At 71.5% G+C, this 111,429-nt stretch carries 107 protein-coding genes, 7 pseudogenes and 1 riboswitch (1 of these 115 running past the window's edge); of the genes and pseudogenes, 53 read left to right on the top strand and 61 right to left on the bottom strand.

Annotation, left to right across the window (positions count from 1 at the left end; genetic code table 11):
• Positions 1–29: 29 nt before the first annotated feature.
• From AC5WRT_RS10785 to AC5WRT_RS10800, 4 genes and pseudogenes are all read right to left on the bottom strand, one after another.
• Complete coding sequence (locus tag AC5WRT_RS10785) at positions 30–455, bottom strand: GNAT family N-acetyltransferase (RefSeq protein ID WP_496092758.1); 426 nt, start codon at positions 453–455, stop codon at positions 30–32.
• A 67-nt stretch (positions 456–522) separates the two neighbouring features.
• A pseudogene (locus AC5WRT_RS10790) lies at positions 523–740 on the bottom strand (LLM class flavin-dependent oxidoreductase); the annotation flags it as partial.
• A gap of 89 nt (positions 741–829) precedes the next feature.
• Positions 830–3,400, bottom strand: coding sequence for an ABC transporter permease (locus AC5WRT_RS10795; protein WP_496092759.1), 2,571 nt, complete (start codon positions 3,398–3,400; stop codon positions 830–832).
• A 4-nt stretch (positions 3,401–3,404) separates the two neighbouring features.
• Positions 3,405–4,211 carry an ABC transporter ATP-binding protein gene (locus tag AC5WRT_RS10800; protein ID WP_496092760.1) on the bottom strand — a complete coding sequence of 269 codons (807 nt, stop codon included), beginning with the start codon at positions 4,209–4,211 and terminating at the stop codon, positions 3,405–3,407.
• A gap of 118 nt (positions 4,212–4,329) precedes the next feature.
• Here AC5WRT_RS10800 and AC5WRT_RS10805 point away from each other — a divergent pair, with 118 nt between their 5' ends.
• Both AC5WRT_RS10805 and AC5WRT_RS10810 read left to right on the top strand, forming a co-directional pair.
• Positions 4,330–4,569, top strand: coding sequence for a toxin-antitoxin system HicB family antitoxin (locus tag AC5WRT_RS10805; RefSeq protein WP_360146770.1), 240 nt, complete (start codon positions 4,330–4,332; stop codon positions 4,567–4,569).
• A gap of 4 nt (positions 4,570–4,573) precedes the next feature.
• Complete coding sequence (locus tag AC5WRT_RS10810) at positions 4,574–4,948, top strand: fic family toxin-antitoxin system, toxin component (RefSeq protein WP_496092761.1); 375 nt, start codon at positions 4,574–4,576, stop codon at positions 4,946–4,948.
• A gap of 26 nt (positions 4,949–4,974) precedes the next feature.
• Here the strand turns inward: AC5WRT_RS10810 and AC5WRT_RS10815 are convergent, their stop codons facing one another.
• From AC5WRT_RS10815 to bioB, 4 genes are all read right to left on the bottom strand, one after another.
• The gene (locus AC5WRT_RS10815) at positions 4,975–5,664 is read right to left on the bottom strand and encodes a class I SAM-dependent methyltransferase (protein WP_496092762.1); all 690 of its coding nucleotides are present in this window, start codon (positions 5,662–5,664) and stop codon (positions 4,975–4,977) included.
• 148 nt (positions 5,665–5,812) lie between these two features.
• A complete protein-coding gene (gene bioD, locus AC5WRT_RS10820) occupies positions 5,813–6,529 on the bottom strand; it encodes a dethiobiotin synthase (protein ID WP_496092763.1) in 717 nt (238 codons plus the stop codon).
• A gap of 1 nt (position 6,530) precedes the next feature.
• Entirely contained in the window at positions 6,531–7,829 is a 1,299-nt protein-coding gene (locus AC5WRT_RS10825) for an adenosylmethionine--8-amino-7-oxononanoate transaminase (protein WP_496092764.1), read from the bottom strand.
• Positions 7,822–9,033: a biotin synthase BioB gene (gene bioB / locus AC5WRT_RS10830; RefSeq protein ID WP_496092765.1), complete on the bottom strand. Its 1,212-nt coding sequence runs from the start codon at positions 9,031–9,033 to the stop codon at positions 7,822–7,824. The genes AC5WRT_RS10825 and bioB overlap by 8 nt, the downstream gene beginning before the upstream one ends.
• A gap of 147 nt (positions 9,034–9,180) precedes the next feature.
• Here bioB and AC5WRT_RS10835 point away from each other — a divergent pair, with 147 nt between their 5' ends.
• Entirely contained in the window at positions 9,181–10,308 is a 1,128-nt protein-coding gene (locus tag AC5WRT_RS10835; protein WP_496092766.1) for an 8-amino-7-oxononanoate synthase, read from the top strand.
• Positions 10,309–10,399: 91 nt separating this feature from the next.
• Here AC5WRT_RS10835 and AC5WRT_RS10840 read toward each other — a convergent pair whose 3' ends face one another.
• Positions 10,400–10,621 carry a DUF397 domain-containing protein gene (locus AC5WRT_RS10840; protein ID WP_496092767.1) on the bottom strand — a complete coding sequence of 74 codons (222 nt, stop codon included), beginning with the start codon at positions 10,619–10,621 and terminating at the stop codon, positions 10,400–10,402.
• Between the two features lie 9 nt (positions 10,622–10,630).
• Entirely contained in the window at positions 10,631–11,491 is an 861-nt protein-coding gene (locus AC5WRT_RS10845) for a helix-turn-helix domain-containing protein (RefSeq protein ID WP_496092768.1), read from the bottom strand.
• Between the two features lie 213 nt (positions 11,492–11,704).
• Here AC5WRT_RS10845 and AC5WRT_RS10850 point away from each other — a divergent pair, with 213 nt between their 5' ends.
• Both AC5WRT_RS10850 and AC5WRT_RS10855 read left to right on the top strand, forming a co-directional pair.
• Complete coding sequence (locus AC5WRT_RS10850; protein ID WP_496092769.1) at positions 11,705–12,142, top strand: ATP-binding protein; 438 nt, start codon at positions 11,705–11,707, stop codon at positions 12,140–12,142.
• A 247-nt stretch (positions 12,143–12,389) separates the two neighbouring features.
• Positions 12,390–12,539 (top strand): hypothetical protein, encoded by a 150-nt coding sequence (locus AC5WRT_RS10855; RefSeq protein WP_496100161.1) that lies wholly within the window; start codon positions 12,390–12,392, stop codon positions 12,537–12,539.
• A 6-nt stretch (positions 12,540–12,545) separates the two neighbouring features.
• Here AC5WRT_RS10855 and AC5WRT_RS10860 read toward each other — a convergent pair whose 3' ends face one another.
• From AC5WRT_RS10860 to AC5WRT_RS10870, 3 genes are all read right to left on the bottom strand, one after another.
• The gene (locus AC5WRT_RS10860; RefSeq protein ID WP_496100162.1) at positions 12,546–13,019 is read right to left on the bottom strand and encodes a C40 family peptidase; all 474 of its coding nucleotides are present in this window, start codon (positions 13,017–13,019) and stop codon (positions 12,546–12,548) included.
• A gap of 3 nt (positions 13,020–13,022) precedes the next feature.
• Positions 13,023–13,152, bottom strand: a riboswitch (cyclic di-AMP (ydaO/yuaA leader).
• A gap of 462 nt (positions 13,153–13,614) precedes the next feature.
• Entirely contained in the window at positions 13,615–13,920 is a 306-nt protein-coding gene (locus AC5WRT_RS10865) for a hypothetical protein (protein ID WP_496092771.1), read from the bottom strand.
• A 7-nt stretch (positions 13,921–13,927) separates the two neighbouring features.
• A complete protein-coding gene (locus AC5WRT_RS10870; RefSeq protein WP_496092772.1) occupies positions 13,928–14,563 on the bottom strand; it encodes an ATP-dependent Clp protease proteolytic subunit in 636 nt (211 codons plus the stop codon).
• Between the two features lie 82 nt (positions 14,564–14,645).
• Between AC5WRT_RS10870 and AC5WRT_RS10875 the strand changes: the two genes are divergently transcribed.
• From AC5WRT_RS10875 to AC5WRT_RS10910, 8 genes are all read left to right on the top strand, one after another.
• On the top strand, positions 14,646–14,927 hold the full coding sequence (locus tag AC5WRT_RS10875; RefSeq protein ID WP_496100163.1) for a type II toxin-antitoxin system Phd/YefM family antitoxin: 282 nt from the start codon (positions 14,646–14,648) through the stop codon (positions 14,925–14,927).
• A 226-nt stretch (positions 14,928–15,153) separates the two neighbouring features.
• On the top strand, positions 15,154–15,456 hold the full coding sequence (locus AC5WRT_RS10880; RefSeq protein ID WP_496092774.1) for an urease subunit gamma: 303 nt from the start codon (positions 15,154–15,156) through the stop codon (positions 15,454–15,456).
• A 10-nt stretch (positions 15,457–15,466) separates the two neighbouring features.
• Positions 15,467–15,778, top strand: coding sequence for an urease subunit beta (locus tag AC5WRT_RS10885; protein WP_496100190.1), 312 nt, complete (start codon positions 15,467–15,469; stop codon positions 15,776–15,778).
• Entirely contained in the window at positions 15,771–17,492 is a 1,722-nt protein-coding gene (locus AC5WRT_RS10890) for an urease subunit alpha (protein ID WP_496100164.1), read from the top strand. The genes AC5WRT_RS10885 and AC5WRT_RS10890 overlap by 8 nt, the downstream gene beginning before the upstream one ends.
• 10 nt (positions 17,493–17,502) lie before the next feature.
• Complete coding sequence (locus AC5WRT_RS10895) at positions 17,503–18,177, top strand: urease accessory protein UreF (RefSeq protein WP_496092892.1); 675 nt, start codon at positions 17,503–17,505, stop codon at positions 18,175–18,177.
• A 182-nt stretch (positions 18,178–18,359) separates the two neighbouring features.
• Positions 18,360–19,037: an urease accessory protein UreG gene (ureG, locus tag AC5WRT_RS10900; protein WP_496100165.1), complete on the top strand. Its 678-nt coding sequence runs from the start codon at positions 18,360–18,362 to the stop codon at positions 19,035–19,037.
• The gene (locus tag AC5WRT_RS10905; RefSeq protein WP_496092777.1) at positions 19,034–19,801 is read left to right on the top strand and encodes an urease accessory protein UreD; all 768 of its coding nucleotides are present in this window, start codon (positions 19,034–19,036) and stop codon (positions 19,799–19,801) included. Before ureG ends, AC5WRT_RS10905 begins: the two co-directional genes overlap by 4 nt.
• A 148-nt stretch (positions 19,802–19,949) precedes the next feature.
• A complete protein-coding gene (locus AC5WRT_RS10910; RefSeq protein ID WP_496100191.1) occupies positions 19,950–21,518 on the top strand; it encodes an alpha/beta hydrolase in 1,569 nt (522 codons plus the stop codon).
• 83 nt (positions 21,519–21,601) lie between these two features.
• Here the strand turns inward: AC5WRT_RS10910 and AC5WRT_RS10915 are convergent, their stop codons facing one another.
• The gene (locus tag AC5WRT_RS10915; protein WP_496092778.1) at positions 21,602–22,327 is read right to left on the bottom strand and encodes a lysophospholipid acyltransferase family protein; all 726 of its coding nucleotides are present in this window, start codon (positions 22,325–22,327) and stop codon (positions 21,602–21,604) included.
• An 866-nt stretch (positions 22,328–23,193) separates the two neighbouring features.
• Entirely contained in the window at positions 23,194–23,772 is a 579-nt protein-coding gene (locus tag AC5WRT_RS10920) for a TetR/AcrR family transcriptional regulator (RefSeq protein ID WP_496092779.1), read from the bottom strand.
• Positions 23,773–23,898: 126 nt separating this feature from the next.
• Between AC5WRT_RS10920 and AC5WRT_RS10925 the strand changes: the two genes are divergently transcribed.
• From AC5WRT_RS10925 to AC5WRT_RS10935, 3 genes are all read left to right on the top strand, one after another.
• Positions 23,899–24,393: a class I SAM-dependent methyltransferase gene (locus AC5WRT_RS10925; protein ID WP_496092780.1), complete on the top strand. Its 495-nt coding sequence runs from the start codon at positions 23,899–23,901 to the stop codon at positions 24,391–24,393.
• Positions 24,390–24,521, top strand: coding sequence for a hypothetical protein (locus tag AC5WRT_RS10930; RefSeq protein ID WP_496100166.1), 132 nt, complete (start codon positions 24,390–24,392; stop codon positions 24,519–24,521). Before AC5WRT_RS10925 ends, AC5WRT_RS10930 begins: the two co-directional genes overlap by 4 nt.
• 90 nt (positions 24,522–24,611) lie before the next feature.
• The gene (locus AC5WRT_RS10935; RefSeq protein WP_496092782.1) at positions 24,612–25,289 is read left to right on the top strand and encodes a DUF2218 domain-containing protein; all 678 of its coding nucleotides are present in this window, start codon (positions 24,612–24,614) and stop codon (positions 25,287–25,289) included.
• 82 nt (positions 25,290–25,371) lie between these two features.
• On the opposite strand, the pseudogene AC5WRT_RS10940 reads toward AC5WRT_RS10935, so the two are convergent.
• Positions 25,372–25,611, bottom strand: a pseudogene (locus tag AC5WRT_RS10940) (hypothetical protein); the annotation flags it as partial.
• 176 nt (positions 25,612–25,787) lie between these two features.
• On the opposite strand from AC5WRT_RS10940, the gene AC5WRT_RS10945 reads away from it, so the two are divergent.
• From AC5WRT_RS10945 to AC5WRT_RS10955, 3 genes are all read left to right on the top strand, one after another.
• A complete protein-coding gene (locus AC5WRT_RS10945; RefSeq protein WP_496100167.1) occupies positions 25,788–26,252 on the top strand; it encodes a hypothetical protein in 465 nt (154 codons plus the stop codon).
• Positions 26,253–26,379: 127 nt separating this feature from the next.
• Positions 26,380–27,510 carry a PLP-dependent cysteine synthase family protein gene (locus tag AC5WRT_RS10950; RefSeq protein ID WP_496092784.1) on the top strand — a complete coding sequence of 377 codons (1,131 nt, stop codon included), beginning with the start codon at positions 26,380–26,382 and terminating at the stop codon, positions 27,508–27,510.
• Complete coding sequence (locus AC5WRT_RS10955) at positions 27,507–28,787, top strand: MFS transporter (RefSeq protein ID WP_496092785.1); 1,281 nt, start codon at positions 27,507–27,509, stop codon at positions 28,785–28,787. The genes AC5WRT_RS10950 and AC5WRT_RS10955 overlap by 4 nt, the downstream gene beginning before the upstream one ends.
• Positions 28,788–29,044: 257 nt before the next feature.
• Here the strand turns inward: AC5WRT_RS10955 and AC5WRT_RS10960 are convergent, their stop codons facing one another.
• The 9 genes from AC5WRT_RS10960 to AC5WRT_RS11000 all read right to left on the bottom strand — a co-directional run bounded on the left by AC5WRT_RS10960 (position 29,045) and on the right by AC5WRT_RS11000 (position 38,920).
• The gene (locus AC5WRT_RS10960; RefSeq protein ID WP_496092786.1) at positions 29,045–31,504 is read right to left on the bottom strand and encodes a SpoIIE family protein phosphatase; all 2,460 of its coding nucleotides are present in this window, start codon (positions 31,502–31,504) and stop codon (positions 29,045–29,047) included.
• Positions 31,505–31,680: 176 nt separating this feature from the next.
• Positions 31,681–32,901, bottom strand: coding sequence for an ornithine--oxo-acid transaminase (gene rocD / locus AC5WRT_RS10965; RefSeq protein ID WP_496092787.1), 1,221 nt, complete (start codon positions 32,899–32,901; stop codon positions 31,681–31,683).
• On the bottom strand, positions 32,898–33,710 hold the full coding sequence (gene ddaH, locus AC5WRT_RS10970; RefSeq protein WP_496092788.1) for a dimethylargininase: 813 nt from the start codon (positions 33,708–33,710) through the stop codon (positions 32,898–32,900). The genes rocD and ddaH overlap by 4 nt, the downstream gene beginning before the upstream one ends.
• A 152-nt stretch (positions 33,711–33,862) precedes the next feature.
• Positions 33,863–34,348: an Lrp/AsnC family transcriptional regulator gene (locus AC5WRT_RS10975; RefSeq protein WP_351811575.1), complete on the bottom strand. Its 486-nt coding sequence runs from the start codon at positions 34,346–34,348 to the stop codon at positions 33,863–33,865.
• 36 nt (positions 34,349–34,384) lie between these two features.
• Positions 34,385–34,552 (bottom strand): hypothetical protein, encoded by a 168-nt coding sequence (locus AC5WRT_RS10980; RefSeq protein WP_107093214.1) that lies wholly within the window; start codon positions 34,550–34,552, stop codon positions 34,385–34,387.
• Positions 34,553–34,643: 91 nt separating this feature from the next.
• Positions 34,644–35,594: a cytochrome c oxidase assembly protein gene (locus tag AC5WRT_RS10985; RefSeq protein ID WP_496092789.1), complete on the bottom strand. Its 951-nt coding sequence runs from the start codon at positions 35,592–35,594 to the stop codon at positions 34,644–34,646.
• Between the two features lie 102 nt (positions 35,595–35,696).
• Positions 35,697–36,722 (bottom strand): 6-phosphofructokinase, encoded by a 1,026-nt coding sequence (locus AC5WRT_RS10990; protein ID WP_496100168.1) that lies wholly within the window; start codon positions 36,720–36,722, stop codon positions 35,697–35,699.
• A 201-nt stretch (positions 36,723–36,923) separates the two neighbouring features.
• Positions 36,924–37,652, bottom strand: coding sequence for a type 1 glutamine amidotransferase (locus tag AC5WRT_RS10995; protein ID WP_496092791.1), 729 nt, complete (start codon positions 37,650–37,652; stop codon positions 36,924–36,926).
• 29 nt (positions 37,653–37,681) lie between these two features.
• Positions 37,682–38,920, bottom strand: a complete 1,239-nt coding sequence (locus AC5WRT_RS11000) for a MurT ligase domain-containing protein (RefSeq protein ID WP_496092792.1) — start codon at positions 38,918–38,920, stop codon at positions 37,682–37,684.
• Positions 38,921–39,071: 151 nt separating this feature from the next.
• Here AC5WRT_RS11000 and def point away from each other — a divergent pair, with 151 nt between their 5' ends.
• The gene (gene def / locus AC5WRT_RS11005) at positions 39,072–39,626 is read left to right on the top strand and encodes a peptide deformylase (RefSeq protein WP_496092793.1); all 555 of its coding nucleotides are present in this window, start codon (positions 39,072–39,074) and stop codon (positions 39,624–39,626) included.
• A 67-nt stretch (positions 39,627–39,693) separates the two neighbouring features.
• Here the strand turns inward: def and AC5WRT_RS11010 are convergent, their stop codons facing one another.
• Complete coding sequence (locus AC5WRT_RS11010; RefSeq protein WP_496092794.1) at positions 39,694–40,338, bottom strand: TetR/AcrR family transcriptional regulator; 645 nt, start codon at positions 40,336–40,338, stop codon at positions 39,694–39,696.
• A 166-nt stretch (positions 40,339–40,504) separates the two neighbouring features.
• Between AC5WRT_RS11010 and AC5WRT_RS11015 the strand changes: the two genes are divergently transcribed.
• Positions 40,505–41,731 (top strand): acyl-CoA dehydrogenase family protein, encoded by a 1,227-nt coding sequence (locus tag AC5WRT_RS11015; protein WP_496092795.1) that lies wholly within the window; start codon positions 40,505–40,507, stop codon positions 41,729–41,731.
• On the opposite strand, the gene AC5WRT_RS11020 is transcribed toward AC5WRT_RS11015, so the two are convergent.
• The 8 genes from AC5WRT_RS11020 to AC5WRT_RS11055 all read right to left on the bottom strand — a co-directional run bounded on the left by AC5WRT_RS11020 (position 41,728) and on the right by AC5WRT_RS11055 (position 50,154).
• Positions 41,728–42,249, bottom strand: a complete 522-nt coding sequence (locus AC5WRT_RS11020) for a cupin domain-containing protein (RefSeq protein ID WP_496092796.1) — start codon at positions 42,247–42,249, stop codon at positions 41,728–41,730. The two genes, AC5WRT_RS11015 and AC5WRT_RS11020, sit on opposite strands and share 4 nt — an antisense overlap.
• Before the next feature lie 7 nt (positions 42,250–42,256).
• Positions 42,257–43,471 carry a cytochrome P450 gene (locus AC5WRT_RS11025; RefSeq protein WP_496092797.1) on the bottom strand — a complete coding sequence of 405 codons (1,215 nt, stop codon included), beginning with the start codon at positions 43,469–43,471 and terminating at the stop codon, positions 42,257–42,259.
• Positions 43,472–43,478: 7 nt separating this feature from the next.
• A complete protein-coding gene (locus tag AC5WRT_RS11030) occupies positions 43,479–44,540 on the bottom strand; it encodes a type III polyketide synthase (protein WP_496092798.1) in 1,062 nt (353 codons plus the stop codon).
• Positions 44,541–45,431: 891 nt separating this feature from the next.
• Positions 45,432–45,665 (bottom strand): DUF6213 family protein, encoded by a 234-nt coding sequence (locus tag AC5WRT_RS11035; RefSeq protein ID WP_079048970.1) that lies wholly within the window; start codon positions 45,663–45,665, stop codon positions 45,432–45,434.
• Positions 45,666–45,691: 26 nt separating this feature from the next.
• Positions 45,692–47,077: an NADP-dependent succinic semialdehyde dehydrogenase gene (locus AC5WRT_RS11040; RefSeq protein WP_496092799.1), complete on the bottom strand. Its 1,386-nt coding sequence runs from the start codon at positions 47,075–47,077 to the stop codon at positions 45,692–45,694.
• 73 nt (positions 47,078–47,150) lie between these two features.
• Positions 47,151–47,624 (bottom strand): NUDIX hydrolase, encoded by a 474-nt coding sequence (locus AC5WRT_RS11045; RefSeq protein WP_496092800.1) that lies wholly within the window; start codon positions 47,622–47,624, stop codon positions 47,151–47,153.
• Entirely contained in the window at positions 47,621–49,159 is a 1,539-nt protein-coding gene (locus AC5WRT_RS11050) for an ATP-dependent DNA ligase (protein ID WP_496100169.1), read from the bottom strand. The genes AC5WRT_RS11045 and AC5WRT_RS11050 overlap by 4 nt, the downstream gene beginning before the upstream one ends.
• A gap of 29 nt (positions 49,160–49,188) precedes the next feature.
• Positions 49,189–50,154 (bottom strand): NAD(P)/FAD-dependent oxidoreductase, encoded by a 966-nt coding sequence (locus tag AC5WRT_RS11055; RefSeq protein WP_496100170.1) that lies wholly within the window; start codon positions 50,152–50,154, stop codon positions 49,189–49,191.
• A gap of 64 nt (positions 50,155–50,218) precedes the next feature.
• Between AC5WRT_RS11055 and AC5WRT_RS11060 the strand changes: the two genes are divergently transcribed.
• From AC5WRT_RS11060 to AC5WRT_RS11085, 6 genes are all read left to right on the top strand, one after another.
• Positions 50,219–50,794 carry a helix-turn-helix domain-containing protein gene (locus AC5WRT_RS11060; protein WP_496100171.1) on the top strand — a complete coding sequence of 192 codons (576 nt, stop codon included), beginning with the start codon at positions 50,219–50,221 and terminating at the stop codon, positions 50,792–50,794.
• Between the two features lie 101 nt (positions 50,795–50,895).
• Complete coding sequence (locus AC5WRT_RS11065) at positions 50,896–51,861, top strand: NADPH:quinone oxidoreductase family protein (RefSeq protein WP_496092804.1); 966 nt, start codon at positions 50,896–50,898, stop codon at positions 51,859–51,861.
• The gene (locus tag AC5WRT_RS11070; protein ID WP_496092805.1) at positions 51,858–53,039 is read left to right on the top strand and encodes an acyl-CoA dehydrogenase family protein; all 1,182 of its coding nucleotides are present in this window, start codon (positions 51,858–51,860) and stop codon (positions 53,037–53,039) included. The genes AC5WRT_RS11065 and AC5WRT_RS11070 overlap by 4 nt, the downstream gene beginning before the upstream one ends.
• Positions 53,036–54,109: an acyl-CoA dehydrogenase family protein gene (locus AC5WRT_RS11075; protein WP_496092806.1), complete on the top strand. Its 1,074-nt coding sequence runs from the start codon at positions 53,036–53,038 to the stop codon at positions 54,107–54,109. Before AC5WRT_RS11070 ends, AC5WRT_RS11075 begins: the two co-directional genes overlap by 4 nt.
• A 91-nt stretch (positions 54,110–54,200) precedes the next feature.
• Complete coding sequence (locus AC5WRT_RS11080; protein WP_496092894.1) at positions 54,201–55,007, top strand: phosphatidylinositol-specific phospholipase C/glycerophosphodiester phosphodiesterase family protein; 807 nt, start codon at positions 54,201–54,203, stop codon at positions 55,005–55,007.
• Positions 55,008–55,110: 103 nt separating this feature from the next.
• Positions 55,111–55,305 carry a hypothetical protein gene (locus AC5WRT_RS11085; protein WP_496092807.1) on the top strand — a complete coding sequence of 65 codons (195 nt, stop codon included), beginning with the start codon at positions 55,111–55,113 and terminating at the stop codon, positions 55,303–55,305.
• A 3-nt stretch (positions 55,306–55,308) separates the two neighbouring features.
• On the opposite strand, the gene AC5WRT_RS11090 is transcribed toward AC5WRT_RS11085, so the two are convergent.
• From AC5WRT_RS11090 to AC5WRT_RS11100, 3 genes are all read right to left on the bottom strand, one after another.
• Positions 55,309–56,499 carry a phosphodiester glycosidase family protein gene (locus AC5WRT_RS11090; RefSeq protein WP_496100172.1) on the bottom strand — a complete coding sequence of 397 codons (1,191 nt, stop codon included), beginning with the start codon at positions 56,497–56,499 and terminating at the stop codon, positions 55,309–55,311.
• Positions 56,500–56,646: 147 nt separating this feature from the next.
• A complete protein-coding gene (locus AC5WRT_RS11095) occupies positions 56,647–57,006 on the bottom strand; it encodes a DUF779 domain-containing protein (RefSeq protein ID WP_496092809.1) in 360 nt (119 codons plus the stop codon).
• 723 nt (positions 57,007–57,729) lie between these two features.
• The gene (locus AC5WRT_RS11100; RefSeq protein WP_496100173.1) at positions 57,730–58,368 is read right to left on the bottom strand and encodes a DedA family protein; all 639 of its coding nucleotides are present in this window, start codon (positions 58,366–58,368) and stop codon (positions 57,730–57,732) included.
• Positions 58,369–58,921: 553 nt separating this feature from the next.
• Between AC5WRT_RS11100 and AC5WRT_RS11105 the strand changes: the two genes are divergently transcribed.
• From AC5WRT_RS11105 to AC5WRT_RS11145, 9 genes and pseudogenes are all read left to right on the top strand, one after another.
• Positions 58,922–60,385, top strand: a complete 1,464-nt coding sequence (locus AC5WRT_RS11105) for a xanthine dehydrogenase small subunit (protein ID WP_496100174.1) — start codon at positions 58,922–58,924, stop codon at positions 60,383–60,385.
• Positions 60,382–62,859, top strand: coding sequence for a xanthine dehydrogenase molybdopterin binding subunit (gene xdhB, locus AC5WRT_RS11110; protein ID WP_496100175.1), 2,478 nt, complete (start codon positions 60,382–60,384; stop codon positions 62,857–62,859). The genes AC5WRT_RS11105 and xdhB overlap by 4 nt, the downstream gene beginning before the upstream one ends.
• Position 62,860: 1 nt before the next feature.
• Complete coding sequence (gene xdhC, locus AC5WRT_RS11115; protein ID WP_496100176.1) at positions 62,861–63,670, top strand: xanthine dehydrogenase accessory protein XdhC; 810 nt, start codon at positions 62,861–62,863, stop codon at positions 63,668–63,670.
• Positions 63,671–64,381: 711 nt separating this feature from the next.
• The gene (locus AC5WRT_RS11120) at positions 64,382–67,114 is read left to right on the top strand and encodes an ATP-binding protein (RefSeq protein ID WP_496100177.1); all 2,733 of its coding nucleotides are present in this window, start codon (positions 64,382–64,384) and stop codon (positions 67,112–67,114) included.
• Between the two features lie 138 nt (positions 67,115–67,252).
• The gene (locus AC5WRT_RS11125) at positions 67,253–68,077 is read left to right on the top strand and encodes an alpha/beta hydrolase (protein WP_496092815.1); all 825 of its coding nucleotides are present in this window, start codon (positions 67,253–67,255) and stop codon (positions 68,075–68,077) included.
• Positions 68,078–68,215: 138 nt separating this feature from the next.
• Positions 68,216–68,995 (top strand): SDR family NAD(P)-dependent oxidoreductase, encoded by a 780-nt coding sequence (locus tag AC5WRT_RS11130; protein WP_496100178.1) that lies wholly within the window; start codon positions 68,216–68,218, stop codon positions 68,993–68,995.
• 104 nt (positions 68,996–69,099) lie between these two features.
• Entirely contained in the window at positions 69,100–70,050 is a 951-nt protein-coding gene (locus tag AC5WRT_RS11135; RefSeq protein WP_496092817.1) for an NADP-dependent oxidoreductase, read from the top strand.
• A gap of 90 nt (positions 70,051–70,140) precedes the next feature.
• The gene (locus AC5WRT_RS11140) at positions 70,141–70,554 is read left to right on the top strand and encodes a nuclear transport factor 2 family protein (protein ID WP_496092818.1); all 414 of its coding nucleotides are present in this window, start codon (positions 70,141–70,143) and stop codon (positions 70,552–70,554) included.
• Positions 70,555–70,947: 393 nt separating this feature from the next.
• Positions 70,948–71,826 (top strand): annotated as a pseudogene (locus tag AC5WRT_RS11145) (IS630 family transposase); the annotation flags it as partial.
• Positions 71,827–71,843: 17 nt separating this feature from the next.
• Here AC5WRT_RS11145 and AC5WRT_RS11150 read toward each other — a convergent pair.
• On the bottom strand, positions 71,844–72,074 hold the full coding sequence (locus AC5WRT_RS11150) for a hypothetical protein (RefSeq protein ID WP_496092819.1): 231 nt from the start codon (positions 72,072–72,074) through the stop codon (positions 71,844–71,846).
• 69 nt (positions 72,075–72,143) lie between these two features.
• Between AC5WRT_RS11150 and AC5WRT_RS11155 the strand changes: the two genes are divergently transcribed.
• Positions 72,144–72,386 (top strand): hypothetical protein, encoded by a 243-nt coding sequence (locus AC5WRT_RS11155; RefSeq protein ID WP_496092820.1) that lies wholly within the window; start codon positions 72,144–72,146, stop codon positions 72,384–72,386.
• On the top strand, positions 72,383–73,693 hold the full coding sequence (locus tag AC5WRT_RS11160; protein WP_496100179.1) for a golvesin C-terminal-like domain-containing protein: 1,311 nt from the start codon (positions 72,383–72,385) through the stop codon (positions 73,691–73,693). The genes AC5WRT_RS11155 and AC5WRT_RS11160 overlap by 4 nt, the downstream gene beginning before the upstream one ends.
• Positions 73,694–74,052: 359 nt before the next feature.
• Here the strand turns inward: AC5WRT_RS11160 and AC5WRT_RS11165 are convergent, their stop codons facing one another.
• From AC5WRT_RS11165 to AC5WRT_RS11175, 3 genes are read right to left on the bottom strand one after another with little or no spacing between them, the layout of a single operon-like run.
• Positions 74,053–74,382 (bottom strand): integrase core domain-containing protein, encoded by a 330-nt coding sequence (locus AC5WRT_RS11165; RefSeq protein WP_496100180.1) that lies wholly within the window; start codon positions 74,380–74,382, stop codon positions 74,053–74,055.
• Positions 74,383–74,430: 48 nt separating this feature from the next.
• Positions 74,431–74,670 (bottom strand): DDE-type integrase/transposase/recombinase, encoded by a 240-nt coding sequence (locus AC5WRT_RS11170; protein WP_496100181.1) that lies wholly within the window; start codon positions 74,668–74,670, stop codon positions 74,431–74,433.
• The gene (locus tag AC5WRT_RS11175) at positions 74,604–75,134 is read right to left on the bottom strand and encodes an IS3 family transposase (protein WP_496100182.1); all 531 of its coding nucleotides are present in this window, start codon (positions 75,132–75,134) and stop codon (positions 74,604–74,606) included. The genes AC5WRT_RS11170 and AC5WRT_RS11175 overlap by 67 nt, the downstream gene beginning before the upstream one ends.
• Before the next feature lie 30 nt (positions 75,135–75,164).
• On the opposite strand from AC5WRT_RS11175, the gene AC5WRT_RS11180 reads away from it, so the two are divergent.
• Positions 75,165–75,329: an integrase gene (locus AC5WRT_RS11180; RefSeq protein WP_496092825.1), complete on the top strand. Its 165-nt coding sequence runs from the start codon at positions 75,165–75,167 to the stop codon at positions 75,327–75,329.
• A gap of 162 nt (positions 75,330–75,491) precedes the next feature.
• On the opposite strand, the gene adh is transcribed toward AC5WRT_RS11180, so the two are convergent.
• The 7 genes from adh to xylB form a co-directional block, all read right to left on the bottom strand.
• Positions 75,492–77,015, bottom strand: coding sequence for an aldehyde dehydrogenase (adh, locus tag AC5WRT_RS11185; protein ID WP_496092826.1), 1,524 nt, complete (start codon positions 77,013–77,015; stop codon positions 75,492–75,494).
• Between the two features lie 58 nt (positions 77,016–77,073).
• Positions 77,074–78,381, bottom strand: a complete 1,308-nt coding sequence (locus AC5WRT_RS11190) for a winged helix-turn-helix domain-containing protein (protein WP_496092827.1) — start codon at positions 78,379–78,381, stop codon at positions 77,074–77,076.
• Positions 78,382–78,438: 57 nt separating this feature from the next.
• Positions 78,439–79,107: an N-acetylmuramoyl-L-alanine amidase gene (locus AC5WRT_RS11195; RefSeq protein ID WP_496092828.1), complete on the bottom strand. Its 669-nt coding sequence runs from the start codon at positions 79,105–79,107 to the stop codon at positions 78,439–78,441.
• 151 nt (positions 79,108–79,258) lie between these two features.
• The gene (locus AC5WRT_RS11200) at positions 79,259–80,272 is read right to left on the bottom strand and encodes an acetamidase/formamidase family protein (RefSeq protein WP_496092829.1); all 1,014 of its coding nucleotides are present in this window, start codon (positions 80,270–80,272) and stop codon (positions 79,259–79,261) included.
• Between the two features lie 62 nt (positions 80,273–80,334).
• Positions 80,335–81,819 carry an APC family permease gene (locus AC5WRT_RS11205; protein ID WP_496092830.1) on the bottom strand — a complete coding sequence of 495 codons (1,485 nt, stop codon included), beginning with the start codon at positions 81,817–81,819 and terminating at the stop codon, positions 80,335–80,337.
• Between the two features lie 373 nt (positions 81,820–82,192).
• Positions 82,193–83,401: an ROK family protein gene (locus AC5WRT_RS11210; protein ID WP_496092831.1), complete on the bottom strand. Its 1,209-nt coding sequence runs from the start codon at positions 83,399–83,401 to the stop codon at positions 82,193–82,195.
• Positions 83,402–83,436: 35 nt separating this feature from the next.
• Entirely contained in the window at positions 83,437–84,891 is a 1,455-nt protein-coding gene (xylB, locus tag AC5WRT_RS11215) for a xylulokinase (protein WP_496092832.1), read from the bottom strand.
• Positions 84,892–85,043: 152 nt separating this feature from the next.
• On the opposite strand from xylB, the gene xylA reads away from it, so the two are divergent.
• On the top strand, positions 85,044–86,210 hold the full coding sequence (gene xylA, locus AC5WRT_RS11220) for a xylose isomerase (protein ID WP_496092833.1): 1,167 nt from the start codon (positions 85,044–85,046) through the stop codon (positions 86,208–86,210).
• Between the two features lie 98 nt (positions 86,211–86,308).
• On the opposite strand, the pseudogene AC5WRT_RS11225 reads toward xylA, so the two are convergent.
• Positions 86,309–86,783 (bottom strand): annotated as a pseudogene (locus AC5WRT_RS11225) (SdiA-regulated/phytase-like domain-containing protein); the annotation flags it as partial.
• A gap of 444 nt (positions 86,784–87,227) precedes the next feature.
• Here AC5WRT_RS11225 and AC5WRT_RS11230 point away from each other — a divergent pair.
• Positions 87,228–87,410 carry a tail-anchor membrane protein gene (locus AC5WRT_RS11230; RefSeq protein ID WP_496092834.1) on the top strand — a complete coding sequence of 61 codons (183 nt, stop codon included), beginning with the start codon at positions 87,228–87,230 and terminating at the stop codon, positions 87,408–87,410.
• Positions 87,411–87,551: 141 nt separating this feature from the next.
• On the opposite strand, the gene AC5WRT_RS11235 is transcribed toward AC5WRT_RS11230, so the two are convergent.
• Positions 87,552–88,412, bottom strand: coding sequence for a hypothetical protein (locus AC5WRT_RS11235; protein ID WP_496092835.1), 861 nt, complete (start codon positions 88,410–88,412; stop codon positions 87,552–87,554).
• Positions 88,413–88,555: 143 nt separating this feature from the next.
• Positions 88,556–88,852, bottom strand: coding sequence for a hypothetical protein (locus tag AC5WRT_RS11240; protein WP_496092836.1), 297 nt, complete (start codon positions 88,850–88,852; stop codon positions 88,556–88,558).
• Between the two features lie 99 nt (positions 88,853–88,951).
• On the opposite strand from AC5WRT_RS11240, the gene AC5WRT_RS11245 reads away from it, so the two are divergent.
• Positions 88,952–89,857 carry an oxygenase MpaB family protein gene (locus AC5WRT_RS11245; protein WP_496092837.1) on the top strand — a complete coding sequence of 302 codons (906 nt, stop codon included), beginning with the start codon at positions 88,952–88,954 and terminating at the stop codon, positions 89,855–89,857.
• Here AC5WRT_RS11245 and AC5WRT_RS11250 read toward each other — a convergent pair.
• Complete coding sequence (locus AC5WRT_RS11250; protein WP_496092838.1) at positions 89,834–90,289, bottom strand: PadR family transcriptional regulator; 456 nt, start codon at positions 90,287–90,289, stop codon at positions 89,834–89,836. The genes AC5WRT_RS11245 and AC5WRT_RS11250 overlap by 24 nt on opposite strands.
• Between AC5WRT_RS11250 and AC5WRT_RS11255 the strand changes: the two are divergent.
• Positions 90,249–90,726 (top strand): annotated as a pseudogene (locus tag AC5WRT_RS11255) (alpha/beta fold hydrolase); the annotation flags it as partial. The gene AC5WRT_RS11250 and the pseudogene AC5WRT_RS11255 sit on opposite strands and share 41 nt — an antisense overlap.
• Positions 90,727–90,743: 17 nt before the next feature.
• Here AC5WRT_RS11255 and AC5WRT_RS11260 read toward each other — a convergent pair.
• On the bottom strand, positions 90,744–91,352 hold the full coding sequence (locus AC5WRT_RS11260) for a class I SAM-dependent methyltransferase (RefSeq protein WP_496092839.1): 609 nt from the start codon (positions 91,350–91,352) through the stop codon (positions 90,744–90,746).
• A 151-nt stretch (positions 91,353–91,503) separates the two neighbouring features.
• On the opposite strand from AC5WRT_RS11260, the gene AC5WRT_RS11265 reads away from it, so the two are divergent.
• The 5 genes from AC5WRT_RS11265 to AC5WRT_RS11285 all read left to right on the top strand — a co-directional run bounded on the left by AC5WRT_RS11265 (position 91,504) and on the right by AC5WRT_RS11285 (position 96,506).
• Positions 91,504–92,277, top strand: coding sequence for an MHYT domain-containing protein (locus AC5WRT_RS11265; RefSeq protein ID WP_496092840.1), 774 nt, complete (start codon positions 91,504–91,506; stop codon positions 92,275–92,277).
• Positions 92,278–92,325: 48 nt separating this feature from the next.
• Positions 92,326–94,842 carry a sensor histidine kinase gene (locus AC5WRT_RS11270; RefSeq protein ID WP_496092841.1) on the top strand — a complete coding sequence of 839 codons (2,517 nt, stop codon included), beginning with the start codon at positions 92,326–92,328 and terminating at the stop codon, positions 94,840–94,842.
• Positions 94,839–95,276: a roadblock/LC7 domain-containing protein gene (locus AC5WRT_RS11275; protein WP_496092842.1), complete on the top strand. Its 438-nt coding sequence runs from the start codon at positions 94,839–94,841 to the stop codon at positions 95,274–95,276. The genes AC5WRT_RS11270 and AC5WRT_RS11275 overlap by 4 nt, the downstream gene beginning before the upstream one ends.
• A gap of 19 nt (positions 95,277–95,295) precedes the next feature.
• The gene (locus AC5WRT_RS11280) at positions 95,296–95,706 is read left to right on the top strand and encodes a DUF742 domain-containing protein (protein ID WP_496092843.1); all 411 of its coding nucleotides are present in this window, start codon (positions 95,296–95,298) and stop codon (positions 95,704–95,706) included.
• 197 nt (positions 95,707–95,903) lie between these two features.
• Positions 95,904–96,506 (top strand): GTP-binding protein, encoded by a 603-nt coding sequence (locus AC5WRT_RS11285; RefSeq protein WP_496092844.1) that lies wholly within the window; start codon positions 95,904–95,906, stop codon positions 96,504–96,506.
• Positions 96,507–96,515: 9 nt separating this feature from the next.
• Here the strand turns inward: AC5WRT_RS11285 and AC5WRT_RS11290 are convergent, their stop codons facing one another.
• Complete coding sequence (locus AC5WRT_RS11290; RefSeq protein ID WP_496092845.1) at positions 96,516–96,944, bottom strand: PPOX class F420-dependent oxidoreductase; 429 nt, start codon at positions 96,942–96,944, stop codon at positions 96,516–96,518.
• Positions 96,945–97,035: 91 nt separating this feature from the next.
• Here AC5WRT_RS11290 and AC5WRT_RS11295 point away from each other — a divergent pair, with 91 nt between their 5' ends.
• On the top strand, positions 97,036–97,449 hold the full coding sequence (locus tag AC5WRT_RS11295) for a roadblock/LC7 domain-containing protein (protein ID WP_496092846.1): 414 nt from the start codon (positions 97,036–97,038) through the stop codon (positions 97,447–97,449).
• Positions 97,450–97,575: 126 nt separating this feature from the next.
• A pseudogene (locus AC5WRT_RS11300) lies at positions 97,576–98,415 on the top strand (DUF6397 family protein); the annotation flags it as partial.
• A gap of 351 nt (positions 98,416–98,766) precedes the next feature.
• Here AC5WRT_RS11300 and AC5WRT_RS11305 read toward each other — a convergent pair.
• Together AC5WRT_RS11305 and AC5WRT_RS11310 are read right to left on the bottom strand one after the other, a co-directional pair.
• Positions 98,767–99,633, bottom strand: a complete 867-nt coding sequence (locus AC5WRT_RS11305) for an acyl-CoA thioesterase (RefSeq protein WP_496092847.1) — start codon at positions 99,631–99,633, stop codon at positions 98,767–98,769.
• A gap of 40 nt (positions 99,634–99,673) precedes the next feature.
• Positions 99,674–102,187, bottom strand: a complete 2,514-nt coding sequence (locus tag AC5WRT_RS11310; protein ID WP_496092848.1) for a DEAD/DEAH box helicase — start codon at positions 102,185–102,187, stop codon at positions 99,674–99,676.
• A gap of 145 nt (positions 102,188–102,332) precedes the next feature.
• On the opposite strand from AC5WRT_RS11310, the gene AC5WRT_RS11315 reads away from it, so the two are divergent.
• Complete coding sequence (locus AC5WRT_RS11315; RefSeq protein WP_496092849.1) at positions 102,333–103,127, top strand: metal-dependent hydrolase; 795 nt, start codon at positions 102,333–102,335, stop codon at positions 103,125–103,127.
• 35 nt (positions 103,128–103,162) lie between these two features.
• Here the strand turns inward: AC5WRT_RS11315 and AC5WRT_RS11320 are convergent, their stop codons facing one another.
• The 4 genes from AC5WRT_RS11320 to AC5WRT_RS11335 form a co-directional block, all read right to left on the bottom strand.
• Positions 103,163–103,426: a type B 50S ribosomal protein L31 gene (locus tag AC5WRT_RS11320; protein WP_496092850.1), complete on the bottom strand. Its 264-nt coding sequence runs from the start codon at positions 103,424–103,426 to the stop codon at positions 103,163–103,165.
• A 42-nt stretch (positions 103,427–103,468) separates the two neighbouring features.
• Positions 103,469–103,942: a DUF5709 domain-containing protein gene (locus AC5WRT_RS11325; RefSeq protein WP_496092851.1), complete on the bottom strand. Its 474-nt coding sequence runs from the start codon at positions 103,940–103,942 to the stop codon at positions 103,469–103,471.
• A gap of 732 nt (positions 103,943–104,674) precedes the next feature.
• On the bottom strand, positions 104,675–106,456 hold the full coding sequence (locus tag AC5WRT_RS11330; protein WP_496092852.1) for an ABC transporter ATP-binding protein: 1,782 nt from the start codon (positions 106,454–106,456) through the stop codon (positions 104,675–104,677).
• Positions 106,453–108,258 (bottom strand): ABC transporter transmembrane domain-containing protein, encoded by a 1,806-nt coding sequence (locus AC5WRT_RS11335; RefSeq protein ID WP_496092853.1) that lies wholly within the window; start codon positions 108,256–108,258, stop codon positions 106,453–106,455. The genes AC5WRT_RS11330 and AC5WRT_RS11335 overlap by 4 nt, the downstream gene beginning before the upstream one ends.
• A 299-nt stretch (positions 108,259–108,557) precedes the next feature.
• Between AC5WRT_RS11335 and AC5WRT_RS11340 the strand changes: the two are divergent.
• A pseudogene (locus tag AC5WRT_RS11340) lies at positions 108,558–110,172 on the top strand (peptide-N4-asparagine amidase).
• Between the two features lie 120 nt (positions 110,173–110,292).
• Here AC5WRT_RS11340 and AC5WRT_RS11345 read toward each other — a convergent pair.
• A complete protein-coding gene (locus AC5WRT_RS11345) occupies positions 110,293–110,742 on the bottom strand; it encodes a MarR family winged helix-turn-helix transcriptional regulator (protein WP_496092854.1) in 450 nt (149 codons plus the stop codon).
• A gap of 114 nt (positions 110,743–110,856) precedes the next feature.
• On the opposite strand from AC5WRT_RS11345, the gene AC5WRT_RS11350 reads away from it, so the two are divergent.
• A protein-coding gene (locus AC5WRT_RS11350; RefSeq protein ID WP_496100183.1) for an ABC transporter ATP-binding protein crosses the window boundary here: on the top strand, positions 110,857–111,429 show its 5' portion. 1,236 nt of this gene lie beyond the right edge of the window; 573 of the gene's 1,809 nt are visible here — the first part of the coding sequence; the start codon lies at positions 110,857–110,859; the stop codon falls past the right edge of the window.

Consider the following 111,429-nt stretch of genomic DNA (forward strand, 5'->3'; position numbering starts at 1 on the left):
AAAGGATGGGCAAAGGCTGCTCGGCGCCCTCAGCCGGTGAGCGGCTTCACCCAGCGCCGCCAGTGCTCCTGCGCCTCGTACCCGGCGGCGCCCCAGGCGCGGTGCGCGGTCTCGTTGCGCACCAGCACCATCGCGTCCGCACGCCGGCCGCCGAGCCGTGCGAACCGCTCCTCTGCGGCGGTCAGCAACGCCGAGGCGATGCCCTGCCGACGTCGCTCCGGATGCACCGCGAGCCGGTACAGATGGCAGCGCCAGCCGTCGAACCCCGCGATCACCGTGCCCACCAGCTCGCCGTCCAGCTCGGCGAGGATCAGCGCCTGCGGATCGCGGGCGACCAGTCGTTCCACTCCCTCCCGGTCGTCGCTGATACTCGTGCCCTCGGCGGCCGTCTTCCAGAAGGCGAGCACGGCGTCGAGATCATCGGTGAGAGCGTGGCGCATCCGCAGATCAGTCATGTGATCATCGGACCATCAGGGGTCGCCGTCCGGGAGGAATTCCATCATGCGGACTCCTCACGCAGCCGCTCCAGAAGTGGGGGGTGAGCACGAACGTGCCGAGCCGGGGCCGCTGCGTGGCCTCCGCCGCCGCGACCAGCGCCGGGAACGGCGCGGGCGCGCCCGGTGATCCGGCACGAGGATCACGTCGTAGCCAAGCTGCCCGGCGCGCCGGCACGCGGCGCGCCGCTCGGCGGCGGGCGCGGGCATGAGCAGGTCGACCCCGAAGCGGAACGGCCACGCCATGAACTCTCCCCGGCCTTCCTCGAAAGACGGTGGCTCGAGGCGGTACCCGCGATTCCATCACGTCGGCGCGGAAGCGCGGCAGAGCGCCGTCACTCGTGGGCGATCGCCGCCAGCACGTTCATCCGGGACGCCCGCAGCGCCGGCAGCAGCGCCGCCACCACGCCCACCACCGCCGAGCCGATCACGACCCCGACGATGGTGCCCCACGGGACGGCCAGCACCGTCAGCCCGCGCAGCGCCAGCACCTGCTGCATGCACACCCCCCACACGAGCCCCAGCGCCAGCCCGAGCACCGCGCCGAACACCGCGATCACCACCGACTCCAGCCGAATCATCCGGCGTAACTGCCGCCGACCCAGCCCGATCGCGCGCAGCAGCCCGATCTCGCGTGTGCGCTCCACCACCGACAGGGCGAGGGTGTTGACCACGCCGAGCACCGCGATGACGATCGCCAGCCCGAGCAGCGCGTACACCAGGTAGAGCAGGACGGCGATCTGGTCGTGCACCAGCTTCTTGTAGTCGGTCTGGTTGCGGACCTGGACCTGCGGGAACGGCTTGAGAGCGCGTTCCAGCCGGGGCCGCAGGTCCCGCGGCCCGGTGCCGGTGGCCGCGTTCACGAAGAGGGCGGAGTCCTCGGCGCCCGGCGCGTACTTCGTGAGGGTGCCCAGGCCGAGGAACATGCCGCCCTCGGTGCCGAAACCCTGCGCCGTGTCCTGGTCGGTCAGCGCCGCCACGGTCAGCTCGGCGTGCAGGCCGCCCGGGAACTCGGCCGGGAGGACACTGCCCACACGCACACCGTGGTCCCGGGCGAAGTCGGCGTCCATGGCGAGGTGCCCGGCCGCCAGCGCGGCCGCCGAACCGCCCCGCGCATACGTGATGTGCACGACGTCGTCGAGCCCCGGTCCGTACCCGGCGGCGGTGGTCTGCACCCGCTTGCCGTTCGGCAGCCGTACGGCGACCCGGGTGAGCCGCTGCGCCACGACGAGCCCCACACCGGGCGTGCGGGTCACCGTGTTCCGCACCTGACCGGTGAACGGCTGGAAGTCGGTGTTCTGGACGATGAAGTCGGCGCCGAGGGTCCTGTCGATCTGCCGGTCGAACGACGCCGACATCGAGGTGCTCGCCACCGACATCCCGCCGACCAGGGCCAGCCCCACCATCAGCGCAGCGGCGGTGGCGCCCGTACGGCGCGGGTTGCGCAGGGCGTTGCGCCGGCTCATCAGGCCCACCGGGCCGAACAGGGCGGGGAAGGCGCCGCCCAGCACCCGGATCACCGGCCGCACGAGCAGCGGACCGGCGACGACGGTCGCGACCAGCGTCAGCGCCACGCCGACCGCCAGCAGCGAGGCCGCCTGCGCGGTCCTGGTGGCCGCCGCGCATCCGGCCAGCGCCGCCGCCCCCGCCGCCCCGATCAGCGCGCCGACGACCGCCCGCACCTTCAACGGCTTGCCCGCACCGGCGACTTCGGCGTCCGTGAGAGCCGCCATCGGAGAGACGGAGGCCGCGCGCCGGGCGGGCAGATAGGCCGCCACGAAGGTGACGCCGAGACCGACGACGTAGGCCGCGACGGGCGTGCCCCAGCCGATGACCATCTCCGTGGCCTTCAGGTTCGTCCCGAACGCGCTCATCAGCCGGATCAGCCCTGCCGCCAGCCCGATCCCGGCGGCGAGCCCGAGCGTGGAACCCACCAGGCCGAGCATCAGCGCCTCCGTGAGCACCGAGTGCCGCACCTGCCGCCGGTCCGCGCCGAGGGCCCGCAGCAGCCCCAGTTCACGGGTGCGCTGGGCGATCAGCATGGAGAAGGTGTTGACGATGAGGAACACGCCGACGAGCAGCGCGACACCGGCGAAACCCAGCATCACGTACTTGATCACGTCCAGGAACGTGCCGAGGCTGGCCGCCGCCGACCTGGCCTGTTCGCCGGCGGTCTTCAGGTCGTAGGAGCCGGTACCGACCGCCTGGGCGACCCGCCGTTTGAGCGCCGTGTCCGACACGCCCCTGGCCGCGTCCACCGCGATGCTGGTCGCTCTGGAGGCCGAGCCGAGCAGTTCGCGGCCCGCCACCGCCGGGTCCAGGAAGACCAGGGCCGATCCGGGGTTGGTGGTGGTGAACGCGGCGATGCCGACGACCCGCGCCCGGAACGTGCCGGGCTGTGCCTGCACGGTCAGCGGGTCGCCGATGTCCACGTGCCTCTTGCGGGCCGTGTCGGCGTCCAGCAGCACCTCGCCGGCGCCGTGCGGCGCACGGCCCGAGGTGAGCCGCACCGAGCTGTGGGGCGTGACGTACCAGGCCATCGCGATGGTCGGGGCGCCGGTGGTCGGCCCCACGGACCTGTGGTGACGGTCGACCACGACGGCGTTCTGCACCGACACCTCGGCGCGGGCCGCCGCGACCCCGTGGACCTTCGCCACGCGGTCCCGCAGCGCCGCCGGCAGGGTCTGCACCGAACCGCTCACCCGGGCCGCCGTCAGGTCCTGCCGCTTCGGCAGGACCGTCACGTCGGCGGCGGTGGACGCGAACAGCCGGTCGAAGGTGCGGGCGACGGTGTCGGAGAAGATCAGGCTGCCCGCGACGAAGGCCACGGAAAGGACCACGGCCAGCGCGGACAGCGCCAGCCGCCCCTTGTGCGCGAGGAAGCTCCTCAAGGTCGCCCTGAGCACCCGGTCAGTCCTCTCGGGTGGTGCTGTCGTCGCCGTCGCCGAGCCGCTCCCGGACCACGTCGAACCGTTTCATGCGCTCCAGTACGGCGTCCGCCGTCGGCCGTTCCATGTCGTCCACGATGCGCCCGTCGGCCAGGAAGAGCACCAGGTCCGAATGGGCGGCGGCACCCGGGTCGTGGGTGACCATGACGACCGTCTGTCCGAGATCGTCCACCGCGCCGCGCAGAAAGCCCAGCACCTCCAGACCGGCCCGCGAGTCGAGGTTGCCGGTCGGCTCGTCGGCGAAGATCAGCTCGGGCCGGGAGGCCAGCGCCCGCGCGCACGCCACCCGCTGCTGCTGACCGCCGGAGAGCTGGGCGGGCCGGTGCGAGAGGCGGTCGCGCAGGCCGAGCCGGTCGATCACCTGGTCCAGCCAGCGCGGGTCGGGCCTGCGGCCCGCGATGTCCATCGGCAGGGTGATGTTCTCGGCGGCCGTCAGGGTCGGGATCAGGTTGAACGACTGGAACATGAACCCGATCCGGTCCCGCCTGAGCCGGGTCAGCTCCCGTTCCCTCAGCCCCGTGATCTCCGTGTCGCCCAGCCACACCTGGCCGGCCGACACCGTGTCGAGCCCGGCCAGACAGTGCATCAGCGTGGACTTCCCCGACCCCGAGGGCCCCATCACCGCGGTGAAACGGCCGCGTGCGACGTCCACGTCCACCGAGTCCAGGGCGATGACGGCCGTCTCGCCGGAGCCGTACGCCTTCGTCAGCCCGCGGGCCCGGGCCGCGACGGCGTCGTCCGGCGCGTGCCGCGCAGCAGGTGTGGACAAGAACAGCCTCCCGGTCGCCTGAACCGCCCGTCCCGGGCGAGCGTAGGGGACAAGCCGGCCCGGCGCAGCGGTGCCATCCGCCCTTGCCTTGCTAGCACTTCGCCGCTAGCGTCGAAGCATGGCGAAGACCCAGCTGAACGTGCGCGTGGACGAGGGCACCGCCCGCGCGGCCCGCGAACGCGCCCTGGCCCGCGGCATCAGCGTCAACCGGTACATCGAAGAGCTGGTCCGACAGGACACCGGGGAGGCCGGCCGCACGTTCGTCGAGGCCGCCGCCGACTTCATGAAGCAGTACGAGTCCGTCTTCGCCGAGGAGTTCGCCGACACGCGCGGCACCGGCACCGGGGACGGCCGCTGATCCCTTGAACGAGTTCAGCATCGACCTCGCCTGGCTCCTCATGCTCGCCGAGCAGAAGACCCCCGGGGACCCGCAGGTCACCGACTGGGGCGCGCTCGTGGCCGCCGTCGCCCGGCACCGCGCGGAGATATTCGGCGTGCCCGTCTACGACACCCCGCACGCCCGCGCCGCCGCGCTGCTCCAGCTGCTGATCCACCTGCCGGCGCTGGAGCGCTCCAACGCGCTGTTCGCCTCGGCGGTCGCGTACGCCTACCTGGTCGCCAGCGGCGAGAAGGTGGCCACCAGCGCCGAGCAGGTGCGCGACCTCGCCCGCCTCGTGAAGGAGGGCGCGGCCGGCGTGGACGACATCGCGCGGGAGCTGCGGCGCTGGAGCCTGTGACGGACGGGGTGGCGCCGGGCCCGTGATCAGCGGACGTCCGGCTCTTCCGGGCGGCAGGCGACGCCGAGCGCGCAGTACGACGACGGGAGCACCGGACCGTCCTCGGGCATCATCACCTGCCGCTGGGGCCCGAGTGCGAACCCGGCCTCGCGCAGCGCGTCCAGCGGACGCCTGGACAGATGGCAGCCACCGGTCAGCGCGGGCCACAGTGTCCGGTCCAGGACGCGCTGGGTCAGCCGCATCGCCGTACCGCCGCCCTGCCCGTGCTCGAAGAACCGCACCTGACCGCCCGGTCTGAGTACGCGCCGCACCTCGTTCAGCGCCCGGGGCACGTCCCGTACGCTGCACAGCACCAGGGACAGCACCACCGCGTCGAAGGCCTCGCTCTTGACCGGCAACGCCTCCGCCGCGCCCGGCACCACGTCGACCGGGACCTGGGCGCGCAGCGCCGATTCCAGCGCCAACTTCCTGAGCAGCGGCTCCGGTTCGATCGCCACGACCTCGGCGACGGTGTCCGGATACCGGGCGAAATTCAGCCCGTTGCCCGCGCCGATCTCGATCACCCGCCCGGACAGCCCGGCGAGCAGTCGCTCCCGCACGCCGGCCATGCCCATCCGGGTCTCGGCGCTCGCGCTGAACCGAGCGTAGCAGCGGGCGAACAGGGGGTGGTGGACGGGACTCGGCGCCACTTTGGCGGAACCGGACAGCAGCCGCATGGCGAACCTCCCGGGGACGGCCTAGGGAAAGTGTCCCCCGTGCGGGGCCGCCGCATCCCCTGCCGGTCGGGGCCGAGTCAGCCGCCCTCCAGCCGGCCGAGCCGAACGGAGGGCGGGCGGGGCCGCGGGCCCTGGCGGGGCGCCTCGACTACGGTGCGACCCGTACCCGGAACGCCTCCGCGTCCCAGGTCCCGTCCAGCCGCGCTGCCAGCCAAGCCGGTGCCGCCCGGCGGAAGTCGGCCGGTGGCAGCGCGCCCGCCCCCGAGGGGATCGCGCCGAGCAGCGGGGCTTCGGCGACCTCGGGCAGGTCCGTCACGTTGCAGCGCGTGGCCAGGTCGGGGGAGTCGGGCCAGCTGCCGATGACCACACCCGCCAACTCCAGATCACGGCGGCGCAGCTCACGGGCGGTCAGCTCCGTGGCGTTGAGGGTGCCCAGGCCGGCTTGGGCCACCACCAGAACCGGTGCGTCGAGCAGCCCCGCCACGTCGGCCAGGGTGCCGCCGTCAGCGTCGAAGCGGACCAGCAGTCCGCCCGCGCCCTCCACCAGCACCAGATCGTGCTCGGCGGCCAGCTTGGCGGCGCGGTCGGCCACCTCGCGCGGGTGCACCGGCGCCCTCCCGGCCCGCCGTGCGGCCGTGCCCGGCGCCAACGGCTCGGGATAGCGGGCCAGCTCGTCGGCCCTGACCGGTCCCGCGAGCCGCGCGACCTCGTCGGCGTCCCCGCGCTCGTCCGGCCGCACGCCCGTCTGCGCCGCCTTCAGCACGGCCACCGAACGCCCGGCCGCGAGCGCGGCGGCGGCGACGGCGGCCGTGGTGACGGTCTTGCCGACCTCCGTGCCCGTCCCCGTGATCACCAGTACCGTCATCTCATCCCTCCCGCGCCGCGGCGCACACCGCGCGCGCGATCCTCGCCACGTCCTCGTCCGACGTGATGTACGGCGGCATCGTGTAGACCAAGTCGCGGAAGGGCCGCAGCCACACGCCCGCCCGAACGGCCGCCGCGGTGGCCGCCGCCATGTCCACCTCGTGGTCGAGCTGGACGACGCCGATCGCGCCGAGGACGCGGACATCCCGTACGCCGGGCAGCTCACGGGCCGGCGCGAGACCCTCGCCCAGACCCTGTTCGATCCGCTTGACCTCGGCCCGCCAGTCCTGGCCCAGCAGCAGCTCGACGGAGGCGCAGCCCACGGCCGCCGCGAGCGGGTTGCCCATGAAGGTCGGGCCGTGCGCGAGCACCGGCACCTCGCCCCGCGAGATGCCCTCGGCGACCCGCGCGGTGCACAGCGTGGCGGCCAGCGTCAGATAGCCGCCGGTCAGCGCCTTGCCCACGCACATCACATCAGGAGCGACGCCCGCGTGCTCCGCCGCGAACAGCGCCCCGGTGCGGCCGAACCCGGTGGCGATCTCGTCGAACACCAGCAGCACGTCGTGCGCGTCGCACGCCTCGCGCAGCACCCGGAGGTAGGCGGGGGAGTGGAAGCGCATGCCGCCCGCGCCCTGCACGACCGGCTCCACGACGACCGCGGCCACCTCGTCCGCGTGACGGGCGATCAGCTCGCGCAGCTGGTCCGCGTACGACTCCTCGTACGCGGCCGGCGGCGCGTCGGCGAAGACCTGGCGCGGCAGCACGCCCGACCACAGGGCGTGCATCCCGCCCTCGGGGTCGCACACGGACATCGGATTCCAGGTGTCGCCGTGGTAGCCGCCCCGCCAGGTCAGCAGCCGCTGCTTGCCGGGCCGGCCGAGCGAGCGCCAGTACTGCAGGCACATCTTCACCGCGACCTCGACCGACACCGAACCGGAGTCGGCCAGGAAGACGTGCTCCAGTCCTTTCGGCGACATGTCGACAAGGTGCTTCGCGAGGCGGACGGCGGGCTCGTGGGTGAGTCCGCCGAACATCACGTGGCTCATCCGCCCGAGCTGGTCGCGCGCCGCCTCGTTGAGGACCGGGTGGTTGTAGCCGTGGATCGCCGACCACCACGACGACATGCCGTCCACGAGGTCGCCCGAGCCGTCGGCGAGACGCAGCCGGACACCGCTCGCCGACTCCACGACGAGCGGTTCGGCACGTCCGGGCATGGGGCCGTACGGATGCCACACGTGCCGCCGGTCCAGCTCCAGCAGGTCGGACAGGCTCAGGCGGGACGGAGCCGGCCGGTCAGGCATTGGGCGCGAGGTCCGTTCCGGCGCCCCGGCGGCGGACCGCCACCAGGTCGGTGCGCGGCTCCTGCGCGGCCGGTGCGACCGCCGTACCGCACACGCCGGCCGTCCCGCAGACGTCCGCGCCCTCGTGCGAGCCGCAGCCGTCGTGGGCGCCGCAACCCTCGTGCGAGCCGCAGACCGACCCGTGGCCGGCCGCCGCCCCGGTCCGGTGCTCCGGCAGCGTCACCTCGCCGGCGCCCTCCACCTCGAAGCCGGCGTCGGCGATCATCTCCAGGTCGGCCTTGCCCGCCTGGCCCTCGCTGGTCAGGTAGTCGCCGAGGAAGATGGAGTTGGCCAGGTGCAGCGCGAGGGGCTGCAGGGTGCGCAGATGGACCTCGCGGCCGCCCGCGATCCGGACCTCCACGTCCGGGCAGACGAACCGGACCATGGCGAGGATCCGCAGGCAGCGCTGCGGGGTGAGGTTCCACTCCTTGGCCAGCGGGGTGCCCTCGAACGGGATGAGGAAGTTCACCGGGACCGAGTCCGGGTCGAGTTCGCGCAGCGAGAAGACCACGTCGACCAGGTCCTCGTCGCTCTCACCCATGCCCGCGATCAGACCGGAGCAGGCGGACAGCCCGGCCGCGTGCGCCTTGTTCACCGTCTCCACCCGGTCGGCGTAGGTGTGGGTGGTGGTGATGTCGCCGTACGTGGACTCGGAGGTGTTGAGATTGTGGTTGTAGGCGTCCGCGCCCGCCTCGCGCAGCCGCTCGGCCTGGCCGTCGGAGAGCAGGCCGAGGCAGGCGCACACCTCGACGTGCTCGTTCTGCTCCTTGATGGTGCGGATGGTCTCCGAGACGCGGTCCACGTCCCGGTCGGTCGGGCCGCGTCCGCTGGCCACCAGGCAGACCCGCTTGGCGCCGCCCGCCAGACCCGCGGCGGCCGCCGCGGAGGCCTCGTCGGGCTTGAGCCAGGTGTACTTCAGGATGCCGGCCTTCGAGCCGAGCCGCTGGGAACAGTACGAGCAGTCCTCAGGGCACAGGCCCGACTTGAGGTTCACCAGATAGTTGAGTTTCACCCGTCGTCCGAACCAGTGCCGGCGCACCTTGCCGGCCGCGGCCACCACATCGAGCAGGTCGTCGTCGGAGGTGGCCAGAACGGCGAGCGCTTCCTCGCGGGTCGGCAGCTCGCGCCGAAGCCCCTTGTCCACCAGCGTGTTCAGCAGGTCCATGAGGTCCGATCCTGTCCTACCGGACCGCTCCGGGCCAAGGAGAGTTTGCACAACGGAGACGGTTCACCGTGTGGGTATTGCCACACCTCGGGTGACCCGTCGTGCCGCTAAGGTCTGTCCGCTACCTACAAAAGCACCGGAGGACCCATGGCGTTCGGCTGGATCGACGAGCAGGCCGAGGCGCGCCGCCGCGCCGGACTCGTGCGCACCCTGCGCCCGCGCCCCGCCGACTCGCCGCTGCTGGATCTGGCGAGCAACGACTACCTGGGCCTCGCCCACCACCCCGAGATCACCGAGGCCGCGGCCGCCGCCGCCCGGACCTGGGGCGGCGGCTCCACCGGCTCCCGGCTGGTCACCGGCACCACCGAACTGCACAGCGAGCTGGAACGCGAGCTGGCCGCCTTCTGCGGCTTCGAGGCGGCCCTGGTCTTCTCCTCCGGTTACGCCGCCAACCTGGCCGCGGTCACCGCGCTCGGCCCGCACGGCTCCTTGATCGTCTCCGACGCCGGCAACCACGCCTCCCTCATCGACGGCTGCAGGCTGGCCCGGGGCGAGCGGCAGGTCGTCGGGCACGCCGACCCGGAGGCGGTGCGCAAGGCGCTCGCCACCCACCAGGGGCCGGCCGTCGTCGTCTCGGACACCGTGTTCTCGGTCGACGGGGACGAGGCGCCACTGGCCGCGCTGGCCGCGGCGTGCCGGGAGCACGGCGCGGGTCTGGTCGTGGACGACGCACACGGGCTCGGGGTGCTGGGCGACGGCGGCAGGGGAGCGCCGTACGCGGCCGGGCTGGCCGGCGCCGCGGACGTGGTGGTCACGGCCACTCTCTCCAAGTCCCTGGGCAGTCAGGGCGGGGTGGTGCTCGGGCCGCGGCGGGTGATCGAGCACCTCGTCAACGCCGCCCGGACGTTCATCTTCGACACGGGGCTGGCACCCGCGGCGGCCGGCGCCGCGCTCGCTGCGCTGCGGCTGCTCGTCCGCGAACCCGAGCGCGCGGCGCGCGCCGGCGCGGTGGCCACGGAACTGCACGCACGGCTGACCGCCGCGGGTCTGGAAGCGGTGCCTCCGGACGCCGCGGTGGTCTCCGTGCGAGCCGCGTCCCCGGAACAGGCGGTGCGCTGGGCGGCCGACTGCCGGACCGCCGGTCTGGCCGTGGGCTGCTTCCGTCCTCCTTCCGTGCCCGACGGCATTTCACGGCTGCGGTTGACCGCCCGTGCGGACCTGTCCGGGGCCGAGATCGAACGCGCTGTACGAGTGATCGTCGAAACGCGACCATGAGTCGGCGTGACACGGCCGTGCTTCGCGTATGGATGATGGCGTGTGAGGGGTCCTGGGGTCGCTTCCGAGCACGTGTGCGATCGGGGGCGGTTCAGAGGGCGGTCAGGAAACCGGCCCAGCTGTCGGTGGAGAAGAGCAGCGCGGGTCCGGCCGGGCGCTTGGAGTCGCGCACGGCGAGCAGCCCGGCCCCGGGGCCGGAGCGCGGCCGGGCCGTCTCCACGCAGTTGTTGGCTCCCGTGCTGTAGCTGCTGCGCAGCCAGCGCACGTCGTGCAGGTCGGTACTGGCAGGGACGTTCCGAGGCAGGGCTGACATGGTGCCTCCTTACGCGCCGTCACCTATCCCGGCGATGTAATCCAACGTGTCCTCGGGTGAAAGGGCGTGCATCCGAAGGGTGTCGAAGGCCTCCGAGTAGGCCATGAGGTCTTCTTTCCGCTCCAGGTAGAGGCTACTCGTCAACTGGTCAAGAACAACCACGTCCAGATCGGAAGTGCTCGGAAATGAGAAAATAACGAAAGGCCCGGTGAGGCCGACATGCGCCCCGGCGTCGAACGGCAGTACCTGGAGACGGACTTGGGGAAGCCGGGCCGCCTCCGTCAGCCGCTCCAGCTGCCGGGCCATCACCTCGGGGCCGCCGACCTCGCGCCGCAGCACCGCCTCGTCCAGCACCGCGCTCAGCACCAGCGGGGGGTCGGCGCGCAGCACGTCCTGCCGGGCCAGCCGCACCTCCACCAGCGCGTCCAGGCCCTCCTCGTCCAGGTTCTTCACGGCCGCCCGGGTCACCGCGCGGGCGTACTCGGGGGTCTGCAGCAGGCCGGGCACGACCGTGGTCTCCAGGGTGCGCATCGCGCTCGCCTGCGACTCCAGGCTGATGAAGTCCCGGTACGTGGGCGGCAGCACCCCGCGGTAGGCGTGCCACCAGCGGTGCCGGCCGCCGGTGTCGTCGGAGCCCGCCAGCATCAGCAGAAGCTCGCGCAGTTGTCCGTCGTACACCTCGTAGGCGTCGAGGAGTAACCGCACATCCGCTGGTTTCACGCCGCTGGCACCGGTCTCGATACGACTGACCTTCGACTGGTGCCAGCCGACCAGCCGAGCCGCCTCACCGCTCGTGAGCCCGGCACCGGTACGCAGCGTGCGCAGTTCGGCACCCAGTTTGCGGCGGCGCACTGCCGGCCCGTTCTGCATGGGCTCCTCCTTACTCCTTCCGGACCGCCCGGATACGGTCTCGCGTAGGAGAGTTCACCGCTTCGAGCGACAGATATATGCATATCTTGGTGGATCGCTCCCCGTGACCGGCCCGGTGGTGGCAGGCTGACGAGCAAGCACCAGTCCGGGACCGTACTCGAACCATCCGCGCCGTGTCGGACTGCGGGCCCGTGGGAAAGGGACGACGTCGCCATGGCAGACCATCTGGAAGCATCCGTCACTCTGCCGAGCGATCCCGCCTCGGTCTCCGCGGCCCGCACGTATGTCGTGGGCACGCTCGCGGAGTGGGGCCTGCCGTCGGACACCGAGGTGGCCGACACAGTGCGACTCATCGTCTCCGAACTCGCCACGAACGCCGTACAGCACACCTTCGGTCAATCACCCACCTTCACGGTCGACATCGCCCTGGACTGCGACGAACACCTCCGCATCGGCGTGACGGACAGTCACCCGCGCTTCCCGAAGAGACTGCCCGCCGCCGTCCAGCAGGACAACGGGCGCGGCATGGTCATCATCCGCTGGCTCACCGCGGAGTGCGGCGGCAGGCTCCGTGTCCGCCCCACCCGTGAGGGCGGCAAGACGGTCTCCATCGAACTCCCCTGGATCGTCCCGGCGGAACGGTCCCACTAGGGCGTGTTTGGAAAGTGGCGTCGTCCGCCCGGAGGGCGGGGTCCGCGGCGTCTGGTGCGGTGCATCGCAAGGCGGAGGGTCGTCCTCGTACCGGGCGTACGTGGACGATCCCGACAACGCGGCGAGGTGCCGTGCCAGGCGTCGCGGACCAGACGGGACTTTCGAAACACGCCCTAGCCGGCCGACACGGCAACGGCAGCCTTCGGGCCGGGCCGGACGGGAGGTGTTGTTCTGGGGGAGGGCCGGTGTGGCGCCTGCGTGCTCCGTCGCCGTGCGCGCACACCGGGTCGGCTGCGCGCGCCGCCGGCCCCGGGCCGCCCGTGGGCTCCAGGCGGGCACCGGGGTGGCGCCGACGGTGCGCGGAGCGGCCCTGCTGCTGGAGCCGCTCCGGACCTGACAGGGGTCAGCTGACCCGGCCGTACCAGACGCTCCTGGTCCAGATCTTCTGGAGCCTCACCACGTCCCCGGTCCTCGGCGCGTGCCAGATCTTCCCGTGCCCGGCGTAGATGCCGACGTGGTAGACGTACGAGCCCGAGTGGAAGAACACCAGGTCACCGGCCCTGCGGCTGCCGGCGGAGATGTGGTGCGTCTTGTTGTACTGCGCGGCTGCGGTACGCGGCAGGCTCTTGCCCGCCTTCTTGAACGAGTAGAGCGTCAGCCCCGAGCAGTCGAACCTGCGCGGCCCGGTGGCCCCGTACTGGTACGGCGCCCCCTTCTTGGAGGCCGCGACCTGCAATGCCTTCGTCGCGAGGGTCGCTGCCGAGGCATCCGTGGCGAGGCCGGGGACCGCGATCGAGCCGCCGACGGCGGCGAGGGTGAGGGCCGAGGCCGTGCCGGCCCGGGCCATGAGCGACGGGACACGATTGAGCGCAGTCATGCGCAACCCTTCGTCAGCCGCCTGTGAAGGATGACCTGTCGGATTCGGGCTGGCGAAGTTGCCCGGCCGCGTTGCCGCGGCTTCACCCCAAGGGCTGCTCGTAACCTCCGCCCGGCTGCGGCGCACAGAGGGTTCTGTGACGCGCAGACGAACATCCGTTCCGGCGACCCGTCTTGCCTGGGTCCTCCACTCCTGCCGATCCACTCCTGTCGACCGGTCATCCGGGCGGCGGCAGGACTCGGCGTCCGCCCGGACCGCCCCGCCGCGGTGGCGGGGGCTTGTCGTCGGACGGGATCTTCGCCCACACCGGTCCGAAAATCCCAATGCATCCGGGAATTTGTGGCGTTGCTCACCACTCGCCCGTTCGGGTGGACCGGGCGATGTCGGACACCACGTCAGATCGCGGACGTAGCCCCGGACCTGGGACGATGCGCTTTCCCGCGAACTTCGGACCGGCGTGGAGCGCAAGTCGGGAGGCCCGGAGAACGAGGCGGATATACACCGGTCGGCGGTACGTCGTTCGGGCCGTTTCAACTCCCGTCCGGGCGGCACCCGTCGACACCCGGGTCCCGTCCGGCCGGGTCGGGCGTCCGGATCAGCCGCCGCCGTCCGGCGGGAGCGCGACGCGCGCGGTCCGGCGTTCACCGTCCAGCACCCGCAAAGCCCGTGCCAGCGTGTCCCCGTACAGCTCCGTCTCGCCCCGCCGGTGCATCAGCGCGAGGGCGTCACGCAGCTCTGCCGCCTTGCGCACCAGGGCCTGGGCCGCACGCAGTCCGCGATAGGTGTCGCCACCGTGCGCGGGATTGACCCGGCCCAGCAGGTCGGCGGCCTCCAGGTAACGGTCGATCAGGTCGCCCTCGGCGCGCGTGAGTGCGGGCAACGGCGGCAGGTCCGGAAGCATCGGCGGCTCACCTCGCGTCCGCTGCACCCGGGGTGCTCCGCCGGGTGGGCACGATGGCGTCCACCAGGCCGTAGGCCACCGCCGCGGGGGCGTCCAGGACGAGGTCCCGCTCCAGGTCGCGGTGGACCTGCTCGGCCCTGCGCCCGGTGTGCCGTACCAGCATCTCCTCCGTCAGCGCGCGGATCCGGGCCAGTTCCTCGGCCTGGATGAGCAGGTCGCTCGGCTGGCCCTGCACCGGCTCGGCGAGCTGGGGCTGCGAGAGCACCATGCGCGCGCCGGGCAGGGTGAACCGCTTGCCCGGCGCTCCGGCCGCGAGCAGCAGCGCGGCCTGGGAGGAGGCCTGGCCCAGGCAGTAGGTCGCCACGTCGCAACTGACGTAGCGCATGGTGTCGTACACCGATGTCAGCGCGCTGAACGTACCGCCGGGCGAGTTGACGTACAGCGTGATGTCCCGCTCCGGGGCCGTGTGTTCGAGGTACATCAGCTGCGCCATCACGTCGTTCGCGGCCGTGTCGTCCAGCGGGGTGCCGAGGAACACGATCCGGTCCTCGAACAGCCTGCCGTAGGGGTCGAGCGTGCGGACGGTGCCGCCGGCGCGCTCGGTGAACTCGGGCAGGACATGACGGGCGAACGCTCGGGACATGGAGGGACCCCTTCTCATCGCGGCCTCCGACGGGCTGCTTCTGTCAAAAATGTACAGGACGTACCTCACGTACGATGGGGGTATGGCCTACGAGATTCCGGTGACACAAGCCAGGGCTGAGCTCGCCGACCTGATCAATCGCGTGGTGTACGGCGGTGAGCGCGTCGTGGTCACGCGGCACGGCAAGCCGCTGGTCGCACTGGTCTCGGCCGCCGATCTGGAGCGGCTGGACGCCATCGAGGAGCAGGCCGGGGAGCAGCAGGTCGTCAGGTCGGTCTCGCGGGTCCGCGAGGCCGGTTCCGCCGCGCGCAAACGGCAGCGGTTCGGGATCGCCGCCGAGCACCGGGGCCCCGGCGTGTCCTGACGCGCGCGGGTATCGGCGATCCCATCGCGTGGTCATGAGAGCATCAAGGTCCGGTTAACGTCGCCGAAACTCCGGCGAACTAGCCTGCCGATCCACGCCACCAGGGGTTTGTCTGCCCGGATTGACGGCGATCCGGGGAATCGTCCGTGTGTTACACCTGTCCCCGTCGCGGTGGCTGCGGCAACCGGACCCCGCACGGTCCGGAGCAAGGACTGTGAGGTGGGACGTGCAACTGACCCCGCACGAGCAAGAGAGGCTGCTGATCCATGTGGCGGCCGACGTGGCCGAGAAGCGCAGGGCCCGCGGGCTCAAGCTGAACCACCCGGAGGCGGTCGCCCTCATCACGTCGCACATCCTCGAAGGTGCGCGTGACGGCCGCACGGTCGCCGAACTCATGTCCTCCGGCCGCGAGCTCCTCACCCGGGACGACGTCATGGACGGCGTCCCCGAGATGATCCACGACGTCCAGGTGGAGGCCACCTTCCCGGACGGCACCAAGCTCGTCACCGTCCATGAGCCGATCATCTGAGGGGGCCGCGGTGATTCCCGGAGAGATCCTGTTCGCGGACGGCCCCGTCGTGTTCAACGAGGACCGTGAGGTCACCCGCCTCACCGTCCTCAACGCCGCCGACCGGCCGGTCCAGGTCGGCTCCCACTACCACTTCGCCGAGGCCAACCCCGGCCTCGAGTTCGACCGCGCCGCTGCCCGCGGCAAGCGGCTGAACGTCGCCGCCGGCACCGCCGTGCGCTTCGAGCCCGGCATCCCCGTCGACGTCGAACTCGTCCCCCTCGCCGGCGCCCGGATCGTGCCGGGGCTGCGCGGGGAGACCGGAGGTGCCCTCGATGCCTGAGATCTCCCGCGGCGCCTACGCCGACCTCTTCGGCCCCACCACCGGTGACCGCATCCGGCTCGCCGACACCGATCTGCTGATCGAGATCGAGGAGGACCGCTCCGGCGGACCGGGTGCGTCCGGGGACGAGGCGGTCTTCGGCGGCGGCAAGGTCATCCGCGAGTCCATGGGTCAGGCCCGCGCCACCCGCGCCGACGGCACCCCCGACACCGTGATCACCGGTGCCGTCGTCGTCGACCACTGGGGCGTCGTCAAGGCCGACGTCGGCATCCGCGACGGCCGGATCACCGCGATCGGCAAGGCCGGCAACCCGGACACCATGGACGGCATCCACCCCGACCTGGTCATCGGCCCCGAGACCGAGATCATCGCGGGCAACGGGCGGATCCTCACCGCCGGCGCCATCGACGCGCACGTGCACTTCATCTGCCCCCGGGTCGCCGACGAGGCGCTGGCCTCCGGCATCACCACCCTGGTCGGCGGCGGCACCGGCCCGGCCGAGGGCTCCAAGGCCACCACCGTCACGCCCGGCCCCTGGCATCTCGCCCGGATGTTCGAGGCGATGGAGTCCTACCCGGTCAACGTCGGCTTCCTCGGCAAGGGCAACACCGTCAGCCACGAGGCGATGCTGTCCCAGATCCGCGGCGGCGCGGCCGGCCTGAAGCTGCACGAGGACTGGGGATCCACCCCGGCCGTCATCGATGCCGCGCTGACCGTCGCCGACCGGACCGGCATCCAGGTCGCCATCCACACCGACACCCTCAACGAGGCCGGGTTCGTGGGCGACACCCTCGCCGCGATCGCGGGCCGGGGCATCCACTCGTACCACACCGAGGGAGCCGGCGGCGGGCACGCGCCGGACATCATGACCGTGGTCTCGCAGCCGAACGTGCTGCCCAGCTCCACCAACCCGACCAGGCCCTTCACCGTCAACACCGTCGAGGAACACCTCGACATGCTGATGGTGTGCCACCACCTCAACCCGGCGGTCCCCGAGGACCTGGCCTTCGCCGAGTCCCGGATCCGGCCGTCCACCATCGGCGCGGAGGACGTCCTCCACGACCTCGGCGCCATCTCGATCATCTCCTCCGACTCCCAGGCCATGGGGCGCGTCGGCGAGGTGATCCTGCGTACCTGGCAGACGGCCCATGTGATGAAGCGCAGGCGCGGGGCGCTGGCCGGTGACGGACGCGCGGACAACCACCGGGTGCGTCGCTATGTCGCCAAATACACGATCAACCCGGCGCTCGCCCAGGGTCTCGCCCCAGAGATCGGCTCGGTCGAGACCGGTAAGCTCGCCGACCTCGTGCTGTGGGAGCCGGCGTTCTTCGGCGTCAAGCCGCTCCTCGTCATCAAGGGCGGGCAGATCGCCTACGCGCAGATGGGCGACGCCAACGCCTCCATTCCCACCCCGCAGCCGGTCCTGCCCCGCCCGATGTACGGCGCGATCGGCCGTGCCCCGGCCGCCAACTCGGTCAACTTCGTGGCGCCCCTGGCGATCGAGGACGGGCTGCCGGAGCGGCTTGGGCTCGGCAAGCGTTTCGCGGCGATTACGTCCACGCGCGCGGTGGCCAAGGCCGACATGCGCGAGAACGACGCCCGGCCCGATGTCCGGATCGACCCCGACAGCTTCGCCGTGCACATCGACGGGGAACTCGTCGAGGCCGTCCCGGCCGTCGAACTGCCCATGGCCCAGCGCTACTTCCTGTTCTGATGGGATCGTGATGTCACGGGCAGCGCTGCTCGTCCTGGCCGACGGCCGCTTTCCCGCCGGAGGGCACGCGCACTCCGGCGGGGCGGAGGCCGCCGTCAAGGCGGGCCGGATCACCTCCGCCGCGAGTCTCGAGGACTTCTGCCGGGGTCGTCTGCACACAGCAGGAGTCGTGGCGGCCGCGCTGGCCGCCGCTGCCGTACTCGGCGCGGATCCGGGGGAGTTGGACGCGGCGGCGGACGCGCGTACGGCGTCACCCGCCCTGCGTGCCGCCGCGCGGCGCCTCGGCCGACAGCTGTCGCGGGCCGCTCGGGCGAGCTGGCCGTGCGACGAACTCGACGCCCTGGCACTAAGGTTCCCGAAGGGGGCGCATCAGCCGGTGGTGCTCGGGTGCGTGGCGCGGGCCGCCGGTCTCGGCCCCGAGGACGCGGCGTACTGCGCGGCGTACGAGAGCGTGAGCGGGCCGGCGACGGCCACGGTACGACTGCTGAGCCTCGACCCGTTCGACGCGACGGGGGTTCTGGCGCGGCTGGCGCCCGAGCTGGACCGTGTCGTGGACCGGGCGGTGGAGGCGGCGCGAAGAGTGCGCGACGAGGGCGTCGAGGCGCTGCCGGCGGTGTCCGGGCCTCTGTCGGAGGTGTGCGCGGAGTGGCACGCGGGCTGGCCGATACGGCTGTTCGCGTCCTGAGAGGTTGTCGCCCCCGCCGCCCCTGCCCGTCCCGTCCCCGGGGGCTCTGCCCCTTCGACCCCGCCAGGGACTCTCCCCCCTGAACCCCCGACCGGTCCGAACGGCCTCGTCCTCCAACTCCCCGGAGGGGTAGCCCCGGACGGGACGATCGACGCCAACTTGGCTGAAATGGAGCCGCCGTCATGCACCTCGACCACACCCACACCGGCCCCGCCGCCCTCGGCGCGGACGCCCACCGGCCCGACGGATCGCGCCGGCCGCTGCGCATCGGGCTCGGCGGGCCCGTCGGGTCCGGCAAGACCGCCACCGTCGCCGCGCTCTGCCGTGCGCTGCGCGACGAGTTGTCGCTCGCGGTCGTCACCAACGACATCTACACGCGTGAGGACGCCGAGTTCCTCCTCCGGGAGGCCGTGCTGCCACCCGAGCGGATCACGGCCGTGGAGACGGGCGCCTGCCCGCACACCGCGATCCGCGACGACATCTCGGCCAACCTCGAGGCCGTGGAGGACCTGGAGGACGCGGTCGGCCCGCTGGACCTGATCCTCGTCGAGTCCGGTGGCGACAACCTCACCGCGACCTTCTCCAAGGGGCTCGTGGACGCGCAGATCTTCGTGATCGACGTGGCCGGCGGCGACGACATCCCGCGCAAGGGCGGCCCCGGCGTCACCACCGCCGACCTGCTCGTCGTCAACAAGACCGACCTCGCCCCGTACGTCGGCTCCGACCTCGCACGGATGGCCGCCGACGCCAGGACCCAGCGGGGCGAACTCCCGGTCGTCTTCCAGTCGTTGCGACTCGAGACCGGGATCGCCGACGTGGCCGGCTGGGTGCGCGGGCGGCTCGCCGCGTGGACGGCATGACAGCCACCGGTTTGCGGGCGGACGCCCGGATCGTCGCCCGCGCCGACGGCCGGGGCGGCACCGCGCTGCCCGTCCTGGAGAGCGACGGCCCGCTGGCGCTGCGCCGGGTCCGGTCCGGTGGCGCCGAGGCGAGGGTCATGGTCGTCGGCGCGATGAGCGGCCCGCTCGGCGGCGACCGTCTCTCGCTCACGGCGAGTGTGGCGGAGGGCGCCAAGCTGCACGTCGGCTCGGCCGCCGCCACCATCGCCCTGCCGGGCCAGACCAAGAGCGAGGCCCGCTACGACGTACGGCTCGACGTAGCCGACGGCGCCGAACTGCACTGGCTGCCGCAGCAGTTGATCTCAGTCCGGGGCAGTGCCCTGCACGTCACCACGCGGGCCGAACTCGCGGCCGGTGCCCGGCTCGTACTGCGGGAGGAACAGGTGCTCGGGCGGGTGGGGGAGGAGTCCGGGCGGCTCGGCAGCCGGCTCACCCTGCGGATCGCGGGGCGGACGGTGCTGGACCAGGAACTGGCCTGTGGGCCCGGGGCGCCGGGGGGCTGGGACGGTCCCGCGGTGCTGTCGGGACATCGTGCCATGGGCCAACTCATCGTCGCGCGAACGGAGTTCGGTCGGCATCCGCCCGGTCCCCAGGCGCTGGACGAGTGCGCCGCCCTGATGCCGCTGGCCGGTCCTGCGGTCCTGGTCAGCGCCGTGGCACCGGACGCCCTGCGGTTGCGGCGAGTCCTGGACGCCTCCCTGGCAAGACTCATGGGCCGAACATGACCATTCGTTTATCGGATTGGTAAAGATGGAAGGTGCCCCCTGTTCTCAGGCGGCTCACAGCCGAGAGGATCCCCAACTGACCACTCGCAGCGATCCTGATGTAGGGGGAGGGGCCCACTTGAGGCAGAACAGACCGAAGAGCCGTCTGATGGCGCTCGGTTCGGCCGGAGCACTCGTCACGGGCGCCCTGGTCGCCGGTGCCGTCTCGGCGCCCGCGGCCAGCGCCGCCGGCCGGCCCGCGCCGGACCGGGAGGCCAAGGGTGCCGAGACAGCCGTCGCCCGTGCCGCCAAGGCCGGCATCGACTGGCAGGACTGCCCTGCCGACTGGGGGCTGGCCAAGCCCATCCAGTGCGGCTGGGTCAGCGTGCCCGTCGACTACGCCCATCCGTACGGCAAGCAGATCAAGCTCGCCGTCGACCGCATCGGCAACACGGGGACCAAGGAGGAGCGTCAGGGCGCGCTCGTCTACAACCCCGGAGGCCCCGGCGGGTCCGGGCTGCGCTTCCCGACCCGTGTCACCAACAAGAACCCCGTCTGGGCGAACGTCGCCAAGTCCTACGACTTCGTGGGCTTCGACCCACGCGGCGTCGGGCACTCCGCCCCCATCTCCTGCGAGGATCCGCAGGAGTTCGTGAAGGCGCCGAAGACGGACCCGGTGCCGGACAGCGAGGCGGACAAGCTCGCCCAGCGCAAGCTGGCCCACGAGTACGCGGACGGCTGCCTGGAGCGCACCGGCCGGGCGATGCTCCAGCAGATGACCACGCCGAACACCGCCCGCGACCTGGACGTCATCCGCGCCGCCCTGGGCGAGAGGAAGCTCAACTACCTGGGTGTCTCCTACGGCACCTACCTCGGTGCCGTCTACGGCACCCTGTTCCCGGGCCACCTGCGTCGCATGATCGTCGACAGCGTGGTCAACCCCGCCCGCGAGAACATCTGGTACCAGGCCAACCTGAACCAGGACATCGCGTTCGAGGGCCGCTGGAAGGACTGGGAGGACTGGGTCGCCAAGAACGACGCCGCCTTCCATCTCGGCACCACCCGCGACGCCGTCCAGGCCAAGTGGCTTCAGCTGCGCGCCACCGCCAAGCAGAACCCCATCGGCGGGGTCGTCGGCCCGGCCGAGCTGATCTCCTTCTTCCAGAGCGCGCCGTACTACGACTCCTCGTGGGTGCCGGTCGCCACGGCGTTCAGCAAGTACGTCGCCGGTGACACCCAGGCGCTGGTCGCCGCCGCCGCCCCCGACATGTCCGACACGGCGGGCAACATCTCCGCCGAGAACGGCAACGCCGTCTACACGGCCGTCGAGTGCACCGACGCCAAGTGGCCCACCAGCTGGAGGACATGGGACCGGGACAACACCCGGCTCAACAAGGACTACCCGTTCATGACCTGGGCGAACGCCTGGATGAACCTGCCGTGCGCCACCTGGCCGGTCAAGCAGCAGAACCCGGTCGAGGTCAGGACCGGCAAGGGCCTGCCGCAGGTGCTGATCGTGCAGTCCACCCGGGACGCCGCCACCCCGTACGAGGGCGCCGTCGAACTGCACAGGCGGTTCCAGGGCTCCCGTCTGATCACCGAGAAGGACGCGGGCTCCCACGGTGTGACGGGCCTGGTCAACCCGTGCATCAACCAGCGTGTCGACGCCTACCTGATCGACGGCGAGCTGGACGGTGCGGACGTGACCTGCGGCCCGCACGCCACGCCCAAACCGTAACCGTGTTCCCGCGGTGACGAGGGGCGGCCGCACAGCTCGGCCGCCCCTCCTTCCGCGGACCGTGTACCGTTCGGCCGGGGTGTTCAGCTGAGCGGCGCCCTGGGGAACCGGCGCTCCCTGGCGCCCTTCTCCGCCGCCTGCCGCTCCTTGACGACGGCCGCGTACTCGTCGACGTACTCCTGCTCGGACAGGGCCAGGATGGAGTACATGATCTCGTCGGTGACGGCCCGCAGGATCGCCTTCTCCCCCTCCATCCCGGCATAGCGCGAGAAGTCGAGCGGCTTGCCGAAGCGGATGGTGACGGGGTGGATGTTCGGGACGACCTTGCCGGGCGGCTGGGCCTCGAAGGTGCCGATCATCGCGCACGGCACCACCGGCACGCCGGCCCGCAGCGCCATCACGGCCACACCGACCTTGCCCTTGTAGAGCCGGCCGTCGTGCGAACGGGTGCCTTCCGGGTAGATCCCGAGCAGCTCACCCCTGGCCAGCACCTTGAGGCCCTCCCGGATGGCCGCCCGACCGGCCTCCTTGCCCGAGCGGTCCACCGGGATCTGCCCGGCGCTGCGGAAGAAGAACGCGGTCAGCCGGCCCTTGAGGCCCGGGCCGGTGAAGTACTCCGCCTTGGCGAGGAAGGTGATCCGGCGCCCCAGCATCGCCGGCATCAGGAAGTGGTCGGAGAAGGAGAGGTGGTTCCCGGCGACGATCGCGGGGCCGGTGGCCGGCACGTTCTCCAGGCCCTCGATCCGGGGTCGGAAGGCCAGTCTCAGCAAGGGGCCCAGCAGCACGTACTTGAGCAGGTAGTAGAACACGGCTCACTCCTCACGTACCGGGTCCCCTTGGAACCGGCGTTTCCCCAGCTCAACTCATCGATGGCGGGCGCAGACCGATGTGCACCCGTCGTCATCCGTAGCCACGTTCGGTCGGTGTCATGCTGACCCTCTGCCGAGATGCCGGATGTTCCGTCAGGTGAGGCACCCACCGCAGGACCGCCGCAAGCAGGGCTCAGTACTTCGACCATCGGACCACCACCGACTCCAAGACCTCGACCTTGCAGAACCACACCCCGACCAAGAAGCCGACAGGCGAACCCACCCACACTCGGTGCGTGACTGCCGGCACACCCAACGACGACACCCCTGGCAGATCGAAGCCCATCTTGTCGGATTTCACTACGTCGGGCGCCGACTTCTCGCCCGCTCCTTGAGCGGACGTGACCTTTCCATACCGGCCGGATGTCCCAGGCCCAGACCGTGGCATCCGGCGGTACCGGAAGCAGGCGGCTTCGGCGAAGGCATCCCGCACTGGCGGGACGGAGCACAGGCCGTGCCGCTCCCGACCGGGTCGGCAATCGGCACCTTCGCGCGGGCGCGGACCGCACGGAGCCGCTGCCGGCCCGCTACGGCCACGCGAGGGCCTCGCGGGCCGGCTTGCCGCCATGAAGCCCGACTTGGCGTCCGTCGCCCAGGTGCAGGTGGTGAACTGTCTGAGCGCCTGCGAGCAGGCCGACGTCATCGTCGTACGGTCCGGGTAGTTACTCGGCGGACTAGCGAGTCAGCAGCAGTGATCGACCGGCACAATCCGCCAAGTCCCTTGCCGGAATGCACCGTTGCGACTCTCTCATCGACTGCACCGGCGCCCGTCGAGGTTTACGCCGAGTGCTTGCCGGCGCCTTGATTCAGCCCTCGGGGCGCAACCCTGCCAGGGTGACAGCGACGAGTCGGCGGACGGCTGCCTCGGAGGGCAGGCCACCTGCGGCGGTGAGGGCGTGCAGGCAGTAGCTCGCCAGTTCCTCCGGGGCGATGTCGTCGCGGAGTTCGCCGGCCTGGGCGGCCTCGGCCAGCAGGTCTCGGAACAGCTCGACGAGGTGCCGTTGCGCGGGGGCGATGTGCTCGGGGCGGTGCACGAGGGCCGCGAGCTCCTGGTTGCCGTGGCGCCCGCGGTGGTGGCACATGAACGCGTACTGCTCCAGCACCGCTGCCAGCCGCTCGCCCGCGCCGCCCGGCCGATCGCGGAGGTCGGTGAGCTGGCGCAGGTGGTCGGTGACGTGCCGGTCGTGGTGGGCGACCAGGATCGCCTCGACGTCCGGAAAGTACTTGTAGAGCGTCGCCCGCCCGATGCCGGTCTTCTCCGCGATCTGCGACATCGTCACCGACAGCAGCCCGCGCTCCGACACCAGCTCCCAGGTGGTGTCCAGGATCGCCTCACGCACCGTACGGCGGTGCTCTTCGATCGTCTCGTTCCACAGCTTCGGCACCCCGTCAGGATACGCGATGCCAAGAGCGCGACACTATGGATTGACAGAGACAGACTGTATCGATAAAGCTCGGTGGTGAAGCTCGAGCCGCAGAGCCGGGCGATCAACCTGCCAGGAGGCCCCCTCATGTCCGACACGCCCCCTTACCATCACCCCGGCGCCGGGAATCCTTGGCGCAGGCCCGATGGCCTGTACGCAGGCAGGCCGCCGTGGGACATCGGCCGTCCGCAGCCGGCCGTCCTGGCTCTCGCCGAAGCAGGCGCCGTCCAGGGCCGGGTGTTGGACGTGGGCTGCGGCACTGGCGAGCACGTTCTGATGGCCGCCGGTCTCGGCCTCGAGGCCACCGGTGTGGACCTCGCGTCCCGGGCGATCGACGCGGCCGAGGAGAAGGCGGGCGAGCGCGGCCTCACCGCGCGTTTCCTGCTCCACGACGCACGCCGCCTCGCCGGTCTCGGGGAGTACTTCGACACGGTGCTGGACTGCGGACTGTTCCACATCTTCGACGACACCGACCGATCCGCCTTCGTCAGCAGCCTCCGCTCCGTGGTGGGCGGGGAGGCCGCTACTTCATGCTGTGCTTCAGCGACCGGCAGCCGGGCGACCAGGGGCCACGGCGAGTGACCCGCGGGGAGATCGGCGCTGGGTTCGCCGACGGGTGGCGGATCGACTCCGTCGAACCCGCCACGATCGACATCACCACCGACCGGGACGGCATCCGGGCCTGGCTCGTAGCCGCCACCAGGATCTGAACCTCTCCCCGGGCCGGCCCCCTGCGCCGGCGGAAGAGTTCGTTGGCGCCCGTGTCGAGCGCCGTGCCCCGCGGTCCAGAAAGGAATCCCATGCCGACCGCCGAAGCCCTCGTCCCGACCGATCGGGCGAGTCGCTACCTCGTACAACTCTGCCGTCATCTCAGCCGGATGAGCGGGATGCGTCACCGGCCGCCCATCGCTCACGGCGGCGGTCAGACGCCGCCCGAGGTGCAGCACGTCGACTACTCCGACACCCGCGGGACCATCCGCTTCGCCCAGGGCCTGTGCACGCTGCGGGCCGCTCCGGACGCGCTCACGCTACGCATCGAAGCCGATGACGCCGATACCATGCAGCGACTCCAGAACGGCATCGCCGGACGCATCGAAAAGATCGGCCGCCGCGCCCAGTTGACGGTGACCTGGAGGCCGCTCCAGGCGCCGGAAGGCGCACCCGCCGAGACTGTCGGTACCACTGCCGTGCCTGCCGCGGGAGTCGTCAAGCGCCGAGGGATCGGCAGGGCGATAGGACTGGGCGCGGTCGGCGTCGTGGTCGTCGCCCTGCACCTGGGGGTGGGCGGAGACGTACTGGCTGCCTCGTCGTGGACCAGTTGGGGCGTCAACGCCATCCTGGCGATCGTCCTCCTGAAGCTTCTCTTCATGGGCGGCCATGTGGTCCTGGGCCGCGTCGGCATACGTGCCGTCAACCGCCGGCGACGGCACACCCTGCCCCACCGTCCGGCCGCGACGGACGCCCCTCCCGGACTCTGAGTCCGGCCGAACCGCCGATGGACCCGCTCGCGGAGATCGATCCCGGAACGAAGGGCCCGGCCTTTCGACCGGGCGCCCTGCATCAACGGTGCTGCCGACGTGCCTGCTTGAAGGACCGAAGGCGCAGGCTGTCGGTGACGACGAAGACGGACGAGAGGGCCATCGCCGCGCCCGCGACCATCGGCTTCAGCATGCCGAAGACGGTCGGCGGGAGGGCTGCGACGTTGTAGCCGAAGGCCCAGAAGAGGTTGCCCTTGATGGTGGCCAGGGTCCTGCGCGACAGCCGGATCGCGTCCGCGGCCACGCGCAGGTCGCCTCGCACGTGGTGACAGGGCGGAGGTGCTTCGTAGCGGGCGTTCTCGGACGCCGACGTGATCGCGGGCTCATTGGGCGAGGTTTCGTCGAGGAGCGTGGCCACGACGTGTCGCGGAATACAATAATTCACCCAAAAGTGAATCAAAGCTGCAATATGGTAATGAATTGCTTACGATCGGTCGCATGCCGCAGGAATGGTCGGCTGGCCGCGCTGGGAGGCGTACGCCGGCCCTCGTCATTCTCGTGGGCCTGACGCTGCTGCTCGTGGCCCACGTCGTCTCCTGCGCGCTGCACCACGCTGACGGCCACTCGCATACCACGACGCCGACCATGTCGATGACGAGCGAGGCCCATGGGCCGGACATCCCGGCGCTCGCGTTCCCCTCCGATTCTGTGGGCCGTTCGGCGGAGCACGACGCCGATGATCACCCCGACCACAACCATGCGTGCTGCGACCCGGCCGACCGGACCGCCGATCTTCGCGCGGCCACAGCAGCCCTGATCCTGGCCCTGCTGGTGCTCGCCCTCTCGCGTCGTGACCTGGTGAGCCCGCAGGGGCCCGACACGTTGTGGCGGGCCGGACCAGAGCGTCCGCCGGCCTGTGCCGGAGCCGACCTCCTGCGTCTCGTCTGCGTCAGCCGTACCTGACGGGCCACGCCCGGCCGCGCACCCCCGCTGTTCTCGGGGGGAACCAGCGTGCCGGGCCGTGCGCACGTCCCATACGGCACAGGCAAGGCGGCCCACGAAAGCCACCGGGCCGCAGAAGGACGACTTCATGAGCACAGCTCTGCGCAGCATCTCCTCGCGTGACATCAACTCCTTCCTCGCAGCACACGAACTCCCCGAACCGGCCGGAGCACCGCGCCGGTCACCGGCCGGCATGGTCGGCAACACGCCCGTCCTGTGGGTGGGGGAGCCCTTCAATCCGCCCGGGCGCGGTTTCTGGGCCAAGCTGGAGGGCGCCAATCCGGGCGGCCTCAAGGACCGCCCGGGCCTGTACATGGTCGCCGCCGCCCGTAAGCGCGGCGAACTGGCACCAGGCGCACCCGTCATCGAGTCCACCAGCGGCACCCTCGGCCTCGGTCTCGCCCTGGCCGGCATCACGTACGGCCATCCGGTCACCCTCGTCACCGACCCCGGCATGGAGCCGCTGATGGTGCACCAGCTGCGCGCCCTGGGCGCCCACGTGGACGTCGTCACCGAGCCGGCCGCAGTCGGCGGCTGGCAGGAGGCGCGCCGACAGCGGGTAGCAGAACTCCTCGCCCGCACACCGTCGGCCTGGTGCCCCGACCAGTACAACAACCCCGACAACGTCGCCGCCTACGCCCCACTCGCCCTGGAACTCACCATCCAACTCGGCCGGATCGACGTCCTGGTCGCCGCCGTCGGCACCGGCGGGCACTCGGCGGGCATCGCGCGCACCCTGCGCGCCGTCAACCCCGAGCTGAGACTCGTCGGCGTCGACTCGGTGCACTCCACCGTCTTCGGTCAGCCGGCGGGCCCGCGCCTCATGCGCGGCCTGGGCAGCAGCATCCACCCGGGAAACGTCGACCACGCGGCCTTCGACGAGGTCCACTGGGTGGCTCCCGGCGAGGCCGTGAGGACCTGCCGGAGGCTGGCCCGCGACCACTACACCAGCGGTGGATGGAGCGTGGGCGCCGTCGCCCTCGTGGCGAACTGGCTCACCCGTACACAGCCGGAGCAGACGCGTATCGTCGCGATCTTCCCGGACGGAGTGCACCGCTACTGGAACACCGTCTACAGCGACGACTACTGCCGCGCCCACGACCTGCTGGCCGGCGGGCCGGCCGCCGATCCGGACGAGATCACACGGCCCGACGAGCGGGTGGTCGAGCGATGGACTCGCTGCACCGACGTCACCGGGCCGGAGGTGACGGTGCGATGAAGTCCTTTGCCGCACAGTTCCGTTCGTTCAACGGATGCATTCGGCTGCTGATGGTCCAGCAGTTCACCATCAACACCGCCTTCTACATGCTCATGCCCTATCTCGCCGTACACCTGGCGAACGACCTGGGCATGGCCGCATGGGCGGTCGGCCTGGTGCTGGGGGTACGCAACTTCGCCCAGCAGGGCATGTTCCTGGTCGGCGGAACACTCGCCGATCGGCTCGGCTACAAACCCGTGATCGTGGCGGGCTGTGTGCTGCGCACCGTGGGCTTCGGACTCCTCGGATTCGTCGACAGCCTGCCCGCTCTCGCGGCGGCGTCCGCGGCGACCGGGTTCGCGGGGGCGCTGTTCAACCCGGCCGTCCGCGCCTACCTGGCACAAGAGGCGGGTGCGCGGCGGGTGGCGGCCTTCGCCGCCTTCAACGTCTTCTATCAGGCGGGCATGTTCGTCGGGCCGCTCGTCGGTCTCGCCCTGCTGGCCGCGGACTTCCGCCTGGTCTGCTCCGTGGCGGCCCTTCTGTTCCTCGCCCTGACCCTCGTCCAGCTGCGGCTGCTGCCCACCCGCAGCGGCACCCCCTCGGTCGAGCCGAGCGGCGTCCTGGCCGACTGGCGGACCGTCGTCCGCAACCGCTCCTTCGTCCTGTTCTCCTTCGCGATGATCGGCTCGTACGTGCTGTCCTTCCAGGTCTATCTGGCGCTGCCGCTCGAGGCCCACCGCGTGGCGCCCGGCAGCGGTGACGCGGTCACCACGGCCCTGTTCGCGGTCTCCGCCGCGGTGGCCGTGGTCGGGCAGCTGAGAATCACCGCATGGGCCCGGGCCCGCTGGTCGCCGCAGCGTGCCATGGTCTACGGCATCTCGCTGATGGGTGCTGCCTTCCTGCCCCTGGTGACGGCCAGTTCGACGGTCGACGGGGGGTCCGGACTCCTCGACTGGATCGTGACGCTCGGCCCCCTGCTCGTCTCGGTGGCCCTGCTCGGGCTGGGCACGGCCGCGGTGTACCCCTTCGAGATGGACACCGTCGTCTCCCTCGCCGACGGCCGGCTCGTCGCCACGCACTACGGTCTCTACAACACCGTCTCCGGCCTCGGCATCACCCTGGGCAACCTCACCACAGGTGCCGTCTGGGATGCCGCCAACGGTCTGGGCCACCCGGAACTGACCTGGTGGATGCTCGCCGCAACGGGTGCGCTCTGCGCCGGATGCGTCGCGCTGCTCGCCCGATCCGGTCGCTTGAACGCCACGCCGGAGCCCGAACCAATGGCGGTGGCCTCATGACAGCGAGCCCGACGGTGAGTTCGGCTGAAGAGCTCATTGCCGAGCGGGTGCCCGGCCCCGGAAACAGGGCACCCGTGTCGCCGACCACCGCGACGCGGCGCTGGTGTTCGCGGGCGGCGAAGCGCATGAGCCGTTGCCGGGTTGCCGGGGCCCGGGGTGCGGCAGGCATGGCCGGACATCGACAGCGCTGCCGCGCCTGGGGCGTGTGTACGTCCCTGGGGCACGCCCCCCCGCACGCGTCCTGTGCGCGCCTCGTGTCAGGTGGAAGGCTCCGTGAGGGACTGTTCGGCCCAGATGACCTTGCCGCCGGGGACGAAGCGGGTTCCCCAGCGCTTGGAGAACTGGGAGACCAGCAGCAGCCCGCGGCCGCCCTCGTCGGTGGCGCGGGGATGGCGCAGATGCGGTGCGGTGGCGCTGCCGTCGGAGACCTCGCACATCAGGGTCCGGCCCTTGATCAGCCGGAGCCGGACCGGGCTCTCCGCGTGCCGGATGGCGTTGGTGACCAGCTCGCTCACGACCAGCTCGGTGGGGAAGACCAGTTCCTCCAGCCCCCATTCGGCCAGCTGCCGGGCGGTCACCTTGCGGGCATCCGCGACCACGGACGGGTCGGCGGCCAGGTCCCAGTCCGCGACCTGGCCGCCGCCGAGCAGCCTGGTGCGGGCCATCAGCAGGGCCGCGTCGTCGTGCGGCCGGCTGGGAACCAGCGCGTCGACCACGGCCCGGCAGCACAGGTCGAGCGTGGCGGCGGGCTGTTCGAGGGCGACGCGCAGCCGGTCGCGGTCCGCGGCGACAGAACCGTCGCCGTCCCCGTGGGCCAGCAGCCCGTCCGTGTACAGGGCGAGCGTGCTGCCCTCGGCCAACACCAGCTCGACCGCCTCGAAGGGAGGCCCGCCCGTGCCGAGCTGCGGACCCTGCGGCAGGTCGACGAGGCTGACGGCGCCGTCGGGCAGGACGACGGCGGGCGCGGGATGGCCCGCGGTGGCCATCGTGCATCGCCCGTCGACCGGGTCGTAGACGACGTACACGCATCCGGCCCCCACCGCCTGGATGCCGGCGGCCGGCGAGTCCTCGGGCGGCACGCCCTCCTCCCGGGCCATCCGCCCCACCAGGTCGTCGAGGTGCGCGAGCACCTCCTCGGGCGACAGGTCCAGTGCCGCGAGGGTGTGCACAGCGGTGCGCAGCCGCCCCATCGCCGCCACGGCGTCGATGCCGTGCCCCGGCACTTCGCCCACGACCAGTGCCACGCGGGCACCGGACAACGGGATGAGGTCGTACCAGTCACCGCCGAGGCCGGTCAGCTCGTCGGCCGGCCGGTAGCAGGCGGCCACCTCCACCGCGTCCTGCCAGGGCAGCCGGCGCGGCAGCAGACTGCGCTGCAGGACCAGGGCCGCCTCCCGCTCGCGGGTGTAGCGGCGGGCGTTGTCCACGCAGACCGCCGCCCGTGACACCAGGTCCTCGGCGAGACTCAGGTCGTCGGCGTCGAAGGGCTCCTGACGGCGACGCCGGTAGAAGGTGGTGATGCCCATGGTGACGCCACGGGCGCGGACGGGCACGATCATCGCGCTGTGCAGGCCGAGCTCCCGGAAGGTCGCTCCCCGGCCGCCCGGAACGTCCGTCGCCCACGCCTTGCCCAGCGGGTCGAGGCGTTCCGCCCGCCAGGACCGGCCCGAGGTCAGACTGCGGATCGGTGGCGACCCGGCGAGATAGGTGGCGACCCCGCCGATCTCCACCACGGCCTCCGGGACCCCGGGGTTCACCGACCGGTGCCCGGTCCGCCGCAGCGGCACCACCTGGTCCGTGGCGTCCGGCGACTCGGGCTCCGCGCCGCGCAACACGGAGTCCAGCAGGTCCACGCTGACGAAGTCGGCGAAGCCCTGCACGGCGACGTCGGCCAGTTCCTGCGCGGTCCGCACGATGTCCAGGGTGCGGCCGATCTGCTCGCCGGCCCGGTCCAGCAGGGCCAGCCGCTGCCGGGCGCGGTGCCGGTCGGTGATGTCGACGACCGTGTAGTACACGCCCATCGGCCGGCCCAGGTCGTCCTCGAGACGGGTGAACGACATCATGTGCGCCGTCTCCTGGTGCGGTGCGGACCGTACCTGTCCCACGTGCTCGTACCCCACCACCGGCTGTCCGGTCCGCAGCACGTGCCGCATCTGTTCCTCGATGCCCGCGGTGTCGATGCCCGGCTGGATCTCGCCGAGCCGCTGCCCCAGCCGCTCGCGCGGGGAGCCTCCGCCGTACCGCTCCAGCGCCGCGTTCGCCCATACACAGCGCAGATCGGTGTCCACGATCGCTATGCCGATGGGGGAGCCGGCCACCATCTGCTCCAGCACCGCGCGGCCCATGTCCCAGCCGCGTGCCCCGGCCGCGTCGGAGACGAGAACCAGCCAGTGCGCGGCGCCGCCGGGTTCCGTCGCCGGGGTGATCCGCACCATCACCCGGACCGGCTGCCCGTCCTTGCGCCGGGCGGTCAGCAGCCCTGCCCAGCCTCCGTCCCGACGGCACCGCTCGGCCAGCCCGGGCGCCCGCGCGGCGTCGTCGGCGGACAGCAGGCCGGTCGCCTTGGTACCCACCACCTCGGCGGCCGTGTACCCCAGCAGATGCTGTGCCCCCCGCGTCCAGCTCGTCACCACGCCCTGGGCATCGAGCAGAAGAGGTGCGGCGTCGGCGACGTCGAACCGCCGCCGGGCGGCGTCCTGCTCCTCGTCAGTGCTCACGGCCGGCCTCTCTGTAGCTGAGAGTGGTCTACCCCCTCGTGGCTCAGTCCTCACCCTTCGGGCATCGGGCGGGACGCGCAAACGGGCCGGGGGGTGGCCTGCGGCCACCCCCCGGGGTCAAGAACCCGGTCCCTCCGGGTCGCTGATCCCTCGCCTGTCGGATCACGCCCCTCGGGTCACGACGCCAGCACCTTCTCCAGCGCCGCCAGCGCGGAGCGCAGCTCCTGTGCGCTGACGGTCAGCGGGGGCGCCAGCCGGATCGTGGAACCGTGGGTGTCCTTCACCAGGATCCCCTCCCGTACCAGCCGCTCGCTGACCTCGCGGCCGGTGCCGATCGCCGGGTCGATGTCGACTCCCGCCCACAGCCCGCGGGAGCGGAAGCCGAGCACGCCCTTGCCGACCAGCTCGGTCAGCCCGTCCCGCAGGACGACGCCCAGCTCGGCGGCCCGCCGCTGGAACTCGCCGGTCTCCAGCAGCTCGACCACGGCCGTGCCGACCGCCGCCGCGAGCGGGTTGCCGCCGAAGGTCGACCCGTGCTCGCCGGGGTGCAGCACACCGAGCACCTCGCGCCGGGCCACCACCGCCGACACCGGCACGATCCCGCCGCCCAGCGCCTTGCCCAGCAGCAGCACGTCCGGGACGACGTCCTCGTGCTCCACGGCGAAGGTACGGCCCGTACGGCCGAGACCCGACTGGATCTCGTCCGCGACGAACAGGCAGCCCTTGCGGCGGGTCAGCTCCCGCACCCCGGCGAGATAGCCGTCGCTCGGAATGATCACGCCCGCCTCGCCCTGGACCGGCTCGATCAGCACGGCCGCCGTGGTCTCGTCGACGGCCTCCTCCAGCGCGGCCAGGTCGTCGTACGGCACGATCCTGAATCCGGGCGTGAAGGGACCGAAGCCCGCGCGGGCCGTCTCGTCCGTGGAGAAGCTGACGATGGTCGTCGTACGGCCGTGGAAGTTCTCCGCGGCGACCACGATCGTCGCCCGGTCGGCGGGGACGCCCTTCACGTCGTACGCCCACTTGCGGGCCACCTTGATGCCGCTCTCCACCGCCTCCGCGCCGGTGTTCATCGGCAGCACCATGTCGAGGCCGGTCAGCCCCGCGAGCCGCTCGGCGAAGGCGGCGAGCCGGTCGTTGTGGAAGGCCCGGGAGGTCAGCGTCAGCTGGTCGAGCTGGCGATGGGCGGCCTCGATGAGCACGGGGTGCCGGTGACCGAAGTTCAGTGCCGAGTACCCGGCGAGCATGTCGAGGTAGCGGCGGCCCTCGACGTCCTCCACCCAGGTGCCCTCCGCCCGCGCCACCACCACCGGCAGCGGGTGGTAGTTGTGCGCGAGGACCGGCTCCTCGGCACGGATCAGGTCGTCGGAGGTGCGGGTGCGCGCGGGTGCGGTCATGTACGGATCTCCTGGGTGCAGCACTTGATGCCGCCGCCGGCCTTGTGGAACTCGGACAGGTCGACGGGGACGGGGGTGTAACCATGGCCGGCGAGGCGTTCGGCGAGCGCCTCGGCCTGGGGTGCGACGAAGACGTTACGGCCGTCGGAGACGGAGTTCAGGCCGAACGCCATCGCGTCGTCGCGGGTGGCGAGCACCGCCTCCGGGTACAGGCGGCGCAGCACCTCGCGGCTGCCGGGCGAGAACGCCTCGGGGTAGTAGCAGATGTTGTCGTCGTCGAGGACGAACAGCGCCGTGTCCAGGTGGTAGAAGTACGGGTCCACCAGGGTCAGCCCGATCACCGGGTGGCCGAGGAACTCCTGCGCCTCCCGGTGCGCCTCGCGGCTGGTGCGGAACCCGGTGCCGGCGAGCACGTACCGGCCGGTCCACACCAGGTCGCCCTCGCCCTCGGTCACCGACTCCGGGCGGTGGACGTCGTAGCCCGCCGCCTTGAACCAGGTGTCGTAGTGCAGCGACTCCGGGCGTCGCTCCGGCGCGTGGAACAGCGATCCGAAGACCCGGCCGCCGACCACGAACGCCGCGTTGGCGGCGAAGACCATGTCGGGCAGACCGGGCACCGGTTCGACCGCCTCGACGGTGTGCCCATGGGCGCGGTAGGCGCTGATCAGCGTCCGCCACTGCTCCTGGGCGAGGTCCACGTCGACGGGCCGGCCGGGGTTCATCCAGGGATTGATCGCGTACTGCACGGCGAAGTGTCTGGGTTCGCAGACGAGAAAGCGCCGAGGACGCTGTGCACGGCTTTCGGACACAGAGGGTTTCCTCCGCTTGCGATGTGTCACTGAGGGTGTACACCACGGTAGAAATGCAGAGGCAGGCTCGACAAGTGAAAAAAGCTGCGTAGATGAGCAGCATCGCTGCGTCTTTGACGGCGTACACGCACTGTTACTGCGCATGTTCCGCCTCATTCGGGTGCCGCGTGGGTCGCGCCCGCTTCCGGGCTTTCCGGGAGGAGGTGGGACAGCACCATCACGCTGATCGTCTTCCGGATGAACGGCTCCACCCGGATCCGTTCCAGCACCTCCTCGAAGTGCTCCACGTCCCGCGCGCGCACGTGCAGCAGCGCGTCCGCGCCGCCGGTGACCGTCATGGCGGCCGTGATCTCCGGATGGTTGCGCACGACCTCCGCGAGGCGGCGGGGCGGGGCCGCGCCCTCGCAGTACACCTCGACGTACGCCTCCGTGCGCCAGCCGAGCGCCGAGGGCTTCACCGTCGCCGTGAACCCGGTGATCACCCCCGTCTCCCGCAGCCGGTCGACGCGCCGCTTGACCGCAGTCGCGGACAGCCCGATCCCCGCGCCGATCTCGGCGAAGCTGGTCCGGGCGTTCGCCATCAGCGCCGTGATGATCTTGCGGTCGAGGTCGTCGAACGAGGGCGTCCTGCTGTTCATGCGGGCACTGTAGCCAGCTCGCCGCAGCAGCGGTGCTCACGACTGGGTGACGACCATGGCGAGCGTCAGCAGTCCCAGGACGACCCATCCGAACCACAGCCAGCCGTTGCTGCCGAGCGCGACCGTGTAGGCGGTCACGACGACGAGCCCGCCGACCGTGAGAGCCCCCATCGCCTTGGTGGAACCGTTCGTGGAACCGGGCATCGCGGCACCCTCCTCATGGTCTGTCCATGACCATGGTGCCCCGGTTTCCGCCCGGAGGGGACGGCTCCGCCGCAGCCCCGCCCCCCGGCTCTCAGCCCTCGCGGGCGTTCAGGGAGGCCAGATAGGCGTTGTAGGCCTCCAGCTCCTTGTCGCCGTCCCGGTCCGCGGCCCGGTCCGTGCGCTTGGCCTGCCGCTGCTCGGAGCCGTACCACTGGAACAGCAGAGCGATCAGCACCAGCACGGACGGGACCTCGCTGAACGCCCAGGCGATGCCACCGGCCGCGTTCTGGTCGGACAGCGCGTCGATGCCGAGCGAGGCCGGCGGGTGCGTGAAGGTGCCCACCATCGGCGCGCTCGCCATCATCAGCGCGATGCCGAAGAACGCGTGGAAGGGCATGCCCGCGAACAGCTCCAGCATCCGCATCACATAGCCGGGCCGGTGCGGGCCGGGGTCGACGCCCATGATCGGCCAGAAGAACACCATGCCCACGGCGAAGAAGTGCACCATCATCGCGACGTGCCCGGTCTTCGACCCCATCAGGAAGTCGAAGATCGGGGTGAAGTACAGGACGTACAGGCTCGCGATGAACATCGGGATCGTGAACGCCGGGTGCGTGACGATCCGCATGTACCGGCTGTGCAGCAGCGCCAGCAGCAGCTCCCGGGGACCCTTGCGGCCGCGGCCGGCGGTCGGCAGCGCCCGCAGCGCCAGCGTGACCGGGGCGCCGAGCAGGATCAGGATCGGCGAGAGCATGCTGATCACCATGTGCTGGACCATGTGCACGCTGAACATCACCATGCCGTAGTCGTTCAGCCGGGTGCACATCATGAGCGCGACGGTCAGCACGCCCACGACGAACGACACCACGCGCCAGACGGACCACGCGTCCCCGCGCCGCCGCAGCCGTACCACACCCCAGCCGTACAGGGCGAGGCCGGCCAGGCACGCCACGAGGAAGAAGGGATCCGCCGACCACGCCAGCCCCCGCGCCAGCGTGAACGGCGGCAGATCCATCATCATGCCGTGCCCGCTGTGATCCATCCGGCGGCTCCTGATTCGTGGGGGTTGTACGAGTTGTCCGCCCCAAGAGTAGAACCGCCCCCGGTCACGGCCGTGACCGGGGGCGGGTTGTTCCCAGGTGGACTACAGGACGTACTCGGCCTCGTCGTACCGCTCGACGGGCACGGTCTTCAGGGCCTCGACGGCCTCGGCCAGCGACACCGTCACGACGTCGGTCCCGCGCAGGGCGGTCATCCGGCCGAACTCGCCGCGGTGCACGGCCTCCACCGCGTGCCATCCGAACCGCGTGGCGAGCACCCGGTCGTACGCCGTCGGCGTTCCGCCCCGCTGCACATGCCCGAGGATCACCGGCCGTGCCTCCTTGCCGAGCCGCTGCTCCAGCTCGACCGACAGCTGCCGGGCGATGCCGGCGAAGCGCTCGTGGCCGTAGATGTCCTTGCCGCCCTCGTCGAAGTCCATCGTGCCGGCCTTCGGCTTGGCGCCCTCGGCCGCGACGACGATCGCGAAGCGCTTGCCCGCCTCGAACCGCTCGCCGACCTTCCGCGTCAACTCGTCGATGTCGAAGGGCCGTTCCGGGACGACGATGGCGTGGGCGCCGGCCGCCATGCCTGAGTGCAGCGCGATCCAGCCGGTGTGCCGGCCCATGACCTCCACGATCAGCACCCGCTGGTGCGACTCGGCGGTGGTCTTCAGCCGGTCCAGGGCCTCCGTCGCCACGGTCACCGCGGTGTCGAAGCCGAAGGTGACGTCCGTTACGGCGATGTCGTTGTCGATGGTCTTGGGCACGCCCACGATCGGCAGCCCGTTGTCGGACAGCAGCCGGGCCGCCTTCAGCGTGCCCTCACCGCCGATCGGGATGATCGCGTCCAGGCCGAGTTCCGCGACATGGCCCCTGGCCCGCCCGACACCGTCCCGCAGATGCTCCGGGCGCACCCGCGAGGAGCCGAGGATGGTGCCGCCGCGGGCCAGGATGCCGCCCACGGCGTCGAGGTCGAGCTTGAGATAGTCGCACTCCAGGAGGCCTTTCCAGCCGTCCCGGAAACCGATGACCTCGTCGCCGTGGTCGGCGACGGCACGGTGCACGACGGACCGGATGACGGCGTTCAGGCCGGGGCAGTCGCCGCCGGAGGTGAGGACACCAATGCGCATAGCCCGAAATACCTTCTCAACGTGGGCCGGGGGACCGGACCACGTTGTCCGGCGGATACCCGGCCACCCTACCGGCGTGAGGGGGTGGCTCCGTAGCGGGCGTCCGCCTGCTGGACGCGCCCGCACATGTGAGCGGACGGCCTGTCAGGCGGGCCGTCCACGAGCCTGCCGGGCTGCGCTGAGATCCCGCTGAAGCGGCGCTTACGCGGGCTGCTGAGCTGCGGCGATCCGTTCGTTTCGGAGCGCCTCGTACCAGCGGTCGTCGATCGGCGGCAGCGCGTTGACGTCGAGTGCCAGCTTCAGCAGCAGATCGGCGATCTGCGGGTTGCGGGCGAGGACCGGCCCGTGCATGTACGTGCCGAAGACGGTCCCGTTGTACGCGCCCTCGGTGCCGTCCCCGGTGCCGTTGCCCTTGCCGATCTGTACCCGGGCGAACGGGCGGGCGGTCGGGCCGAGGTGGGTGACGCCCTGGTGGTTCTCGAAGCCGGTCAGCTGAGGCAGCCCGAGCTGCGGGTCGATGTCGGCGAGTACGTCGCCGACGCACCGCTCGCCCTCACCGCGCACCGACACGACGTCGAGCAGACCGAGACCGGGCTCGCGCTGGCCGAGATCGTTGATGAACTCGTGGCCGAGGATCTGGTAGCCGGCGCAGACGGAGAAGACGATCGCGCCGTTCTCCACCGCCCGGTGCAGATGCCCGTCCCGGCGCAGCCGCTCGGCCGCGAGCCGCTGCGGCCGGTCCTCGCCGCCGCCGATCAGGTAGATGTCGCCGGAGGTGGGGATCGGCTGGTCGCTGCGCACGTCGAGCCTGGCCACGTCCAGGCCGCGCTGCCGGGCCCGGCGGTCCACGACGAGCGCGTTGCCCTGGTCGCCGTAGGTGCTGAGCAGGTCCGGGTAGATCCACACCAGCCGCAGTTGGTTGTCGCTCATGAGGTGATCGCCCTTCGAGGATCAGAAGATCAGTTGCCGACGCGGCGGCGCAGGTCCTGGAACGCGGTGTAGTTCGCGATGACCTCGATACGGCCCGGCGGGCACATCTGCACGGCCTGGTCGAGGTTCTCGCAGACCTGGAAGTTCTGGTTCGCGACTTCCAGGCGGACGGCGAGGTCCAGCTTCCGGTCGCCGATCACGAAGATCGGGTGGCCGGTCAGCCGGGTGTAGTCGACGTCCCACAGCCAGGAGGTGTCGGTGCCGTCGGCGCCGCGGGCGTTCACGGACAGGATCACCGGGGCGGGCGGGGGGTCGATCAGCGAGAACGTCTCCAGCCAGCCGGCCGGGTTCTTCGCCAGCAGCAGCCGTAGATCGCGGTTCTGGAACTGCACGACGTCGTACCGCCCGGCGACGGCCTGCACCTGGTACATCCGCTCCAGGGCGACCTGCGGCGGCACCCCGAAGACGGCGGCCACGGCTGCGGAGGAGGCGGCGTTCGCCTTGTTGGCACGGCCCGGCAGCTGCAGATGGATGGGCCAGGCGGAGCCGTGCGGGTCGAGCACGTGGTCCCCGGACAGCGCCCAGGTCGGCGTCGGCCGCCGGAACCCGCACTCGCCGCAGAACCAGTCCTCGCCGGGGCGCTGCATCACGCCACCGCACGACGGGCAGGACCAGGCGTCGTCCTTCCACATCTGCCCGGCCGCGACCCAGACCACGTTCGGCGACGAGGAGGCGGCCCACACCACCAGCGGGTCGTCGCAGTTGGCGACAATGACGGCCTTCGACCCGGCGAGCCCCTCGCGCCAGTTCTCCGCGAGCATCCGGGTCTCGGCCGCGCGGTCGAGCTGGTCGCGGGAGAGGTTGAGCAGGGCGATGCACTTCGGGTCGGTGTCCCGGGCCACACCGGCCAGGTACTTCTCGTCGACCTCGATGACACCGAACTTCGCGTCCGAGCCGCCCGCGAGCGCGGAGGTGATACCGGCCGGCATGTTGGCGCCCAGCGCGTTCGACACCACCGGGCCCGCGGCGCGCAGCGCCTCGGCGATCAGCCGGGTGGTCGTGGTCTTGCCGTTGGTGGCGGACACCAGGACGACGTCCAGGTTCTGGGCGAGCCGTCCGAGCAGGTCGGGGTCGAGTTTCAGTGCGACCCGGCCACCGATCACCGACCCGCTGCCGCGCCCCGCGGCGCGCGATGCCGCAGCGACCGCCTTGCCGGCGGTCACGGCCAGCTTGGCCCGCGGCGTGAGCGGGTCCGAGTTGCCTGCCATCAGTTCTCGATCCTCCTTGCGTACGCGCCGCGCCTGGGGCCATCCGGCAGCGTGGTGTGACCTCAGCCTATCGAGATCCGTATCCACACCCGAATCCCGGCCCACGCCCTGAGCGGCGGCCATGAGCGATACGAACCGTACCCTTGCGGCCATGCGACACGGTTCCATTCCGGGCGCCCGCGGGCGCGTCCGGCCCCTCACCCTGTTCGGCGACGCGGGTTTGCGCCAACAATGCCGGGAAGTCACCGAATTCGGGCCCGGGCTGGCAGACCTGGTGGAGGATCTGTTCGCCACGATGTACGCGGCGCAGGGGGTCGGCCTGGCGGCGAATCAGGTGGGGGTGCCGCTGCGGGTGTTCGTGTTCGACTGCCCGGACGACGAGGACGTCCGGCATCTCGGACACGTGGTGAACCCCCGGCTCGTGGAGGTCGACGGCGTGGTCGTCCGGGGGCCCGAGGGCTGCCTGTCCCTGCCGGGCCTGGAGGCGGGGACGGAGCGGTACGACCACGCGGTGGTCGAGGGTCTCACGGTGACGGGGGAGCCGGTGACGATCGACGGCACGGGGTTCTTCGCCCGGTGCCTGCAGCACGAGTGCGACCACGTGGAGGGGCGGGTGTACGCGGACCGCGTGACGGGGTGGCGCAGGCGCAGGCTGGTGAGGCAGATCTCCCGGGCTCCCTGGACCCGGACGGGCCGACCCGGCTGACGCGGGAGGCCGTACCGGTGTGCGTGGGCGCGGTCGGCCCCCACGCACGTGCGGTCACAATCGCCCGTCAGAACCCGGGACCCCCCACCCGGTCCCCCGCGGCCGCAAGCCGCCCCCACAGCAGATCCGCGAGAGACCGCACCAACTCGGCCCGGGAACAAGGGCGTTCGCCGAGCCACCAGTCGCCGGCGGCGTGCATCATCCCGACGATCCCATGCCCCCACACCCGGGCCAGCTGCTGGCTCTCCGGACCGAGGTCCACCCGCTCCTCGATGACCTGGGCCAGCTCCTCGCCCATCCGCCGCAGCAGCGGAGCGCTGTGCTTGCCGACGTCGAACCCCTGCTCCGCGCCCGCGCTGCCCTCCGCCGGATGCATCAGGAACCGGTACACCTGAGGGCGTGCCTCGATCGCGGCGAGATAGGTGTCCAGCGTGGACTCCACTCGCTCCCGCCGGTCCGCCGGGGCGTCCAGCGCCGCCCGCAGCGAGTCGAGCAGCGCGTCGGTGTGCCGCTTGGCCAGCGCGGCGTACAGGCCGCCCTTGTCGCCGAAGTGGCGGTAGAGGATCGGCTTGGTGATGCCGGCCTCCGCGGCGATCGCGTTCATCGACGCCTGCGGACCGTCGCGGAGCACCACCCGGTCGGCGGCCTCCAGCAACTCGCGCCGTCGGCGGTCGGCGGACCGCTGCTGTTCGGTCCGCTGTGTGGTGTCCATGTGCTCTCCCCACCCGTGCTGATTCGGTGACGCCTGCGCAAACTAACACTGACTGTCCTGCTGACATCGAACGGGATGCCGCGGTCGTCACCGGTTGACTTTTCCTACCGGTCGGTAACAGACTCGTGTTACCGCTAGTAACATCGCAACCGCCGCTGGAGGGGCCATGGCCGAGTTCACCATGGAGCTGAACGACGAACAGAAGGAAGTCCGGGACTGGCTCCATGGCTTCGCCGCCGACGTGATCCGCCCCGCGGCCGCCGAGTGGGACGAGCGCGAGGAGACGCCCTGGCCGGTCATCCAGGAGGCCGCGAAGGTCGGCATCTACTCCCTGGACTTCTACGCGCAGCAGTACTTCGACCCCACCGGCCTCGGTATCCCCATGGCCATGGAGGAACTGTTCTGGGGTGACGCGGGCATCGCCCTGTCCATCGTGGGCACCGGTCTCGCCGCCGTGGGCGTGCTGGCCAACGGCACCGAGGAGCAGATCGGCACCTGGATCCCGCAGATGTACGGCGACGTCGACGACGTCAAGGTCGCCGCGTTCTGCTCCTCCGAGCCCGACGCCGGCTCCGACGTCGCCTCCATGCGCACGCGTGCCGTGTACGACGAGGCCAAGGACGAGTGGGTGATCAACGGCACGAAGACCTGGGCGACCAACGGAGGCATCGCCAACGTCCACGTCGTCGTCGCCGGCGTCGACCCGGAGCTCGGCTCCAAGGGTCACGCCTCCTTCATCATCCCGCCGGGCACGCCGGGCCTCGCCCAGGGCCAGAAGTTCAAGAAGCACGGCATCCGCGCCTCGCACACCGCCGAGGTCGTCCTGGACGACGTGCGCGTCCCCGGCTCCTGCCTGCTCGGCGGCAAGGAGAAGCTGGACGAGCGGCTCGCCCGGGCCCGCGAGACTGCCAAAACGGGCGGCGAGCGCGTCAAGAACGCGGCGATGGCCACGTTCGAGGCGTCCCGCCCGGCCGTCGGCGCGATGGCGGTCGGCACCGCGCGCGCCGCGTACGAGGTCGCCCTCGACTACGCCAGGACCCGCGAACAGTTCGGGCGCCCGATCATCGACAACCAGGGCGTCGCCTTCCAGCTCGCGGACATGCGGACGCAGATCGACGCCGCCCGGCTGCTGGTCTGGCGGGCCTCCTGGATGGCGGTCAACGGCAAGCCGTTCACCGCCGCCGAGGGCTCCATGTCGAAGCTGTTCGCCAGCGAGACCGCCAAGAAGGTCACGGCCCAGGCGATCCAGATCCTCGGCGGCAACGGCTACACCAGGGAGTACCCCGTCGAGCGCATGCACCGGGACGCCGCCATCTACACGATCTTCGAGGGCACCAGCGAGATCCAGCGGCTGGTCATCGCCCGCACCCTCTCGGGGATGCCGATCCGCTAACGGTGCCTGAGCGGCGTCAGCTGCTCGATGTCGTACTTGGCCCTCAGCGCCTCGATCGCCTCCTGGTCGGGCGGGCCCCCGTTGCCCAGGATCTCCAGCAGCTCCTCGAAGTAGCGCTCGTGATCCGGCGGCGGGCTCGCCTGGAAGAACATCTTCGCCGGGGTGTCGGTCGGGTTCGCGAACGCGTGCGGGCACCCCGGTGGTACGACGATGACCGTGCCGGGGGTCGCCCGCACCACCCGGCTGCCCGAAGTCGACTCCCACTTCCGCCAGTTGTCGGGGGTGCGGATGCGCGGCTCGAAGGCGAGGACGTCCAGTTCGCCCTCCAGGACGTAGAACAACTCCTCGCTGCGCGTGTGCACATGGGCGCCCACGTCGAAGCCCGGCGGGACCTCCACCTCGAAGGTGGAGGCCATCCGCGAATGCGTGCCGGTGACCTTGAACGTCACCCGCTGGGCCGGTGTCTCCACGACACGGCCGTGGCCAGGCGGTACGTACAGTCCCTCGGTCTCCGTCATCGCTCGCTCACCAGGTCACCGGAAGCGCCTCGGGACCCCGGATCAGCGCGCCCCGCTTGAAGGGCACCCGCTCCGGCGGCACGGCCAGCCGCAGACCCGGAATCCGGTCCAGCAGGGTGTCCACCAGCAGCTCCTGCTCCAGCCGGGCGAGTTGGCCGCCGGGGCAGTAGTGGGGACCGAAACCGAACGACACATGCGGGTTCGGGCTGCGGGAGAAGTCGATCGTCTCCGGGTCGGGGAAGACGTCCGGGTCGCGGTTGGCGGCCAGGTACGAGACGTACACCGGGTCGCCGGCGCGGATCCGGTGACCCCGGATCTCCACGTCCTCCAGCGCGATCCGGGACAGGCCGACCGCGTTGCGGTGCGGGATGTAGCGCAGCAGCTCGTCGATCGCCCGCGGGCGGATCTCCGGCTCCGCGCGCAGCCGCCGCACCAGATCGGGCCGGGTGAGCAGCAGATAGAACATCTGCCCGCTGTTGTTGGTGACCGCCTCACCGCCGATCTGCAGCAGGCCGGCCAGCCCGACCGCCTCCCCGAGCGTCACCTCGCCCCGGCCCACCGAGGCGCCGAGCAGTGAGGTGACGTCCTCGCCCGTGCTGTTCTCACGCACCCCGATCAGGTCCGAGAAGTACGCGGCCATCTCCCGCTTGGCCTTCTCGCTGACCTCCTTGCCGTTCGAGGAGGACAGAATGAGCTGGGTCCAGGTGTGCATGGTGTGCCGGTCACCGGCCGGGACGCCCATGATCTCGCAGATCACCGCGATCGGGAACGGGCTGAGGATCGTGGCCGTGAGATCGGCGGGCGGGCCGTCCTGGAGGAGTTCGTCGACCAGCTCGTCGAGCATGGCGCGCGCCTTCGCGCGCACCCGCTCCACACCCTTCGCGGTGAACGCGGCCGCCACCGAGCGGCGCAGCCGGGTGTGGTCGGGCGGGTCGAGGAAGCCGACCGCGCCGGGATCCGGGATGAAGTGCGGGGCCAGCCGGGTGACCGGCTTCTCCATGACCGCCTCGCGGCTGAACCGGGGGTCGTTGGTCACCATGCGCACGTCGTCGTACCGGGTCACGAGCCACGCCCAGCCCTCGCCGTTGGGCAGCTGGATGCGGGTGACCGGTCCCTCGTCCATCAGCTCCCTGAGCACCGGGTCGAAGTCCGTCCCGGTCAGGTCGAGCGCCGGCCAGTGCCGGATGGGGGGCAGGGTCTCGGTGAGCGTCTCTTCGGTCATGCCGTACTCACGCCGTCTCTCTGTCGGTGCGCCAGCGGCCCAGCGCCATTTCCGCGGTGATGCCGGGTCCGAACCCGGCGAGGAGCCCGCGCGCCCCGTGCTCGGCGCCGCCCTCGTCGAACATCCGGCGCAGCGCGTCCAGCACGACGCCGGAGGCGATGTTGCCGTACTCGGTGAGGGTCGCCCGGCTGAACCGGAACGCGTGCGGGTCGACGTGCAGGAACTTGCTCAGGTCGTCGAGGATGCGGGGCCCGCCGGCGTGGACGATGTAGAAGTCCAGGTCGGACGCGTCCCAGCCGTGCGTTCCTGCGAGGTCCTGCAGGGCCGGGGCCAGCGGCTCCATGGTGGTCGGCACCCGTTTGTCGAGCAGGAAGTGGAAGCCCGTCGCACGGACGTCGTACATGATCCACTCCTCGGTCTTGGGGATCAGGTACGAGCCGTTGCGCTCCAGCTCGACGCCGGTGCCGCCCCTGCCGCGGACCACGGCGGCGGCTATGCCGTCACCGAACAGGCCGTTGGAGAGCAGAGAGCCCACGCCGAGGTCGGTGGGCTGGTAGCACAGCGAGCAGAACTCGCAGGCCACGACCAGCGCGTTGGCTTCGGGGTAGGCCCTGCAGAAGTCGTGCGCGCGGTTGATCGCCGCGCCGCCGGCCGCACAGCCCAGCTGGGCTACGGGAAGTTGCCGGGTGGTCGGGTCGAAGTCCATCTCGTTGATCAGCCACGCCGTGAGCGAGGGCATCATGAAGCCCGTGCACGAGACGTAGATGATCACGTCGATGTCGCTGGTGAGGAGTTCCGCGTCGTCGAGGGCACGCTGGATCACCGCGGGGACCCGCGCCTTGGCCTCGGCCTCGTAGAGCTTGTTGCGTTCCTCGAAGCCGGGATGCTTCAGGGTCTCCTCGATGGGCTGCACGATGTGCCGGGTCCTGACACCCGTGTTCTCTATCAGCCGTAGTGCGAGGGGCAGTTGGGGGTGGTCCGCGTGGCGGGAGCGCGCCAGCTCCAGCGTCTCCTCCATCGTGATCACGTGTTCCGGAACCGATACCGAGGGTCTGCACAAAGTCGCCATGAACCGTGCCTGCTTTCAGCCTTCCGGAAGGCCTGCGCCCGCCGGTCAGAGGGTCGTTCACCTCAGGGGGTGGTCCACCCACGATCACTCGGCGCGGCGGCGATCTCGCGCCGAACTACTCCAGACCGGGGACGCGGCAGCAGGGCCGGGTAGGAATCGGCATGTCCGCGGGAGGAGAACACCATGACGGCATCGGCCATGGATTTGCTGGAGACGGCCACCGGGGCGCTCGCCCCGGACCCGGGCGCCAACCCCTTCGTCCCCCGGGTGGAACGGGGCGAGGTGCCGGGGGAGGGCCTCGCCCGTCTGGCCCTGGAGCAGCAGTGGGTGGTCCCCGCCGGCCGCCGCTCCTTCGCGCACCTGGCCGGGTGCGCCGACCCCGCGTCCGCCGCCTTCTTCAGCACGCTCGCGGCGGGCGAGGAACTGGCGGCACGGCACCTGACCGCCTTCGCCCGGGCCTGCGGCGTGACCGAGGACCGCTCCCGGACCTACGTCCCCCTGGCGGGCTGCCAGGCCCATCCCGCCTACGTCTCCTGGCCGGCCCTCAACGCCGCACCGGCGGACGTGGTCCTGTCCCTCACCGCGAACTTCTCAGCGTGGGGCGAGTGCTGCGCCCGCATCGCGACGGCCCTGCGCACCCACTACGGCTTCGAGGACGCCGCCTGCGCGTTCTTCGACCTCTTCGCCGAGCCGGCCCCGGACCTGGACGACCGGGCGACGCAGGCGGTACAGGCGGCCCTGGACGCGGGAACACTGGACACGAACAGAGCACACACCTACGGAAGCCTGCTGCAGGCGTACGAGGCGATGTTCTGGACGTCGTTGGGCCAGGTCCTGTCGTCGACCTCCAGCCCGCCCTTCGGGCGGACGACGGGACTTTCGAAACACGCCCTAGGGCGCCCCGCTGCTGTGCGCGATGCAGGCCACGTCGATGCGGTCCGCCAGCTTGGCCAGCTCGATGGTCAGAGCGGCGACCGTGTCCTCGTCCAGCCCCTGCTCCCCGGCCTCGACGAGCCGCAGCCAGCGCCCGCCCACGGTCCGCAGCAGCTTGCTCACGTCGGCGGCCGCCACCTGCAACGTACCGCGGTCGTCGACGATCAGAGGCAGGGTCACTTCGCGGTTCACAAAAGGGGATGGTAGCCGCGTGGACCTCACGCACCCTGCCAAACCGTGGTGATGTTGCAGAACTCGCGGATTCCGTGCCCGGACAGCTCACGCCCGTACCCGGACCGCTTGACCCCGCCGAACGGGAACGCCGGATGGGAGGCGGTCATCCCGTTGACGTACACGGAACCGGCCTCCAGGTCGCGGGTGAACCGCGCCACCTCCCCCTCGTCGCGCGTCCATACGTTCGAACTCAGCCCGAAAGGCGAGTCGTTGGCGATCAGCAGCGCCTCCTCCAGGTCGTCGGCCCGGTACAGCGTGGCGACCGGTCCGAACGCCTCCTCCCGGTGGATGCGCATCTTCCGGGTGATGCCGGCGAGCACGGTCGGCGGGTAGTACCAGCCCGGCCCGTCCGGCCGCTCCCCGCCGCACAGCACCTCGGCCCCGGCCCGCCGCGCGTCGTCGACCAGTTCCTCCAGATCGTCGCGCCCCCGCTCGGTGGAGAGCGGCCCGACGTCGGTGTCCTCCTCCAGCGGGTCGCCGACCTTCAGCGCCTTCATGCCGGCGACGAACTTCTCGGCGAAGGCGTCGTGGACGTCGCGGTGCACGATGAACCGCTTGGCGGCGATGCAGGACTGCCCGTTGTTCTGCACGCGCGCGGTGACGGCGACCTCGGCCGCCCGGTCCAGGTCGGCGGAGGGCATGACCAGGTACGGGTCGCTGCCGCCCAGCTCCAGCACCGTCTTCTTGACCATCTCGCCGCAGGTGGAGGCCACCGCCCGGCCCGCCGGCTCGCTGCCGGTGAGCGTCGCGGCCTTGATCCGCTCGTCGCGCAGGAGGTCGTCCACCGCGCCCGAGCCGATCAGCAGCGTCTGGAAGCAGCCCTCCGCGAATCCCGCCCGGTGGAACAGGTCCTCCAGGTACAGGGCCGTCTGGGGGACGTTGGAGGCGTGCTTGAGCAGGCCCACGTTGCCGGCCATCAGCGCGGGCGCGGCGAAGCGGACCACCTGCCACAGCGGGAAGTTCCACGGCATCACCGCGAGCACGGGACCCAGCGGCCGGTACCGCACCCGGACCCGGGAGGCTCCGGAGTCCCGTACGTCGGCCTCGGCGGGCTCCTCGTCCGCGAGCAGCGCCTCCGCGTGCTCGGCGTACCAGCGCATCGCCTTGGCGCACTTCGCGGCCTCCGCCCAGGCCTGCTTGATCGGCTTGCCCATCTCCGTGGTCATCACCCGGCCGATCTCCCGCCGGTCCTCCTCCAGGATGTCGGCGGCCCTGAGCAGCAGCCGGGCGCGGTCGACGAAGGAGAAGACCCGGTAGGTGCGGAACGTGGCCTCCGCGAGCTGGAGCCGACGTTCCAGCTCCTCCCCGCCCATGGGCTCGTACGTCTTGAGCGTCTCGCCGTTCGCCGGGTTCACCGTCGCGATGGGCATGGCTGACCTCCCTGGGAGCGGGCTTGCTTCACCTTCGCGCGCGGTACGGCCGTCCGCAACGCGTGGCATCCCTTCAGGCCGAGTGCTCCGCCAGCCGGTCGAGAAACGCGGCCTGCGCGGTGACGACCAGCTCACGGGCCCGCTCCAGACCGTGCCACGCCACGCGGTCGAGCTCCGGGAACTCCCGCACCCGGCCGGACCGCGGCGGCCACTCCATCTCGAAGGTGCCGGGGCGGAAGCCGCTCAGGTCCGGGTCCGCCTCCACGGCCCATGCCGTGACGATCTTGCCGTTCCTCTGTGCCACCTCGCCCAGCGGTACGGCCTCGCCGTCGGGCGGCGTCAGGCCCAGTTCCTCCTGGAACTCGCGGCGGGCGGCCTCCCAGGGGGGTTCATCGGGGTCGTACTCGCCCTTGGGGACGGTCCATGCACCGGCGTCCTTCTTCGCCCAGAACGGGCCACCCATATGGCCGAGCAACACCTCCAGCCCCTCATCGGTATGCCGGAACAACAGCAGCCCCGCGCTGCGCCTCGTCGTACGCACCGTCATGGCTTGACCTCCGGGTGGGCCGCCAGCAGGGTCTCCACGGTATCGGCCTCATCGGGGCGCTTGTCCTCGCGGTAGCGGACGACGCGGGCGAAGCGGAGGGTGACGCCGGCCGGGTAGCGCGTGGAGCGCTGGAGGCCGTCGTAGGCGATCTCCACGACGAGTTCGGGGTGCACCCGGACCACCCGGCCGTCGTCCGCCACGGCCAGCCGCTGGAGCCGCTCGGTCTGCCAGACGAGCATCGCGTCGGTCATGCCCTTGAAGGTCTTGCCGAGCATGGCGAAGGTGCCGTCCGGGTTGCGCGCGCCCAGGTGCAGGTTGGACAGCTTGCCCGTGCGGCGGCCGTGGCCCCACTCGGCGGCCAGCACCACCAGGTCGAGCGTGTGAACCGGCTTGACCTTCAGCCAGGCGGCGCCGCGCCGGCCCGCGCTGTAGGGCGCGTCCAGCGCCTTGACCACCACGCCCTCGTGACCGCGGGCCAGGCTCTCGGCGAGGAACCGTTCCGCCTCCGCGACGTCCTCCGGCCCGCCGGCGACCGTGCGGCGCACCCGCATCGGCTCCGGCACCAGCCGGGCCAGCTCCGCGTGCCGCTCGGCGAACGGCAGGTCCAGCAGATCGGCGCCGTCGACCGACAGGACGTCGAAGAAGACGGGGGAGACCGGGACCTCCCCGGCCGCCCTCGCCACGTCCGTCCGCGAGCCGACCCGGCCCGCCGTCTCCTGGAAGGACCTCGGCCGCCCGGCCGCGTCGAAGGAGATCACCTCGCCGTCCAGGATGAATCGCTCGCCCCGCAACCGTCGTGCGGCAGCGGTGATTTCGGGCAGCCGGCCGGTGATGTCGTCCAGCGTGCGGGTGTGCACCCGGACCGTGTCGCCGTCCCGGTGGACCTGCACCCGGATGCCGTCCAGCTTCTCCTCCACCGCGCAGGCGCCCAGTTTCTCCACCGCCTCGGCGACCGAGGACGCGCTGTGCGCCAGCATCGGCAGCACCGGACGGCCCACGGTCAGCCGGAACCGCTCCAGCGCTCCCGGTCCCTCGGCGAGCAGCGCCTGGGCGACCGTCTGCAACGATCCGGCGAGCATCACCGCCCGGCGTACGGCCGCCGGGTCGGCGCCGGTCGCCTGGGCGAGGCCCTCCACCGCGACCGCGTCCAGCGCGCCCTGGCGTACCTCGCCGGTGAGCAGCCCGAGCAGGAAGCGCTGTTCCTCCTCGGTGGCGGTGCCCATCAGCTCGCCGACCAGCCGGACCCGCTCCGCCTGCGCTCCCGGCCCCGCCACCTTGCCCAGCTCGGTGAGCAGGGCGTCGACCTCGCGGACCGTGAGGGTGGGCGCGGCGGCGGGCGGCACCGGCCGGCCCAGCACCTTCCAGCCGACACCGAGCCTGCCCTGGGGCAGCCGTCCGGCCAGATACGGGATGACGATCGGCACGTCGTCCGCCTCCGCCTCCCGGAACAGCTCCGCGAGCAGGGCGGTCTTTCGGGACCGGGTCGCGGTCGCGGCGACTTCTCGTGACACCTGGGCGAGCCGGGTCAGCAGCATTTCCCCAGAGTGCACCGGGGGAGCACGGTCTACACCCGGGCCTCGGCGTCGAGGTCGGCCATCAGCAGTTCCCCGTTGATGGCCGCCCCCGCCCGATACCCACGGCTCGCCGCGTTGATCACCTGCTCGGCGAAGCCGCTCGCGTTGCCCGCCGTCCACAGGCCGGGCACGGTCGTCAGGCCCCGCTCGTCGATCACCGGGTAGGCGCCGAACGGGGTCTCGCGCAGCTCGGCGCCCAGCCGCACGAGCAGGTCGTTGTTCGGCAGGGCGCGCGGGGCGACGTACAGCACCGCGCGGTCGTGGACCGTGCCTGCGCCCGAGGGGCTACCCCCGGCGAGCCGGATCCCGGTGAGCCGGTCGTCGGCGACGACGAGACCCGCGACCTTCCCGGGCACGACCCCGACCCCGGCGGAGGCCAGCCGGCGCAGGTCGTCGTCCGTCAGCTCCGACTCGCTCACCTCGTGGAGGAAGAGCCGCACGTCCTTCGACCACTGGGTGACCATGAGCGCCTGGTGCACGCTCAGCGGTGAGGTGGCGAGCACCCCGGTCGGCAGGTCCCGGGCCTCCCAGCCGTGGCAGTACGGGCAGTGGATCACGTCCCGGCCGAACCGCTCGGCCAGCCCCGGGACGTCCGGCAGCTCGTCCTTCAGACCCGTGGCGATCACCAGCTGCCGGGCCCGGACCGACCGTCCGCCGGCCAGCCGCGCCGTGAAGCCGTCGGCGTCCCGGCTGGCGTCCACGACCCGGTCCCGGACCAGCTCCACGCCGTACCGGGTGATCTCCTCGCGCCCGACGGCCAGGAACTCGGCCGGTGACATGCCGTCCCGGGAGAGGTACCCCTGCATGTGCGCCGACGGTGCGTTGCGCGGCTCGCCCGCGTCGACCACGAGCGTGCGGCGCCGGGCCCGGCCGAGGACCAGCGCGGCGGACAGCCCGGCGGCCCCACCGCCGACGACGACCACTTCGTACCTGTTGTTCTCGGTGTTCTCGGTCATGACGCGACGGTCACCCCGAGCCTGCCGGATTGACAAACGTATTTGCCGTTCCTGCAATAGAGGCATGAGCACCGACGACGTACTGGCCGAAGTGGGCCCGCGGCTGCGGCGCATCCGCAAGGAACGCGAGGTGACGCTGGCCGCTCTCTCCGAGGCCACCGGCATCTCCGTCAGCACCCTGTCCCGGCTGGAGTCCGGCCTGCGCAGACCCAGCCTCGAACTGCTGCTGCCGATCGCGCAGGCCCATCAGGTGCCGCTGGACGAACTGGTCGGCGCACCGCCGGTGGGGGACCCTCGGGTGCGGTCCAAGCCGATCGTCCGGGGCGGGCGCACCCACTGGCCGCTGACCCGCCAGCCCGGCGGCCTGCAGGCCTTCAAGGTGCTGGAGCCGCAGCGCAGGCTCGAACCGGAGCCGCGCACGCACGAGGGCTACGAGTGGCTGTACGTGCTCTCCGGCCGGCTGCGGCTGGTCCTCGGCGAGCACGACGTGGTGCTGACGGCGGGTGAGGCCGCCGAGTTCGACACGCGCGTGCCGCACTGGTTCGGGTCGACGGGGGAGGGGCCGGTGGAGTTCCTCAGCCTGTTCGGTCCGCAGGGTGAGCGGATGCACGTCCGGGCCCGGCCGGCGTTCCGGACGTGATGCCGTGCACCTGGCCGGGGCCACCTGTTCCCTGATCGGCAAGCGACCGCTTAGTATGCGAGCGGACCCGGTCAGACGAAGCAGTCCCGTGGAGGCCCCGCATGCAGGCATGGCAAGTGCACGAGAACGGCGAGCCGGGCGAGGTGATGCGCCTGGCGGAGGTGGAGCCCCCCACGCCCTCGGAAGGCCAGGTGCGCCTGCGCGTGCGTGCCGCCAACGTCAACTTCCCGGACGGGCTGCTGTGCCGCGGCCAGTACCAGGTGCGTCCGCCGCTGCCGTTCACGCCCGGTGTGGAGATCTGCGGCGAGACCGAGGACGGCCGCCGGGTGATCGCCAACCCCGCGCTGCCGTACGGCGGTTTCGCCGAGTACGCCCTCGCCGACGCCCGCGCCCTGCTGCCCGCGCCCGAGTCGCTGGACGACGCCGAGGCCGCCGCACTGCACATCGGCTACCAGACCGGCTGGTTCGGCCTGCACCGCCGGGCCCGCCTGGAGGCGGGGGAGACCTTGCTCGTGCACGCCGCCGCCGGCGGTGTCGGCAGCGCCGCCGTCCAGCTCGGCAAGGCGGCCGGCGCCACCGTGATCGGTGTCGTCGGCGGCGCCGACAAGGCCGCCGTCGCCCGTGAACTGGGCTGCGACGTCGTGGTCGACCGCCGCTCCGAGGACGTGATCGCGGCCGTCAAGGAGGCCACCGGCGGTCGGGGCGCGGACGTGATCTACGACCCCGTGGGCGGCGAGGCCTACGCCCAGTCCGCCAAGCTCGTCGCCTTCGAGGGCCGCATCGTCGTCATCGGCTTCGCGAGCGGCACCGTCCCCAGCCCGGCCCTCAACCACGCGCTGGTGAAGAACTACTCGATCCTGGGCCTGCACTGGGGCCTGTACAACACCAGGAACCCCGAGCTCGTCCTGCGCTGCCACGAGGAACTGACCGCACTGGCCGCCCGGGGCGCGATCAAACCGCTGGTGAGCGAGCGGGTGCCGCTCGCCGGGGCCGCCACGGCCGTGCAGAAGGTGGCGGACGGCCGCTCCACCGGCCGCATCGCCGTCGTGATGGAGGGAGCAGCATGACCGACGTCGAGGAACTCGGCCGCCGCGCACGGGAGTTGCTGGCCGCACATCCGCCCGCCCACACGGACCGCCTGGACTTCCTGCGCGCCCGCTTCGACGCCGGCCTCGCCTGGGTGCACTTCCCGGAGGGCCTCGGCGGACTGGACGCCCCGCGCTCCCTGCAGGGCGTGGTGGACGCCGAACTGGAGGCCGCGGGCGCCCCCGACAACGACCCCCGGCGCATCGGCATCGGCCTGGGCATGGCCGCTCCGACCGTTCTCAAGTACGGCACCGAGGAGCAGAAGCGGCGCTTTCTGCGCCCGCTGTGGACGGGCGAGGAGGTCTGGTGCCAGCTGTTCAGCGAGCCGGGCGCCGGCTCCGACCTGGCCGCGCTCGGCACCCGCGCGGTGCGGGAGGGCGACGAATGGGTTGTCAACGGGCAGAAGGTGTGGACGTCCAGCGCCCACCTCGCCCGCTGGGCCATCCTCATCGCCCGCACCGATCCGGACGTGCCCAAGCACGCGGGCATCACCTACTTCATCTGCGACATGACCGACCCGGGCGTCGAGGTCCGGCCCCTGCGCCAGATCACCGGCGAGGCCGAGTTCAACGAGGTCTTCCTCACCGACGTCCGCATTCCCGACTCCCGCCGCCTCGGCGAAGTCGGCGACGGCTGGCGGGTCGCGCAGACCACGCTGAACAACGAGCGCGTCGCCATCGGCGGCATGCGGCTGCCCCGCGAGGGCGGCATGATCGGCCCGGTCGCAAGGACCTGGCGCGAGCACCCCGAACTGCGCACCCACGAACTGCACCAGCGGCTGCTGAAGCTGTGGGTCGAGGCCGAGGTCGCCCGGCTCACCGGCGAACGCCTGCGCCAGCAGCTCGCCGTGGGCCAACCCGGCCCCGAGGGCGCCGGCATGAAGCTCGCCTTCGCCCGGCTCAACCAGGAGATCAGCGGCCTGGAGGTCGAACTTCGCGGTGCGGAGGGCCTGTTGTACGACGACTGGACCATGCGCCGTCCCGAGCTGGTCGACTTCACCGGCCGTGACGCCGGCTACCGCTATCTGCGCTCCAAGGGCAACAGCATCGAGGGTGGGACCAGCGAGGTCCTGCTGAACATCGTCGCCGAGCGGGTCCTCGGCCTGCCCGCCGAGCCGCGCACCGACAAGGACGTCGCCTGGAAGGACCTCGCCCGATGACCGATCTGCTGTACTCGGAGGAGGAAGAGGCGCTGCGGGCCGCCGTACGGGACCTGCTCACCGACCACTGCGCCGCCTCGGACGTCCTCGCCCGCATCGAGTCGGACACCCCGCACGACCTCCCCCTGTGGAAGTCACTCGCCGAGGGCATGGGCCTGGCCGGTCTCCTGGTGCCCGAGGAACTGGGCGGCCAGGGTGCCTCGGCCCGCGAAGTCGCCGTGGTCCTGGAGGAGTTGGGCCGGGCCGTCGCTCCCGTGCCGTACCTCACCAGCGCGGTCGTGGCCACCGAGGCCCTGTTGGCCTGCCGGGACGAGAAGCTGCTGGGACAGCTGGCCGCCGGGCGCACCGTCGGCGCCCTCGCGGTCGGCCTGCACACGGCCCCGGGCGCCGCCCCCGAGGCCGTACGGCTGGCGAACGGCACCCTGCACGGGGAGGTGACCGGCATCGCCGACGCGGCCGTGGCCGACGTCCTGCTCGTCCCGGCCGACGACGGCGGCCTGTACGCCGTGGCCGCGGACGCCGTGACGGTCGTCCCGCAGACCTCCCTCGACCTGACCCGGCCGCTGGCGACACTGCGGCTGGAGGGTGCCCCCGGCCGCCGTGTCGGCGACAGCGAACCCGCCGTACGGCGCGCCCTGCGGGCCGCCGCCGGACTGCTCGCGTCCGAACAACTCGGCCTCGCCGAATGGGCGTTGACCGAGACGGTCCGCTATCTGAAGGAGCGCAAGCAGTTCAACCGGCCGGTCGGCGGTTTCCAGGCGCTCAAGCACCGGCTCGCCCAGCTGTGGCTGGAGGTCGTCAACCTCCGTGCCGCCGCACGTGCCGCCGCGGACGCGCTGGTCACCGGTGAGGACACGGACGTCTCGGTCGCCGTCGCCCAGGCCTACGCCGCCCCGGTCGCCGTCCACGCCGCCGAGGAGGCGCTGCAGCTGCACGGCGGGATCGGGATGACCTGGGAGCATCCGATCCACCTGTACCTCAAGCGGGCCAAGGCGGACTCCCTCGCCCACGGCACGGCGGGGGCCCACCGCGAGGCGCTGGCCGCGCTGGTCGACCTCCAGGCACCCTGAGCCGGCCGCAGGAAGCCCGCCCCGCTCGGGGCGGGCTTCGCCATGCCCCACCGGAGAAGTGAGAACGCGCCAACTCCCGGCGAGCGCCCACCTGTTCGATGGCGCGGCCGCGCAGGCCCGGGCGGGCGGCGCCCGGTGTGACCGGCGCCCGCTGTGGAACGCCCACGCCCACAACGACTACGAGCACCCACGGCCGCTGCTCGACGCGCTCGACCACCGTTTCGGCAGCGTCGAGGCCGACATCTTCCTCGTCGGTGACCAGCTCCTCGGCGGCCATGACAGCTCCGAGCCGGACCCGTCGCGCACCCTGGAGTCCCCCTGCCTCGGCCCGCTCGCCGCCCGCGTCCGCGCCGGCCACGGCACGGTGTACCGGGGATGGCGCCGGCCGCTCCAGCTCCTGATCGACATCAAGACCGAGGGCTCGTCGACGTACCTCGAACTCGACCGCCGTCTGCGCCGCCACCCGCACCTTTTCACCCGCTACGCGCACGGCAGGGTGCACCCCGGGCCGGTCACCGCCGTCATCTCCGGCGACCGCGCGGCCCGTGGGCCCATGGAGGCGCAGCAGGAGCGGCTCGCCTTCTACGACGGCCGGCTCACCGACCTCGGCAGCACCGCTCCCGCCACCTTCATCCCGCTGATCAGCGACAACTGGACACAGAACTTCACCTGGTCGGGAGAGGGCGCGTTCCCCGACGCCGAACGGCGCAGGCTGCGCGGGATCACCGCCACCGCCCACGCGCGCGGGCAGCGGGTGCGGTTCTGGGCCACCCCGGACGCCGCGGGCCCGGCCCGCGACGTCCTGAGGACGGAACTGCTCGCCGCCGGTGTCGACTGTCTGAACACCGACGACCTGGCCGGCCTCGAGGCCTTCCTCGACGCCCGCTCCACCGCGTAACACCACACGTTCGGGGGACACGTCAGCCGCCCGGACGAGCCCTCCGCTGCGCCAGACTTGCGGCCGAACGCCGCTCACGAGGCGTGGCGGAGGAGGTTTTCCGGTGGTCATTCCCGTCTCTGCGGTGCTGTTGCTCCTGGTCCTGGCGGTGATCTTCATCCGTAACTGCGCACTGAAGATCTCCCATGCCGTGGTCTGCGTGCTGCTCGGCTTCTTCCTGGCCGGCACGTGTCTGGCGCCCACCATCCACAGCGGGATCGCCACGACCGCCGACCTGGTGAGCAGCCTGCGGCCGTGAGGCTCAGCCGGCCGAGAACACCCCGATGCCGTTGGCGACCGGACGTTCGGCGCCACCGCTCGGGTGGTTGCGGACCGTCACGCCGCGCGCGCCCTCGTCGCGGGTGACCAGCTCCGTCGAGCCGCCCCCGTCGAGGTTGAACGCGTCCGACGCGCCGAGTGAGCGCATGGTGCCGGCCTCCTCCGCGACCGTCATCCCGGTCCGATAGGCGGCGGCCCCGTCCAGTGCCAGGATCAGGAGCCGCCGTCCGCCGCCGGACACACCCACGACCGTGCGCACCGCCGAGGCGGTGTCGTCCAGGCCGGGCAGCGCCCGGCCGGCCCTCAGGACGGGGAAGCCGCCGATCGCGAACGTGTACGGCACCCCGGAGGAGGTCGCCACCAGAGTGTGGGTCACGGTCACCCGGGCACCGACGGAGAGCTTGCGCAGCCGCTGTGCGCCCTGCCCGCGGCCCACCAGGACCGTGCTGCCCACGGAGATGGGGCCGCTGCCCGGCGCGTCGGCGGTGGCGACCACCCGCCCGCCCCGCACCGTCACCTCATGGGTGTCGGTACTGCACGGCGCCGACCGCTCGGCGTCGGTGCCGCACACGGCACGCATCCGGGAGGCGCTGCCCCACCGCGACGTGAAGGCACCGACGGAGTTCTCCGCGAGCGCGTACTGATTGAGGCCCTTCAACGGGAACGAGCCCTCCGGCGTGGCCACACTGCCGGCCAGGGAGAGGCGGTCCAGCCGGGCCCTTCGGTCGGTGCCCACGGCGAGCACGTCCTGGGTACTGGTGCCCGGCGGCAGCGCGGGCCCGAACCGCTGGCCGTTCGGCACCGCCGCCTTGATCACCTGCCCGTCCGCGACGGCCGGTCCGACGCTCGCGCCGGTGGCCGCCACGCCCGGGTGCTGGGCCTCGGTGATGTCGAAGAAGTCGCCGTTGACGCCCGCGACCGCCCCGGCCGAGTCCGCCATCCGCGAGACGGTGGCCCGGGCCGCCACCGCGCCGGGATACAGCAGATCCACACGGACGCGCGGATCGCCCAGATCGACCGTGAGCAGATGGGCGTGTGCCGTGCCCGCGCCCGCCGCGATGTCGAACTGCCGGTAGGTGACGCCCGGCGCGATCCGTCTGCCGTCCGGTACGGCACCGGCCGGAGCCGCCCCTGCGAGGGCCGCACCGGCCAGTACACCGAACGCCGTGACCACTGTGAGAACCGCTCTGCCCGCTGCCGCGCATCGTCTGCGAGGTCTGGTCACCGTACCCCCTGATGTCTCGTCAACTGTCCCTGTCGTACGGGCTGTCGTACGGGTTGTACGGGGCAGTGGACCAGAGTGCGGCGACCGCCGGGCCGACTAGGCGTCGACTACGCGAGAACGGGTGAGAAAACGCACCCCCTCGGGTGCCTCGAGTGAGAAGCCACTGCCCCGTCCGGGGACGACGTCCACGATCAGCCTGGTGTGGCACCACGCCTCGTACTGGCTCCGCGACATCCAGAACGTGACGGGCTCGGCCACGCCGTCCACCGTCAGCTCCGCCAGCAGCACGTCGGAGCCGCCGGTGCGGAACTCGCCGTCCGGGTAGCACATGGGGGCGCTGCCGTCACAGCAGCCGCCGGACTGGTGGAACATCAGCGGACCGTGCTCGGCGTGCAGCCGCCGCACCAGGTCCGCGGCCTGAGGAGTGAGTTCGACGCGGGGGACTTCCTCGTCCATGGGTCACCGTCCTGAAGAGCCGGGGCGCGGGGGGCACCGGACCGTCCCAGTCTCACGGAACGTCACAGGGCCGTCCAGAACGCCTGGTTGGACGATCCGGAGGCATGAGCGGCGGCCGAGGACGTTCGCCGGGGACAGTTGAGCCTGATGACCTGGGACCGCACCGCGCCCGTGGCGCCGGCGTGACGGTGCACAGGACGTTCATCAAGCGCCCGTCCCCGGCCCGGCCCCGGCTTCCCGGGCGAGGCGTGACGGGCCCGGTGCAGAGGAGTCCGCCGAACGCCGTCCGTCCGGCCACCGCCCTCGCGTCGGCCGCCAGGTCCGGCACGAAGTGGCGGACGGGGACGATGCGGCCGGTGACCGCGTTGTCGACCCGGTTGCCGAGCACCCCGTACATGGCCCCCGTGATGACCTGGCGCGGCGCGCCGGCCGCCGGTCCCGGCCCTGCAGGGCCTCCAGGGCATGACCGGAGACGCCGCCTGGGTCGCGGGCCAGGCGGCGGCCGGCCCGCCCGAGCGTCGGCGGGCGGGCCGGCCCCGGGGTCCCGGCCGACGATCCGCTGAGGATGGCCGACACCGGCCTGCCGGAGTTGCCGGTGGCGCTCACGGTCGCCGCGGCCGGGTCACGCACCGGGCGGCAGAGGTGTGAGGCAGCCCGAGGAGCCGGCGAACCGCGCGATCAGCGACGACGCTGCCGCAGCCGACGTACGGCGGGGGCGGCCCCTCAGCGGGGCGCCCGGCGTCGCTCGCGGCGGGCCCGCCGGGCCTCGATCAGCAGGGGCAGCAAGGAAAGGACGACGACCACGGCGACCAGCGGCAGCAGGTAGTCGTCGATGTGCGGGACGGACGTGCCGAGGCTGTATCCGGCGAGGACGAGCGCCTGCGACCACAGCAGCCCGCCCACCGTCTGCCAGAGCGTGAAGGACCGCACGGGCACCCCGAGGGCGCCGGCCACGGGGTGCAGCACCGTCCGCAGGAACGGCACGAACCGGCCGATGACCAGTGCCTTCCCATGGCCGTACCGGGCCAGTAGCTCCTCGGCCCGGACGGTCGCCGCCTTCACCCGGCGGCTGGAGGCGCGGGCCAGCAGCGCCCGTCCGCCGTGCCGCCCGATCAGGTACCCGACCTGTCCGCCGGCCACCGCCCCGACCGCGGCGCACAGCAGGACCTGCCACAGGGCCAGCCGGGGCGGCTGGTGCGTGCTGCCGGCGCACAGCACGCCGGCCGGGAACAGCAGGGTGTCCCCGGGCAGGAAGAAGCCGAAGACCAGCAGACCGGACTCCGCGAAGATCACCACCAGGACGCCGAGCGCGCCGAAGGCGGCCAGCACCGAGGCGCTGTTCATCGGGTTGACGGCCATCACCTTGCAGCGCCTCCCGGCCTGCTCGCAGGGCTCCTCGCACCAGCATCGCCCGCCCGGCCGGAAACCGCCCCGGCGGAGCGGGACCGGGGCCGTGCGACGGCGGGCCCCCGGAGCGAACCGCGACCTCGGGGAGACACCCGTCCCGCACCATGCAGGGGCAGGCGGGCTTCTTCGGTGGGCGTCACGGCGCGCCACGGCTCCGTGACCGGAGGGTGACCTCTTGACCTCTGTGACCCCAGCCACTAGCTTGCGATAGCCGATGCCCATCACCGAAAGGAGGCGACCAGCGGATGAACACCAGCTCTGATCTCGGTCGCCTCGCCCAGCTCACCGCCTGGGTTCCGGGTCGGATCGCGCACGGCTGCTGAACGCGCCGTTCTGATGTGCCCCTGCGCGGCACATTCCGGGTGCCCCGTCACCACCTTCCGGCACGTCTCTGACGCGTGCCGTTGTGCGCCCGCTCCTCTCCCGCGGCGCGTCTGAACACAGAAAGCTGCCTGAAATTGGCGAACATGATGAATCGACCCCTCGTGTACCGAAATGTGGGCCTGTCATGGTAGAAGCGCGGATCACGGTCAATGGGCAAGAAGCACCGATCTCGCCGGTTGCGCCCCACACCACAGTGCTGGACTTTCTGCGCGAGCGCGGTCTCACGGGCACCAAGGAGGGCTGTGCCGAGGGCGAGTGCGGCGCCTGTTCGGTCCTGGTGGCCCGGCCCGGAGTGAACAAGCCCACCGACTGGGTGGCGGTCAACGCCTGCCTGGTCCCGGTCGCGGCGCTCGACGGCCAGGAGATCGTCACCTCCGAGGGGCTCGCCACCCCCGGCGAACCCGGCACACCGCCCACTCTGCACCCGGTGCAGGAGGAGATGGCGGTCCGCGGCGGCTCCCAATGCGGCTACTGCACGCCCGGATTCGTGTGCAGCATGGCCGCCGAGTACTACCGGCCCGACCGCTGCGCGCACGCGGAGCCGGCCGACGGCACCGACGCCGAGCACGGCCCGAACGGTTTCGACCTGCACGCCCTGAGCGGGAACCTGTGCCGCTGCACCGGGTACCGCCCGATCCGCGATGCCGCGTTCGCCGTCGGCACGCCCACCGAGGACGACCCGCTGGCGCGGCGCCGCGAGCAGTCCCCGCCCGCACCTGTCGCCACCGAGTACGCCCAGGGGGGCGGGGCGTTCCTGCGCAGGAGCACCCTGCCGGAGACGCTGCGCCTGCTGCGCGAGCGGCCCGACGCGGTGGTGGTCGCCGGCTGCACCGACTGGGGCGTCGAGGTGAACATCCGTGCCCGGCGGGCCGATCGCGTGGTCGCCGTCGACCGGCTGCCCGAACTGCGCGAACTGCGCGTCGAGCCGGACCACATCGAGATCGGGGCGGCGCTGACGCTCACCGAGATCGAACGCCGCCTCGACGGCAGCATCCCCCTGCTGGCGGAGTTGTTCCCGCAGTTCGCGTCCCGGCTCATCCGCAACAGCGCGACCTTCGGCGGCAACCTGGGCACCGGCTCGCCCATCGGTGACAGCCCGCCCGCGCTGCTCGCGCTGGAGGCGTCGGTGGTGCTCGCCGACGCGGACGGTGAGCGGGTGGTCCCGCTGGCCGACTACTTCACCGGCTACCGGCAGAGTGTGCGCCGTCCCGGCGAACTGATCCGCGCGGTGCGCATCCCCACGCAGCTGTCCCCGGTCGTGGCCTTCCACAAGATCGCCAAGCGGCGCTTCGACGACATCTCCAGTGTGGCTGTCGCCTTCGCGCTGGACATCGAGGACGGGATCGTCCGCAAGGCACGCATCGGCCTGGGAGGTGTGGCCGCCACCCCGATCCGCGCCCTCGACACCGAGGCGGCCCTGGAGGGCAGGCCGTGGGCGGCTGGGACCGTCGAGGCCGCGGCCCAGGTGCTGCGCGCCCAGGGCACGCCGATGAACGACCACCGCGCCAGCGCCGAGTACCGCTCCGCGATGCTCGGCCAGAGCCTGCTGAAGCTGTACGCGCACACCAACGAGGCGGTGTCGTCATGAGTCATCTGTCCGAACGCCCCGAAAGGCCCGTCGTCGGCCTGCCCATGCCGCACGAGAGTGCAGGCCTGCACGTCACCGGCACCGCGCTCTACACCGACGACCTGGTCCATCGCACCAAGGACGTCCTGCACGCCCACCCGGTCCAGGTCATGAAGGCCCACGGCAGGATCACCGCGCTGCGCACCGAGCCCGCACTCGCCGTGCCCGGCGTGGTCCGGGTGCTGACCGGAGCCGACGTGCCCGGCGTCAACGACGCCGGGATGAAGCACGACGAGCCGCTGTTCCCCGACGAGGTCATGTTCTACGGCCACGCGGTCGCCTGGGTGCTCGGCGAGAGTTGGGAGGCGGCCCGGCTCGGAGCCGCCGCCGTCGAGGTGGAGATCGAGGAACTGCCCTCCCTGGTCACGCTGCAGGACGCGATGGCGGCCGGCAGCTATCACGGCGCCCGGCCCCTGATGGTGCAGGGCGACACCGAAGCGGGCTTCGCCGATTCCGCGCACGTCTTCACCGGCGAGCTCCAGTTCTCCGGCCAGGAGCACTTCTACCTCGAGACCCACGCGGCGCTGGCCCAGGTCGACGAGAACGGTCAGGTGTTCATCCAGAGCAGCACCCAGCACCCCTCGGAGACCCAGGAGATCGTCGCGCACGTGCTCGGTGTGCCCGCCCACGAGGTGACCGTGCAGTGCCTGCGCATGGGCGGCGGCTTCGGCGGCAAGGAGATGCAGCCGCACGGCTTCGCGGCCGTCGCCGCGCTCGGCGCCAAGCTGACCGGCCGGCCCGTCCGGTTCCGGCTCAACCGGACCCAGGACCTGACCATGTCCGGCAAGCGGCACGGGTTCCACGCCCGGTGGAAGATCGGCTTCGACGCCGACGGCCGTATCCAGGCCCTGGACGCCACCCTGACCGCGGACGGCGGCTGGAGCCTGGACCTCTCCGAGCCGGTGCTGGCCCGAGCGCTGTGCCACGTCGACAACACCTACTGGATTCCCAACGCCCGCGTCGCCGGCCGCGTCGCCAAGACCAACACGGTGTCCAACACCGCCTTCCGCGGCTTCGGCGGACCCCAGGGCATGCTGGTCATCGAGGACATCCTCGGCCGCTGCGCGCCGGTGCTCGGCCTGGACCCCATGGAGTTGCGGGAACGCAACTTCTACCGGCCGGGCCAGGGCCAGACGACACCGTACGGCCAGCCGGTCACGCAGCCCGAACGGATCTCCACCGTTTGGCGGCAGGTCCAGGAGAACGCCGGCATCGCCGACCGCAGGCGCGAGATCGCCGCCTTCAACGCCGCGCACCCGCACACCAAGCGGGCCCTCGCGGTCACCGGCATCAAGTTCGGCATCTCGTTCAACCTCACCGCTTTCAACCAGGGCGGCGCGCTGGTGCTGATCTACAAGGACGGCTCCGTCCTGATCAACCACGGCGGCACCGAGATGGGCCAGGGCCTGCACACCAAGATGCTCCAGGTGGCCGCGACCACGCTGGGCATCCCGCTGCACAAGGTCCGCCTGGCCCCCACCCGGACCGACAAGGTGCCCAACACATCCGCCACTGCCGCCAGTTCCGGGGCGGACCTCAACGGCGGCGCGATCAAGAACGCCTGCGAGCAGCTGCGCGAGCGACTGCTGCACGTGGCCGCCACACAGCTGGGCGCCAACCCCTCGGACGTGCGCATCGTCGAGGGCGTCGCGCGCGCCCTGGGCAGCGACGACGAGCTGGCCTGGGACGATCTGGTGCACACCGCGTACTTCCAGCGCGTCCAGCTGTCGGCGGCCGGTTTCTACCGGACGGAGGGACTGCACTGGGACGCGAAGGCGTTCCGCGGCTCGCCGTTCAAGTACTTCGCCCACGGCGCAGCCGCGACCGAGGTCGAGGTGGACGGCTTCACCGGCGCCTACCGCATCCGCCGGGTGGACATCGTGCACGACGTCGGTGACAGCCTCTCCCCGCTGATCGACATCGGGCAGGTCGAGGGCGGTTTCGTGCAGGGTGCGGGCTGGCTGACGCTCGAGGACCTGCGCTGGGACACCGGTGACGGGCCGCACCGCGGTCGGCTGCTGACCCAGGCCGCGAGCACCTACAAGCTGCCGAGCTTCTCGGAGATGCCCGAGGAGTTCAACGTCATGCTGCTGGAGAACGCCACCGAGGAGGGCGCGGTCTACGGGTCCAAGGCGGTCGGTGAACCTCCGCTGATGCTGGCGTTCTCGGTGCGCGAGGCGCTGCGGCAGGCCGCCGCCGCGTTCGGGCCGAGCGGCGTCGGCGTCGAGCTGGCCTCGCCCGCGACACCGGAGGCGGTGTACTGGGCGATCCAGGCGGCCCGCCGGGGCGGTGCCTCGCGCAACGGCCACGCCGGAGACGGGCACGCCGTGGTCGGCCACGCCGGAGACGGGCACGCCGTGGTCGGCCACGCCGGAGACGGGCACGCCGCGGCCGGCCGTGGCCTGACCGACGCCGAAGCGCTGAACGGTGCCTGACATGACGTGGATCGCCGCGGTGGCACGGTTGCGAGCACGCCGGGAGCCCGGCGTGCTGGTGACCGTCGCCACCGTGCGCGGCCATGCCCCGCGCGACGCCGGCGCCAAGCTCGTCGTGGGGCGGACTGGGACATGGGGCTCGATCGGTGGCGGCAACGTCGAGGCCGTCGCCATCGAACGGGCTCGGGAGATGATCGCCGCATCCCAGCGGGAGCCGGAGCTGATGGACTTCGCCCTGAACGAGAAGGTGACCAACCAGCACGGCGTGCAGTGCTGCGGCGGGACGGTCTCGGTGCTGCTCGAACCGCTGCCGGTGGCGCGGGTCGTGGCGATCTTCGGCGTCGGTCACGTCGGCCTGGAACTGGCGCGCGTCCTGGCACGTCACGACCTCGACCTCCATCTGATCGACACCCGCTCCGACGTCCTCACCGAGGAGCGGCTCGACGTCCTCGCGGACGCGGTGGCGCAGGTGCAGGTGCATCACACGCCACTGCTGCCCGAGGAGGTGCTGGAGCAGTTGCCGCGCGGCACCCACGTCCTGATCATGACCCACGACCACGCCGAGGACGCCGCACTGTGCGACGCCGCCCTGCGCACGAGCCACCTCGGCTCCATCGGCCTGATCGGATCCGCCGCCAAGTGGGCGCGGTTCCGCAAGCGCCTCGCCACCGAGGGGGGCCACGACGAGGCCACCATCGACCGGATCAAGACCCCGATCGGGCTGCCCGACATCAGCGGCAAGGAACCGGCGACCATCGCGGTGAGCGTCGCCGCCGACCTGCTGCGCACCTTCGAGACCGGGAAGACCTGACGCCACCGTGCATGCCGGGCGCCCTCCGACCGAGCCCGGCGAAAGGCGCAAGACGATTACAGGCCCAGGTCAGACGCCCTTTTCCTGATGGTCGCGATGTGCTCCCCGGTGCAGGGGGTGCCGTCCGGGCTTCGGGAAGACGTGGTCGGCGTCGTCGGTGCCGGACGCAGCCCGCACATCCTTCTCGAGGCGGCCCGCCGGGGCGGCTCCTTCGGAATCAGCGGCCGGCGTCGCCGGTTCGCCCCTCTGCCGTCCTGTCTCCCGGGGCGGCCGCGGTTCCACCGTTTCGGGTGTCCGCGCCACGACCCATGGCTCGGCCCCGATAGTGCCGAATCGTTCGCGGGCCCGGCGTGTGGAGTTCGGCGGAGCCCGCCTGTCCGCCGTGCGGGCCGACGTCGTGGGCGTCACCGGCCGGCTGTCCCCGTGCCCCTGTGAAGGATCCGGTCGGACCGGACCGGACCTGGCGTGGGCGGTGACGACGGCCGGGCGCCATAGGATGGTGCGGTCCCATTCAGCACTGCTCGTTCGAGGCACTGCAGCACCGCGGCCTCGAGCGGACGAACGGTCGTGCGGCTGTCCCCTGCGTCCTCCCTGCGGCGAGAGGCATCCCTGATCGTGACGCCGCGGACAACCGGCGTGATGTGCTGTATACCAGGGCCGCCGCGGCGTCGGCTGTCGTCGTCGCACCGCCGGGCAGAGGACGGGAACCTGATGGAGAAGCATCTGATCGTCGGCCGGGAAGCCGAGCTGGGGGCGTTGTCACGTCTGGTGGCGTCGCCCGACGGCCAGGCGGTGCTGGTGCGGGGCGAGGCCGGCGTGGGCAAGAGCCTGTTGCTTGCTGTGGCCGCTGAACAGGCCGGGGCTTCGGGGCACCGGGTGATCAAGGTGACCGGCGTGGAGTCGGAGACGGCGCTGCCCTTCGCAGGCCTCCACCAGATGCTGCACCCCCTGCTGCACACGATGCCCGGTCTCGACCAGTCCACGCGGGCCGTGGTGGACACGGTGTTCGGGCGGCGGGCGGGCCGGGCCCCCTCGGTGATGGCTCTGGGGATCGCCGTGCTCGATGTCATGGCCTTGGCCGCCAGTGATGCGCCGCTGCTCCTCGTCGTCGACGACGCGCACCTGCTCGACCCGCACAGTGCCGAGGTGGGCGGATTCATCGCCCGCCGTCTGGCCGGAAACGCCGTACGGATGATCATCGCCGTCCGTGCCGACACATCCTCGGCCTGGGACACTGCCGCCCTGCCGGAGTTGTCTGTGGCCCCGCTCGACGCCGAGGCATCCGCCGACCTGCTTCAGATCCGTGCGCCGGGAGTTCCTCCTGCCCTGCGTACACGCGTGCTCGAGCTGGCACGGGGCAACCCGCTGGCCCTGACGGAACTGCCGCACGCCCTGGAGCAGGGCACCATCGGCAGTGTGACGGCCGAGGCACTGCCTCTGCCGCGGCGCCTGGAGCACATGTACGGCGACCGGATCAAGGACCTGCCTGCCGCCCAACGCACCTGCCTGCTCCTCGCCGCGCTGGACGGCGGCGGCGCCGACACGTCGCCGGCCGGCCGGACGCGGTACCGGCTGCGGCAGGCCGACGAGGCGGTCGCCAGGGGCCTGCTGGTGCTGGACGCCGCGTCCGGCGAGCTGGTCTTCCGGCATCCACTGGTGCGTTCCGCGTTGCTGCAGATGGCCACCCCCAATGAGCGCCGTGCGGCCCACGGGCGACTGGCCGAGCTGCACCGCGCGGATCTGGAGCGGCACGCCACGCATCTGGCGGCCGCCACGGTCGATCCGGACGAAACCGTTGCCGCCGTCCTGGAGCGCGCCGCCCGCTCGGCCAGCGCCCGCGGCGGTGCCACGGCGGCCGTGGCCCTGCTGACACGCGCCGCGGAACTCAGCCCTGCCACCGGGCCGCGCTCGCGCCGCCTGGGGGATGCGGCCTTCGTCGCCGCGCAGTCCGCTCTGCTGGACCGGGCCGACGAATTGCGGGAGGCGTCGGACCGTCTGGCAGCGGGCTCCCCGTCCCCCGCCGCCGCGGTCACCGACGCCTACGTGGCCCTGTACCAGCAGGGCGACGTGCGCTCGGCGCATCGCCGTGCGGCCCATGCGCTGCGCACCATGCCGCCGGACACCGACACGGCCGTCCGGACCCGCTTGCTGAACCTGTTGCTGGCCATCAGCCTGTTCTCGGCCGACCCGGCCCTGTGGCGCGTGACCGACGGCCTCGTCGACGCCCAGGGCACGAGCGCCGATGAGACCACCACGCTGTACCGGGACGCCTGGGGAGACATCACCCGGCGCGGCCACGGCGCCCGCCGACGGCTGCAGGAGCTGTTCGCACGGCTGGACGAGGAGCAGCCGTGGGACGTCATGCGGCTGAGCGTGGCCGCCTACTATCTCGATGCGCTCGGCGACTACCGGTTCCTGGTCCGCCAGGTCGCCGAACGGGAAGTCGGCAGCGGTGCGGTCACCAACGCCATGACGCTGCTGCAGGTGGTCATGCTCGACCAGATCGCCGGCGGTGACTGGGACGCGGCCGAACACACCGGGCACCGCGGCCTGGAGCTGACCACCCGCCACGGATACGCCCTCTTCGAGCACCAGTACCACGGCTTCCTGGGCCTGATCGCAGCCTGGCGGGGAGATGCCGTACAGGCCGCAGCGGCGATGGACCGGCTGGACCGGTGGGCGCGGCCCCGCGGAGTCGGATACCTCACCCAGCTGGCCGAGGCGATCGGCGCCGCGACCAGCCTCACCGAGGGCGATTACGAAACCGCCTTCGCCTACGCCGGAGGCATCACCGCGCCCGGCACCTTCACCCCCTACTCCCAGCAGGCCCCCCGCACGCTGTTGGACCTGGTCGAGGCCGCCGTGCACACGGGGCGCGGCGACCAGGCCCGCGCCCACACCCACGCTGCCCGCAAGCAGGGCTTGCCCACCATATCCCCGCGCCTGGACTTCCTCACCGCCGCAGCCGATGCCATGACCGCCGAAGGCGACGCCGCCCGCGCTGCCTTCGAGCGTGCCACGCAGCATCCGGCGGCGGCCGACCACCCCTTCGAACTGGCCCGGCTCCGTCTGGCGCAGGGCATGTGGCTGCGCAGAGCAAGAGAGCGTGCAGCGGCGCGTACGGCGCTGGTCCAGGCCGCGGACGCCTTCGAACGCCTGGGCGCCGCTCCCTGGGCGCGGCGGGTACGGGCTGAGCTGCGGGCCACCGGCGCGCCGGGCGGCGGCCCCGCCCCGGGTCGGGCCGCCCTGACCGCACAGGAGCGACGGATCGCGGAACTCGCGGCCGGCGGACTGAGCAACCGGGAAATCGGCGCCCAGCTCTTCTTGTCTCCGCGCACCGTCGGTGCCCACCTCTACCGGGCTTTCCCCAAACTCGGCATCACCTCCCGAGCCGCCCTGCGCGACGCCCTCACCGGTGCCGCCGAGCCCTCTTCCGAGGAGTGACCAGCCGGACCGCGCATGCTCGTGCGGCCTGTCAGTCGGTGACTGCAGTCGATCGACTGATGCGGGGCCCATGACAGTCGCCGGAGCCTGGATGCAGTGAAACCGCCCGAAGCGGTTCCCGAGGACCAGGAGACGGTCATGTCCGACTCACGTACTCCCGTCGTGTTCGTCCACGGCCTGTGGTTGCACGCCTCCTCCTGGCAGCCCTGGCTGGACCTGGCCGCCGAACACGGCTACGCGCCGCTCGCTCCCGGCTGGCCGGGTGAGGCCGCCACCGTGGACGCGGCACGCCGGCAGCCCGAGGCGGTCGCCGGGCTCGGCATCGACGACGTCACCGCCCACTACGCCGACGTCATCCGCTCCCTGGACCGCCGACCGGTGATCATCGGGCACTCCTTCGGCGGCCTGATCGCGCAGAAACTGCTCGGCGACGGTCTGGCCCGCGCCGCCGTCGCCATCGACCCGGCCCAGATCAAGGGCGTCAAGGCTCTCCCACCGGCCCAACTGCGAGCGGGCCTTCCGGTGCTGGGCAACCCGGCCAACCGCCGCCGCGCCGTGTCCCTGACTCGGACGCAGTTCGCCTACGGATTCGGCAACGCGCTGCCGCGCGAGGAGTCCGACGACCTGTACGCGCGCTTCACCATCCCCTCACCGGGCAGGCCGCTCTTCGAAGCGGCGTTCGCCAACTTCTCCCGCACCTCGCCCGCGGCGGTGGCCACCGACAACGCCGACCGCGGGCCGCTGCTGCTGATCTCCGGCCAGGCCGACCGCACCGTCCCGGACTCCGTGACCCGCTCGGCGTACAAGCTGTACGGCGACTCACCGGCCCTGACCGAACTCAAGCAGTTCCCCGACCGCGGCCACTCCCTGGTGATCGACCGCGGCTGGCCCGTCGTCGCCGACTACGCCCTCACATGGCTGGCCCACCAGGGCATCAAGGGCCAGGACACCTCGTACGCCTGACCCCCTCGGCCCGCCGGACGCCTTCGGCCCGTTCGCCGGGCAGGCCCGCACCGACCCGCCGGCGTCGCGGACTCCGCGCCCGGCGCTCGCCCCCCGAACCACCGGTGCCCATCGGCACCCGGACAACCAGGAGAAACCATGAACACCCCACTGCAAGGCCGCACCGCCGTGGTGACCGGTGCCAGCAAGGGCATCGGACTGGCCGTCGTCGCGGCTCTGGCGCAGGCCGGAGCGACGGTCATCGCCGGATCCCGCACCTCCACACCGGAACTGGACGCGCTGGTGAAGGAGCGCGCGGTCACCTGGGTCCCCGTCGACCTCAGCAAGGCCCAGGACGCAGAGCGGCTCGTCCAAGAGACCGGCGAGCACATCGACGTCCTGGTCAACAACGTCGGCACCGCACCTGCCCGGACCGGTGGGTTCCTGTCGGTGACCGACGCCGACTGGCAGCACGTTCTCGATCTGAACCTGCTCAGCGCGGTACGGGTCACCCGAGCGGCCCTGCCGTTCATGCTCGAGGCCGAGCAGGGCTCGATCGTCACGGTTGCCTCCGTCAACGCCACCCTGCCCGACCCGATGGTGATCGACTACAGCGCGGGCAAGGCCGCCCTCATCGCCTTCTCCAAGGCCCTGTCGAAGGAAGTCGGCCCCAAGGGCATCCGCGTCAACACGGTCAGCCCCGGGCCGGTGCGGACCGATCTGTGGCTGGCCCAGGACGGGGTTGCGGCCACCGTCTCCGCCGCCGCGGACATCAGACCCGACGACGTGATCGCGCAGGTGGCCGGCGCGACGGCGACCGGCCGGTTCTCCACCCCCGAAGAAGTCGCCGACCTGGTCCTGTTCCTCGCCGGTGACCAGGCACGCAACATCACCGGCAGCGACATGATCATCGACGGTGGGTTCGTTCCGACCTGGTGATCCCACTGGCGGTGATGACCGTACGTGCGCCGGGGCGCGCGCGCCTTCGGACGACAAGGGCGGGCGCCGGGCGCCAGCGAACCCCTGTACGCGAAGGAACGATCATGAATGAGATGAACGCGCTCCGGGCACACCGCCGCGGTGGCCCGGAACAGCTCACCTACGAAAAGGCCCCGCGCCCGCAGCCCGGCCCCGGTGAGCTCCTCCTCGCCGTGCGGGCCGCGTCGGTGACCGCGGGGGAACTCGGCTGGGACGCGACGTGGACCGACAGCTTCGACGGCTCGGGCCGCGACCGGACTCCCACCATCCCCTCGCACGAGTTCTCCGGAGTGGTGGCCGCCCGCGGTGACGCCGTCACGAGCGGACAGGAAGGCGACGAGGTGTACGGGCTGATCCCGTTCACCCGGGACGGCGCCGCAGCCGAATACGTCACTCTCGCCGCCGAGATGGTGGCAGCCAAACCTCGCTCCCTGACTCACGAGCAGGCCGCAGCCGTGCCCCTGGCCGCACTGACCGCCTGGCAGGCCCTGGTCGACCACGCCCAGCTGCGCCCCGGGCAACGTGTGGTCGTGCACGGCGGTGCCGGCGGGGTGGGGTCCTTCGTCGTGCAGATCGCCTCAGCACTCGGTGCCGAGGTCGTGGCCACCGCGGGCCCCGACGACCTGGACTTCGTGCGCTCACTGGGAGCCGGTACGGCCATCGACCACGTCCACCAGCGCTTCGAGGACCGCATCGACCCCGTGGATGTCGTCGTCGATCCGGTCGGTGGACAGACACTGGCCAGGTCCTGGAACGTCCTTGTACCGGGCGGCGTCCTGGTCGGCATCGCGGCACCTCCCGATCCGCAGGAGGCCGAGAGCCACAACGCCCGCGGAGTCTTCTTCGTCGTACAGCCCGACCGGACCGGACTGGAGTCGATCACCAGGCTCATCGAAGACGGGCACCTGATGCCGACGGTGGACCGCGTGCTGCCCCTGGCCGAGGGCCGGGCAGCCTACGAGGCCCTCGCACGCGAACACCGGCGGGGAAAGATCGTCCTGCACATCAGCGACTGAACGACACTCAGTGAGCGCACTCGCGCCACAGCGCCCGCCCCGCCGCAGGCCCCCATCAGGCCTGCGGGCCGCTCACCCGAAGGAGATCGCATGCCCACCGCGTCCACCAGCGCCAAAGACATCGCCACCGCCATGTACGAGGCGCTGTCGCGCTCCGACAAGCAGGCCCTGCAGGCCCTGACCGACCCTCGGATCACCATCCACGTGACCGAGGAACTGCCCTACGGCGGCACCTACTCGGGACTGGCGGGCTTCCGGCAGATGTTCCAGAGCACCTTCGACCTGATCGACAGCAGGATCGAGCTTGCGCAGCTCTTCGACGCCGGCGACCAGGTCGTCGCCGTGGGGCGGACCCGCGGGAACAGCCGCACGACAGGGCGACCCTTCGATGCCGCGATCGTTCACGTGCTGACGGTGCGGGACGGCCGCATCACGGCGTTCGACGCGTTCGTGGAAGAAGCTCCGATCAACGCGGCGATCCACGGTGGTCAAACTCTTCCCTAACGTCGCCTCGTCGTGCGCGTCGGCGCTGTGGGCGTGTACGGCGTCGCGGCGCCGAGAGGTGCACCGACCGGCGGCGCGACCGCCGTGAGAACGGCACCCGTCGGCCCGGTCGCATCAGCGGGCCGGATCCCCACCGGGAAGGCCTCGGCGGATCCGGCACTGCCGGTGTGTATGAGGATCTCGGTGCCGTGGCGGTGGGCGTCGGTGATCCGGGCGAGTGCGGCGTCGAGCACGGTGATGTCGAAGCTCGGCAGGGGTGGTGGCCGACGCCGTGGCGGTACGTGGGTGCCGCGTGCTCCTTCTCGCAGTGGCAGGTGACGAGGGTGGCGTCGATGTCCAGGCCGAGACCGGGCGGTTCACGCCTGCCCGGGCGCGAGGCCGGTAGGCCGTCCCGGGTCCCGTCCCCGCCTGCTCAGCCCTGACGACGAGGACTTCGTGATCCGGACGGCCACCACCCGCCCCACCAAGCTCGGTCAGCCCTTCACCCGCTGGTCCCTGCGCAAGCTCGCCGCCTACCTGCGGAAAGTCCACGGCCGGGTCATCCGGATCGGCCGCGAGGCAGTACGCTGCCTGCTCGCCCGCGGCGGTGTCACCTTCCAGCGCACCAAAACGTGGAAGGAATCCCCCGACCCCGAGCGAGAGGCGAAGCTGGACCGGATCGAGGAGGTCCTCGACCGCTTCCCGGACCGGGTCTTCGCCTTCGACAAGTTCGGCCCGCTCGGGATCCGTCCCACCGCGGGCTCGGGCTGGGCCGCCCAGAAGCACCCCGACCGGCTGCCCGCCACCTACCACCGCACCCACGGCGTGCGCTACTTCCATGGCTGCTACTCGGTCGGCGACGACGCCCTGTGGGGCGTCAACCGCCGCAAGAAGGGTGCCGCCAACACGCTCACCGCGCTGAAGTCGATCCGTGCCGCCCGCCCGGACGGCGCCCCGATCTACGTCATCCTGGACAACCTGTCCGCACACAAGGGCACCGACATCCGCCGCTGGGCGAAGAAGAACAAGGTCGAGCTGTGCTTCACCCCGACCTACGCCTCGTGGGCGAACCCGATCGAGGCCCACTTCGGACCGCTTCGGCAGTTCACCATCGCCAACTCCCACCACCCCAACCACACCGTCCAGACCCGGGCCCCGCACGCCTACCTGCGCTGGCGCAACGCCAACGCCCGCCACCATGACGTCCTGGCCGCCGAACGACGTGAACGCGCCCGCATCCGCAGTGAGTTGGGCATTCGCTGGGGTGGCCGACCCCTGTCAGCGGCGGCCTGAGCCAGCTGGGAGGTGAGTCACCGAGATCGTTTAGCGGCGTTTGCCCGACAGTGTTCCAGCATGCCGATGGACAGTGCCGATGCGGCCATCAGCCCGAACACGATCGAGCTTGAAGCGCCGCCGTGGTGCCGCTCCCAGATACGGAATCCGACCAGCAGGACAACGACTCCGAACAGCACAACCTGTATCCACCTGATGGCCACGGCCTGTGGGCCGTGGCCATCAGCGTTGCTGTCTCTTTTGCGCACCGGGGCTCCTCTGCTCCTTCAGTGCGCCGACTGTACTGCTGCTGGGAGCCATCGATACGCCCCAACCCGGTGAACCTTCCCGGTCAGAGCACCGTGCCCGCGGGAACACCGACCTGGAGCGACTGCGGCACGACGAAGTCCGACGGCTCGTTCCAGTTCACGTTCTACCCGGACCCCAACGCCACGGGACCCGGCCTCGGCCAGTACGACGCCAAAGCCGACCTCATCAGATCGGCGGCGGCTACCAGGGCCACTTCTGGTACGCACACACCCGGGACCAGGCCCACCTGGGCGGCGACGGCGGACGCATGACCATCCAGGGCGACTGGAAACTCCCCGGCGCCGTTCCCGAAGAACAGGCGGCCGTCTACGTCCACATCCCCGACACCGGGGCCCGGACCACCAAAGCGTTCTACGAAATCCCCACCGCCCTCGGCACCGCCAGGGTGGCGGTCAACCAGGATGAGAACGAACGCAACACCTGGGTGTACCTCGGCGCCTTCCGCTTCAACGACAAGGCGCCCGAGGTCAAGCTCTCCAACACCACCTACACGGGGTCCGGCGACGACGACGTCGCCTGGGACGCCCTGGTCTTCATCCCCGGCGAATACGGCATCCCGAAGGACTACGCCGTCGACCTCGCCCTGCCGCCATACGACACCAACAGCCCCAACCCCAACCAGGTCCTCCAGGACCTGAGCGACAGGGCCACGGCCGCACTGAAGAAGGACGCGTCCAACCCAGGCCCCGACGGCTCGATGGCGACCAGTGTCTCCTCCCACGGAGTCGCCACCTGGTGCGACGACGGGAAGATCATCGCCCGTGCCACCCGCACCATCGCCTGCGAGAACCGGGCGATGCCGTACTACTACATCACCTCGGACGGTGACAGCGGAACGATCACGTTCCAGATCCAGCGCGTGCTGGAACTGGACGGAACGAACTCCTTCACCGAACGCCTGAGCATCGCACCCGAGTCCGTCCCTCTCGACATCGCCGATGTCATGCTCGCCATCAACCAGCATCTGTGCGAAACGAGGGAAACGAATCCGGGTCCGGCCATACGGCGCCGTTGCTCCGCATCCGGCTGTCCAACTGATGAGCCCTGCTGGACTCACCAGCCGGGGCAGGCCCCGTCAGGTTGTGCCGGAACTCCGCCCGCAGAAGACCACCGTCACCAGGCGCATAGAACAACCACGACGGCTGCACCGCGGCATTCGCATACAGGCACACGAACTCCTCGCCGTCGCGAGGGATCACGGAACTGTTGCCGTCGGCCCAGTGCTGATACCAGGCGCACACTCCGGAATCCTCCAGGACGTACGACCACTCACCGGACGTGCCGTACATGCAGGGTGTCCACGGGTCGTCCACGGACAGAGGATCAAAATCACGGTAGTGCGCGCGCACGCCGCTCTGGTCATCCCCAGCGCCCGTGCGCCGCAGGAGGTCCTCCACCGGAAGACCACGCACGGCGGTCAGCGACGCTCCGCCACGCATGCCGGGACCACCCATCGGTTTCTCGAAGCAGTGGCCGCCAAGCCACTCGAGACTGTCGCTCATTTCAGCTCCTGTTCGGATGTCGCGCTGGCGATGACGGCATTGCGTACGGCTGCTGAGACGGTCGGGTGGGCGAACGCGTCGGGGGAATCTCAGACGCCGTATCTCGACTCGCCGTCACGAACAAGTAGTCTATGTATCGTCGCAGTTGAGAGTAGGGATCCGGGCTCCTGCGGTCGGTAACGTCGAGTACAAGCGCGGCACGGATGCCGACCTGTTGACTGAACTAGTAGCGGAGTTTCCGCAGGTCAGTGACCTGATGGCGGAAGCGTCGTTGAGTCGGCCATGGAAGCATCGCGAGACCTTGCGGCTCTGTCTGTCCCTCTTGTCGGGGAGCTGGTGGCCATGAATGATCCGTGGGAGCCCTACCGGCTCATCGACCCCGCTGGGGTGAACCGCCCCGGGTTCGGTAGAGATCTCAGATTGTGGTTGTGACCTGGGGTTTCGTGAGTTCGGTGGAGTAGTTGGCTTCGTACTCGACCGGCGGGACGTGGCCTATCTCACCGTGGAGCCGCCGGTGGTTGTACCAGTCGACCAACTCGGCGGTCGCCACCTCGACCTGGGAGAGCGTCTTCCAGCGCCGTCGAGGCTTGATCAGCTCGGTTTTGTAAAGGCCCACCGTCGATTCCATCAGGGCGTTGTCGTACGCGTCGCCCACGGATCCGATGCTCGCGGCCATGCCGGCGGTATCGAGGTGTTCGGCGAGCTTGAACGATGTGTACTGCCTGGACTCAACCGGTCGTTGCAACACCGGCTTTGCGACCCGGCATCCGAGTGATGATCAACTCGTCCAGTTTCACAGGCCGTTGGTCGCGGTCTCGTTGCCAGATCGCCATCTCCAGGGCGTCCAGACGAAGACGGTCTCCTTCACGTTGGCCGCTGACCAGCCGACGATCCGGCGGGAGAAGGTGTCCACGACGAAGGCGACGTAGACGACCGCGGACCACGTTTTCACGTGGGTGAAGTCCGCTACCCAGCAGCGGTTCGGCGCGGCGGCGACGAAGTCACGGTCGACCAGGTCGGGCGCTCGCTCCACCTGTCGGCCGGGAATCGTGGTGATGACGCGTTTGCCACGGACCGCGCCCTGGATGCGAGTTCGCGCATCAGGCGCTCGACCGTGCAGCGGGCCACCAAATGGCGCTGCCGGTTCAGCTCGCGCCAGATCTTCCGGGCCCCGTAGACACGGTAGTTGGACGTGTAGACCTGCTTGATCCTCTCCTTGAGTTCCGCGTCGCGGACGCGACGGGCGGAGGGGGGCCTGGAGGCGTTTGTGGTGGGCGTAGTAGGTGGAAGGGGCGCCCGCCGCAGTTCGTGCGGATCCTCCGTGACCACATCGAACGGTTCGGCGTGGCGCCCGACGGTCGGCTGTTTCGGAACCAGGCTGGCAACTACGTGGATGCAGCTGCGTATGGCACGACGTGGGCGCGGACACGGAAGTATGTTCTGACCCGCACGGAACTCGCTTCCGGCCTGGCCAAGCGGCCCTACAATCTCCGGCACGCTGGGATCTCGTGCTGGCTGTACTCAGGTGTGGACCCAGCCGAATGCGTTCGCCGCGCGGGCCAAAGCATCGAGGTCCTCTTCCGGCACTACGCCAAGTTCCTGGACGGCGTCCGGGAGCAGGCCAACCGCCTCATCGAGCAGTCCATGCAGGAGTGGGACCGCGTCAGCCAGGACGCGGCACCTGCTGGGTAACCGGGGGCTTTGGTCCGTGACTGGTCCGGAAGCACTGGTCAGGAGTGGGATAGCAGTGGGAGGAACTGGGAGTTACAACGTAAACCGGTCCCCGTTCTGAGCGGGCTCAACCGAAGGTGCCTGACGGGTAAAAGACCAGGTCAGGCGCCTTTTCTCGTGCCTCTAGAAGAAGCCCAGCCTCTTCGGCGAGTACGACACCAGGAGGTTCTTCGTCTGCTGGTAGTGCTCCAGCATCATCTTGTGCGTCTCACGGCCGATGCCGGACTGCTTGTAGCCGCCGAACGCCGCGTGCGCCGGGTAGGCGTGATAGCAGTTGGTCCACACCCGGCCCGCCTGGATCGCGCGGCCCGCGCGGTACGCGGTGTTGGCGTCCCGGGTCCACACGCCCGCGCCGAGGCCGTACAGCGTGTCGTTGGCGATCTTGACGGCGTCGTCGAAGTCGTCGAAGGACGCCACCGAGACGACCGGGCCGAAGATCTCCTCCTGGAAGATCCGCATGCGGTTGTCGCCCTCGAAGATGGTCGGCTGCACGTAGTAGCCGCCCTTCAGCTCGCCGTCGTACTCGATGCGTTCACCGCCGGTGAGCACCTTCGCGCCCTCCTGCCGGCCGATGTCCAGGTAGGAAAGGATCTTCTCCAGCTGGTCGTTGGAGGCCTGGGCGCCGATCATCGTGCCCGTGTCGAGCGGGTGGCCCGGCTTGATCTGCCGGGTGCGTTCCACGGCCGCCTGCAGGAACTCCGCGTAGTGACCGCGCTGGATCAGCGCCCGGGACGGGCAGGTGCACACCTCACCCTGGTTGAGCGCGAACATGGTGAAGCCCTCGAGCGCCTTGTCGCGGAAGTCGTCGTCGTGCGCCCACACGTCGTCGAAGAAGATGTTGGGCGACTTGCCGCCGAGTTCCAGGGTGACCGGCTTGATGTTCTCCGAGGCGTACTGCATGATCAGCCGCCCGGTCGTGGTCTCCCCGGTGAACGCCACCTTGGCCACGCGCGGGCTGGACGCCAGCGGCTTGCCCGCCTCCACGCCGAAACCGTTGACGATGTTCAGCACACCGGGCGGCAGCAGGTCCGCGATCAGGCCGACCCAGTAGTGGATGGAGGCCGGGGTCTGCTCGGCGGGCTTGAGGACCACCGCGTTGCCCGCGGCCAGCGCCGGCGCCAGTTTCCACGCCGCCATCAATATCGGGAAGTTCCACGGGATGATCTGCGCGACGACCCCGAGCGGCTCGTGGAAGTGGTACGCCACCGTGTCGCCGTCGATCTCGCCGAGCGACCCCTCCTGCGCCCGGATCGCCCCGGCGAAGTAGCGGAAGTGGTCGATCGCCAGCGGGATGTCGGCCGCCAGCGTCTCCCGCACCGGCTTGCCGTTCTCCCAGCTCTCCGCCACCGCGAGCGCTTCGAGGTTGGCCGCCATGCGGTCGGCTATCTTCAGCAGGATGTCGCTGCGCTCCGCCACCGACGTACGGCCCCACCCCGGCGCGGCCTCGTGCGCCGCGTCCAGCGCCCGCTCGACGTCCTCCGCGGTGCCGCGCGCGATCTCGGTGAACGGCTGACCGTTGACCGGCGACGGATTCTCGAAGTACTGCCCGCGCAACGGCGGCACGTACTCCCCGCCGATGAAGTGGTCGTAGCGCGCCTGGTAGGAGACGATCGCGCCTTCGGTGCCCGGCGCCGCGTAACGAGTCATGCTGGACTTGCCTCCCGGTGCAGCGCTGCCCGCCGTTGGGCAGCTCTCGGCGGCGAGGCTAGGCGGGCGGACGTTGCAACCACGTTGCGCCGCCGGTCCGCCCCTGAACCCGGCCGGGCGGTGCCGCCAACTCGGCCTCCAGCGCGCTCAGCCGGGCCAGCACCAGCGCCGTGGGCCGCACCGCGGCGAGCGCCCGCCACACCTCCAGGTCGTCCTCGCCCCACGGCGCGTGTGCCCAGTCCGCCAGCAGGTCCGGGTCGCGGTGCGCGATGAGCGCCGTGCGCAGCTCGCCGGCGAGACGGTCCCGCAGCCGTACGATCGCCGGCGCCTGCGAACCGGGCAGCAGCGGACCGGTGTACGCCTCCGCCGCCGCCGTCACCGCCCCGGCCCGCAGCCGCCGCTCCACCACCGTGGCGTCGGACTCGACCGCGCAGGCCAGCCGGTACGGCCGCGAGGCGAGCAGTTCCGGGCCCAGCAGCCTGCGCAGCCGGGCCAGTTCGGCCCGCAGGGTCACCGGTGTCACCGACTCGTCCGCGTACAGCGCGCACAGCAGTTCGTCACCACTGACCCCCTCGGGATGCCGGGCGAGCAGCACGAGTATCTCGCTGTGCCGGCGGCTGAGCCGGATGCGGTTGCCGTCCAGGACCAGCTCGGCCTCGTCCCGGCCCAGCGCGCCGAGGAGTGGCGCGCCGAGCGCGCTGCCGGGCGGCTCGAGCAGCGCGAGCTGCGTCTCCGCGGCCCGCGCCACTGCCTGTACGAACCCGAGGCTGTGCGGATGCGCCAGCCCGTCGCCGCCGGTGATGTCCACGGCGCCCAGGACCCGCCCGGTGCGCGGATCGTGCACCGGCGCCGCCGCGCACGTCCACGGCTGCACCCGCCGTATGAAGTGCTCGGCGGCGAACACCTGCACCGGCCGGTCCACGGCGACCGCGGTCCCCGGCGCGTTGGTGCCGACCGCGCTCTCCGACCAGCGCGCCCCGGGGACGAAGTTCATCCCGTCCGCCCGGCGGCGGGTCGCCGGGTGCCCCTCGACCCACAGCAGCCTGCCGTGCGCGTCGCACACCGCCAGCAGATGCTCACCGTCGGCGGCGAACGTGCCCATCAGCTCCCGGAACAGCGGCATCACCCTGGACAGCGGGTGTTCCGCCCGGTAGGCGCCGAGGTCGCCGCCGGTCAACTCCACGCCGGCGGTGCCGTCCGGACGGACACCGGCCCGCGCGCTGCGCCGCCACGACTCCGCCACCACCGATCGCACCGGGCGCGGCACCGTACCCGCCGTGGTGAACGTCTCGTGCGCGCGACGCAGCGCACGGACCCGTTCGACGGGGTCGGCCCCCGGCTCCAGGGCCACCCACGGATCGGTCACATCGGCCTCCCCGGACGGTGAAACAGTGATGTCGGTCCCGCGCCCATCGTCTTCCGGCTAGGCGAAGTTGACCAGTCTCAGGTAACGGACCCAGTCCCAGTTCGGGCCGGGATCGGTGTGGTCGGTGCCGGGCACCTGGTAGTGGCCGATGATGTGCTCCCTGTCCTTGGGGATGCCGTAGGTGTCGCAGATCGCCGCCGTGAGCCTCGCCGACTCCTCGTAGAGGGCGTCGGTGAAGCAGGCGGGCTGGTCCACCCACCCCTCGTGCTCGATGCCGATGCTGCGTGTGTTGTAGTCCCAGTTGCCCGCGTGCCAGGCGACGTCGGCCTCGTGTACGCACTGGGCGACGTGCCCGTCCGCCGAGCGCACCAGATAGTGCGCGGACACCCCCTTCTGCGGATTGGCGAAGATCGCCAGCGTGTTGGCGTACGTCTCCTGCGTGACGTGGATGATCACCCGGTCGATCGTGTAGGTGCCGGGGCGGTCGGAGGCGGTGTAGTTGGAGCTGCTGGCCGGCTGCCATTCGGCGGGCGGGTAGTCCACCGACGCCGTCTGCGCACCGGCCCTCGGGTCGGGGAGCAGCGCGTAGGGGACGGCGGCGAGCGCCGCGCCCGTCAGCAGCCGCCGCCTGCTCAGGCGCGGCTGTGCCGGGCTCGCCGGCTGCGGGGGGTGCCCCGGCTGGGCCGGGTCTCTTCGCTGTACGGGTGCGGCCGGGTCCATGTCCATCGGCGGATGCCTTTCGGTGTGGGGGGTGTGGGGGTGTGGACGTCGGAAGCTGTGGGCTCGCGCGGGTCGGGAGGTGCTCGGGAGTGCCGGAGGCGTGAGGCGGCCCGGGCGCCCAGGCCCGGCGAGCGGCGCCGGAGGAAGGCGGCCGGTGTCAGCTCCGCAGGGAATGCGCGGTCTCCCGCAGCCGCGCGTGCACGCCGCGGTACGTCTCGCGGGCCGGCAGCCACTCCTTGCGGATCTTGGCCACGCACGTGTAGTTCGTGTCGCACACGTTGGCCAACGGGGATTCGACCGCCTGGGTTGCGAACTGGTACGCGTCCGGCTCACTGAATCCGTAGTCGCGCGCCAGCCACTGCACCAGGTCCAGCTGCGATATCCTGAACGCGTCCTCCAGCGGGCGGGCCGAGCCGGTGGAGATGATGTGGGTGTCCGACTCCAGCCGGGGCCACGGCGTGGCGACGCCCTTGAGGAGCTCAACGACCACCACGGTGTTCATGGCGCACTCCACGGCCACTCCGCAGGTCTCGCCCTCGCCCTGCCGGGCGTGCCCGTCGCCGAGGCTGAGCAGGGCACCCTCGACATTGACCCCCAGGTAGCAGGTGACGCCGGCCCGCATCTCGGGCGTGTCCATGTTCCCGCCGTGCGCGTCCGGAACCAGTGCTGAGCGCACCTCGAGATTGGCCGGTGCCACGCCCACGGTGCCGTGCATGGGATCCATGGGCAGCTCCGTCTCGATGTCGCTGTCCCGCGCCTGGAACAGGGCGGTGCGCCGCGCGCGGTCCAGCTGCCAGATCCAGACGCGTTCGGGCAGCGGCGGCTGCAGCGTGGCCGTGGTGTGCGTGGAGGTGAGCGCACCGAACAGCGGGACCGTCGTGGACGCCGCCCAGTCGCGGGCCGGTTCGATCGACACGAAGTGCACGGCTACGGTGTCACCCGGCTCGGCGCCCTCGACGTGGAAGGGGCCGGTCTGCGGATTGAGGAACGGGAACTCGCAGACCTCCGAGACGAGGTCTTTCTCGGACCGCACCCGGCCGCCGAAACAGTCCTCCGTGTACAGGTCGAGGACTGTGCCGGGTGCGATCCGTGCCACGGGCGGCGCACCGCCGAACGTCCAGGCGTAGGTGTCCGGTTCCGGGCGCACGGTCAGGACGCGGGGGTCGGCCATGGTGGAGGTGGTCCCTTCTGGACGAAGGCGGTGGGGAACTCGCGGGCGGGAGTGCTCACAGGTCACCGGGACACGGGCCCGTCCCGCCGTGGGCCGGCGGGGTCGTACGCGTCGAGGTGTACGCGCGCGGTCTCGGCTATGCGCTCGGGGTGACGCCGCAACAGCAGGAGCAGCACCACCACGCCCACCGTCATCCACGCCCCGACGATCGGCCCGGCGTAGGAGACCGGGGACGTGAGGGCGGTGACGAAGTCGAAGACCGGGAGCCCGGCGGCGGTCAGCAGGGCAGGAACGAAGGCCGCGATGCCGAGCACCGGGAACAGCAGATGCCGTACCGGCTCGAAGGCGGCCCGGCCGGCCCGCAGGAAGTAGCCGGTGCAGGCGAGGTTCACGACGATGTAGACGGCGACGACAACTGTGACGATCACCGTGGCGAGCAGCAGGAACACGGTCACGGGGTCGTAGCCGAACCCGAGGCCCAGGACGGTTGTGACCGCCACCAGGGTCTGCAGCGCGATGCCGGCGACGGGGGAGCGGTGGCGGGGGTGGAGCGTGGCGAGAAGCCGGGGCAGGACCCGGATGCGGGCCAGAGCGAAGGCCGTACGGGTCGACACGTTGGCGCACGCGTTGGCGTTGGCGATCGTGGAGTTGATCACGGCGAGGAACACCAGCACCCAGAAGAGACCGAAGGAGGCCCGGGCGACGCCGTCCCAGGATGCGGGACCCGACGCCCCGAACTTCGCGAAGCGACCGGGGCCGAAGTAGACCGTCATCGCGTAGGTGGTGATCACATAGAACAGGCCGATGCCCAGAGCCGCCCCGAGGACCGCGCGGTGCATCGTCCGCCGTGGGTTCCGGGTCTCCTCGGCGAGCGGCGCCGCCGCCTCGAACCCGGCGAACGCCAGCACCGTGTACACGGACCCGGCGAACACGCCGCTGATTCCGGCGTAACCGTCGGCGGTGTGCGAAGTGCCGAACACCGACAGGGTGTTGGCGCCGCCCGCCTTGCCGACGAGCAGCACCGCGAACACCAGGAAGACGAGGATCTCGAAGACGCCGAGGACGGTGCCGAAGCGGGCCGAGACCCGGACCCCGAGACACCCGGCGACGGCGATCACACCGGCGCCCGCCAGGGACCACGGCCACCACAGATCCGCCGGCCACGACGACCACTCCTCGTGCAGCGTGCCGGCCGCCGTGAAGCCAAGCTGCAGAAGCAGCAGGGGTGGGACCAGCATCTCCACGAAGACGTAACCCCAGCCGACGAGAAACCCGACCGTGGGGTGCAGCCCGCGCGCGGCATACGTGGCCACCGAGCCCGCGGCCGGCAGCTCCCGGGCCAGCTCGGCCACGCACGATGCGGTGAACAGACAGGCCACCAGGGCGATCAGCACCGCAAGCGGCAGGCTGCCGCCCGCGAAGGCGGCACCGGCGGGAATCGACGCGGCCACCGCGGCCGCCGGCGCCATCGCCGTGACGCTCTGGAACAGCACCTCGCGCAAGCCGACGGCATCGCGTCGCAGTGCCCCGGCCGTCTCCTCGTGCATGTGTGTCCCCCGATGCCTGTCAGCCCACTGCCACCCGATGCGTGTGAAGTACCGTCAGCCGCTCGAGAGGCCGACATTGACGGTCCGTCGGCCGTACCTCGCGTGAATCACGGTACGGCGCGGACGGGTTGGGCAGAAGAGCGCACGCCGGTTCCGTGGGGAAGGCTCCACTTGTGGAAAACTCGGCCACCCGATCGGGTGAACACCGGGGGATGGGCACGGCGCCGGAGCCCGGTGGCGGGAGGCCCCCCGGGGTTTCGGTCCGAGGGGTCAGTAATCCGGTCGCCTGACGGCGACACCCTGTGTGCGTGAAAATCGGTGTGTGGTCGTCCGGCGGACGTCGTCTCGCCTTGGCGCGTTCCGAGCCCGTGGGTCAGGCGCGTTCGGCCACGAGCGCCGGATCGTCCAGTACGCCCCGGACGACCGAGTGCGCGGCGCCCAGCAGGGGCCCCTCGGAGCCCAGTCGGGACACGGCCACCGGGCACGGCGGACCCGCCGTGCGGCTCGTCAGTTCCGTCTCCAGGGACGGCAGCAGCCAGGGGGAGAGGCCGGCCAGGGCGCCGCCGAGGACGACCGTCTCGGGATCGAGGAGGTTCACAGCCCCGGTGAGCGCTATGCCGAGCGCCGTACCGGCTCCGCGCAGGGCGGCCCGTACGCTCTCGTCGCCCTGAGCGGCGCGTCCGGCGAGCAGACCCACCAGGTCCTCGCGCGGTTCCAGCCCCGCCGCGCGCAGCACCGCCTCCTCGCCCGCGTACTGCTCCAGGCAGCCGCGGCCGCCGCACGCACAGGGCGGCCCGTCCGGCCGCACCGGCACATGCCCCAGCTCGCCCGCGAAGCCGCGGGTGCCCTGCAGCAGACCGCCGTCCACCACGACCGCCGCGCCGATGCCGATCTCGGCCGACACGTGCAGGAAGTCGCGCGGCGTACCCTCGCCGAGCCACAGCTCCGCGAGCGCACCGAAGTTGGCCTCGTTGCCCACGGTCAGCGGCCACTCGCCGGGCAGCAGGGCGCCGAGGTCGGCGTGGTGCCAATCGAGGTTCGGGGCGCGTACGACGGTGCGGCCGTCCCGCGCCACGAGTCCGGGCACGGCGACGGCGAGCCCGGCCGGCCACAGTGCCTCATGCTCCGCCTCCGTGACGACCTGGCGCACCAGGCCGGTCAGGTCCCCGACCACCGGCGCGGGCGGCCGGCCCCGGTTGGCCACGTGCCGCACGGCGCGGGCGCGGACCGTGCCGCGCAGGTCGACCGCGCAGACCGCGAGATGGTCGACGCCGATCTCCGCGCCGATCCCCGCCGGACCGCGGCCGCTCACCGCGAGCGCGGAACCGGGCCGGCCCACCCGGCCCGGCCGCTCCGGGCCCAGCTCCTCCAGCAGCCCCCACCGGATCAGCTCGTCCACCAGCGTCGACACGGCGGCCCTGGTCAGCCCGATGCGCGTGGCGACCGCGGCTCGCGACAGCGAGCCCTCGGCGCTGACGGCGTGCATCACGCGCGCGAGATTGCGCCGGCGCATGCCCTGCTGGGTGTCCGGCAGGGCGCGGCCGGTGACCGGCGGGTGTGCCTCGTGCGGCGGTGCGGTCATGCCTGACGTCAGTCCTCGGTGTCTGCCGCCCGGGTTCAGCCGCGCGGTGTGGTCGCCGTCCCCCGCTCCAACAGGGGGGCCGCGTCGGAGAGTACCCCGGTGATCCGGTCCAGGGTCTGCTGGTCCCGTTCCACGGCCTCCAGTACGGGGCCGGCGGCCGTGTTCCAGCGGCGGGCCACCGCGGCCGGGTCCTCGCCGGTGAGCAGGCCGGCGGCCTGCGCCGCGGCCCCGAGGGCGACCAGTTCCCTTGCCGCGGGGATCTGGACCGGCCGTCCGGACAGCCGCCGTACCGTCTGCTGCCAGGCCGTTCCCCGTGCCCCGCCGCCGATCAGTATCAGCGGGGTGCTGCGGTCCGCGTCCTCGTCCAGGACCAGGTCGAGTGCGCCGAGCAGCGCGTGTACGGCGCCGTCGTAGGCGGCCTGCAGCAACTGCCCGGGGGTCGTGTCGTGGCGCAGGCCGTGCAGCAGGCCGGAGGCGTTCGGCAGGTTCGGGGTGCGCTCGCCGTCCAGATAGGGCAGCAGGGTCACCGAGCCGCCGGGCTCCACCGTATCGCGTTCCAGGCCCAGCAGTGCCGCGACGCGGTCCACGGCGAGCGTGCAGTTCAGGGTGCAGGCCAGGGGCAGCCAGTCGCCGTGGGCGTCGGCGAAGCCCGCCACGGTGCCGGTCGGATCGGCCGGGCGGTGCGTGGAGACCGCGTAGACCGTGCCGGAGGTGCCGAGGCTGAGCACCGGGGTGCCGGGCCGCAGACCGAGACCGAGTGCCGCCGCCGCGTTGTCGCCGGTGCCCGGAGCGACCAGCGTGCCTTTGGAGAACGGCAGGTCGTGGCTGTCGCGCACGGTGCCGGCGACCTCACCCGGGCGTACCACACGGGGCAGCAGCGTCGGGTCGAGCGCGACGTGCGCGAGGATCTCGGTGTCGTACGTCTCCGTGCCGGACGACCACCAGCCGGTGCCGGAGGCGTCGCTGCGGTCGGTCGTGCCCTGCCCGGTGAGGCGCTCGGTCAGGTAGTCGTGGGGGAGCCGGACCGCCCTGGTCGCGCGGACCGACTCCGGCTCGTGCTCGGTGAGCCACGCCCACTTCGTGACCGTGAACGACGCGCCGGGAACGCTGCCCGTGCGCTCCGCCCAGGCCTTCGGTCCGCCCAGCTCCTCCACCAGGCGGCGGGCCTGCGGCGCCGAGCGGACATCGTTCCACAGCAGCGCCGGACGGACCGGCTCGCCCCGCTCGTCCAACGTGACCAGGCCGTGCTGCTGACCGCCGATCGACACCGCGGCGGCCTCGTGCGCCGCGTCACCGCACTGGCTCAGCGCCTCGCGCAGCGCGTCCCACCACTGGCGCGGATCGCTCTCGCGGCCCGCGCCGGAGGACACGGTGTGCGGCGCCTGGCCGCTCGCCACCACCCGGCCGGTGGCCGCGTCGACGACCAGTGCCTTCGTGGACTGGGTGGACGTGTCCACGCCGACGACGAGCGGACCCTCGGCTGATGACATGGGGCTCTCCCTTTTCCGCTGCGTTCCGCGACTTCGTGACTTTCTACGACTCTGCGGGACAAAGACATCTTGTCTCTTCCCAGGGACGCGAGCGCATACTAATTTGTAAACGGCCATGACGAAATAGTCGCAACGCAGCAAGGAGCCCCCGCATGAGCTTCCAGCCCACCCCCGAGGACAGGTTCACCTTCGGCCTGTGGACCGTCGGCTGGCAGGGAAGGGACCCGTTCGGTGACGCCACCCGCGGCGCCCTCGACCCCGTCGAGACGGTGCAGCGCCTGGCCGAGCTGGGTGCCTACGGAGTGACCTTCCACGACGACGACCTGATCCCCTTCGGCTCCTCGGACACCGAGCGCGAGTCACACGTCAAGCGGTTCCGGCAGGCCCTGGACGCCACCGGCATGACCGTGCCGATGGCCACCACCAACCTGTTCACCCACCCCGTCTTCAAGGACGGCGCGTTCACCGCCAACGACCGTGACGTGCGCCGCTACGCGCTGCGCAAGACCATCCGCAACATCGACCTGGCGGTCGAGCTGGGCGCCAGGACGTACGTCGCCTGGGGCGGGCGCGAGGGCGCCGAGTCCGGCGCGGCCAAGGACGTACGCGCGGCCCTGGACCGCATGAAGGAGGCCTTCGACCTGCTGGGCGAGTACGTCACCGCCCAGGGCTACGACATCCGCTTCGCCCTCGAGCCGAAGCCGAACGAGCCGCGCGGCGACATCCTGCTCCCCACCGTCGGCCACGCGCTGGCCTTCATCGAGCGCCTGGAGCGCCCGGAGCTGTACGGCGTGAACCCCGAGGTCGGGCACGAGCAGATGGCCGGCCTGAACTTCCCGCACGGCATCGCGCAGGCCCTGTGGGCGGGCAAGCTCTTCCACATCGACCTCAACGGCCAGTCCGGCATCAAGTACGACCAGGACCTCCGCTTCGGCGCCGGCGACCTGCGGGCGGCGTTCTGGCTGGTCGACCTGCTGGAGAGCGCCGGGTACGAAGGCCCGCGCCACTTCGACTTCAAGCCGCCGCGCACCGAGGACCTGGACGGTGTGTGGGCCTCGGCCGCGGGCTGCATGCGCAATTACCTGATCCTCAAGGAGCGCGCGGCGGCCTTCCGCAACGACCCCGAGGTCCAGGAGGCCCTGCGCGCCTCCCGTCTGGACCAGCTCGCCCGGCCGACGGCCGAGGACGGTCTGCAGGCGCTCCTCGCCGACCGCACCGCCTTCGAGGACTTCGACGTCGATGCGGCAGCCGCGCGCGGGATGGCCTTCGAGCGTCTCGACCAGCTCGCCATGGACCACCTGCTCGGCGCCCGGGGCTGAACGCACGGAGGGCCGGGGGTGCGGCTCGCGTCGCCGCCCCGGCCCTGCGTCGGTCCGCTTTCCGGACCGTCCGGTCGAGAGACGTCACCGCTCCCGGACAGCCGGACGTACGCGACGGTCGTCTTGATCCCGCTGTCGACGAGCCGGCCCTGCGCGTCGAAGGCGCCGTCGGTCGTCCCGGAGTCGTTGTCGTTGACGAGAGCGAGCGTGTCGCGGTCCACGCGCGCGATGCCGACGATCTTCTGCCGCACGCCGTCGACCGTGTTCAGGTCCGCCCCGAGCCGCCGGGCCGGCACCGGCGGGCGTGCGGACGCCGGATCGTGCAGCTGCTCCAGGGACGGCGAGGTCGAGTCGTCCCAGGGTGCCCAGGGTCCGCCCAGAACGCTCGACCTTCGCTCCAGCCGGACGAGCTGCAAGCGGGCCGCCTCGTCCGTGCGCTTCTGGACGAGCAGCCGGTCGCCGCCCACGGCCACCACCGGGGAGATCTTCAGCTCGGAAGCTGTCCTCCTCGCCCGGGTCGTCCACGTTCACCGGGTCGAACCGATAGGCGTACTCGGCGGTGACGGCCTTCTTGTCGGCGGCCAGATCTGAACCACATGAGGAAATGCCGTACGGCCACGCGACGAACAGCCGGCTTCGGCCGCTCATCGGATCACGGCAGGTGCCGGCAGCGACGGTTCGTCGGCGCGCAGGCCGTTGCCGTCCCATGCCGAACGCTTCACAACGTGTTCGAGCAACAGCCACGCTTCATGCCGTGCGCGAAGACCGCACTCCTCGGAAACCTCCGGCCCGGGGGCACCAGGGGATGCGAAGTGCCGGCACGGTCCTGTCCGGTGGTGACCAGGTCGTGCGACGGCCGACAGCGGACCGGCCTCACCGAGACGGCCCGCAGGGCAACCGTCTCGTCCACTAGGGGCGGTTCTCAGGGATGTCTCGGGGGCGGATTGTGGAACCGCGGGGAGCGGGAGGTCGTTCCCACTGCAGAGAGCGGCAGCGGCCGCGAAGGAGGCGACGCTCATGTCCAACACCGCGAAGATCGCCGTCGGGGGAGTGGCGGTCGGGTTGGTTCTGTTGATCTGGCTGCCCTGGTGGGTGGCGTTCCTGATCGTGGTCGGTGTTCCGGTGGCGGGATATCTGGCGCTGGATCCCTCCCAGCGGCGCAGGCTCCGCAGGGTCACCCGCAAGGAAATCGGCCGCTGAGAGGGCGGCGGACGCCGCCGGGGCCCGCAGGGCCCGTCATGGTCCCCGCGCGCCCGGCGGCGTTCCCTGCCCGCGAGGACCGGCGGTCGTCGCCCGGTTGCCCGAGGGCGGCTTCGGGGTCCCTGCGGGCGTCGTACGGCCTCAGAGGGGCCGTACGGCCATCTTGTCGAGCGCTTCCAGCAGGCCCGGCAGCTCGGGCCCCCGGCCCACCGGCAGGACCTCGCCCGGTTCTTCGTCGAGCAGGACGAAGGCGATGTCGTCGGTGCGGGCCACGAGCGACCAGCCGGGGCCGTCGGCGCGCAGCGTACGGGCGTCCCCCGGGGCGAACGACGAGCGCACCCGGCCGAGCGGCGGCGGCGAGTCGACATAGGTGCGAGCCTCCGTGAGGACCCGCCTGATTCCCTGGTGGCCGCTGTGCGGCACCGCCTGCTCGCCCGGTGGTGAGGACTCCTCGGCCGTCTCCCGCGCCTCCGGCTCGTCCCGCCCGCCGGACGTGGCGAACTGCGCGTCGTCGATCTGCTCCCGCCACTTCGCCCACTGCAGGGCTATCTCGTCGGCGCCCAGCCTGCGTTGTGCCGGCCCCCATGAGCTCGTGTCCGGCGGGCTCAGCGCGGGCCGGTCCGCCGCCTCGGGATCGGGGTCGTGCGGAGCTGGGACACCGGGAGCCGCGACGGCGACGGCCAGCGGCCAGCCCGGCAGGGCGGCCACGACCGCGCGCTCGTCGGGGGACAGTTCGTACTCCATGCCGCAGTCCCAGGACGCGATCGCCACGGCGACCAGCGAGACGTCGTCGATCACGACCGTCCAGCGCGCGCCGGTGCCGTCCTGGCCCAGCACCAGGCCGTACCCGTCGGCGAGGGGTGCCAGACCCAGCGCCGCGCACGCCTCCGGATAGTCGTCGCCCAGAACGCTCGGAAACTGCGCCGGCGTCAGCAGCACCGCCGTCAGCACGTACAGCGCATCGTCCGCGGCGGCGCCGGTCTCCTCGTCGGCTCCGGCCATCCCTGCCTCCCAGTGGTTCGTCCAACGGCGCGCACCCTAGTGCGAGCGGAAGCCGCTTGTCACGACTCCTCACACCACCCGGACCTGCAGGTTTCCGCCTGGACGGGGGCGAAACGGCCACGGTGGAAGCAGGCTCTTCCCGTTCAGCCCGTGGGCAGTCCCAGCAGATCGCGGGCCACCGAGGCGGGCGACTGATCGCGTGCCCGGGCCAGCGCGACGACGGCGCGGCAGGCGAGTTCGCTCACCCCGAACGACAGCGCTTCCGGCGGCACCCAGCCCGCCGCCTCCTCGAGCCGGTCCTGATCGTCCTCCGCGCGGGCCACGACATAGGTGGCCGCGGCTTCGAACAAGTTGTGCGCGCGTCTTTCCCGAGATCCCGCCGGCTGTGCGTGCGCGGAAGCGCGGAGTCTGGCGGCGTACTTGCGTATCAGGCCGAACACGCGGACCACCCTCCCCCCGAACGGGGTCGTCGTCGATCGCTCATCTGCTCTCTGTTCAACGTAGAGTTGGATGTTCTGCGGCAGAAGGGGGACGACGCAGTGAAGCGCTTCGAGCGGCTGAGGCGGATCCGCCGGCTGGATCCGGTGACGGACGCGCTGGAGATCTACCGGCTCAGTGTGGCGTACGAGTTCCCCTGGGACTACACCCGCGCACTGGAACTGGCCCTCTACCGCACCTACGCCGTCCCGAGCATCGGCCGGCTGCTCGCCGAGACGGGCGAGCTGACCGAGCGCACCCAGAAGCGGTACGACGACACCGTGCTGCTCCTCGACACCGTCGTCGAGCACGGTTTCGCCGGCGACGAGGGGCGTACCGCGATCCGCCGCATCAACCAGATGCACCGCAGCTACGACATCAGCGACGACGACATGCGCTATGTGCTGAGTACGTTCGTCGTGCTGCCCAGGCGCTGGATCGACGCCTACGGCTGGCGGCGCCTGTCCCGACACGAGATCGTCGCCGCCACCGAGTACTACCGCACTCTCGGCCGGCACATGGGCATCCCCGGCATCCCCGAGACCTACGAGGAGTTCGAGGAACTGCTCGACGCGTACGAGAGGGAGCACTTCGCCTGGGACGAGCGGTCCCGGCGGGTCTCCGACGCCACACTCGCCCTGATGGCGTCCTGGTATCCGCGCCCGCTGGCACCGTTGCTGCGTACCGCCACGCTCGCCCTGCTCGACGAGTCGCTGCTGCGCGCGTTCCGATACGCCCCGCCCGGCGCGACGACATCGGAGTTGGTCCGCCGGGCCCTTCGCGCGCGTGGTCGGCTCGTCCGGCTGCTGCCACCGCGCCGCTCGCCACACTTCGCACGCCAGAACGGGCAGGTCAGGGGCTATCCGGACGGCTTCCGGGTGGCGGACCTGGGCACCCGCCCGGTTCCCGGGCTGCGCGGCTGCCCGGTGCGGCACCGGGGCGCCTCAGCGGCCGACGTCGCCGAGTGAGGCCAAGGTGTCGCGCAGCCAGGCCAGTTCGGCCCGGCTGGTGGCACGTGCGATGGTGAGGACACCACGCCGGAACGGGTCGTCCAGTTCCTCGGCGCGCAGCGGCCGCTCGCCGTCGTAGAAGAAGCTCGTCGGCTCCTCCAGAAAGGCCAGCCGGCGGCGCAGTACGGCCGCCTGGGCGGCGGAGTCCTTCAGGTGCCGCAGGAACGCGAGCAGCGTGAACCAGTGGTTCTCGTCGGTGATCTCGCGCTGCGCGGGTTCGGCGAGCCGGCGCTTCAGCTCACGCCTGCCCTCCTCGGTCAGCCTCAGCACATGACGCGGTGCCGCCACGGCACCCGGCTCGATGGCCCGGACCAGCAGGCCCGCTTTCTCCAGCCGTTTGATCCGCCGCGCCGAGTTGGTCGCGCACAGCATGGGCGGCGCCGGGGCCATCGTGCCGCCCACCGGCGTCCCGATCTCGCGTCCCGGCTCGTCCTCACCGAGGCCAACCTGGACGCCTTCGGGCCGCTCACGGCCGCCGGCAGGGCCATCGCCTCCATGAAGAGGACGATTTCGCCGACGTACTGTACGCGCGCGTGCTGGAAGGCGTCGGTCCGCTGTGGGCCGCCACCATGCGGCTGGCCGACCCGCGCGCCCTGCATCGCAGCGCCGTCGGACTGCGCCGCGGTTCCGATCCGGTCATGCGCACCATCCTGGAGAAGCTGCCCGTCGACGGGGTCCACCTCCAGGGCGAGCGCAGCGGTGAACTGCCGGGCAGGAAGAATGTGGAGGCCGCCGGGGTGCGCGTGGTGACGGTGCCCGGCGCCGGGCACAACGTCATGTTCGACAACTCCGACGCCTTCACGGCGGCCGTCGCCGGCAAGGACTGATCCGCCCGTCCCAGGCGTTACGCCGAGCGATCCCCGCGCACCGCGAGCGCGAGGAAACGCGCGTCCTCGTCGACGTACGAGGTCATGCGCCACCCCGAGCGTGCCAGCAGCGGACGGAGGTTGTGCTCGGCGCGCAGATCGGTCGGAGTGATTCGGCGGCCCTGACGCGCCGCCAGCGCCGCCCGCCCGATGGGGTGGAACAACGCGAGCACGCCGTCGGGCCGCACCACACGGGCCAGCTCCCGCAGATTCTGCTCCGGCCGCGGCAGATGCGCGATCAGGCCGGCCGCGAACACGGCGTCCAGCACCGACGACTGCAGCGGCAGCGCGGTGACGTCCGCGAGCAGCAGCCGCCCCTCCCGGTGCCGGCCGGCCCGCATCGCGGCGTCGAGCATCGCCGGCGTCAGGTCGGCGCCCAGCACCACCCCGGAGGGGCCGACGGCGGCTCGCAGTGGCGGCAGGGCGCGCCCCGTGCCGCAGCCCGCGTCCAGCACACGGTCACCCGGCCGCAGTCCGACGTCGGCGACCGCTGCCGAGTAGGCGGGGCCGTCGTCGGGGAACCGGCTGTCCCAGTCGGCCGCGCGGGCGGTGAAGAACTCCTGCACATGTGTGTGGTCGTCGCTCATGTTCCGCATGATTCCTCACCGTCGCGGGGGATCCGTAGGCGCACATGTTCGGGCCGGACCCGATCGTTCTGGCGCATCTGGGTGTCATATTCCAACAGCTTTCGAAATGCGCCCCCTTCGTGCGCCCGTGCCCCCCTAGCGTCCCTTGGCCATGGGACACCTGGACCACGCCGCCTTCGGCTGGCTGACCCCCGTGCTGTCGTACGTCATGGCCTGCACGGGTGCTGCTCTCGGTCTGCGCTGCACCGTGCGCGCGCTCGCCACCTCCGGCCGCTCACGCCGGAACTGGCTCGTCACCGCCGCTTCCGCCATGGGTACCGGCATCTGGACCATGCACTTCGTGGCCATGCTCGGCTTCCGTGTCAGTGGCACCGACATCCGCTACAACGTGCCGCTGACCATCCTCAGCCTCCTCGTCGCCGTGTTCGTCGTCTGCGCCGGCGTCTTCACCGTCGGCTACAGCCGCGACCGCAACCGGGCGCTCCTGTTCGGCGGCCTCACCACCGGGCTGGGGGTCGCCAGCATGCACTACCTGGGCATGGCGGCCGTCCGACTGCACGGTGACATCAGGTACGACCCCGTTCTCGTCGGAGTGTCGGTGCTGATCGCCGTCGTCGCGGCGACCGCGGCCCTGTGGGCGGGCCTCAACATCAAGTCGCCCCTCGCGGTCACCGTCGCCTCCCTCGTCATGGGAGCGGCCGTCAGCAGCATGCACTACACCGGGATGTTCGCGGTGAGCGTGCGTGTGGACCCCTCCGGCGCGGCTCTGCCCGGGGCCACGGCGATGCAGTTCATCTTCCCCCTCGCCGTCGGTCTCGGGTCCTACCTGTTCATCACCTCCGCCTTCGTCGCCCTCTCACCCACGGCCGGTGAGCGAGAGGCCTCCGCCTCCGCCCAGCGGCCCGTCGAAAGCATCGCCCGCTAGCGGGAGCCCGGTCCGAGCGCCCCGACCCACGTCCCGAGCGAGGAGGCCATGCGCCCACCCCGTACCAGCCCGAAAGCCGGCAGCCCCGCGCATCCGCCGCGCGGCCGCCGCGCACACGCCGGACCGCCCGCCGCCGAGGGAGCCGGCCGCCCGCTCGGCACACCCGCTGCCAAGACACGCGCGCGTGGCGACCGGCTGCGCCTGCGCCCGCGCACCGTGCGCGCCAAGGTGGTCAGTTTGCTGATGGTGCCCGTCGTCTCGCTGCTCGCCCTGTGGGGGTACGCCACCGTCACCACCGCCCAGGACGTCGCCCGGCTGCGGCAGTCCCAGCGGGTCGACGCCGAACTACGCACCCCGCTGGCCACGGCCGTCACCGCCCTCGAGGCAGAGCGCGCCGCGGCCGTGCGCCACGCCACCGCACCGGGCGCCGACGGCAGCGATCTGCAAGGGCTGGCCGCCCGCACGGACCGGGCCGTGGCCAAGCTGCGGCTCGGCGGCAACAACACCGTCGCCGACAGCGAGGAACTGCCGGCGGGCGTCTCCGGGCGCCTCAACGACTTCGTCACCGGCGCCGAACACCTGCGCGCCCTGCGTGCCGCCGTACTGGACCGCAGGGCCGGCTGGGACACGGTCTACGCCCAGTACACGAAGACCATCGGTGCGGCCTTCGCCGTGGACGGCGCCCTCAGCGGCATCCAGCGGGCCGATGTCGGTTCCGACGCGCGCGTGCTGCTCGAATTCAACCGCGCCGGCGAGGCATTGGCCCAGGAGGGCACCCTGATCGGCAGCGGGCGGCTGCAGGGCGAACGGCTCCGGCTGTTCGGCGCCGCCGTCGCCGCGCGCCGTACCCTCACCGATGCCGCCGTCATCGACCTGCCCGACCCTCAGCGCGCCGTCTGGCGGAACCTGGCCGACAGCGGCCCCTACACCGCCCTCGACGCCGCCGAGGACAAGATCATCGCCTCCGGCTCCGGTGCCCGACCGGCCGACGCGGCCGCCTGGAACGCCGCTCACGCGCGCGTGCAGGACGGCATGCAGGGCATCGCGGCGGACACGGCCCGCGCCGTCGCCGGCCGCGCCGACCCGTTCACGCGCGGCCTGCTCAGCACCGCGGGCGCCGCCGTGCTCCTCGGTCTGGTCGCCGTCGCCATCTCTCTCGTCATCTCCGTCCGTATCGGCCGCGGCCTCGTGATCGAACTCGTGAGCCTGCGCAACGACGCCTTGGAGATCGCCCGTCGCAAACTGCCCGAGGCGATGCGCAGACTGCGCGCGGGCGAGGAGATCGTCATCCAGGCCGAGGCGCCCGCCGGACCACCCGCCGAGGACGAGACCGGTCAGGTCTCGGAAGCCCTGACCACCGTCCACCGCGCCGCCTTGCGCGCCGCCGTGGAGCGCGCCGAACTCGCCAGCGGCATCTCCGGAGTCTTCGTCAACCTGGCACGCCGCAGCCAGGTGCTGGTCCACCGCCAGCTCAGCCTCCTGGACAGCATGGAGCGCCGCTCGGAGGACCCCAACGAGCTGGGTGACCTGTTCCGGCTGGACCACCTCACCACGCGCATGCGGCGGCACGCCGAGAGTCTGATCATCCTCTCCGGCGCCGCACCGGGGCGGGCCTGGCGCATGCCGGTGTCCCTGACCACCGTCGTACGGGCCGCCGTGTCCGAGGTCGAGGACTACGCGCGCGTGGAGGTACGCCAGCTCCCCGAGGCCCTTGTCATCGGCGCCGCCGTCGCCGACCTCACCCACCTGCTCGCCGAACTCGTCGAGAACGCGGCGCAGTTCTCACCTCCGCACACACGCGTGCGCGTCACCGGCGAGCCCGTCGGCAACGGCTACGCGCTGGAGATCGAGGACCGCGGACTCGGCATGGGTCCCGAGACCCTCGCGGAGGCCAACCGCCGTATCGAACAGTCCGAGGCCCTCGACCTGTTCGACAGCGACCGACTCGGGCTCTTCGTGGTCAGCCGCCTCGCCTCCCGGCACGGCGTCAAGGTGCATCTGCGGCCCTCCCCCTACGGAGGCTCCACCGCCGTCGTCCTGCTGCCCACCGCCCTGCTCCACAGCGGCGCGGCCGAACACGCCTCGCACCACGGCGAGCAGGCCCCTCACGAGCGGGGACGCGAGTACACGCGCGTGCCCGGCGTGAGCGAGCGCCAGGAGGCCGTCGCCGCGCTGTCGGACCGGCCGGCCCTCGCGGCCACCGTTCCCGGCCCGCACGCCGCAGCCGACGAATTGGGTCCGCACGCGACCGCCGACGAGACCCCGCCCCCCGGAGTCACTGCCCTGAGGCTGCACCGATCGCCCAGCGACCCCGAGAACACCGACGATCTCCCACGTCGTGTGCGCCAGGCGAACCTCGCCCCCCAGCTGCGGAAGCAGCGCGCCGAAGCACCCGCACCGCAGACCGCACGGCACAACGACGATCGGCGTACCCCCGAACTGGTCCGGGACCGCATGGCGGCCTACCGCGACGGCTGGGCTCGCGGCGGCGGCCGACGGCCGGGCCGCGGTGCCGCCCCTGAACCCGAAACGGGCACGCACAACAGCGAAGGAGACCCGGCATGATCCAGGACCCGAACACGAGGGCCGGACAGCGCTCCGGCGAACTGGACTGGTTGCTCGACGACCTGGTGATGCGCGTGAGCGAGGTACGGCACGCCGTCGTACTCTCCAACGACGGACTGGCCGTCGGCGCCTCCACCGACCTCGCCCGGGAGGACGCCGAGCACCTCGCCGCCGTCGCCTCCGGCTTCAACAGCCTGGCCAAGGGCGCGGGGCGGCACTTCGGAGCGGGCGGCGTCCGCCAGACGATGGTCGAGATGGACGACGCGTTCCTCTTCGTCGCCGCCGCCGGCGACGGCTCCTGCCTGGCCCTGCTCACCGCCGTCACCGCCGACATCGGACTCGTCGCCTACGAGATGGCCCGCCTGGTCAAGCGGGTCGGCGAGCACCTCTACACGGCGCCGCGCGTGGTAGCGCAGCCGCCCGCAGCCGGATGACCCCGTAAGGGCGCCACAGATGAACGAGAACCAGAACGGCCCGTGGGAGCCACCGGGCGGCCAGTGGTACGACGGCGAGGCCGGACCACTGGTGCGCCCCTACGCGATGACGGGCGGGCGCACACAGCCGGGTCCCACCGGGGTGCGCTTCGACCTGATCGCCCTCGTCACCCTGGACCCCGTGGCCCCGGCGCTCGACGACGTCGCGCTCGGGCCCGAACACCGGACCCTGGTCGAGCTGTGCCGCACCGAAACCCAGTCCGTCGCCGAACTCGCCGCCGACGCCGACCTTCCGGTCGGGGTGATCAGGGTGCTCCTCGGCGACCTCCTGGAACTCGGCTGCGTGGTCATCAGCCGTCCCGTGCCCCCGGCCCACCTGCCCGACGAGCGAATTCTCCGCGAGGTCATCGAGGGATTGCGAGCGTTGTAGATGAACGTTCCGAAGCCGCCGGACGCCGCGCCACGTCCCCGTCCGTGCACCATCCGCCCTCGACCGGACACAAGTCGGTCAGATCAGGTGCGATTCGGTCCGACCACCCCAAGACACCGCTCCGTTGTCATGATGCTGCCTTCGCGCCCGCAGCACACGGACGCCGACCGCAGCCGGTCCTCCCGAGAGAAGTGATCATGCTCACCGAGACTTCCGACACCGTCGGCGACACCTCCGCCCTGGCGCTGAAAATACTGGTAGCCGGGGGGTTCGGGGTCGGCAAGACGACCCTGGTCGGGGCCGTCAGCGAGATCCGGCCGCTGCGCACCGAGGAACTCCTCAGCGAGGCCGGACAACTGGTGGACGACACCGACGGCGTGGATCAGAAGGTCACCACCACCGTCGCCATGGACTTCGGACGTATCACGATCCGCTCCGGTCTGTCCCTGTACCTCTTCGGCACACCCGGACAGGACCGCTTCTGGTTCCTGTGGGACGAGTTGTCCCAGGGTGCCCTCGGCGCCGTCGTCCTCGCTGACACCCGGCGTCTGGAGGACTGCTTCCCCGCGGTCGACTACTTCGAGCATCGGCGCATCCCGTTCGTGGTCGCCGTCAACTGCTTCCCGGGAGCCCGCGCCTACGGCGCCCACGACGTCTCCCGCGCCCTCGATCTGGACCGCGGCACCCCGGTGGTGCTGTGCGACGCCCGCGACCGGGACTCCGGCAAGGAAGTCCTGATCAGGCTCGTGGAGTACGCCGGGCGGATGCACACAGCCCGACTGCTGGACTCGGTCGGCTGAGCCCGCCCCTCAGGCCGCCAGATCCTTCACGGCCACCACCTGGTCGACCGGCACCCGGACCAGCAGCTCGCCCGGAACGCCGTTACGGGCGCCGTACTCCTCGGCACGCTCCTCGCCCATGTACCGGGCGGCGATGCGGGTGGCCCAGTGCCGCACCTCGTCCAGGTCCCGAGACAGCCGTGCCCGGCCGCTCAGCACCACGAAGTGGAACGGCGGCCGATCGTCGTCCACGCACAGGGCCGCGCGCCCGTCGCGGGCGAGATTGCGCCCTTTCACCGTTTCCTCACCGGTGTTGAAGACGAGTTCGTCACCGTCCAGCAGAAACCAGATCGGGGCCACATGAGGGCTCCCATCGGCGCGAACGGTGGACAGTTTGCCCGTCCTGGTGCCGTGCGAGACGAACGCCCGCCATTCCTCGTCGGTCATCTTCTGTGCCATGCCCCCATCCTGCTTGCCCGTACGCCGGACGTGGGGAAGGCTGGCGGAGAGTTCCTCCAGCCAGGGGGAGACATCACAGGGGGAGACGGAGATGGCGCAGAACCAGGGACTCGGCTGGCTCCTGGACGATCTGACCGAGCGAGTGGACGATGTGCGGCACGCGCTGGTCCTGTCGAACGACGGCCTGGTCACGGGCGCGAGCACGGGACTACGCCGTGAGGACGCCGAGCATCTGGCCGCCGTCGCGTCCGGGCTGCACAGCCTGGCGAAGGGATCGGGACGCCACTTCGGTGCCGGCAGGGTGCGCCAGACCATGGTGGAGTACGACGATGCGGTCCTGTTCGTGACCGCGGCAGGCAGCGGCAGTTGTCTGTGCGTGCTCAGCGGAGCGGAGGCCGACATCGGCCAGATCGCCTACGAGATGGCGCTGCTCGTCAATCGTGTGGGCGAACACCTCGGCGTCGACGCCAGGAAACCGGAAAGAACCCCCACCGCAGAGGCCTGACCCGCAGGTTCTTGGCCCTCCGCAGAGTTGTCCACAGGGCTGACACGTGGTGCGTCGATGCGGCTACGGTGGGTGCACGGCGAACGCACAGGGCGTGAGCCGATGACTCCACGGGGGAGTACGACCATGTCGTCGAACACGTACAGCCGTCCCCGGTCCGCCACCTGCACGCCGAGCCGTGCCGCTCGGGAACTGGGCCTCAAACGAGGTGAGTTCGACCTCGCCGTGCACCTCGGCCATGTCCGGACCGTGCCCGACGAGGGTGGGGGAGGACTGCGGAGGGTGCAGCGGGCCGAGATCGACCGTCTGCGCGCGCAGGAGGGACATCCCGAGGCGCTGCGCCGGCGCGTGCGGGTGGTGGGCACCACCGAGGGCGCCGCACTCGTGGAGATCCCCGTCGGGCGGTTCACCCGCCTCGCCCGCTCGGGCCTTCTCCTGCCGGTGAAGTGGTACCTGAACCGCTATCGAGTCGTGGTCTGGCTCTATCTGGCGGAAGACCTGCGGCAGTTCGTCTCCGACGCCAAGAACGCGCACCTGCTCAAGGGCCGCGCGCCCGAGAACCTGCGCGGCCAGTTGGCGGCCGGTGTGGACCTGCGTGCCCGCAACTGGCGGGGACGTCACCTCGGGTTCCTGCTGCGCCAGGCCGAGGACCCGTGGGTGCGGGCCGGAGCCGTGGCCGCCTTCCTCTCGCCCGTCGAGATCGCCGACGTCGTCGAAGATCCTCAAGAGCGTGCCTGCCTGCACCGCTTCCGGCCCACACCACCCGGTCAGGGCACTCCGGGATCGCCTGCCGCACATCTCGCCGAGCGGATCACGACCGCGCAGGATGCGGACGAGATCGAGTGGCTGCGCAGCGACCTGGCCCACTTGCTGGCGGAGGCCCGCGCTCTCGCACCGGCCCCGAGTCCGGTCCCCCGCCATGGCGCAGCGCCGGTCCGACGAGCGGTCGCTCGGCCCATCCCGCCCCTGGCTGCGACGGTCACACGCCCTGCGGGCCCGCCGGCACCTGGCTGGGTGGAGCCCGGTGAGAACCCGCCTGCGGCACGGGTGCCGAAGCCGCTGCCGCACCCGCCCGAGCCGACGCGCGAGCCCGCGAGCCGGGCGTTCGCCTGGCACGCCGCGCCGGTGATGCGGGCGCCTGCGCCGCCTCCGCGGCCCCGCCAGGACCACCGCCGGGCCGAACCGGCCCCGAGCCACCCCACCAGCGGTCTGCGGGCCTGGCTGCGGCGAAGAAGCCCCCGTCCCGTGCGGCTCTGAGCCACTCGGCCGCGGGCTCAGGTGGCCAAAACGCCGCCCGTCGATTCCCGCACCGATCCGTCACAGAGTCCTGAAAAGGCCTTCCTGGACGACCGACACGAGCAGCCGGCCCTGCCGGTCGTAGATACGCCCGCGAGCCAGGCCTCGGCCACCGGTGGCGATCGGCGACTCCTGGTCGTACAGGAACCACTCGTCCGCGCGGAACGGCCGGTGGAACCACATGGCGTGGTCCAGCGAGGCCATGTCGAAGTTCCGCGGGCCCCACAGGGGTTCGACCGGGATGCGGACCGCGTCCAGCAGAGTCATGTCGCTGGCGTAGGTCAGCGCGCACGTGTGGACCAGCGGGTCCTCACCGAGCGGTCCGACCGCGCGCATCCACACGGCGCTGCGCGGTTCGGCCCCCTCGATCTCCTCGGCGTTCCAGCGCAGCCGGTCGACATAGCGGATGTCGAAGGGCTGGCGGCGCGCCATCCGCTCCAACTGTTCCGGCAGCGCGCCCAGGTGCTTGCGGATCTCGTCGGAGACCGTCGGCAGCGATTCCGGGTCCGGTATCTCACGGGCCGGTGGCAGTTGGTGCTCGAACGGTCCTTCCTCAGGCTTGTGAAAGGAGGCGGTCAGATTGAAGATCGTGCGGCCCTGCTGCACGGCCGTGACCCGGCGTGTGGTGAACGACCGGCCGTCGCGGACCCGCTCCACCTGGTACACGATCGGTACACCGGGCCGGCCCGGGCGCAGGAAGTACGCGTGCAGCGAGTGCACGGGGCGGTCGCCGTCCGTGGTGCGGCCGGCGGCGACCAGCGCCTGGCCCGCCACCTGGCCGCCGAAGACCCGCTGCAGCGACTCCTGCGGGCTCCGCCCACGGAAGATGTCGACCTCGATCTGCTCCAGGTCGAGCAGGTCGACCAGCCTTTCCGCCGGGTTCGTCATCGGTGGGTTTCTCCTTGGCTCACAACCGGTCGACAACCGCTCACAGCTGACCCACGTCGGTGACCCGGACGACGGCACGGCCCTCGGCGTCCGAGGCCGCGAGGTCGACCTCCGCGCTGATGCCCCAGTCGTGGTCCCCGTTCGGGTCGTCGAAGATCTGGCGGACGCGCCAGACGCCGTTCGCCGGCTCCTCGTTGATGACCAGCAGCTTGGGGCCGCGGGCGTCGGGACCGGTGCCGAGGTCGTCGTACTCGTCCCAGTACTTGTCCATCGCCTCACCCCAGGCGTCCGAGTCCCAGCCGGACTCGGCGTCCATCTCGCCCAGTTCCTCGACCTGGTCGAGGGCGGCCAGCTCGACGCGCCGGAACATGGCGTTGCGGACCAGGACCCGGAAGGCCCGCGCGTTGGTGGTGACCGGCTTGACCTCGTCGGCCTTCTCCTGGGCCTCCTCGGCGGTCATCTCCTCCGGGTTCGCGAGCTGCTCCCACTCGTCCAGCAGGCTGGAGTCCACCTGGCGCACCATCTCCCCGAGCCACTCGATCAGGTCCTGCAGGTCCTCGGACTTGAGGTCGTCCGGGATGGTGTGGTCGAGCGTCTTGTAGGCGCTGGCGAGGTAGCGCAGCACGATGCCCTCGGTGCGGGCCAACTCGTAGAAGGAAACCAACTCGGTGAAGGACAGTGCCCGTTCGTACATGTCACGGACGACGGACTTCGGCGACAGCGGGTGGTCCCCGACCCATGGGTGGCTCTTGCGGTAGGTGTTGTACGCGTGGAAGAGCAGTTCCTCCAGCGGCTTCGGGTAGGTGATGTCCTGGAGGCGCTCCATGCGCTCCTCGTACTCGACGCCGTCCGCCTTCATCGCGGCCACGGCCTCGCCGCGCGCCTTGTTCTGCTGGGCGACGAGGATCTGCCGCGGGTCGTCCAGGGTGGACTCGACGACGGACACCATGTCGAGGGCGTAGGACGGCGACTCGGGGTCGAGGAGTTCGAACGCGGCGAGCGCGAACGTGGACAGCGGCTGGTTGAGCGCGAAGTCCTGCTGAAGGTCGACCGTGAGCCGGACGATGCGGCCCTCGGCGTCGGGCTGGTCGAGCTTCTCCACGATGCCGCCGTCGAGCAGCGAACGGTAGATCGCGATCGTCCGGCGGATGTGGCGCAGCTGCTGCTTGCGCGGCTCGTGGTTGTCCTCCAGGAGGTGACGCATCGCCTTGAACGCGTTGCCCGGGCGGGCGATCACCGACAGCAGCATCGTGTGCGTCACCCGGAAACGCGAGGTCAGCGGCTCCGGCTCCGAGTCGATCAGCTTCTGGAAGGTGTTCTCCGTCCAGCCGACAAAGCCCTCCGGCGCCTTCTTGCGCACCACCTTGCGCCGCTTCTTCGGGTCCTCGCCCGCCTTCGCCAGCGCCTTCTCGTTCTCGATGACGTGCTCCGGCGCCTGGGCCACGACAAGTCCCGCCGTGTCGAAACCGGCTCGCCCCGCGCGGCCCGCGATCTGGTGGAACTCCCTGGCCCGCAGCGTGCGCACCCGGCTGCCGTCGTACTTGGTGAGGGCGGTGAACAGCACCGTTCGGATGGGTACGTTGACGCCCACTCCGAGCGTGTCCGTCCCGCAGATGACCTTCAGCAGGCCGGCCTGCGCGAGCTTCTCCACCAGGCGCCGGTACTTGGGCAGCATGCCGGCGTGGTGCACCCCGATGCCGTGCCGTACGTAACGGGAGAGGTTACGGCCGAACTTGGTGGTGAAGCGGAAGTTCCCGATCAGCTCGGCGATCTGGTCCTTCTCCTCGCGCGAGCACATGTTGATGCTCATCAGCGCCTGCGCCCGCTCCACGGCCTGCGCCTGCGTGAAGTGCACGATGTACACCGGGGCCTGCTTGGATTCCAGCAGATCGGTGAGGGTCTCGGTGAGCGGGGTGAGCTTGTACTCGTAGGAGAGCGGCACCGGACGGGTCGCCGAGCGGACCACCGAGGTGGGGCGGCCGGTGCGGCGCGTGAGGTCCTTCTCGAAGAACGACACATCGCCCAAAGTGGCCGACATCAGAATGAACTGCGCCTGGGGGAGTTCCAGCAGCGGGATCTGCCAGGCCCAGCCGCGATCGCCCTCGGCGTAGAAGTGGAACTCGTCCATGACGACCTGGCCGACGTCCGCGTGCTTGCCGTCGCGCAGCGCGATGGAGGCCAGCACCTCGGCGGTGCAGCAGATCACGGGAGCGTCGGCGTTCACGGAGGCGTCGCCCGTGAGCATGCCGACGTTCTCGGTGCCGAACAGCTTGCACAGCTCGAAGAACTTCTCCGACACAAGCGCCTTGATGGGGGCCGTGTAGAAGGTGACCTCGTCCCGGGCCAGTGCTGCGAAGTGCGCGCCCGCGGCGATCATGCTCTTGCCGGAGCCGGTGGGCGTCGAGACGATCACGTTCGCCCCGGAGACCACCTCGATCAGCGCCTCCTCCTGGTGCGGGTAGAGGGTGAGGCCGCGCTCCTGCGCCCACGACTCGAAGGCTTCGTACAGGGCGTCGGGGTCGGCGGTCGGCGGCAGCTGATCGATGAGGGTCACGCACCCATCTTGCCTGGCCTTGTCCCCGAGAGGGGAATCGGCTGGGAGCGCGAAGATCACGGCCGCTACGCTGTGGCGCCGACGCAACGTCGGCGCACCAGGTCAACTGGACAGCGGTACACAAGGAATGGGGCGGGAAGCGGCCATGATGGGACCAGCACACTCACTGTCGGGGGCCGCGGCCTGGCTCGGGGTGGGAGCGGCCGCCGCCGCGGCCGGGCATCCGATGCCCTGGCCGGTGCTCCTCTGCGGTGCCTTGATCTGTGCCGGCGCCGCGCTCGCCCCGGACCTCGACCACAAGGCGGCCACGATCTCCCGTGCCTTCGGGCCGCTCTCCCGCTGGGTCTGCGAGATCGTGGACAGGCTGGCATACGGCGTCTACAAGGCGACCCGGATGAAGGGCGACCCGCGTCGCTCCGGAGGGCACCGCACGTTGACGCACACCTGGCTGTGGGCGGTGCTGCTCGGCGCCGGCTGCTCGGCGGCGGCGATCGCGGGCGGCCGGTGGGCGGTGCTGGCGATCCTCTTCGTTCACATGGTGCTGGCGATCGAGGGCCTGCTGTGGCGGGCGGCGCGCGGCTCCAGCAGCGACGTGCTGGTCTGGCTGCTGGCCGCGACCACCGCGTGGATCCTCGCGGGCGTCCTGGACAAGCCGGGCAACGGCTCCGACTGGCTGTTCACCGCGCCGGGCCAGGAGTACATGTGGCTGGGGCTGCCGATCGTGCTCGGCGCGCTGGTGCACGACATCGGGGACGCCCTGACGGTGTCGGGCTGCCCGATCCTGTGGCCCATCCCTGTGGGCCGCAAGCGCTGGTACCCCGTGGGGCCGCCGAAGGTCATGCGGTTCCGCGCCGGGAGCTGGGTGGAGCTGAAGGTGCTGATGCCCATGTTCATGCTGCTCGGCGGTGTGGGCTGTGCGGCGGCGCTCAACGTGATCTGAGGCGCCCCTGCCGGAGTGGCCGGCCGAGCGGTGGATCAGGTGGTCTCTCCGGTCCCGGCCCCGCCGTACCGGCGCTCGAAGCGGGCGATGCGGCCTTCGGTGTCGACCGTGCGGGCCTTGCCCGTGTAGAACGGGTGGCTCTCGGAGGAGATCTCCACGTCGATCACCGGGTAGCTCCGGCCGTCGTCCCACTCGATGGTCTGCTCGCTCTGCGCGGTGGACCGGGTCAGGAACGCGTAGCCGGCGGCGCGGTCGCGGAAGACCACGGGATGGTAGTCGGGGTGCTGGTCCTGCTGCATGGCGGCTCCTGGTGCGGGGCGTGCGGGCAGGGGGCGTGCGGATCAGCTGGGGAGGGAGTCCTCGTCGACGACGTGCATCGCTGCCTCCTCGGCGGAGGCGGCGGCGCCGTCGATGCCGACGTCCGTGGCGACGAGGGCGGCCTCGTCGTCCTCGTGCGCCCCCTCGTCCGGGGCCACCAGCCGGCCGGAGCGGCGGTTGCCGACCTCGTTGTCGAGCAGTTCCCCGTCGGTGTCGCGGTCGCCGATGTCGTCGCCGTCGGGGTCGGCCTGATCGGGCAGCTCTTCGGCGAGCCGCTGGTCGAGCGTCTCACCTGCCTGACGCTCGGCCGCAGTCACCCCGACGTGCTCCACAGCCCACGGACGCTCCGGAGGGGACCAGCCACGGTCGAGCGGGTCGTCGACGCCGTCGAAGTCCAGTGTGTCCTCGACGTCGAGCACACCCGTGTCCTCCCGGACCTCCATGGGATCGGGATCGGGCTGGTAGACGTCGTCCCCCCAGCCGTCGACGCTGTCCACGAGTACCTCCAGGTGGTGAGGACGGCCATGCGCCACCGTAGGCGGCGACGGGTCGCCGACACGTGCGGCCCGGGTGTCACATACCGCGAACCGGACGGTTGCGGGGCATTTCCCAAGCCTGTGCCGTTCTCCAGACTTCCACCCCTGGTCGGGACCGCGCAACGGCACGAGCGCGGGTCACCGCCCGGGCTGGGACAGCGGCACCGCCGCGGGCACCCTGGGCGTCCGCGCGCCATGACCTGGCAGCCCGAAGTACCGGCGGATCCCCCTTCGTGCTCACCCGCCGTGGCCTGCCTGCCGGAAGGGCTGGCAGACCTGGCCTCCCGCCCGCCGCGCGCCGCCTCGATCCGCGAAGCCTCAGCAGGTCCGGCATCGCGGCCGTCGGCCCCAGCCGTGCGGCCGGAAGCGCAGGCAGACCTGGCTGCGAGCCTCCGCGCCGTGACCGGGCCGGCCCGAGCCCCGACGTGCGCCGCCTCCGCACACTCGCCCGGCCGGGCCCCGTTGTCCCAGGCGCCGGTGGTCCCCATGACTCGCGCGCTTGCTGCGAGCCGGCTCTTCCTGTCGGCGGCCGTCACCGCTGCCAGGCGGCCGTCCCCGGCCTCGGCGGTCGTCGGTGCGGCGCCCGATGGCCTTGCCGTGGTCGCAGCCGACGGCGACACCGGGACGGCGGTGACCGGCACCAGCGGGCGGCCCCGCGCGGCCGAGCCGGTCGTCCGCCTGCTCACCGGATCCTCAGCCGTGCCAGGACCGCCACAGAGCCGCGTACGCGCCGTCCGCCGCGACCAGCTCGTCGTGGCTGCCCAGTTCGCTGATGCGGCCGTTCTCCACGACGGCGATCACGTCGGCGTCATGGGCCGTGTGCAGGCGGTGGGCGATGGCGACCACGGTACGGCCGTCCAGTACGCGGGCCAGGGAGCGTTCCAGATGCCGGGCCGCGCGCGGGTCGAGAAGCGAGGTGGCCTCGTCGAGGACCAGCGTGTGAGGATCGGCGAGGACCAGCCGGGCCAGCGCGATCTGCTGGGCCTGCGCCGGGGTCAGCGCCAGCCCCCCGGAGCCGACCTCGGTGTCCAGGCCGCCGTCCAGCGCCCGTGCCCAGCCCTGTGCGTCGACCGCGCCCAGCGCCGCCCACAGCTCGGCGTCCGAGGCTGCGGTGCGGGCCAGCAGAAGATTGTCGCGCAGGGAGCCGACGAAGACATGGTGTTCCTGGTTGACCAGGGCGACGTGGGAGCGGACGCGTTCCGCCGGCATCCGGGACAGCTCCGCCCCACCAAGGGTGATTCGGCCGTCGCGGGGTGCGTAGATCCCCGCGAGCAGTCTGCCCAGGGTGGACTTGCCCGCGCCCGAGGGGCCCACCAGCGCCAGCCGGGTGCCCGGTGCCACCTCCAGGGACACCTTGCAGAGCACGTCGACGCCCTCCCGGTAGCCGAAGTGGACCCGGTCGGCGTGCACGTCCCGCCCGTCCGGCGCCAGCGAGGCGTCCCCGGCGGCGGGCTCGATCTCCCGCACACCGACCAGCCGGGCAAGCGACACCTGGGCCACCTGCACCTCGTCGTACCAGCGGAGGATCAGGTTCACCGGGTCGACGAGCATCTGCGCGATGAGCGCGCCCGTGGTCAGCTGCCCGACCCCGATCCAGCCGCGCAGGACGAACACCCCGCCGACCATCAGGACCGAACCGAGCACGACGACGTGGACGGCGTTGATGACCGGGAAGAGCACGGACCGCAGCCAGAGCGTGTACCTCTCCCAGGCGGTCCACTCCTTGATCCGCCGCTCCGACAGGGTGACCCGCCGGTCACCGAGCCGATGTGCCTCGATGGTGCGGCCCGCGTCCACCGTCTCGGCGAGCGCCGCGGCGACGGCGGCGTACCCGGCGGCCTCGGAGCGGTAGCCCGAGGGAGCCCGCTTGAAGTACCAGCGGCAGCCGGACACCAGCACCGGCACGGCGAGCAGCACGGCGGCCGCCAGCGGGGGAGCCGTGACGACCAGCCCGCCGAGCAGCAGCAGCGCCCACACCACGCCGATGGCCAGCTGCGGCACGGCCTCACGCATGGCGTTGGCGAGGCGGTCGATGTCGGTGGTGATGCGGGAGAGCAGATCGCCGGTGCCTGCCCGCTCCAGCACACCCGGCGGCAGCCCGACCGACCGCACCAGGAAGTCCTCGCGCAGATCGGCCAGCATCCGCTCGCCGAGCATCGCACCGCGCAGTCGCACCTGCCGGACGAACACGGCCTGCACGCCCAGCGCGAGCACGAACAGGGCGGAGGCCAGGCCCAGATCAAGCTTCCGCGACCGGTCCGACACCTGCTCGACCAGGCCGCCGAGCACGTACGGACCCACCATGGAGGCGAGCACCGCCACCGTGTTGACGCCGATGAGGAGGAGGAAGGACCGGCGGTGCCGGCGGAACAGTTCTACGACATAGGCGCGCACGGTCGCGGCCGCGCCGACGGGCAGGGTGGCGCCGGTCGTCGGGGCCGCCGGGTCGTACGCCGGGGGCGCAACGCCGATCATGCGCTCTCCTCCATCTCTTCCAACTCCTGGCGCGCGCCCACCAGGGCGCTCTCCTCGACCGCGGCCAGTTCCTCGTCCGTCTCCCGGGTGACCACGGCCCGGTATCGAGGTTCGCTGTCGACCAGTTCCCGGTGCGCGCCGACCGCCACGACCTCGCCGTCGTGGACCAGGGCGACGCGGTCCGCGCGGTCGAGCAGCAGCGGCGAGGAGGTGAACACCACGGTCGTGCGTCCCGAGCGCACCTGGCGCAGTCCGTCCGCGATCCGCGCCTCGGTGTGTGAGTCGACCGCTGAGGTCGGCTCGTCCAGCACCAGCACCCCGGGGTCCGTGACCAGTGACCGGGCAAGCGCGAGTCTCTGGCGCTGCCCGCCGGACAGGGAGCGCCCGCGCTCGGTGATATGTGTGTCCATCGGGTCGGCGGTGGCCGGCGATCCCTGGGCAAGCGCCTCCAGGACGTCGTCGCACTGCGCCGCGGCCAGCGCGTCCGCGGCGCGTACGGCTCCCGAGGAGGGCACGTCGAACAGGTCGTGCAGTGTGCCGGACAGCAACACCGGGTCCTTGTCCTGGACGAGGACGGCGGTGCGCGCGCTGTCCAGGGGAAGTTCGTCCAACGCGACCCCGCCGAGCAGCACCGAGCGGCCCGGCTCGGTCGGGTGGCCGCCCAGCCGCTCCGCGAGCCTGCCCCCCGCGTCCGGATCACCGCAGACCACGGCGGTGAGACGGCCTGCCGGGGCGAGCAGGCCGGTGACGGGGTCGTACAGGTCGCCGCCCGGCACCTCCGACTCACGGGTGCCCGCGGTGGCCGTGGACCGCTGCAGCGACAGCACGCGGGCCGCCCGTTTGGCCGACGGGCGGGAGAAGGAGTACGCCATGGCGATCTCCTCGAAGTGGCGCAGCGGATAGTTGAGAATCATGACCGCGCTGTAGACGGTGACGAGTTCGCCCACGGTGATGTGGTTCTGGCGGGCCAGCTGGATTCCGTGCCAGACGACCGCGATGAGCAGCAGCCCGGGCAGCAGAACCTGGACGGCGGAGATCAGCGACCACATCCGGGCGCTGCGCACTGCGGCGTGCCGCACCTCCTGCGAGGCGCGGCGGTAGCGGTCGAGGAACAGCTCCTCACCACCGATGCCGCGCAGCACCCGCAGCCCGGCGACGGTGTCCGAGGCCAGCTCGGTGGCCCGACCGGCCTTCTCGCGTTGCACGTCGGCGCGGCGCGTGGCACGGGGCAGCAGCGGCAGCACCGTGAGGGCCACGACGGGAAGCCCGATCGCGACGACGATCCCGAGGGCGGGCTGGTAGACGAGGAGGCCGACGCAGACCACGACGACCGTCAGGGCGGCCGCGGTGAACCGGGAGACCGCCTCGACGAACCAGCCGATCTTCTCGACGTCGCCGGTGGAGACCGCCACCACCTCGCCCGCGGCGACTCTCCGGGTCAGGGCGGAGCCCAACTGAGCGGCCTTGCGGGCCAGCAGTTGCTGGACGCGGGCGGCCGCCGTGATCCAGTTGGTCACGGCAGCCCGGTGCAGGAAGGTGTCACCGAGGGCGATGCCCGTGCCGCACAGCAGCATCAGACCGCCTGTCAGGGCCAGCCGGCTGCCTGAGCGGTCGACGACCGCCTGGACGGCGAGGCCGACACAGAAGGGCAGGGCCGAGACGGAGACGAAGTGCAAAAGGCCCCAGGCGAGAGACTTCAGCTGCCCGCCCAGCTGGTTCCGCCAGAGCCACCACAGGAATCGGGGGCCCGAACGTGCGTCCGGGGTGCCCGGATCGGCGTACGGAAGGTCTTGGATCTGCATGGCGTCCCAGTGGCTCGTGTCAGGGAGGGAACAGGAAGGAGAGAAGAGGAGGGGAGGAGAGGAGAGGGGGCGAGAAGCGGTGACAGGCCGTGAAAGGTTCGCGTCGCCCCGTGGTGAATTTCAAACGGTTTTCCTGGCGGAGGCCGAAGTCCACCGGCTTCCGGCCACCGGTCGACGTACGCGGCCGGCCCGGCACCGAGCGCAGGAGCGCGACGCACACGACCCGACCGGGACACCGATTGCGCCCTTCTCCGGACGCGTCATTGCGGCGGGCCCCGACTCTCCGTAGAACACCGGCCATGAGAAGAGGAATGGTCATGTCCATGCTCGCCGGAGCGACCCTCCTGGTGAGCGTTCTTCGGCACGGGAGCCGCCGTGGCCCAAGCGGCCGACGTCCCGGCTGAGTTCGGCACCGACTGGCACGACCCGGTCACGGCGGCGCCACCCGTCGAGCGGCCGCACAACAAGTCGTGCCAGGTCACGCTCGCCGACGCACAGTTCCGCGACTTCACGCCCTACCGGGGCGCATACAGCCCGCCCCAGGGGTGCGGCGACCGATGGAGCAAGGTCGTCCTGCGGCTCGACGGCAAGGTGAAGGGCCGTCAGTACGACCGCCTCGGCTATCTGCACGTCGGCGGGGTCGAGATCCTGCGCACCTCCACCCCGGAACCTTCGCCCGACGGCATAGAGTGGCACGTCGAGAAGGACGTCACCCGCTACAGTGACACGTTCCGCAGCCCGCAGGACGTCGAGATGCTGATCGGCAACGTCGTCGACGACACCTGCACCGGCGTGATCGACGTCGACGTCACCCTGACCTTCTACGCGGGCCGCCCCACGGAGCGGACCCCCGACCGCGTTCTCACCCTCGCCGACACACCCGACGGTACGACCCTCACCGCGCCGCGCAACAGCGAGCGGATCGTCGCCGAGGTCTACGCGACCGGTTCGGGCGGCGGCTGCGAGGAATTCTGGTACCTGACCGTGGCGGACCCGGCGTCGTACTCCTGCAAGGCCGATCACGGCCCCTACCGCGAGGTGCAGATCAAGGTCGACGGCCGGCTCGCCGGACTCGCCGCACCGTTCCCGAACGTCTGGACCGGCGGCTGGTCCAATCCGTTCCTCTGGTACGTGATTCCGGCGCCCAGTGCCTTCGACGTCCGGCCGCTCACCTACGACCTCACGCCCTTCGCGGGCCTGCTCGACGACGGCGGTCCGCACCGCGTCGAGGTCTCCGTCGTCGGGGTGCCCGCGGGCCGGCAGGGCTGGAGCGCGCCGGTGAACGTGCTGGTCTGGCAGGACGCCCACCGCGCGCGGGTGACGGGAGCGTTGACCGAGGACAAGGCGACGGACATCGCCAACTCCTCGACTTGCACGCCCGGTTCGCAGAACCGTGTCGACACCGTGGCCGGACACCGGCTCACCGTCTCCGGATACCTCGAGACCTCGCACGGCCGCGTCACCACCACCGTCGTCCGAACGCTCGCCAACACCTCCGTCCACCGCTGGACCGACGGCGAGAACACGGACGGACTGGACGCGACCTGGACCGACGACCAGAGGGTCGCCGTCGGGGGAGGCGGCCCCAGGCGGTCGACGCACACCCACCGGACATACACCATGAACGCCGCGACGACCATCGGCACGGACGACCGGCGCACCGTACTCACCCTCGGCGACCGCGCGTCGGTCGCGGAACTGCGGGACGGCCGGCGTACCGCGTGGTCGCGTCTCGACGACACCTACAGCGGCGACGCCGCGTTCACGATCAACGTCCCGCGCGACCAGCGGCACGCGGTCGGCACATCGAGCGAGCGCTACCGGCTGTACGGCTCCGACGGCTCCGACGGCTGCTACGACCGTTCGCTGAGCACGGTTCAGGGAGCTTTGACGGAGGACCGCGAGCGCTGTTGAGCACGGCCGTGCGGGGCGCGTGGCGCGCGCTGCGACGGACACGGCAGTGACATGGTCCGCATGCGGACGGAACCTGCGGCGCCGAGCCGTGCACCGGGGTGGTGCGCGGCCCGCTGGGGCTCAGTAGCTCTTTGCACCGTCCCCCTCGATCAGGGTCTCGAGCAGGACGCCGAGCATCTGGCGCTCCTTCTCGGTCAGCGGCGCGAGGATCTCCTCGGCCGCCGAGCGGCGGGCGCCGCGCAGCTCACGCAGGGTCGTACGGCCCTCGTCCGTCAGCTCGATGCGTGTCACCCGTCGGTTCGCCGGATCCGGCACCCGCCGCACCTTCCCGCTCGCCTCCAGCCCGTCGACCAGCGTCGTCACCGCGCGCGGCACCACTTCCAGGTGCTCGGCGAGATCGGCCATGCGCGGGGGCGAGGCATAGTGCGCGAGCGTGCGCAGCAGCCGGGACTGGGCCGGGGTGACACCCACGTCGTTCCGTTCCAGATGGCGTTTTTGGATGCGGTGCACCCGGCGGGTCAGCCGCAGCAACTGCTCGGCGAGCAGGCCGTCGGGATCGGGGGAGCTCATGCGGGAACAATATCAGGGTGCCGTTCATTGTGAGTATAGGTAACAATGAGCTACGATCCGTTCGTCATCGTCGGCCGACCCCTGACCGGCGCCCGTTCACCTCCGTAGGAGCCCATGCACCCCGACCGCGCACCGTCCTGGACCCCGCCTGCCGACGCCAACGAACAGCCCCGGCAGGTGCGCCGCATCCTGAAACTCTTCCGTCCCTACCGTGGGCGGCTCGCGATCGTCGGCCTGCTGGTCGGCGCCTCCTCGCTGGTCTCGGTGGCCACGCCGTTCCTGCTCAAGGAGACCCTGGACGTCGCGATCCCCCGCGGCCGCACCGGCCTGCTCAGCCTGCTCGCGCTCGGCATGATCCTCAGCGCCGTCCTCTCCAGCGTTTTCGGCGTGCTTCAAACGCTGATCTCGACCACCGTCGGCCAGCGCGTCATGCACGACCTGCGCACCGCTGTCTACGGCCGGTTGCAGCGCATGTCGCTCGCGTTCTTCACACGCACGCGCACCGGCGAGGTGCAGTCCCGGATCGCCAACGACATCGGGGGCATGCAGGCCACCGTCACATCGACGGCCACCTCCCTGGTCTCCAACGCCACGAGCGTCGTCGCCACGATCGTCGCCATGGTCGCCCTCGACTGGCGGCTCACGATCGTCTCGCTGCTCCTGCTGCCGGTGTTCGTGTGGATCAGC

The organism is Streptomyces sp. NTD91 (assembly GCF_059510455.1).

Bases quoted from the DNA above. Each gene is read 5' to 3' on its own strand.
- AC5WRT_RS10785 (WP_496092758.1), bottom strand. From the start codon at position 455: ATGACTGATCTGCGGATGCGCCACGCTCTCACCGATGATCTCGACGCC.
- AC5WRT_RS10805 (WP_360146770.1), top strand. From the start codon at position 4,330: ATGGCGAAGACCCAGCTGAACGTGCGCGTGGACGAGGGCACCGCCCGC.
- AC5WRT_RS10815 (WP_496092762.1), bottom strand. From the start codon at position 5,664: ATGCGGCTGCTGTCCGGTTCCGCCAAAGTGGCGCCGAGTCCCGTCCAC.
- bioD (WP_496092763.1), bottom strand. From the start codon at position 6,529: ATGACGGTACTGGTGATCACGGGGACGGGCACGGAGGTCGGCAAGACC.
- AC5WRT_RS10825 (WP_496092764.1), bottom strand. From the start codon at position 7,829: ATGCCTGACCGGCCGGCTCCGTCCCGCCTGAGCCTGTCCGACCTGCTG.
- bioB (WP_496092765.1), bottom strand. From the start codon at position 9,033: ATGGACCTGCTGAACACGCTGGTGGACAAGGGGCTTCGGCGCGAGCTG.
- AC5WRT_RS10835 (WP_496092766.1), top strand. From the start codon at position 9,181: ATGGCGTTCGGCTGGATCGACGAGCAGGCCGAGGCGCGCCGCCGCGCC.
- AC5WRT_RS10840 (WP_496092767.1), bottom strand. From the start codon at position 10,621: ATGTCAGCCCTGCCTCGGAACGTCCCTGCCAGTACCGACCTGCACGAC.
- AC5WRT_RS10845 (WP_496092768.1), bottom strand. From the start codon at position 11,491: ATGCAGAACGGGCCGGCAGTGCGCCGCCGCAAACTGGGTGCCGAACTG.
- AC5WRT_RS10850 (WP_496092769.1), top strand. From the start codon at position 11,705: ATGGCAGACCATCTGGAAGCATCCGTCACTCTGCCGAGCGATCCCGCC.
- AC5WRT_RS10860 (WP_496100162.1), bottom strand. From the start codon at position 13,019: ATGACTGCGCTCAATCGTGTCCCGTCGCTCATGGCCCGGGCCGGCACG.
- AC5WRT_RS10865 (WP_496092771.1), bottom strand. From the start codon at position 13,920: ATGCTTCCGGACCTGCCGCCGTTGCCCGCACTCACGCGCGCCGAGGGC.
- AC5WRT_RS10870 (WP_496092772.1), bottom strand. From the start codon at position 14,563: ATGTCCCGAGCGTTCGCCCGTCATGTCCTGCCCGAGTTCACCGAGCGC.
- AC5WRT_RS10875 (WP_496100163.1), top strand. From the start codon at position 14,646: ATGGCCTACGAGATTCCGGTGACACAAGCCAGGGCTGAGCTCGCCGAC.
- AC5WRT_RS10890 (WP_496100164.1), top strand. From the start codon at position 15,771: ATGCCTGAGATCTCCCGCGGCGCCTACGCCGACCTCTTCGGCCCCACC.
- AC5WRT_RS10895 (WP_496092892.1), top strand. From the start codon at position 17,503: ATGTCACGGGCAGCGCTGCTCGTCCTGGCCGACGGCCGCTTTCCCGCC.
- ureG (WP_496100165.1), top strand. From the start codon at position 18,360: ATGCACCTCGACCACACCCACACCGGCCCCGCCGCCCTCGGCGCGGAC.
- AC5WRT_RS10905 (WP_496092777.1), top strand. From the start codon at position 19,034: ATGACAGCCACCGGTTTGCGGGCGGACGCCCGGATCGTCGCCCGCGCC.
- AC5WRT_RS10910 (WP_496100191.1), top strand. From the start codon at position 19,950: ATGGCGCTCGGTTCGGCCGGAGCACTCGTCACGGGCGCCCTGGTCGCC.
- AC5WRT_RS10925 (WP_496092780.1), top strand. From the start codon at position 23,899: ATGTCCGACACGCCCCCTTACCATCACCCCGGCGCCGGGAATCCTTGG.
- AC5WRT_RS10935 (WP_496092782.1), top strand. From the start codon at position 24,612: ATGCCGACCGCCGAAGCCCTCGTCCCGACCGATCGGGCGAGTCGCTAC.
- AC5WRT_RS10945 (WP_496100167.1), top strand. From the start codon at position 25,788: ATGCCGCAGGAATGGTCGGCTGGCCGCGCTGGGAGGCGTACGCCGGCC.
- AC5WRT_RS10950 (WP_496092784.1), top strand. From the start codon at position 26,380: ATGAGCACAGCTCTGCGCAGCATCTCCTCGCGTGACATCAACTCCTTC.
- AC5WRT_RS10955 (WP_496092785.1), top strand. From the start codon at position 27,507: ATGAAGTCCTTTGCCGCACAGTTCCGTTCGTTCAACGGATGCATTCGG.
- rocD (WP_496092787.1), bottom strand. From the start codon at position 32,901: ATGACCGCACCCGCGCGCACCCGCACCTCCGACGACCTGATCCGTGCC.
- AC5WRT_RS10975 (WP_351811575.1), bottom strand. From the start codon at position 34,348: ATGAACAGCAGGACGCCCTCGTTCGACGACCTCGACCGCAAGATCATC.
- AC5WRT_RS10980 (WP_107093214.1), bottom strand. From the start codon at position 34,552: ATGCCCGGTTCCACGAACGGTTCCACCAAGGCGATGGGGGCTCTCACG.
- AC5WRT_RS10985 (WP_496092789.1), bottom strand. From the start codon at position 35,594: ATGGATCACAGCGGGCACGGCATGATGATGGATCTGCCGCCGTTCACG.
- AC5WRT_RS10990 (WP_496100168.1), bottom strand. From the start codon at position 36,722: ATGCGCATTGGTGTCCTCACCTCCGGCGGCGACTGCCCCGGCCTGAAC.
- AC5WRT_RS10995 (WP_496092791.1), bottom strand. From the start codon at position 37,652: ATGAGCGACAACCAACTGCGGCTGGTGTGGATCTACCCGGACCTGCTC.
- AC5WRT_RS11000 (WP_496092792.1), bottom strand. From the start codon at position 38,920: ATGGCAGGCAACTCGGACCCGCTCACGCCGCGGGCCAAGCTGGCCGTG.
- def (WP_496092793.1), top strand. From the start codon at position 39,072: ATGCGACACGGTTCCATTCCGGGCGCCCGCGGGCGCGTCCGGCCCCTC.
- AC5WRT_RS11010 (WP_496092794.1), bottom strand. From the start codon at position 40,338: ATGGACACCACACAGCGGACCGAACAGCAGCGGTCCGCCGACCGCCGA.
- AC5WRT_RS11015 (WP_496092795.1), top strand. From the start codon at position 40,505: ATGGCCGAGTTCACCATGGAGCTGAACGACGAACAGAAGGAAGTCCGG.
- AC5WRT_RS11020 (WP_496092796.1), bottom strand. From the start codon at position 42,249: ATGACGGAGACCGAGGGACTGTACGTACCGCCTGGCCACGGCCGTGTC.
- AC5WRT_RS11025 (WP_496092797.1), bottom strand. From the start codon at position 43,471: ATGACCGAAGAGACGCTCACCGAGACCCTGCCCCCCATCCGGCACTGG.
- AC5WRT_RS11030 (WP_496092798.1), bottom strand. From the start codon at position 44,540: ATGGCGACTTTGTGCAGACCCTCGGTATCGGTTCCGGAACACGTGATC.
- AC5WRT_RS11040 (WP_496092799.1), bottom strand. From the start codon at position 47,077: ATGCCCATCGCGACGGTGAACCCGGCGAACGGCGAGACGCTCAAGACG.
- AC5WRT_RS11045 (WP_496092800.1), bottom strand. From the start codon at position 47,624: ATGACGGTGCGTACGACGAGGCGCAGCGCGGGGCTGCTGTTGTTCCGG.
- AC5WRT_RS11050 (WP_496100169.1), bottom strand. From the start codon at position 49,159: ATGCTGCTGACCCGGCTCGCCCAGGTGTCACGAGAAGTCGCCGCGACC.
- AC5WRT_RS11055 (WP_496100170.1), bottom strand. From the start codon at position 50,154: ATGACCGAGAACACCGAGAACAACAGGTACGAAGTGGTCGTCGTCGGC.
- AC5WRT_RS11060 (WP_496100171.1), top strand. From the start codon at position 50,219: ATGAGCACCGACGACGTACTGGCCGAAGTGGGCCCGCGGCTGCGGCGC.
- AC5WRT_RS11065 (WP_496092804.1), top strand. From the start codon at position 50,896: ATGCAGGCATGGCAAGTGCACGAGAACGGCGAGCCGGGCGAGGTGATG.
- AC5WRT_RS11070 (WP_496092805.1), top strand. From the start codon at position 51,858: ATGACCGACGTCGAGGAACTCGGCCGCCGCGCACGGGAGTTGCTGGCC.
- AC5WRT_RS11075 (WP_496092806.1), top strand. From the start codon at position 53,036: ATGACCGATCTGCTGTACTCGGAGGAGGAAGAGGCGCTGCGGGCCGCC.
- AC5WRT_RS11095 (WP_496092809.1), bottom strand. From the start codon at position 57,006: ATGGACGAGGAAGTCCCCCGCGTCGAACTCACTCCTCAGGCCGCGGAC.
- AC5WRT_RS11105 (WP_496100174.1), top strand. From the start codon at position 58,922: ATGGTAGAAGCGCGGATCACGGTCAATGGGCAAGAAGCACCGATCTCG.
- xdhB (WP_496100175.1), top strand. From the start codon at position 60,382: ATGAGTCATCTGTCCGAACGCCCCGAAAGGCCCGTCGTCGGCCTGCCC.
- xdhC (WP_496100176.1), top strand. From the start codon at position 62,861: ATGACGTGGATCGCCGCGGTGGCACGGTTGCGAGCACGCCGGGAGCCC.
- AC5WRT_RS11120 (WP_496100177.1), top strand. From the start codon at position 64,382: ATGGAGAAGCATCTGATCGTCGGCCGGGAAGCCGAGCTGGGGGCGTTG.
- AC5WRT_RS11125 (WP_496092815.1), top strand. From the start codon at position 67,253: ATGTCCGACTCACGTACTCCCGTCGTGTTCGTCCACGGCCTGTGGTTG.
- AC5WRT_RS11130 (WP_496100178.1), top strand. From the start codon at position 68,216: ATGAACACCCCACTGCAAGGCCGCACCGCCGTGGTGACCGGTGCCAGC.
- AC5WRT_RS11135 (WP_496092817.1), top strand. From the start codon at position 69,100: ATGAATGAGATGAACGCGCTCCGGGCACACCGCCGCGGTGGCCCGGAA.
- AC5WRT_RS11140 (WP_496092818.1), top strand. From the start codon at position 70,141: ATGCCCACCGCGTCCACCAGCGCCAAAGACATCGCCACCGCCATGTAC.
- AC5WRT_RS11160 (WP_496100179.1), top strand. From the start codon at position 72,383: ATGACCATCCAGGGCGACTGGAAACTCCCCGGCGCCGTTCCCGAAGAA.
- adh (WP_496092826.1), bottom strand. From the start codon at position 77,015: ATGACTCGTTACGCGGCGCCGGGCACCGAAGGCGCGATCGTCTCCTAC.
- AC5WRT_RS11195 (WP_496092828.1), bottom strand. From the start codon at position 79,107: ATGGACATGGACCCGGCCGCACCCGTACAGCGAAGAGACCCGGCCCAG.
- AC5WRT_RS11200 (WP_496092829.1), bottom strand. From the start codon at position 80,272: ATGGCCGACCCCCGCGTCCTGACCGTGCGCCCGGAACCGGACACCTAC.
- AC5WRT_RS11205 (WP_496092830.1), bottom strand. From the start codon at position 81,819: ATGCACGAGGAGACGGCCGGGGCACTGCGACGCGATGCCGTCGGCTTG.
- AC5WRT_RS11210 (WP_496092831.1), bottom strand. From the start codon at position 83,401: ATGACCGCACCGCCGCACGAGGCACACCCGCCGGTCACCGGCCGCGCC.
- xylB (WP_496092832.1), bottom strand. From the start codon at position 84,891: ATGTCATCAGCCGAGGGTCCGCTCGTCGTCGGCGTGGACACGTCCACC.
- xylA (WP_496092833.1), top strand. From the start codon at position 85,044: ATGAGCTTCCAGCCCACCCCCGAGGACAGGTTCACCTTCGGCCTGTGG.
- AC5WRT_RS11230 (WP_496092834.1), top strand. From the start codon at position 87,228: ATGTCCAACACCGCGAAGATCGCCGTCGGGGGAGTGGCGGTCGGGTTG.
- AC5WRT_RS11235 (WP_496092835.1), bottom strand. From the start codon at position 88,412: ATGGCCGGAGCCGACGAGGAGACCGGCGCCGCCGCGGACGATGCGCTG.
- AC5WRT_RS11250 (WP_496092838.1), bottom strand. From the start codon at position 90,289: ATGGCCCCGGCGCCGCCCATGCTGTGCGCGACCAACTCGGCGCGGCGG.
- AC5WRT_RS11260 (WP_496092839.1), bottom strand. From the start codon at position 91,352: ATGAGCGACGACCACACACATGTGCAGGAGTTCTTCACCGCCCGCGCG.
- AC5WRT_RS11265 (WP_496092840.1), top strand. From the start codon at position 91,504: ATGGGACACCTGGACCACGCCGCCTTCGGCTGGCTGACCCCCGTGCTG.
- AC5WRT_RS11270 (WP_496092841.1), top strand. From the start codon at position 92,326: ATGCGCCCACCCCGTACCAGCCCGAAAGCCGGCAGCCCCGCGCATCCG.
- AC5WRT_RS11275 (WP_496092842.1), top strand. From the start codon at position 94,839: ATGATCCAGGACCCGAACACGAGGGCCGGACAGCGCTCCGGCGAACTG.
- AC5WRT_RS11280 (WP_496092843.1), top strand. From the start codon at position 95,296: ATGAACGAGAACCAGAACGGCCCGTGGGAGCCACCGGGCGGCCAGTGG.
- AC5WRT_RS11285 (WP_496092844.1), top strand. From the start codon at position 95,904: ATGCTCACCGAGACTTCCGACACCGTCGGCGACACCTCCGCCCTGGCG.
- AC5WRT_RS11290 (WP_496092845.1), bottom strand. From the start codon at position 96,944: ATGGCACAGAAGATGACCGACGAGGAATGGCGGGCGTTCGTCTCGCAC.
- AC5WRT_RS11295 (WP_496092846.1), top strand. From the start codon at position 97,036: ATGGCGCAGAACCAGGGACTCGGCTGGCTCCTGGACGATCTGACCGAG.
- AC5WRT_RS11305 (WP_496092847.1), bottom strand. From the start codon at position 99,633: ATGACGAACCCGGCGGAAAGGCTGGTCGACCTGCTCGACCTGGAGCAG.
- AC5WRT_RS11315 (WP_496092849.1), top strand. From the start codon at position 102,333: ATGATGGGACCAGCACACTCACTGTCGGGGGCCGCGGCCTGGCTCGGG.
- AC5WRT_RS11320 (WP_496092850.1), bottom strand. From the start codon at position 103,426: ATGCAGCAGGACCAGCACCCCGACTACCATCCCGTGGTCTTCCGCGAC.
- AC5WRT_RS11330 (WP_496092852.1), bottom strand. From the start codon at position 106,456: ATGATCGGCGTTGCGCCCCCGGCGTACGACCCGGCGGCCCCGACGACC.
- AC5WRT_RS11335 (WP_496092853.1), bottom strand. From the start codon at position 108,258: ATGCAGATCCAAGACCTTCCGTACGCCGATCCGGGCACCCCGGACGCA.
- AC5WRT_RS11345 (WP_496092854.1), bottom strand. From the start codon at position 110,742: ATGAGCTCCCCCGATCCCGACGGCCTGCTCGCCGAGCAGTTGCTGCGG.